The 114,052-nt window shown below is 59.1% G+C and carries 104 protein-coding genes, 2 tRNA genes and 1 pseudogene (1 of these 107 cut by a window edge); 75 read left to right on the top strand and 32 right to left on the bottom strand.

Features of this window, described 5'->3' with window-relative positions; genetic code table 11:
• Positions 1-665, bottom strand: the 5' portion of a protein-coding gene (gene ubiE / locus RBH10_RS21095) for a bifunctional demethylmenaquinone methyltransferase/2-methoxy-6-polyprenyl-1,4-benzoquinol methylase UbiE (RefSeq protein ID WP_045015259.1). It extends 112 nt beyond the left edge of the window; the window shows 665 of its 777 coding nt (coding positions 1-665); its start codon is at positions 663-665; its stop codon lies off the left edge, out of view.
• A 143-nt stretch (positions 666-808) separates the two neighbouring features.
• On the opposite strand from ubiE, the gene mutM reads away from it, so the two are divergent.
• The 4 genes from mutM to dnaA all read left to right on the top strand — a co-directional run bounded on the left by mutM (position 809) and on the right by dnaA (position 5,327).
• Positions 809-1,711, top strand: a complete 903-nt coding sequence (gene mutM, locus RBH10_RS21090; protein ID WP_281038025.1) for a bifunctional DNA-formamidopyrimidine glycosylase/DNA-(apurinic or apyrimidinic site) lyase — start codon at positions 809-811, stop codon at positions 1,709-1,711.
• Between the two features lie 48 nt (positions 1,712-1,759).
• The gene (locus RBH10_RS21085) at positions 1,760-2,533 is read left to right on the top strand and encodes an enoyl-CoA hydratase (protein ID WP_281038026.1); all 774 of its coding nucleotides are present in this window, start codon (positions 1,760-1,762) and stop codon (positions 2,531-2,533) included.
• A gap of 193 nt (positions 2,534-2,726) precedes the next feature.
• Complete coding sequence (gene rpsT, locus RBH10_RS21080) at positions 2,727-2,993, top strand: 30S ribosomal protein S20 (RefSeq protein ID WP_003493474.1); 267 nt, start codon at positions 2,727-2,729, stop codon at positions 2,991-2,993.
• An 870-nt stretch (positions 2,994-3,863) separates the two neighbouring features.
• Positions 3,864-5,327 (top strand): chromosomal replication initiator protein DnaA, encoded by a 1,464-nt coding sequence (dnaA, locus tag RBH10_RS21075; protein WP_281038027.1) that lies wholly within the window; start codon positions 3,864-3,866, stop codon positions 5,325-5,327.
• 233 nt (positions 5,328-5,560) lie between these two features.
• Here the strand turns inward: dnaA and hemW are convergent, their stop codons facing one another.
• The 3 genes from hemW to rph are packed head-to-tail and all read right to left on the bottom strand — an operon-like array spanning position 5,561 to position 8,144.
• Entirely contained in the window at positions 5,561-6,760 is a 1,200-nt protein-coding gene (gene hemW / locus RBH10_RS21070) for a radical SAM family heme chaperone HemW (RefSeq protein ID WP_281038028.1), read from the bottom strand.
• A 5-nt stretch (positions 6,761-6,765) separates the two neighbouring features.
• Entirely contained in the window at positions 6,766-7,410 is a 645-nt protein-coding gene (rdgB, locus tag RBH10_RS21065) for an RdgB/HAM1 family non-canonical purine NTP pyrophosphatase (protein ID WP_281038029.1), read from the bottom strand.
• Positions 7,411-7,427: 17 nt separating this feature from the next.
• A complete protein-coding gene (gene rph / locus RBH10_RS21060; protein WP_045015254.1) occupies positions 7,428-8,144 on the bottom strand; it encodes a ribonuclease PH in 717 nt (238 codons plus the stop codon).
• Between the two features lie 136 nt (positions 8,145-8,280).
• Between rph and hrcA the strand changes: the two genes are divergently transcribed.
• Positions 8,281-9,372, top strand: a complete 1,092-nt coding sequence (gene hrcA / locus RBH10_RS21055; protein WP_045015253.1) for a heat-inducible transcriptional repressor HrcA — start codon at positions 8,281-8,283, stop codon at positions 9,370-9,372.
• A gap of 113 nt (positions 9,373-9,485) precedes the next feature.
• Positions 9,486-10,121 (top strand): nucleotide exchange factor GrpE, encoded by a 636-nt coding sequence (gene grpE / locus RBH10_RS21050; RefSeq protein ID WP_045015252.1) that lies wholly within the window; start codon positions 9,486-9,488, stop codon positions 10,119-10,121.
• 78 nt (positions 10,122-10,199) lie between these two features.
• Here grpE and ptsN read toward each other — a convergent pair whose 3' ends face one another.
• The 6 genes from ptsN to lptC all read right to left on the bottom strand — a co-directional run bounded on the left by ptsN (position 10,200) and on the right by lptC (position 15,339).
• Positions 10,200-10,661, bottom strand: a complete 462-nt coding sequence (gene ptsN, locus RBH10_RS21045; protein WP_045015251.1) for a PTS IIA-like nitrogen regulatory protein PtsN — start codon at positions 10,659-10,661, stop codon at positions 10,200-10,202.
• An 82-nt stretch (positions 10,662-10,743) separates the two neighbouring features.
• Positions 10,744-11,325: a ribosome hibernation-promoting factor, HPF/YfiA family gene (gene hpf, locus RBH10_RS21040; protein WP_045015250.1), complete on the bottom strand. Its 582-nt coding sequence runs from the start codon at positions 11,323-11,325 to the stop codon at positions 10,744-10,746.
• A gap of 245 nt (positions 11,326-11,570) precedes the next feature.
• Entirely contained in the window at positions 11,571-13,121 is a 1,551-nt protein-coding gene (gene rpoN, locus RBH10_RS21035) for an RNA polymerase factor sigma-54 (protein ID WP_281038030.1), read from the bottom strand.
• A 153-nt stretch (positions 13,122-13,274) separates the two neighbouring features.
• Positions 13,275-14,060 (bottom strand): LPS export ABC transporter ATP-binding protein, encoded by a 786-nt coding sequence (lptB, locus tag RBH10_RS21030; RefSeq protein ID WP_045015494.1) that lies wholly within the window; start codon positions 14,058-14,060, stop codon positions 13,275-13,277.
• A gap of 33 nt (positions 14,061-14,093) precedes the next feature.
• Positions 14,094-14,660 carry an LptA/OstA family protein gene (locus tag RBH10_RS21025; RefSeq protein WP_281038031.1) on the bottom strand — a complete coding sequence of 189 codons (567 nt, stop codon included), beginning with the start codon at positions 14,658-14,660 and terminating at the stop codon, positions 14,094-14,096.
• Between the two features lie 13 nt (positions 14,661-14,673).
• Positions 14,674-15,339, bottom strand: coding sequence for an LPS export ABC transporter periplasmic protein LptC (gene lptC, locus RBH10_RS21020; protein ID WP_045015247.1), 666 nt, complete (start codon positions 15,337-15,339; stop codon positions 14,674-14,676).
• 247 nt (positions 15,340-15,586) lie between these two features.
• Here lptC and sppA point away from each other — a divergent pair, with 247 nt between their 5' ends.
• The 27 genes from sppA to trmB all read left to right on the top strand — a co-directional run bounded on the left by sppA (position 15,587) and on the right by trmB (position 44,810).
• Positions 15,587-16,540: a signal peptide peptidase SppA gene (gene sppA, locus RBH10_RS21015; protein ID WP_281038032.1), complete on the top strand. Its 954-nt coding sequence runs from the start codon at positions 15,587-15,589 to the stop codon at positions 16,538-16,540.
• A 2-nt stretch (positions 16,541-16,542) separates the two neighbouring features.
• Positions 16,543-16,869 (top strand): integration host factor subunit beta, encoded by a 327-nt coding sequence (locus RBH10_RS21010; RefSeq protein WP_219256707.1) that lies wholly within the window; start codon positions 16,543-16,545, stop codon positions 16,867-16,869.
• Between the two features lie 65 nt (positions 16,870-16,934).
• Entirely contained in the window at positions 16,935-17,276 is a 342-nt protein-coding gene (locus RBH10_RS21005) for a LapA family protein (RefSeq protein ID WP_281038033.1), read from the top strand.
• A 92-nt stretch (positions 17,277-17,368) separates the two neighbouring features.
• Complete coding sequence (locus RBH10_RS21000) at positions 17,369-18,502, top strand: class I SAM-dependent methyltransferase (protein WP_281038034.1); 1,134 nt, start codon at positions 17,369-17,371, stop codon at positions 18,500-18,502.
• A complete protein-coding gene (locus tag RBH10_RS20995; protein WP_281038035.1) occupies positions 18,499-19,359 on the top strand; it encodes an RNA methyltransferase in 861 nt (286 codons plus the stop codon). Before RBH10_RS21000 ends, RBH10_RS20995 begins: the two co-directional genes overlap by 4 nt.
• A complete protein-coding gene (gene lspA, locus RBH10_RS20990; RefSeq protein ID WP_281038036.1) occupies positions 19,359-19,847 on the top strand; it encodes a signal peptidase II in 489 nt (162 codons plus the stop codon). The genes RBH10_RS20995 and lspA overlap by 1 nt, the downstream gene beginning before the upstream one ends.
• Before the next feature lie 55 nt (positions 19,848-19,902).
• Positions 19,903-22,143 carry a hybrid sensor histidine kinase/response regulator gene (locus RBH10_RS20985; RefSeq protein WP_281038037.1) on the top strand — a complete coding sequence of 747 codons (2,241 nt, stop codon included), beginning with the start codon at positions 19,903-19,905 and terminating at the stop codon, positions 22,141-22,143.
• Positions 22,144-22,238: 95 nt separating this feature from the next.
• On the top strand, positions 22,239-23,120 hold the full coding sequence (locus RBH10_RS20980) for a GNAT family N-acetyltransferase (protein ID WP_045015241.1): 882 nt from the start codon (positions 22,239-22,241) through the stop codon (positions 23,118-23,120).
• A 128-nt stretch (positions 23,121-23,248) separates the two neighbouring features.
• Complete coding sequence (mutS, locus tag RBH10_RS20975) at positions 23,249-25,963, top strand: DNA mismatch repair protein MutS (RefSeq protein ID WP_306180801.1); 2,715 nt, start codon at positions 23,249-23,251, stop codon at positions 25,961-25,963.
• 95 nt (positions 25,964-26,058) lie between these two features.
• Positions 26,059-28,887, top strand: a complete 2,829-nt coding sequence (locus RBH10_RS20970; protein ID WP_281038038.1) for a [protein-PII] uridylyltransferase — start codon at positions 26,059-26,061, stop codon at positions 28,885-28,887.
• A 4-nt stretch (positions 28,888-28,891) separates the two neighbouring features.
• Complete coding sequence (murJ, locus tag RBH10_RS20965; RefSeq protein ID WP_281038040.1) at positions 28,892-30,481, top strand: murein biosynthesis integral membrane protein MurJ; 1,590 nt, start codon at positions 28,892-28,894, stop codon at positions 30,479-30,481.
• Positions 30,481-30,885 (top strand): VOC family protein, encoded by a 405-nt coding sequence (locus RBH10_RS20960; RefSeq protein WP_281038041.1) that lies wholly within the window; start codon positions 30,481-30,483, stop codon positions 30,883-30,885. The genes murJ and RBH10_RS20960 overlap by 1 nt, the downstream gene beginning before the upstream one ends.
• Positions 30,886-30,988: 103 nt before the next feature.
• Positions 30,989-32,053 (top strand): tryptophan--tRNA ligase, encoded by a 1,065-nt coding sequence (trpS, locus tag RBH10_RS20955; protein WP_281038042.1) that lies wholly within the window; start codon positions 30,989-30,991, stop codon positions 32,051-32,053.
• A 117-nt stretch (positions 32,054-32,170) separates the two neighbouring features.
• A complete protein-coding gene (locus RBH10_RS20950) occupies positions 32,171-32,662 on the top strand; it encodes a universal stress protein (RefSeq protein WP_003514782.1) in 492 nt (163 codons plus the stop codon).
• Between the two features lie 168 nt (positions 32,663-32,830).
• On the top strand, positions 32,831-33,394 hold the full coding sequence (locus RBH10_RS20945; RefSeq protein WP_281038043.1) for a NifU family protein: 564 nt from the start codon (positions 32,831-32,833) through the stop codon (positions 33,392-33,394).
• A 21-nt stretch (positions 33,395-33,415) separates the two neighbouring features.
• Complete coding sequence (gene tsaB / locus RBH10_RS20940) at positions 33,416-34,084, top strand: tRNA (adenosine(37)-N6)-threonylcarbamoyltransferase complex dimerization subunit type 1 TsaB (RefSeq protein ID WP_281038044.1); 669 nt, start codon at positions 33,416-33,418, stop codon at positions 34,082-34,084.
• A gap of 39 nt (positions 34,085-34,123) precedes the next feature.
• Positions 34,124-34,618, top strand: a complete 495-nt coding sequence (locus RBH10_RS20935; protein WP_045015233.1) for a GNAT family N-acetyltransferase — start codon at positions 34,124-34,126, stop codon at positions 34,616-34,618.
• Between the two features lie 69 nt (positions 34,619-34,687).
• Positions 34,688-35,116, top strand: a complete 429-nt coding sequence (locus tag RBH10_RS20930; protein ID WP_003493538.1) for a Fur family transcriptional regulator — start codon at positions 34,688-34,690, stop codon at positions 35,114-35,116.
• A 30-nt stretch (positions 35,117-35,146) separates the two neighbouring features.
• Entirely contained in the window at positions 35,147-35,941 is a 795-nt protein-coding gene (locus tag RBH10_RS20925) for a 1-acyl-sn-glycerol-3-phosphate acyltransferase (protein ID WP_281038045.1), read from the top strand.
• Positions 35,942-36,005: 64 nt separating this feature from the next.
• On the top strand, positions 36,006-37,409 hold the full coding sequence (miaB, locus tag RBH10_RS20920) for a tRNA (N6-isopentenyl adenosine(37)-C2)-methylthiotransferase MiaB (RefSeq protein ID WP_281038046.1): 1,404 nt from the start codon (positions 36,006-36,008) through the stop codon (positions 37,407-37,409).
• A gap of 40 nt (positions 37,410-37,449) precedes the next feature.
• A complete protein-coding gene (locus RBH10_RS20915; RefSeq protein WP_045015230.1) occupies positions 37,450-38,505 on the top strand; it encodes a PhoH family protein in 1,056 nt (351 codons plus the stop codon).
• An 8-nt stretch (positions 38,506-38,513) separates the two neighbouring features.
• Entirely contained in the window at positions 38,514-39,020 is a 507-nt protein-coding gene (gene ybeY / locus RBH10_RS20910) for an rRNA maturation RNase YbeY (RefSeq protein WP_281038047.1), read from the top strand.
• A gap of 15 nt (positions 39,021-39,035) precedes the next feature.
• The gene (locus tag RBH10_RS20905) at positions 39,036-40,181 is read left to right on the top strand and encodes a hemolysin family protein (RefSeq protein ID WP_281038048.1); all 1,146 of its coding nucleotides are present in this window, start codon (positions 39,036-39,038) and stop codon (positions 40,179-40,181) included.
• A gap of 224 nt (positions 40,182-40,405) precedes the next feature.
• The gene (gene lnt / locus RBH10_RS20900) at positions 40,406-41,995 is read left to right on the top strand and encodes an apolipoprotein N-acyltransferase (protein WP_281038049.1); all 1,590 of its coding nucleotides are present in this window, start codon (positions 40,406-40,408) and stop codon (positions 41,993-41,995) included.
• 135 nt (positions 41,996-42,130) lie between these two features.
• On the top strand, positions 42,131-42,550 hold the full coding sequence (locus RBH10_RS20895; protein ID WP_045015492.1) for a helix-turn-helix domain-containing protein: 420 nt from the start codon (positions 42,131-42,133) through the stop codon (positions 42,548-42,550).
• A 188-nt stretch (positions 42,551-42,738) separates the two neighbouring features.
• On the top strand, positions 42,739-44,001 hold the full coding sequence (gene metK, locus RBH10_RS20890) for a methionine adenosyltransferase (RefSeq protein ID WP_045015226.1): 1,263 nt from the start codon (positions 42,739-42,741) through the stop codon (positions 43,999-44,001).
• Between the two features lie 110 nt (positions 44,002-44,111).
• Entirely contained in the window at positions 44,112-44,810 is a 699-nt protein-coding gene (trmB, locus tag RBH10_RS20885; protein WP_281038050.1) for a tRNA (guanosine(46)-N7)-methyltransferase TrmB, read from the top strand.
• Positions 44,811-44,822: 12 nt separating this feature from the next.
• Here the strand turns inward: trmB and RBH10_RS20880 are convergent, their stop codons facing one another.
• Both RBH10_RS20880 and RBH10_RS20875 read right to left on the bottom strand, forming a co-directional pair.
• Positions 44,823-45,722, bottom strand: coding sequence for a ribokinase (locus tag RBH10_RS20880; RefSeq protein ID WP_281038051.1), 900 nt, complete (start codon positions 45,720-45,722; stop codon positions 44,823-44,825).
• A gap of 52 nt (positions 45,723-45,774) precedes the next feature.
• Entirely contained in the window at positions 45,775-46,968 is a 1,194-nt protein-coding gene (locus tag RBH10_RS20875; protein ID WP_281038052.1) for a DNA recombination protein RmuC, read from the bottom strand.
• A 148-nt stretch (positions 46,969-47,116) separates the two neighbouring features.
• Between RBH10_RS20875 and def the strand changes: the two genes are divergently transcribed.
• From def to truA, 3 genes are read left to right on the top strand one after another with little or no spacing between them, the layout of a single operon-like run.
• Entirely contained in the window at positions 47,117-47,629 is a 513-nt protein-coding gene (def, locus tag RBH10_RS20870) for a peptide deformylase (protein ID WP_281038053.1), read from the top strand.
• A 46-nt stretch (positions 47,630-47,675) separates the two neighbouring features.
• Entirely contained in the window at positions 47,676-48,611 is a 936-nt protein-coding gene (gene fmt / locus RBH10_RS20865; RefSeq protein ID WP_281038054.1) for a methionyl-tRNA formyltransferase, read from the top strand.
• Positions 48,611-49,411, top strand: coding sequence for a tRNA pseudouridine(38-40) synthase TruA (gene truA / locus RBH10_RS20860; protein ID WP_281038055.1), 801 nt, complete (start codon positions 48,611-48,613; stop codon positions 49,409-49,411). Before fmt ends, truA begins: the two co-directional genes overlap by 1 nt.
• A 21-nt stretch (positions 49,412-49,432) precedes the next feature.
• Here the strand turns inward: truA and RBH10_RS20855 are convergent, their stop codons facing one another.
• The 3 genes from RBH10_RS20855 to dapD are packed head-to-tail and all read right to left on the bottom strand — an operon-like array spanning position 49,433 to position 52,079.
• Positions 49,433-50,029: a hypothetical protein gene (locus RBH10_RS20855; RefSeq protein WP_045015219.1), complete on the bottom strand. Its 597-nt coding sequence runs from the start codon at positions 50,027-50,029 to the stop codon at positions 49,433-49,435.
• Positions 50,013-51,209 carry a succinyl-diaminopimelate desuccinylase gene (dapE, locus tag RBH10_RS20850; protein ID WP_281038056.1) on the bottom strand — a complete coding sequence of 399 codons (1,197 nt, stop codon included), beginning with the start codon at positions 51,207-51,209 and terminating at the stop codon, positions 50,013-50,015. The genes RBH10_RS20855 and dapE overlap by 17 nt, the downstream gene beginning before the upstream one ends.
• Before the next feature lie 15 nt (positions 51,210-51,224).
• Positions 51,225-52,079 (bottom strand): 2,3,4,5-tetrahydropyridine-2,6-dicarboxylate N-succinyltransferase, encoded by an 855-nt coding sequence (dapD, locus tag RBH10_RS20845; RefSeq protein WP_003493576.1) that lies wholly within the window; start codon positions 52,077-52,079, stop codon positions 51,225-51,227.
• 143 nt (positions 52,080-52,222) lie between these two features.
• On the opposite strand from dapD, the gene RBH10_RS20840 reads away from it, so the two are divergent.
• Both RBH10_RS20840 and RBH10_RS20835 read left to right on the top strand, forming a co-directional pair.
• Positions 52,223-53,083, top strand: coding sequence for an LOG family protein (locus tag RBH10_RS20840; protein WP_045015491.1), 861 nt, complete (start codon positions 52,223-52,225; stop codon positions 53,081-53,083).
• A gap of 168 nt (positions 53,084-53,251) precedes the next feature.
• Positions 53,252-55,597: a methyl-accepting chemotaxis protein gene (locus tag RBH10_RS20835; protein ID WP_281038149.1), complete on the top strand. Its 2,346-nt coding sequence runs from the start codon at positions 53,252-53,254 to the stop codon at positions 55,595-55,597.
• Positions 55,598-55,668: 71 nt separating this feature from the next.
• On the opposite strand, the gene RBH10_RS20830 is transcribed toward RBH10_RS20835, so the two are convergent.
• A complete protein-coding gene (locus RBH10_RS20830; protein WP_281038057.1) occupies positions 55,669-56,613 on the bottom strand; it encodes a nucleoside hydrolase in 945 nt (314 codons plus the stop codon).
• Between the two features lie 212 nt (positions 56,614-56,825).
• Between RBH10_RS20830 and RBH10_RS20825 the strand changes: the two genes are divergently transcribed.
• Together RBH10_RS20825 and RBH10_RS20820 are read left to right on the top strand one after the other, a co-directional pair.
• Positions 56,826-57,251 carry an Hsp20 family protein gene (locus tag RBH10_RS20825; protein ID WP_045015216.1) on the top strand — a complete coding sequence of 142 codons (426 nt, stop codon included), beginning with the start codon at positions 56,826-56,828 and terminating at the stop codon, positions 57,249-57,251.
• A gap of 56 nt (positions 57,252-57,307) precedes the next feature.
• Entirely contained in the window at positions 57,308-57,565 is a 258-nt protein-coding gene (locus tag RBH10_RS20820) for a DUF1150 family protein (protein WP_281038058.1), read from the top strand.
• A gap of 42 nt (positions 57,566-57,607) precedes the next feature.
• Here the strand turns inward: RBH10_RS20820 and RBH10_RS20815 are convergent, their stop codons facing one another.
• Both RBH10_RS20815 and RBH10_RS20810 read right to left on the bottom strand, forming a co-directional pair.
• Positions 57,608-58,189: an EF-hand domain-containing protein gene (locus tag RBH10_RS20815; protein WP_281038059.1), complete on the bottom strand. Its 582-nt coding sequence runs from the start codon at positions 58,187-58,189 to the stop codon at positions 57,608-57,610.
• Between the two features lie 123 nt (positions 58,190-58,312).
• Positions 58,313-59,026: a pyrimidine 5'-nucleotidase gene (locus RBH10_RS20810; RefSeq protein WP_281038060.1), complete on the bottom strand. Its 714-nt coding sequence runs from the start codon at positions 59,024-59,026 to the stop codon at positions 58,313-58,315.
• A gap of 106 nt (positions 59,027-59,132) precedes the next feature.
• Here RBH10_RS20810 and RBH10_RS20805 point away from each other — a divergent pair, with 106 nt between their 5' ends.
• Positions 59,133-60,050 (top strand): DMT family transporter, encoded by a 918-nt coding sequence (locus RBH10_RS20805; RefSeq protein WP_281038061.1) that lies wholly within the window; start codon positions 59,133-59,135, stop codon positions 60,048-60,050.
• 49 nt (positions 60,051-60,099) lie between these two features.
• Here the strand turns inward: RBH10_RS20805 and argB are convergent, their stop codons facing one another.
• Complete coding sequence (gene argB, locus RBH10_RS20800) at positions 60,100-60,984, bottom strand: acetylglutamate kinase (RefSeq protein ID WP_045015213.1); 885 nt, start codon at positions 60,982-60,984, stop codon at positions 60,100-60,102.
• 358 nt (positions 60,985-61,342) lie between these two features.
• Here argB and RBH10_RS20795 point away from each other — a divergent pair, with 358 nt between their 5' ends.
• Positions 61,343-61,720: a hypothetical protein gene (locus tag RBH10_RS20795; protein WP_281038062.1), complete on the top strand. Its 378-nt coding sequence runs from the start codon at positions 61,343-61,345 to the stop codon at positions 61,718-61,720.
• A gap of 13 nt (positions 61,721-61,733) precedes the next feature.
• Here RBH10_RS20795 and yihA read toward each other — a convergent pair whose 3' ends face one another.
• Genes yihA through rpmH form a run of 4 tightly spaced genes read right to left on the bottom strand, consistent with a single transcriptional unit; the run spans position 61,734 to position 64,740 of the window.
• The gene (yihA, locus tag RBH10_RS20790) at positions 61,734-62,387 is read right to left on the bottom strand and encodes a ribosome biogenesis GTP-binding protein YihA/YsxC (protein WP_281038063.1); all 654 of its coding nucleotides are present in this window, start codon (positions 62,385-62,387) and stop codon (positions 61,734-61,736) included.
• Positions 62,384-64,183: a membrane protein insertase YidC gene (gene yidC, locus RBH10_RS20785; RefSeq protein WP_281038064.1), complete on the bottom strand. Its 1,800-nt coding sequence runs from the start codon at positions 64,181-64,183 to the stop codon at positions 62,384-62,386. Before yidC ends, yihA begins: the two co-directional genes overlap by 4 nt.
• A complete protein-coding gene (gene rnpA / locus RBH10_RS20780) occupies positions 64,183-64,566 on the bottom strand; it encodes a ribonuclease P protein component (RefSeq protein WP_045015210.1) in 384 nt (127 codons plus the stop codon). The genes yidC and rnpA overlap by 1 nt, the downstream gene beginning before the upstream one ends.
• A gap of 36 nt (positions 64,567-64,602) precedes the next feature.
• A complete protein-coding gene (rpmH, locus tag RBH10_RS20775) occupies positions 64,603-64,740 on the bottom strand; it encodes a 50S ribosomal protein L34 (RefSeq protein ID WP_052675362.1) in 138 nt (45 codons plus the stop codon).
• Between the two features lie 349 nt (positions 64,741-65,089).
• Here rpmH and RBH10_RS20770 point away from each other — a divergent pair, with 349 nt between their 5' ends.
• The 17 genes from RBH10_RS20770 to RBH10_RS20690 all read left to right on the top strand — a co-directional run bounded on the left by RBH10_RS20770 (position 65,090) and on the right by RBH10_RS20690 (position 84,687).
• On the top strand, positions 65,090-67,117 hold the full coding sequence (locus RBH10_RS20770) for a methyl-accepting chemotaxis protein (RefSeq protein WP_281038065.1): 2,028 nt from the start codon (positions 65,090-65,092) through the stop codon (positions 67,115-67,117).
• 254 nt (positions 67,118-67,371) lie between these two features.
• Entirely contained in the window at positions 67,372-68,790 is a 1,419-nt protein-coding gene (locus tag RBH10_RS20765; protein ID WP_281038150.1) for a HAMP domain-containing sensor histidine kinase, read from the top strand.
• Positions 68,791-69,007: 217 nt separating this feature from the next.
• A tRNA-Arg gene (locus tag RBH10_RS20760) sits at positions 69,008-69,085 on the top strand.
• Between the two features lie 175 nt (positions 69,086-69,260).
• Positions 69,261-70,073 (top strand): class I SAM-dependent methyltransferase, encoded by an 813-nt coding sequence (locus RBH10_RS20755; RefSeq protein WP_281038066.1) that lies wholly within the window; start codon positions 69,261-69,263, stop codon positions 70,071-70,073.
• Between the two features lie 229 nt (positions 70,074-70,302).
• The gene (locus RBH10_RS20750) at positions 70,303-71,448 is read left to right on the top strand and encodes an ABC transporter ATP-binding protein (RefSeq protein ID WP_281038067.1); all 1,146 of its coding nucleotides are present in this window, start codon (positions 70,303-70,305) and stop codon (positions 71,446-71,448) included.
• A complete protein-coding gene (locus RBH10_RS20745; RefSeq protein WP_281038068.1) occupies positions 71,445-72,371 on the top strand; it encodes a carbohydrate ABC transporter permease in 927 nt (308 codons plus the stop codon). The genes RBH10_RS20750 and RBH10_RS20745 overlap by 4 nt, the downstream gene beginning before the upstream one ends.
• The gene (locus RBH10_RS20740; RefSeq protein ID WP_045015205.1) at positions 72,371-73,192 is read left to right on the top strand and encodes a carbohydrate ABC transporter permease; all 822 of its coding nucleotides are present in this window, start codon (positions 72,371-72,373) and stop codon (positions 73,190-73,192) included. Before RBH10_RS20745 ends, RBH10_RS20740 begins: the two co-directional genes overlap by 1 nt.
• Before the next feature lie 43 nt (positions 73,193-73,235).
• Entirely contained in the window at positions 73,236-74,528 is a 1,293-nt protein-coding gene (locus RBH10_RS20735; protein WP_281038069.1) for an ABC transporter substrate-binding protein, read from the top strand.
• 66 nt (positions 74,529-74,594) lie between these two features.
• Entirely contained in the window at positions 74,595-75,395 is an 801-nt protein-coding gene (locus RBH10_RS20730; RefSeq protein WP_281038070.1) for a phosphodiesterase, read from the top strand.
• Between the two features lie 312 nt (positions 75,396-75,707).
• The gene (locus RBH10_RS20725; RefSeq protein ID WP_281038071.1) at positions 75,708-77,204 is read left to right on the top strand and encodes an acetyl-CoA hydrolase/transferase family protein; all 1,497 of its coding nucleotides are present in this window, start codon (positions 75,708-75,710) and stop codon (positions 77,202-77,204) included.
• Positions 77,205-77,391: 187 nt separating this feature from the next.
• Positions 77,392-78,714, top strand: coding sequence for an alpha/beta hydrolase (locus RBH10_RS20720; RefSeq protein WP_281038072.1), 1,323 nt, complete (start codon positions 77,392-77,394; stop codon positions 78,712-78,714).
• Between the two features lie 72 nt (positions 78,715-78,786).
• Positions 78,787-79,824: a 4-hydroxyproline epimerase gene (locus tag RBH10_RS20715; protein WP_281038073.1), complete on the top strand. Its 1,038-nt coding sequence runs from the start codon at positions 78,787-78,789 to the stop codon at positions 79,822-79,824.
• Between the two features lie 113 nt (positions 79,825-79,937).
• On the top strand, positions 79,938-80,975 hold the full coding sequence (gene pyrC, locus RBH10_RS20710; protein WP_281038074.1) for a dihydroorotase: 1,038 nt from the start codon (positions 79,938-79,940) through the stop codon (positions 80,973-80,975).
• A gap of 170 nt (positions 80,976-81,145) precedes the next feature.
• Positions 81,146-81,844 (top strand): orotate phosphoribosyltransferase, encoded by a 699-nt coding sequence (locus tag RBH10_RS20705; protein ID WP_281038075.1) that lies wholly within the window; start codon positions 81,146-81,148, stop codon positions 81,842-81,844.
• 99 nt (positions 81,845-81,943) lie between these two features.
• Positions 81,944-82,870: a carbohydrate kinase gene (locus RBH10_RS20700; RefSeq protein ID WP_281038076.1), complete on the top strand. Its 927-nt coding sequence runs from the start codon at positions 81,944-81,946 to the stop codon at positions 82,868-82,870.
• A gap of 126 nt (positions 82,871-82,996) precedes the next feature.
• On the top strand, positions 82,997-83,962 hold the full coding sequence (locus tag RBH10_RS20695; RefSeq protein WP_281038077.1) for an acetylxylan esterase: 966 nt from the start codon (positions 82,997-82,999) through the stop codon (positions 83,960-83,962).
• Positions 83,959-84,687, top strand: a complete 729-nt coding sequence (locus tag RBH10_RS20690; protein ID WP_281038078.1) for an esterase family protein — start codon at positions 83,959-83,961, stop codon at positions 84,685-84,687. The genes RBH10_RS20695 and RBH10_RS20690 overlap by 4 nt, the downstream gene beginning before the upstream one ends.
• Positions 84,688-84,702: 15 nt before the next feature.
• Here RBH10_RS20690 and RBH10_RS20685 read toward each other — a convergent pair whose 3' ends face one another.
• From RBH10_RS20685 to RBH10_RS20675, 3 genes are all read right to left on the bottom strand, one after another.
• Complete coding sequence (locus RBH10_RS20685) at positions 84,703-85,572, bottom strand: ornithine carbamoyltransferase (protein WP_281038079.1); 870 nt, start codon at positions 85,570-85,572, stop codon at positions 84,703-84,705.
• A 90-nt stretch (positions 85,573-85,662) separates the two neighbouring features.
• A complete protein-coding gene (pgi, locus tag RBH10_RS20680; protein WP_281038080.1) occupies positions 85,663-87,288 on the bottom strand; it encodes a glucose-6-phosphate isomerase in 1,626 nt (541 codons plus the stop codon).
• A gap of 140 nt (positions 87,289-87,428) precedes the next feature.
• Positions 87,429-89,141 (bottom strand): long-chain fatty acid--CoA ligase, encoded by a 1,713-nt coding sequence (locus RBH10_RS20675; protein WP_281038081.1) that lies wholly within the window; start codon positions 89,139-89,141, stop codon positions 87,429-87,431.
• A gap of 355 nt (positions 89,142-89,496) precedes the next feature.
• Here RBH10_RS20675 and RBH10_RS20670 point away from each other — a divergent pair, with 355 nt between their 5' ends.
• From RBH10_RS20670 to RBH10_RS20645, 6 genes and pseudogenes are all read left to right on the top strand, one after another.
• Positions 89,497-90,546, top strand: a complete 1,050-nt coding sequence (locus tag RBH10_RS20670) for an ABC transporter ATP-binding protein (RefSeq protein WP_281038082.1) — start codon at positions 89,497-89,499, stop codon at positions 90,544-90,546.
• A 152-nt stretch (positions 90,547-90,698) separates the two neighbouring features.
• Positions 90,699-91,706, top strand: coding sequence for an extracellular solute-binding protein (locus RBH10_RS20665; RefSeq protein ID WP_045015192.1), 1,008 nt, complete (start codon positions 90,699-90,701; stop codon positions 91,704-91,706).
• Between the two features lie 73 nt (positions 91,707-91,779).
• Positions 91,780-93,455 (top strand): annotated as a pseudogene (locus RBH10_RS20660) (ABC transporter permease).
• Between the two features lie 178 nt (positions 93,456-93,633).
• Complete coding sequence (locus tag RBH10_RS20655) at positions 93,634-95,823, top strand: TonB-dependent siderophore receptor (RefSeq protein WP_281038085.1); 2,190 nt, start codon at positions 93,634-93,636, stop codon at positions 95,821-95,823.
• A 102-nt stretch (positions 95,824-95,925) separates the two neighbouring features.
• Positions 95,926-96,807, top strand: a complete 882-nt coding sequence (locus tag RBH10_RS20650; RefSeq protein ID WP_281038087.1) for an AraC family transcriptional regulator — start codon at positions 95,926-95,928, stop codon at positions 96,805-96,807.
• A 125-nt stretch (positions 96,808-96,932) separates the two neighbouring features.
• Positions 96,933-97,325: a PRC-barrel domain-containing protein gene (locus tag RBH10_RS20645; RefSeq protein WP_045015189.1), complete on the top strand. Its 393-nt coding sequence runs from the start codon at positions 96,933-96,935 to the stop codon at positions 97,323-97,325.
• 132 nt (positions 97,326-97,457) lie between these two features.
• Here RBH10_RS20645 and RBH10_RS20640 read toward each other — a convergent pair whose 3' ends face one another.
• The 4 genes from RBH10_RS20640 to RBH10_RS20625 all read right to left on the bottom strand — a co-directional run bounded on the left by RBH10_RS20640 (position 97,458) and on the right by RBH10_RS20625 (position 99,531).
• Positions 97,458-97,700: a DUF982 domain-containing protein gene (locus RBH10_RS20640; protein ID WP_045015188.1), complete on the bottom strand. Its 243-nt coding sequence runs from the start codon at positions 97,698-97,700 to the stop codon at positions 97,458-97,460.
• A 329-nt stretch (positions 97,701-98,029) separates the two neighbouring features.
• Complete coding sequence (locus RBH10_RS20635) at positions 98,030-98,188, bottom strand: YqaE/Pmp3 family membrane protein (protein WP_045015485.1); 159 nt, start codon at positions 98,186-98,188, stop codon at positions 98,030-98,032.
• Positions 98,189-98,355: 167 nt separating this feature from the next.
• A tRNA-Thr gene (locus RBH10_RS20630) sits at positions 98,356-98,431 on the bottom strand.
• A gap of 137 nt (positions 98,432-98,568) precedes the next feature.
• Entirely contained in the window at positions 98,569-99,531 is a 963-nt protein-coding gene (locus tag RBH10_RS20625) for a nitronate monooxygenase family protein (protein ID WP_281038088.1), read from the bottom strand.
• Positions 99,532-99,785: 254 nt separating this feature from the next.
• On the opposite strand from RBH10_RS20625, the gene RBH10_RS20620 reads away from it, so the two are divergent.
• Entirely contained in the window at positions 99,786-100,931 is a 1,146-nt protein-coding gene (locus RBH10_RS20620; RefSeq protein WP_281038089.1) for a hypothetical protein, read from the top strand.
• A gap of 431 nt (positions 100,932-101,362) precedes the next feature.
• Here RBH10_RS20620 and ppk2 read toward each other — a convergent pair whose 3' ends face one another.
• Positions 101,363-102,244, bottom strand: coding sequence for a polyphosphate kinase 2 (ppk2, locus tag RBH10_RS20615; protein ID WP_281038090.1), 882 nt, complete (start codon positions 102,242-102,244; stop codon positions 101,363-101,365).
• 231 nt (positions 102,245-102,475) lie between these two features.
• On the opposite strand from ppk2, the gene phoR reads away from it, so the two are divergent.
• The 7 genes from phoR (at position 102,476) to phoB (ending at position 110,417) form a co-directional block, all read left to right on the top strand.
• Positions 102,476-103,744: a phosphate regulon sensor histidine kinase PhoR gene (gene phoR / locus RBH10_RS20610; RefSeq protein WP_281038091.1), complete on the top strand. Its 1,269-nt coding sequence runs from the start codon at positions 102,476-102,478 to the stop codon at positions 103,742-103,744.
• A gap of 196 nt (positions 103,745-103,940) precedes the next feature.
• Positions 103,941-104,975 (top strand): substrate-binding domain-containing protein, encoded by a 1,035-nt coding sequence (locus tag RBH10_RS20605; RefSeq protein ID WP_045015184.1) that lies wholly within the window; start codon positions 103,941-103,943, stop codon positions 104,973-104,975.
• 273 nt (positions 104,976-105,248) lie between these two features.
• Positions 105,249-106,733 carry a phosphate ABC transporter permease subunit PstC gene (gene pstC / locus RBH10_RS20600; protein WP_045015183.1) on the top strand — a complete coding sequence of 495 codons (1,485 nt, stop codon included), beginning with the start codon at positions 105,249-105,251 and terminating at the stop codon, positions 106,731-106,733.
• Positions 106,730-108,049, top strand: a complete 1,320-nt coding sequence (gene pstA, locus RBH10_RS20595; protein ID WP_045015182.1) for a phosphate ABC transporter permease PstA — start codon at positions 106,730-106,732, stop codon at positions 108,047-108,049. Before pstC ends, pstA begins: the two co-directional genes overlap by 4 nt.
• 14 nt (positions 108,050-108,063) lie before the next feature.
• Entirely contained in the window at positions 108,064-108,879 is an 816-nt protein-coding gene (pstB, locus tag RBH10_RS20590; protein ID WP_045015181.1) for a phosphate ABC transporter ATP-binding protein PstB, read from the top strand.
• 97 nt (positions 108,880-108,976) lie between these two features.
• A complete protein-coding gene (gene phoU, locus RBH10_RS20585; RefSeq protein WP_281038092.1) occupies positions 108,977-109,702 on the top strand; it encodes a phosphate signaling complex protein PhoU in 726 nt (241 codons plus the stop codon).
• Between the two features lie 31 nt (positions 109,703-109,733).
• Positions 109,734-110,417: a phosphate regulon transcriptional regulator PhoB gene (gene phoB / locus RBH10_RS20580; RefSeq protein WP_003493692.1), complete on the top strand. Its 684-nt coding sequence runs from the start codon at positions 109,734-109,736 to the stop codon at positions 110,415-110,417.
• A 317-nt stretch (positions 110,418-110,734) separates the two neighbouring features.
• Here phoB and RBH10_RS20575 read toward each other — a convergent pair whose 3' ends face one another.
• Entirely contained in the window at positions 110,735-111,268 is a 534-nt protein-coding gene (locus tag RBH10_RS20575) for a GcrA family cell cycle regulator (protein WP_045015179.1), read from the bottom strand.
• Between the two features lie 431 nt (positions 111,269-111,699).
• Between RBH10_RS20575 and RBH10_RS20570 the strand changes: the two genes are divergently transcribed.
• On the top strand, positions 111,700-112,902 hold the full coding sequence (locus RBH10_RS20570) for an aspartate aminotransferase family protein (RefSeq protein WP_281038095.1): 1,203 nt from the start codon (positions 111,700-111,702) through the stop codon (positions 112,900-112,902).
• A 54-nt stretch (positions 112,903-112,956) separates the two neighbouring features.
• A complete protein-coding gene (argF, locus tag RBH10_RS20565; protein WP_045015177.1) occupies positions 112,957-113,874 on the top strand; it encodes an ornithine carbamoyltransferase in 918 nt (305 codons plus the stop codon).
• Positions 113,875-114,052: the final 178 nt, after the last annotated feature.

Here is a 114,052-nt window from a genome sequence, read left to right as displayed (position 1 = left end):
AACTTGCGGATCGACTCGACCAGATATTGATAGGGCTCGGCATCACCGGTGATCATCTTGCCGAATTGCGGAATGGCGTTGAACGACCATGCATCATAGACACGGTCGAGCAGCGGCATTTCGACCTCGGAAAACTCCAGCACCAGCAGCCGCCCGCCGCGCTTCAGCACGCGATGGGCTTCTTTCAGCGCGACATCGATGCGCGGCACGTTGCGAATGCCGAAGGCGATCGTATAGGCATCAAAGGTGTTTGCCTCGAAGGGCAGCTCCTCCGCATTGGCCTCCACGAAGGTCAGATTGTCGGAAAGCTTTCTTTTTGCCGCGCGCTCCTCGCCAACGGCAAGCATGGAGCCGTTAATGTCGAGAACGGTGGCGTGCGCCAGACGGTTGGAGGCTTCCACGATGCGGAAGGCGACATCGCCGGTACCGCCCGCAACGTCCAGCACCTTATAAGAGGCATCCTTGCGCGGCGAAAGCGAGGACACCATGGCGTCCTTCCAGAGCCGGTGCAGGCCGGCCGACATCACATCGTTCATAATGTCGTAGCGCTTGGCCACCTTGTGGAAGACGTCGTTGACCAGTCCCTGCTTTTTGCCTTCGTCCACCTTGTGGAAGCCATAGGACGTTTCCATGCCGCCTTGGGCAGTGGTACGGGCGTCGGTCATCGTCTGTCTCCATATTAATTGCGTGGCGGACCATAGCGGAAACGCCATGGCGACGCTATCTGTTGCCGCATCGCCTGGGCGCGACATTTCGCGTGCATTGTATAGACCACATGGTCCTAACGATAAACTGCCGGATAAGCCAGATGCCAGAATTGCCAGAAGTCGAAACTGTCAGACGCGGCCTCGCACCCGCCATGGAAGGGGCAAGCATCCGCAAGCTCCATCTTGCCCGTCCCGATTTGCGCTTCCCTTTTCCTGAAGATTTCGCGGCGCTGATCGAGGGCAAGAAGATCATATCGCTCGGACGCCGGGCGAAGTATCTTTTGATCGAGCTGGAGGACGGGCTGACGATCATTGCCCATCTTGGAATGTCCGGTTCGTTCCGTATCGAGGCGGCGGCGGATGAGGCCGGGAATAACAACGCGCCCGGCGCGTTTCATTATGCCCGCTCGAAGGACGGCAAGCACGATCATGTCGTCTTCCATCTGGATAAGGGAGAAGAGCGCGTCTGCGTTATCTATAATGACCCGCGCCGCTTCGGCTTCATGCATCTGGTGGAACGCAACAAGCTCGACCTTTATCCCGCTTTCGCGGAGCTTGGACCGGAGCCAACAGGCAATGCCTTGAGCGCGGATTATCTGGCGAGCCGGTTCCAGGGCAAAAGCCAGCCTTTGAAAAGCACGCTGCTGGATCAGAAGGTGATTGCCGGCCTCGGCAACATCTATGTCTGCGAGGCGCTGTGGCGCGCCCACCTCTCGCCCTTGCGGGCGGCAGGAACGCTGGTGACCAAAACCGGCGAGCCAACATCACAGCTCATCGATCTGACGGAGAAGATCCGGGCGGTGATCGCGGACGCGATCGCCGCAGGCGGCTCCTCCCTGCGTGACCATATACAGACGGACGGGACACTCGGTTATTTCCAGCATTCCTTTTCGGTCTACGATCAGGAGGGCCAGCCTTGCCGGACACCCGGCTGCGGGGGTACGGTTGAAAGGGTGGTGCAGGCTGGCCGTTCCACCTTTTATTGCGCCGCCTGCCAGACGTAACGGAGCCGGGAATAATGGAGCCGGAAATAATGGAGAAGGGAGACTGCCGTGGACTATGAAACGATACTGGTCGAGAAACGCGACGAGGTGGGTGTCATCACGCTCAACCGCCCCAAGGCGCTCAACGCTCTCAATTCGGTGCTTCTGAAAGAGCTGCGGCACATTCTCTCCTCGTTCTCCGCCGACGATTCCATTGGCGCGATCATTATAACGGGTTCGGAAAAGGCATTTGCCGCCGGTGCCGACATCAAGGAAATGCAGGGGCTGGATTTTGTCGATGCCTATGTCGGCGATTTTCTCGGCGGCTGGGACGAGGTCGCGTCGACCCGCAAGCCCATCATCGCCGCAGTCTCCGGCTTTGCGCTTGGCGGCGGGTGTGAGCTGGCAATGATGTGCGATTTCATCATCGCTTCGGAAACGGCGAAATTCGGCCAGCCGGAAATCACGCTCGGCGTCATTCCCGGCATGGGTGGCTCGCAGCGGCTGACGAGGGCAGTGGGCAAGGCGAAGGCCATGGACATGGTTCTGACCGGCCGCATGATGGATGCGGCGGAAGCAGAGCGCGCCGGTCTCGTTTCGCGTGTCGTGCCCGCGGCAAATCTCATGGATGAGGCGGTGGATGCCGCCACGCGCATTGCCTCACTGTCGCGCGCTTCCGTTCTCATGGCCAAGGAAAGCGTCAACCGCTCCTTCGAGGTGTCCCTGGCGGAAGGGCTGAGATATGAAAGGCGATCCTTTCAGTCGCTCTTTGCAACGGCGGATCAGAAGGAGGGCATGGCGGCCTTCGTTGAAAAGCGTAAACCCGCTTTCCGGAATCGCTAAGGATCGGAATATCGGCGTTTTCCGCCATTTGCGCGTTGACGGGCGTACGCTTTAGCGGTATATGCCCGCCCACGGTTAAGGAAAGCCATCCGGCTTGTCCGAAATTACTCCCGCATTCTTGGGTTAAGTGAGGTCTTCGAACGACCCGATCCTCTGGTTGCGGAATTTGGTTTGAATTCGAAGAGAGGCATACATGGCCAATACAACTTCGGCGAAAAAGGCGACCCGCAAGATCGCTCGCCGTACCGCAGTCAACAAGGCTCGCCGTTCGCGCGTTCGCGGCTTCATCCGCAAGGTCGAGGAAGCTATTGCTTCGGGCGATCTGGCAGTAGCCACCGAAGCTCTGAAGGCAGCTCAGCCTGAGATCCAGCGCGCCGCTACCCGTGGCGTTCTGCATGGCAACACGGCATCCCGTAAGGTGTCGCGTCTTGCCCAGCGCGTTAAGGCTCTTTCCGCCTAATCCGGCTAATCACAATTAACTATTCAAAAAGCCTGGTCTTTTGACCGGGCTTTTTGTGATTCTAACCACCCGTTAATCATTCCTGCCGTAACGTGACAAACGCGTGTCAGATGGACGACAGGAAAAACTAAATAAAAACAATGGATTGCTGGAGGTCTCCCTAAAAATGGGAAGCTTTCTCTACGGAAGTCGGGGCCAGTTTTGAGTCAAGAAGTTTTTTATTTTTTTGCCAAAACGGGCTCTCGAAAAATGCCAAAATTGAATCTCATTGATTCATAAGCGATTCTGCTTCGGACCTTGCCGGTGATGCAAAACGACCATTGCGAGTCAATGGTCGATCTGAGTTTTTGCAGAAAAAACGCCATTGATCTCTCCCCACGATCCTGCCTAAATGCATTTCAACAAGGGGTGCGGATCTCAGTCCACAGATTATCTCGATGATCGCATCGACGATATTCACCTTCTTGCTGGCGGGTCTTTCGGGGTCCGTTTTCTCAGGTCATTGAGCTTTTTGTGCCGTTTCGGTCTCGGAACGGGCGGGAGCTTTTTGTTCTCAAGAATGCGCCTTACAGTTGTAGCGAAAGGAGCGTTTTTAGCGTGTCGCAGGCCTCTCCATGAAGGGGAGGGAAATGGGATAACCGGCTCGCAAACAAGTAGTAGCCTTTGACGTTCTTTCGAGGGGAGCGCTGGAGGCGGGAATAATACGAGGGGGATCTCTGGCGATCGGTTTTTGATCGTCAGGCTATGATTGGCAATTTGAAAGGCGGCAATATGCAATTGAATTTGGCGATGGGTGCGGTGGCCGATGGGGACCGCGCACCAAAGGCTCGTGATGCAGCTTGCTCAGAAGCGGCAGGGGACAAATCGGCAATGAAGCACGATGCGCTGTTTGAACGTTTTAGCGCGCGGCTTAAGGCACAGGTTGGTCCCGAGGTCTATGCAAGCTGGTTTGCACGGCTCAAACTCCACACCGTTTCGAAGAGCGTCGTCCGTTTTACCGTTCCGACGACCTTTCTGAAATCCTGGATCAACAACCGTTACATGGATCTGATCACCAGCCTCGTCCAAAGCGAGGACCCGGATGTGCTGAAGGTGGAAATTCTCGTCCGCTCGGCCAGCCGCCCGGTCCGTCCCGCGCAGGTCGAGGAACGGGTGCAGCCCGTACAGGACATGGGCGCTGTTGCGCGCAACAAGTCCTTCATACCGTCGCAGCCCGCGACAGCGCCTTCCGCACAGCCTGCGGCGGCGCAGGCGACCCTGCGGCAGGGTGGCTCCGGGCCGCTGTTCGGCTCGCCGCTTGATACACGTTTCACCTTCGACACCTTTGTTGAAGGCTCGTCCAACCGTGTAGCACTTGCAGCGGCAAAAACGATCGCTGAAGCGGGTGCCGGCGCGGTGCGCTTCAATCCGCTGTTCATCCATGCGGGTGTCGGCCTTGGCAAGACTCACCTTCTTCAGGCCATTGCCAACGCCGCCATCGACAGCCCGCGCAACCCGCGTGTGGTCTATCTGACGGCTGAATATTTCATGTGGCGTTTTGCGACCGCAATCCGCGACAATGATGCGCTGACGCTGAAGGATACCCTGCGCAATATCGACCTTCTCGTCATCGACGACATGCAGTTCCTGCAGGGCAAGATGATCCAGCACGAATTCTGTCATCTGCTGAACATGCTGCTCGACAGTGCCAAGCAGGTGGTAGTGGCGGCTGACCGTGCGCCCTGGGAGCTGGAATCGCTTGATCCGCGCGTCCGTTCGCGTCTTCAGGGCGGCATGGCCATCGAGATCGAAGGTCCCGATTACGACATGCGCTACGAAATGCTCAACCGTCGCATGGGCTCTGCGCGTCAGGACGATCCGTCTTTCGAGATTTCGGATGAAATCCTGACCCACGTGGCCAAAAGCGTGACGGCGAGCGGACGCGAGCTTGAAGGTGCCTTCAACCAGCTGATGTTCCGGCGCTCTTTCGAGCCGAACCTTTCGGTTGACCGTGTCGATGAGCTGCTGTCGCACCTCGTTGGCAGCGGTGAGGCCAAGCGCGTGCGCATCGAGGATATTCAGCGCATTGTTGCCAGACACTATAATGTGTCGCGGCAGGAGCTGGTTTCCAACCGCCGCACCCGCGTCATCGTCAAGCCGCGCCAGATCGCCATGTATCTTGCCAAGATGCTGACGCCGCGCTCCTTTCCGGAGATCGGTCGCCGTTTCGGCGGTCGCGACCACACCACTGTTCTTCACGCGGTGCGCAAGATCGAGGACCTGATTTCCGGCGACACCAAGCTCGGCCACGAGGTTGAGTTGCTGAAGCGCCTGATCAACGAAAACAACGCTTGAGACGGAGCGGCCTTCGGGCCGCTTCAGTCCGCTGACAACCCTTTGCCCATATGCGAGGTCATCTTCGGGGTTGTCCCGGGGATTCAATCTTGTTTCGTAAAATCAAACGGTTGCAGATGCCAGGAAACAGGTCCGGGCAGGACGCGATGAGAGGTTTTCGGGTTTTGTTGTCAATTAAGGCGGCCTTCGGGCCGCTTTTTTATTGCCGTCTCAAGACCTGCCGATGGCGTAGATCAGCAGGCGAGATCGGCGACCACGGCATCCAGAATAAGCATGCCGGAAGGGGTGCAGCGCAGGCGGGAATTACCGATCCTTTCCACGAAACCGTGCTGCAGGAGGAATTCCTCCTTCTCCGGGTCAAGCTCACGGCCGGAAAGATCGCTCCAGCGGGCAAGATCGATGCCTTCGCGCAGGCGAAGGCCCATCAGCAGCAATTCGTCGGCCTGTTCGTCCACGCCGAGAAGCTCCTGATCGACCATGCCGTGGCCTTCCCGCTCGACGGTCTCGAGCCAGGTTTCCGGGTGCCGCTCGGTAACAGTCGCGAGCTTTGAGGCGCCATTGGTCAGGCGTCCATGCGCACCGGGGCCGATGCCGGCATAATCGCCATAACGCCAGTAGGTAAGGTTATGGCGGCTTTCAGCCCCTAGGCGGGCGTGATTGGAAACCTCGTAAGCCGGCATGCCGTAACGCTCGGTAATTTCCTGCGTCGCTTCATAAAGCACGGCCGAATGCTCACCATCCGGCACGATCAGTTTGCCGGCCTTGTGCAGGCCGTAAAAGGGCGTGCCTTCCTCGATGGTCAGCTGGTAGAGAGACAGGTGGTCGACGGCATAGGACACGGCCTCCTTCAGCTCGGCATCCCATTCGGCCACCGTCTGGTTCGGACGGGCGTAAATCAGATCGAAGGACATGCGCGGGAAAATCTCCCGCGCCAGCCGGATGGCTTTCAAGGCATCGGCGACATCATGCAGACGGCCGAGGAACTTCAGGTCACGGTCGTTCAGGGCCTGTACGCCGAGCGAGACGCGGTTGACACCAGCTGCGCGGTAACCGCGAAACCGTTCCGCCTCGACGCTTGAAGGATTGGCCTCCATGGTGATCTCGATACCATCAGGCACATGCCAGAAACGCGAGACGCCATCAAGAAGCGCACCGACGGTCTGCGGGTCCATCAGCGATGGCGTGCCGCCGCCCATGAAGATGCTGGTGACGACGCGCGGACCGCTAAGCGCCCGCATCTTCGCCATTTCGCTGAGAAATGCCGCGGTAAACCGTTCCTGATCCACCGGGCGGTGGCGGACATGGCTGTTGAAATCGCAATAGGGGCATTTGGCCGCACAGAAGGGCCAGTGCAGATAGATCCCGAACCCCGGATCGCCCGTGTCCGGCAGAAGCGACGCGCCGGGGGCAGAAAGTTGATGCTCCCCGACCATCGGGCTCATGCCTCCAGACAGGTTTCGACGAATTTTTTGAAGGCGCGGGCACGGTGGGAGAGCGCAAACGCGTCACCGTGCTTCCAGCCGTGTTTTTCGTCTCCGGTCATCTCGCCGAATGTGGTGTCGTATCCTTCCGGCTTGAAGATAGGGTCATAACCGAAACCGCTGGTTCCACGCGGTGGCCATGCCACCGTGCCTTCGACCTCACCGCGAAAATATTCGACATGTCCGTCCGGCCAGGCAAGGCACAGCACGCTGACGAAGCGGCCCGTGCGGTCTTCCGGCTTCGATGCGCCGCGTTCGGCAAGCGCGTCCTCGACCTTCTGCATGGCCATGGCGAAGTCGCGAGTGCCGTCGGCCGTCTCTGCCCAATTGGCGGTATAGACGCCTGGCGCGCCATCCAGCGCGTCGATGACAAGACCGGAATCGTCAGACAGAGCGGGCAGACCAGATGCCTTTGCGGAGGCGAGCGCCTTGATGGCGGCATTTTCCTCAAAGGTGGTGCCCGTCTCGTCCGGTTCCACGAAGTTCAGCTCCGCTGCCGACTTGGCGGAAAAGCCGAAGGGCCCGATCAGGTCGGCGATTTCGGCGATCTTGCCCTTGTTGTGGCTGGCGACGACGATCGTTCTGGTATCGAGCTTGCGCATGACGTTTTCCTGTCGGTTCAGGCGATTGCCTGCTTTTGAAGGGCGACCAGTTCGCTGCATCCTGCCTTGGCAAGACCGAGCAGCGTCAGGAATTCCTCTTCGGAGAATGGTGCGCCTTCCGCGGTTCCCTGAACTTCGACGATACCGCCGGAGCCGGTGATGACGAAATTCGCATCGGTCTCGGCGGAGGAATCCTCCAGATAATCGAGATCGATGACCGGCTGTTTTGCGAAGATACCACAGGAGATCGCGGCGATATGGTCCTTCAGGACCTTCTCGACCTTGATCATGTTGCGGGTTTCCATCCACTTCAAGCAATCATGCAGGGCGATCCATGCGCCGGTGATGGAAGCCGTGCGCGTGCCGCCATCGGCCTGAATGACGTCGCAGTCGATGCTGATCTGGCGTTCGCCGAGCGCCTGCAGGTCAACCACCGCACGCAGCGAACGGCCGATGAGGCGCTGGATTTCCTGCGTGCGTCCACCCTGCTTGCCAGCGGATGCCTCGCGTTTCATGCGCTCGTTGGTGGAGCGCGGCAGCATGCCGTATTCGGCGGTGACCCAGCCCTTGCCGCTGTTGCGCAGCCACGGCGGCGTCTTTTCCTCAAGGCTTGCGGTGACGAGCACATGCGTATCGCCGAATTTGACCAGACAGGAACCTTCGGCATGTTTCGAGAAATTGCGCTCGAAGGAAACCTTGCGCATCTGATCGGTTTTTCTGCCTGAAGGCCGCATATGATCCACTCTCCATGTTGGTTCCTGCCTTCTAAGGCGCGCTCCGGGCTTTTGCAAAGCCAATTTCCGTTTTGCCGTAGCGGTGCAACGCATTATATTGGTACGGACAGGATTTTGACGACAAAGAACGGATAAGATGGGTTTTTCCGCACCGCTTTCAAAAGATCAGGCATCGTTGCTGGATGAACGGTCGCGGGAGATTTTCCGGCGCATCGTCGAAGGCTATCTCGACACCGGCGAACCCCTGGGGTCGCGCAGCCTGTCGCGGCTGTTGCCGATGTCGCTTTCACCAGCCTCCGTGCGCAATGTGATGAGCGATCTCGAGGAACTGGGCCTCATCTATTCGCCGCATATCAGCGCCGGGCGCCTGCCGACCCAGACGGGGCTGCGTTTCTTCGTCGACGCCTTCATGCAGGTGGGCGATCTGCCTGCCGACGAGAGGGCAAGCATCGACCGGCAGATCGGCCCGGTTGCCGGCCACGAGCAATCGCTGGAAGGGCTGCTGACGGAGGCGAGCCGCATGCTGTCAGGCATGTCGCGTGGCGCCGGCCTCGTGCTGACGGCCAAGAACGACGTCATCCTCAAACATGTCGAATTCATCCGGCTGGAGCCCACCAAGGCGCTTGCCGTGCTGGTGGGCGACCACAATCAGGTCGAAAACCGTATCATCGAATTGCCGGCCGGCATTTCATCATCGCAATTGACCGAGGCGGCAAATTTCATCAATGCCCATCTTTCCGGTCAGACGCTGCAGGAACTGCGGACCCAGTTTCAGACGCAGCGCGCGGAATTGCAATCGGAACTCGGCACGCTGGCGCAGGACCTCATCGAACGCGGTCTCGCCATATGGGCGGGTGACAATGAGGACGGCAAGCTCGGCCGTCTCATCGTCCGCGGACGCTCCAACCTGCTCGAGGGTCTCGCCGGCGAGGAAGATATCGATCGCGTACGCCTGCTGTTCGACGATCTGGAGCGTAAGGAAAATCTCATCGAAATCCTCAATCTTGCGGAAAGCGGCTCGGGGGTCAGGATTTTCATCGGCTCGGAAAACAAGCTGTTTTCGTTGTCCGGTTCGTCACTGATCGTCGCGCCCTATCGGGATGAGGAAAATCGCGTCGTGGGCGCGGTCGGCGTCATCGGCCCTACGAGGCTCAATTACGCCCGTATCGTGCCTATGGTGGATTATACCGCGCAAATCATGGCCCGCCTTTCCCGAAAGCAGAGATAGAACAAGCCCGCAAGGTCAGAGAATGCGGCAAGCTTTTCGCCGCAAGCCTTGATTTTTGCCCGTCAAACCTCGATATCGGGCGCAACCAACAATATTCAAATCTGGAGAACGTCATGACCGACGATACAAAAAAGCCCGGACCTGACGCGGACGTCGCCGAAGAGTTTATCGAACCCGCATTTGCCGGGGAAGAAACGGTGGAAGCTGCCGAGCTCGATCCCGTCGAGCTGCTCAGGGCCGAAAATGCCGATCTGCGCGACAAGTTCCTGCGTCTTGCGGCGGAAATGGACAATCTTCGTCGTCGCACCGAACGTGAAATCAAGGATGCGAAGTCCTATTCACTGGCCGGTTTCGCGCGCGACATGCTTGCGGTTTCCGATAATCTTCGCCGGGCTCTCGAAGCCATTCCGGATGAACTCAAGACCAATGGCGAAGCCGGCCTCAACGGCCTGATTGAAGGTGTCGAGATGACCGAGCGCTCGATGCTGTCGACGCTGGAGCGCCATGGCGTCAAAAAGATCGATGCCGAAGGCCAGAAGTTCGATCCGAATTTCCACCAGGCAATGTTCGAAATCCCGAACCCCGCGGTTCCGAACAACACCGTGCTTCAGGTGGTTCAGGCCGGTTTCACCATCGGTGACCGGGTGCTGCGTCCCGCCATGGTCGGCGTCGCCAAGGGCGGACCGAAGGTGGAGGTCGCCACATCGGCCGAGCCGGGCACCGCGTCCGTCAACGAGAAGGATGCGTGAAGCATTTCCTCACTTAATAAAAAACGCGCCTCAAGGGCGCGTTTTTTTGACCATGGACGGAAGATAGGCAGCCTGCGATCAGGCGACTGTCGTCTGTTCCTGATTGAGGAAAGCGTAGATTGCCGTATCGGAATCGGTGGCACGCAGCTTGGCCACCAGTTCGGGATCGCGCAACGCGCGCGCAATTCTGGACAGCGCCTTCAGGTGATCCGCGCCAGCGCCCTCAGGGGCGAGCAGCAGGAAAACCAGATCGACCGGCTGGTCGTCCAGGGCTTCGAAATCGACCGGTGTTTCAAGACGTGCGAAGACGCCCGTGATCTGATGGATGCTGTTGAGCTTGCCATGCGGAATGGCAATGCCGTGCCCCACGCCGGTGGAGCCGAGCTTTTCACGCTGGAGGATGACGTCGAAAACTTCCCGTTCCGAGACTCCGGTAATTCTGGCTGCCTTTGCGGCCAGCTCCTGAAGCAATTGCTTTTTGGAATTCACCTTGAGGGCGGGAATAATCGCATCTTGTTGCAGCAAATCTGCCAACGCCATTCTCTTTTTCCTTCATGCCATCGAGACGATGCAGGAGGCAGATACGCTTTCGCGATCTGCCTCCCATGTCTTGTCAGACTGTTCAGCTCTTGATCGTTTCCGCGTCGATCCAGCCAATATTGCCGTCATGACGTCGGTAAACGATGTTGAGATATTCCTTGCCGGGGCTGCGGAAGAGCAGAACCGGTTCGTCAGTCATGTCGAGCGCCATCACGGCGCTGGCAACGGACATCGTCTTTATCTGTTTCGAACTTTCCGCCACGATCGTGGGTGCGTAATCTTCGGGAACCTCGTGGTCCTCATCGGGAACAGCATCCATCACCGTATAAGCGATTTCCGGCATCGCACCGTTCGCCGCAGAACCATTGTAATGATGGTCCTTCAGCTTCCGCTTGTAGCGACGCAGGCGCTTTTCGATCCGCTCAGCGGCGGCGTCGAAACTCGCTTGCGGATCATTTGCCTGACCCGCCGCATGCAACACAACGCCCGTGTCGAGATGCAGCTTGCAATCGGCTGCAAAACGCGATCCGGACTTCTCCACGGTCACTTGGCCTGAATACCCCCCATCGAAGTATTTGGTAACTGCCAGACCTATATTGTCCTCGATCCGTTGACGGAAAGATTCGCCGATCTCCATATGTTTACCAGATACACGCACACTCATGGAAATTTTCCTTTTTGTAGTGATTTGCGAGTACCAGCTTACGTCAAGCCGAGCGCGCATCCAAGCGTTTCGAAGACCTTAAAAAGCCTCCATTCGAATTATACGCCCGTGGACGGTGGAGATTATTCCGTTACAAATGACCTTGCTTACGTGTGCGGCGGGCTTCTAGCCCCTGACGTGGCAAGAGTCAATGGCGCAGCCGGAGTGCGGCCGAAAAGCCCCGGAAACGTGATGGTTTGCGCCGCTCAGCAGGCGGATAATCTGGCGAGCGCTTTCTTTTCCCTGCGCCTCTGAACGGAGGAGGGGATGTTCATCGCCTCGCGATATTTGGCGACGGTGCGGCGGGCGAGATCGATGCCGCTCTTTTTCAGATTGTCGACGATGTCGTCGTCGGAAAGCACCGCGTCGGCGGCCTCCTGCGCGATCATCGCCTTGATGCGGTGACGCACCGCTTCCGCCGAATGGCTGTCGCCGCCTTCCACGGAGCTGATGGAGACGCTGAAGAAATATTTCAGCTCGAACAGCCCGCGCGGTGTCAGCATGTATTTCTTCGACGTCACCCGGCTGACGGTGGATTCGTGCATCTTGATGGCTTCGGCCACCGTCTTGAGGTTCAGCGGGCGCAGGTGATCCACGCCGTTGACGAGAAAGGCATCCTGCTGGCGCACGATTTCGGTCGCCACCTTCATGATCGTTCTGGCGCGCTGGTCGAGGCTGCGGGTCAGCCAGTGGGCCGTCTGCATGCATTCGGAAAGGAAATCCTGATCCTCTCCTTTGCGGCTCTTATGCTTTGAAACCTCGGCGAAATAGGTCTGGTTGATGAGTACGCGCGGCAGGGTCTCGGGATTGATTTCCACAAGCCAGCCACCGGTGGAGGAGGGGCGAATGATGATATCCGGAACGATGGTCTCGGAAACGGTCGACTCGTAACCGGCGCCGGGACGCGGATTGAGCGTTCGGATTTCCGCCAGCATGTCGAGAAGGTCTTCCTCATCGACACCGCAGAGCTTTTTCAACGTCGCGAAGTCCCGTTTTGCCAGAAGCTCCAGATTGTCGATGAAAGCCCGCATTGCCGGATCGAGCCGGTCCTTCTGCGCGAGCTGGATCGCCAGACACTCGCTCAGCGAACGGGAAAACACGCCGGGAGGGTCGAAGCCCTGAAGTATCTCCAAAACGCGCTCCACGGCCGACGGGGCGGTTCCCAGCCGTTCGGCGACGTCATCGACGGCATCCGTCGCGATATATCCGGTCTCGTCGATCTGGCCGATCAGCGCATCTGCGATCATCCTGTCCTCGACAGAGGATATGGCGAGTGGCAATTGCTGATTGAGATGGTCGCCAAGGCTTTGTTTCGCCGCAACGAAGTCGTCGAGATCGTAACTTTCGCCTGACTCCTGCCCAGGCATGGACTTCCATTGGCCCGCCAGCTCGGGGGCGTCGGGCTTTCTGGGTTCGGCATCATCGGGAAAGACGTTTTCGAAACTGGTGTCGAGCTGCTCGCCGAGATTGGCGGCGCGCTCACCGTACCAGTCGTCGCTGTCGGCGGTTACCGGGGCGGACTTGTCCGAAGCCTCGCCGTCGACATCGCCGAAATTCTCCGCATCAACAGGGGTGTCGCTGCCCAAATCGCCGTCGTTTGCTGCAATTTCAAGCAGCGGATTGCGTTCCACCTCCTGCGCGATGAACTGCGTCAGTTCGAAATGCGTCATCTGAAGCAGCTGGATGGACTGCATCAGTTGCGGTGTCATCACGAGAGACTGGTTTTGACGCAGCAAAAGGCTGGCAGATAATGCCATGGCGGACGCGAAACTCCCTTTACAGCTTCTACATTGCCACAAATTTCATAAATTTTGCGAAGGCAACGAAACTTGGCCCAAAAATTGCTTTTTTATTATGTTTGGTCAAGCGTCAGCGCGGGGCGCGATGAAGAATCTTTCGCGCCCAAGGGGTCAAAGGCTAAAATTATTGCCGAGATAGAGCCGGCGCACGTCCGGATTGTTGACGATATCGTCCGCACGGCCATGGGTCAGAACTTCACCGGCATGGATGATATAGGCGCGGTCAATGAGGCCGAGCGTTTCGCGAACATTATGGTCGGTGATCAGAACGCCGATCCCGCGTGCGGTCAGATGTCTGACGAGGTTCTGGATATCGCTGACGGAGATCGGATCGACGCCCGCAAAAGGTTCGTCCAGAAGCATGAAGGTCGGATCGGTCGCGAGAGCACGGGCGATTTCCAGACGGCGACGTTCGCCACCCGACAGCGCGACGGCCGGCGACTTGCGCAGCTGCGCAATGTGGAACTCTTCCAGCAACTCATCGAGCTTGCGGCTGCGCTTGGCGCTGTCAGGCTCGTGCACTTCCAGCACGGCGCGGATGTTTTCCTCGACAGTCAGTCCACGAAAGATCGAGGCTTCCTGCGGCAGATAACCGACGCCGAGGCGGGCACGCCTGTACATCGGCATGGTGGTGACATCGTTGCCGTTGATGGCGATCTTGCCGCTATCGACGGGCACGAGGCCCGTGATCATATAAAAGCAGGTAGTTTTGCCCGCACCGTTCGGACCAAGCAGCCCGACAGCTTCGCCACGGCGCACGACCAGCGAAACGCCGTTGACGACCCGGCGCGTATTATAGGTCTTCGTCAGACCATGCGCGATCAGGGTGCCTTCATAGCGAGCCTTGTCGGCCTGCGACGCTGCGTCAACAGGTCGGTCGCGCCCGCCGCCAAACATTTTTGAGATCGAGGGTATCTTCACGAGGTGAGACTACTGTTTCTTCTGCTGCGATTTCGGATCGAGCATGATCCGGACAGGGCCGCCGCAGCTTTCGAGCTTCGCCTGTCCCGAATTCATCAGAACGGTGAGCTTGCAGCCGGTAAAGACATTCGTGCCCTCGGACAGCACAACCTGCTTGCCCGTCAGAATGAAGGTCTGCGCCGCCATGTCGAATTCGCCGTGATCGGCCGTGGCCTTCTGGGTCTCGGACGTCAGATAGACGTTATTGTCGACGAAGATTTTTTCGATATTGGCGTCGCCGCTGGTGAGCGAGGAACCTTCACCCTTGTAATTGACCGTCATCTTGCCGGCCTGAAGGGTGGTCGTGCCCTGCACAACTTTCACGTTACCGGTGAAATAGGCCTTGCGCTCCTGATCCCGGATCTCGAGCTGATCGCTTTCGATGGCGATCGGCTGGTCGCCGGAGAGCTTGACGCCTGTCATGTTGCTGGTCGTGCTCTGGGCGAAAGCCACGGTTGCAAGACAGGAAAAAGCAATAGCAACGGCTGTGACACCTGCGGATTTGCCAAGGGAAACGGGGCGGGAAACTTGCATCATCTGGACCGGGCTCTCACTTGGCTTCATTCTTGATATTGGATGCAGCGATACGCGCGCGTACCTGCCCCGAAAATGTAATCGTCTTGCCATTATCGGCGATATCAATCGATTGCGCAACAATGGCACCGTCGTTTGTTTTGATCGAAACCGGCTCTTTGCTGCTCATTTTTCCGGCCTTCAAATCGACATCAGCAGACTGGAACTTCGCTTGTATGCCATTGCTGAGATTGATGTCAAAAGGGGCGGTCATCTTCAGCGTGTTGGTGGCCCGATCGAAAATGCCTTCCTTGGCGATCACCTGGGCAACGCTGTCGTTTACCGGCACCGCAGCCAGGACCTTTTCGAGCGTCATGAGGTTGGGGTTAGCGATATCCTGCAACGCACGGTCGGCGTTCATGGAATAATCGATCCCCTTCTCGTTACGGCCTGCGACGGCTGGTTTTTCCATCACGATCTTGCCGTCCTCGATCCTTGCGCTTTCAAGCGAGACCTCTTCGGGCGCCCAGGTCCGGATGAGCGAAACGGCGACGAAGGCGAACGAAATGATCGCCGCACCGAGCGGCAGAATGATTTTCAGCCGCTTCACGCGCGCGGAATGCCTGAGCGCGCGCTCATAAGCGCCGTTCTGGTCGTTGGGCAGCGGAAATGCTGGCGCGGGTTCGCGGAGTCTTTCGAGCATAAGAGTGGGTCCGGAAAACTTCTTGGGCACCATTCTGGCGCGCAAACGAAGTTCAAATGTTTATCTTGATGTCTTTGGCACGAGTGCTTTGTCCTGCCAATATGGTTTTTGTCTGGAAAGGTGCAAGGGAAATGCGAATTTAATCGTAATTCTGGTTTCCTTATTGTTTCCTTGCGGCTTCGCGCTAGAAGAACCATATGGCCATGATGCTTATGTCGCTTCAAAGGCCGGATGGCAGAGGTTTTCGATGGATAATATGGCGATAGCGGATCGCAGGCGATTGCGCCGCAAGCTGACTTTCTGGCGGATTGCCGCTGTTCTTCTGTTTGTCGCCGGCATTTTCGGCCTTTACCGGTTTTTATGGGCGGCCCCGCAGCAAAGCGAGAGGCCCCATATCGCCCGAGTCCAGATTTCCGGCCTGATCCAGGACAATACCGAACTTCTGGAACGGCTCGACAAGATTGCCAAGAGCGACAATGTCAAAGGACTGATCGTTTCGATTTCGTCGCCCGGCGGCACCACCTATGGCGGTGAGCGCATCTTCAAGGCCATTCGCGGCGTTGCGGAAAAGAAGCCGGTCGTGTCCGACGTCCGCACGCTCGCCGCTTCCGCAGGTTATATGATCGCGTCTGCCGGTGATGTCATCATCGCCGGAGAAACCTCGATCACCGGCTCGATCGGCGTGATCTTTCAATATCCCCAGATCGGCCAGCTGATGGACAAGCTCGGCGTCTCGCTGCAGGAAATAAAATCCTCTCCCATGAAAGCGGAGCCGTCGCCGTTCCACGAGGCGCCCGAAGAGGCGAAGACGATGATCCGCTCCATGGTGATGGACAGCTACGGCTGGTTCGTCGACCTTGTGGCCGATCGTCGCAAGCTGCCGCGCGAGGATGTGCTGAAACTGGCCGACGGATCGATTTTCACCGGCAGGCAGGCGCTTGCCAACAAGCTGGTCGACACGCTCGGCGGTGAAAAGGAAATTCGCGGCTACTTCGAAACGCGTGGCGTTGCCAAGGATCTGCCGATCGTGGAATGGCGCGCACCGTCATCCAGTTCGCCTTTTTCGCTTTTCAGTGTTGCGCAAATAGCGAAGCTTCTGGGATATGGCGATTTAATTCCATTTGCGGGCTCCGGCCAGCTCGGTGCGGACAAGTTGTTTCTTGACGGTCTTGTTTCCGTTTGGCAGGTTGAGCCGCATTAAAAATCCAATTCTTTCAGGGGGCAACCGTGATCAAGTCTGAACTGGTGCAGATCGTTGCTGCGCGTAACCCGCACCTTTATCACCGTGACGTGGAAAACATCGTCAATGCGGTGCTGGATGAAATCACCGATGCCCTGGCAGCGGGAAATCGTGTCGAGCTTCGTGGTTTCGGCGCATTTTCGGTGAAAAACCGCCCTTCGCGATCCGGTCGGAACCCGCGCACGGGTGAATCGGTTTTCGTTGAGGAAAAATGGGTGCCTTTTTTCAAGACGGGCAAGGAACTGCGTGAGCGCCTGAACCCCGGTATGGGTGACGAAGAGGACGATTGATCGTTCTTATCGCCCGCGCCGGAAACGGAGCCGGCGGAACGCCCGCCGCGATGGAGTATTGTCGGATGTCGAAAAAAATCATCAACCTCATCATCCTGCTTCCGCTGGCGATTATTCTCGTCATACTGTGCGTGGCCAACCGTCAATCCGTGACGCTGGCGCTCAATCCCTTCCGGCCGGAGGATGGTATTCTTTCCTTCACTGCGCCGTTTTTCGTGTTCCTGTTTCTGGCCGTCATTTTTGGCGTGCTTCTGGGATCTTCGGCTACGTGGTTCGCGCAGGGCAAGCATCGCAAACGCGCCCGTATCGAAGCGAAGGAAGCCGTTCGCTGGCATGACGAGGCGAACAGGCACAAAGCTGCTGCGACCGGGCAAATTACCCCTGCGGGGCAACTCCCGGCAAAGTGATGTAGCCGACATCAGTTCCGGCTCTAGGCGAGCGGCGCGTGGAATGCTATTTGCTGCGCGATAAGACGCGGGTAGAAGCGGAAAGATTTCCATTGAAGAAAAAAGACAGCCGGCCGGGCAATCGTGTGCGTGCCGGGAGCGAGAAAAAACAGGTTCATGCCGCAAAGCCGGCACGGCGGACGGACGCAGCACCGAAAAAGCGCGAGCCGGACGCGGTGCGTAGCGTGCCGAAACCTGCACCGAGGGAAAAGGTCGCCCCAGTGCCGGCCGTTGAGCAGGTGCCTGCGCGGCCCCTTAAGTCGCGCACCGGCGAGCGTCCCGCAGAACAGGTTCCGGTCATTCTTGAATCGAGCGGCGCGGGTGATTTTCACCTGATCGATAGCGGCAACGGCCTGAAGCTCGAGCAATATGGCGAATATCGCGTCGTTCGTCCCGAAGCGCAGGCTCTCTGGCAGCCGTCGGTTCCCGACCGCGTCTGGCAGAATGCCGATGCCATTTTTACCGGTGATACCGATGAAGACGGCATGGGCCGTTGGCGTTTTCCGAAGGCGACGCTTGGCGAGACCTGGCCTTTGTCCCTGCTCGGGGTTGAATTTCTCGGCCGTTTTACGGCTTTCCGGCATGTCGGCGTCTTTCCGGAGCAGATCGTGCATTGGGAATGGCTGAAAAATGCCGTTGAGACCGCTGACCGGCCGCTGAAAGTGCTGAACCTGTTCGGTTATACCGGTGTCGCTTCGCTGGTTGCGGCGGCTGCGGGCGCTGAAGTCACCCATGTCGACGCCTCCAAGAAAGCGATCGGCTGGGCGAAGGAGAACCAGGCGCTCGCCGGGCTCGAACAGGCGCCGATCCGCTGGATCTGCGAAGACGCGATGAAATTCATCCAGCGCGAGGAGCGCCGCGGCAGCACCTACGACATCATCCTCACCGATCCGCCGAAATTCGGCCGCGGCACCCATGGTGAGATATGGCAATTGTTCGACCATCTTCCGTTGATGTTGGATATCTGCCGCGAAATCCTGTCGCCCAAGGCTCTCGGTCTGGTGCTGACGGCCTATTCCATCAGGGCCAGTTTCTATTCGATGCATGAGCTGATGCGCGAAATCATGCGTGGCGCCGGTGGCGTCGTCGCATCCGGCGAGCTCGTCATTCGCGAGGCCGGGCTTGACGGCAAGACGCCGGGCCGGGTGCTTTCCACATCGCTGTTCAGCCGCTGGGAGCCGAAATGACGAAAGATATGCGCGAAAACACGACGCGCCGGGTTGGCCAGGTGAAGGAAGTAACGAGCCTTGCCAATCCCATCATCAAGGATATCAAGGCGCTCACCCAGAAAAAGGGCAGGGAAGAGACCGGCACCTTCATGGCGGAAGGCTTAAAGCTGGTCATCGACGCGCTCGAACTGGGCTGGACCATCCGCACCCTCGTTTACGCCAAGGCAGCCAAGGGCAAGCCGCTGGTGGAACAGGCGGCGGTAAAGACTGTCGCGTCCGGTGGGCTGGTGCTGGAAGTCAGCGAAAAAGTCATCGCCTCGATCACCCGTCGCGACAATCCGCAAATGGTCGTCGGTATCTTCGACCAGAAATGGGCGCCGCTGAGGGATATCCGCCCCGAAAAGGGCGAAACCTATATCGCGCTCGACCGGGTCCGCGATCCCGGCAATCTCGGAACCATCATCCGCACGGCAGATGCAGCGGGCGCTTCGGGCGTCATTCTGGTCGGCGATTGCACCGATCCGTTCTCGCTGGAAACGGTTCGTGCGACCATGGGTTCGGTCTTCGCCACGCCCGTTGCCCGTGCCTCGGTCGAGGAATTCCTGTCCTGGAAAAAATCGGCGAATGTCAGCGTCGTCGCCACCCATCTTGCCGGTTCCGTGGATTATCGAAAGATCGACTATGCCGGTAAGCCGGTCGTGCTTTTGATGGGCAACGAACAGTCCGGCCTGCCGCCGGAACTGGCCGGCAAGGCCGACCAGCTGGCGCGCATTCCCCAGCAGGGCCGCGCCGATAGTCTCAATCTTGCCATCGCAACCGCTGTCATGCTTTTTGAGGCGCGACGACACCTCCTCGAACTGACACCGGTGAAATAATGGCCAAGGCGGCATTGTTTTCGAAATTTGGCCCGGCTTTCGCGCTGATCGTTGCTGCCCTTGTGCTGGACCAGATCGTCAAGCAACTGGTCGAGGCCTATCTGCCGTTGCAGGAGATGGTTCCGGTCGTTCCGTTTCTGGCGCTATACCGCACCTATAATCTCGGCGTGGCGTTTTCGATGCTGGCGGACATGCATGGCTGGTTCATCGTCAGCATGCGGCTCGTCATCGTGGTCTTCGTTCTGTGGCTCTGGCGCAAGACGGCAGTGGACCGGACCTTTGCCCATCTCGGCTTCGCCTTCATCATTGCAGGGGCGGCCGGCAATCTTCTTGACCGCTTTTTCTATGGTCACGTCATCGACTATATCCTGTTCCACACCGAGACATGGTCCTTCGCCGTGTTCAATCTGGCCGACAGTTTCATAACCATTGGCGCAGGCTGCGTCATTCTCGATGAGTTTCTGCACGCCCGGGCCGCTAAAAAGTAAAATTTTAGCGTTTGAGCCAAACATATCAAAACCGCTGCCGTGGTAGCGGTTGTGTATGAGCGAACTGGCAAGACTTCGGGAAAAAGTTTCAGATGGCCTCGGCTTGGCCGCCACACCGGCGCAGCCGGCGGATCGTGTCGACACGACATCTCACCATGCCGGTGCGGAACACCACGGGATCGATGCCAGATCGCTGACGTTATACGTCACCGTTTCACTGGCGCTCGGTGCCTTCTCCGCAGCCCTGATCGCGCTTGCGGTACCCTATGCGGTCACCGTTGCGCTGGCATCCTTCTTTGGTGCCGTGCTAGTCGGTCTTTTGTTTTACGCGCTGTTCGGCAAGTCCTCCCAGCATTCCCGCGAGCTACCGACGGATTATTTCGAGGTCCGGCTGCGCCAGACGCAGAACCGGTCGCTGATTGCCGAGATGCAGGAAGCCATGGGCGACATCATCGTGATCCGCAATATGGATCGGCGTATCGTCGAGGCAAACACGGTTTTTCGTGAGGTGACGGGTTGCTCGGCACCCGAAGGGTTGAGTTGCGAGGAAATCGGCATCGCCTTCCGGCCGGGCGACAAGGTTCACGCCTATGACGTGGAAATAGCGACCCCGTTCGGCCAGCGTATTTTCTCTTGGCATGATGTCGTGACCCGCGATCTGGCGAGTAGCCGTCTTATGATCAGCAGTATTGCCAGAGACGTGACCGAAGAGCGGTTGGCACTCGGCGAGAGGGAAGACGCCCGCCTGCGCGCCGAAAAGGCCGATGCTGAAAAGGCGCGGCTGCTTGCCACCGTAAGCCACGAAATCCGCCTGCCGCTCTCCGGCATGCTCGGCATGAACCATCTTCTTTCGCAGACGAAACTCAACGACGAACAGCGCAATTATCTCGACGGCATGAAGCAGTCCGGCCAGTCGCTGGTGCAGCTTGTCGAGGACTTGCTGGATTATTCGACCATGGAGGCGGGCCGCTTCAAGCTCAATCCGCGTGCGGAAAACCTGCGCCGGTTGATCGAGAGCATCGTGGAGATGCTGGCGCATCGCGCCCATGAAAAGGGCATCGAAATCACCTCTTTCGTCACACCGGATGTGCCGGATTATCTGGATTTCGATCCGGCACGACTGCGTCAGGTCCTGTTCAATCTCCTCGGCAACGCCGTCAAATTCACGCAGGTGGGCGGTGTCGTCATCCGGGCGCGCATGGTCGAAGGCGAATTGCATATTACCGTTGACGATACCGGCCCCGGCATGAGCCGTACGGAACAGGCGCGGATCTTTGGCGAATTCGAACAGGCAGGCCCGATGTCGCAGCGAAGTGCAGGGACAGGGCTAGGGCTTGCGATTTCCGCCCGCATCGTGCGGGAGTTCGGCGGTAACCTCACGGTCTCCAGCCGCAAGGGTGAGGGCAGCACCTTCAAGCTGGTGTTCCGCCCGGGCAGCGCGCCCACCGGCCTGCCGGATCCCGGCCGGCACCATTGCCTGCAGCATACCAATGTCCTGCTGATCGCACCGAAGGGTGTGGCGGCGGCGGTGACGCTGGAGGCAATCGAGGCCTTTGGCGGCAAATGCATTCTCATCCACCAGCCGGAGGATCTGGAAGGGTTGAAGGGCAAGACCGCCGATCTCACCGATATCATCGTCGACAGGCGCATTTCACCTCAGTTCAGGGACGCGCTGCGGGATTGGCCGCAACAGAATGTCCGCCGCACATTGCTGGTCAGTCCTGAAGAGCGGGCTTCGACCACGCATGCGTCCTTCGACGCCTGGTTGATCCGGCCGCTGCGCGAAAAATCCCTGATCGACGTTCTCTGCGGCCGTCTGCGCGGCATTGAGCGTCGCGACGCCATCAACGACAACCACCCGGATGTGGGGTTTTCATCACGGGTGACGGAAGGGGCGAGTGGCGTCGATATCCTTGTGGCCGAGGACGACGCCGTCAATGCGCGCATCATCCGGGCTGTTCTGGAAAAAAGCGGCTATATCGTCCGGGCCGTCGATGATTTTCAGGCCTTGCAGCAGGCGGTGGCACCGGGCGTATCCCGCCTGCCGCACCTCATCATCTCCGACATCAACATGCCGGGCGGTGAGGGGCTTGAGGTGCTGCCCGACCTTCTCGGCACGCTGAAAGGGGGACGAAATATTCCCGTCATCGTGCTCAGCGGCGATGCGAGTGCTGAGACCGCCGAAATCTTGCTGAACGCCGGTGCCGGCGCGGTTTTGACCAAACCTGCCGACCCCAGACGGCTGGTCGAGGAAATCCGCCGACTGCTGGAGGCGAAACGCCTGTCGCCATCATAACTTAAGAGACTCGCAATGGCTGCATTTTGTCACTATTCTGTCGTCAATTAGTGATTTATGACAGGAAAAATCTTTTGGTGGCGGAGCGATTCCCCATGGTTGCCGAAATCTACAGTCACGACATTTGTGAAAACAAAGTTGTCATTCATCCTCGTCCAGAGACCGCTCAGGACAATGAGGGGCTTTTCGGTCGTATCGGCACGCTTGAAACACGGCTCGCGAGAAACGAGCGCGAGATCGATGCCGCGCAGTCCGTGCGTTACAGGGTTTTCGTCGAGGAAATGAAGGCGCGCCTTCCCGCAGACGCGATGCGCCGCAAGCGCGACATCGACGCCTGGGACAGTGTCTGCGACCATCTGCTCGTGCTCGACAAGGCTATCGAAGGCGATAGCGAGGACCAGATCGTCGGCACCTACCGTCTGCTGCGGCAGGAAACGGCGCTCGCCAATAACGGCTTCTATTCCGCAAGCGAGTTCGACATTGCCGGACTGGTGGCGCGTCATCCGGGCAAGCGCTTCATGGAGCTTGGCCGTTCCTGCGTGTTGCCGGAATATCGCACCAAGCGCACCGTTGAGCTTTTGTGGCAGGGCAACTGGGCCTATGCCGTGAAGCACCGCATGGACGCCATGATCGGTTGCGCCTCTTTCCCCGGCGTGCAGCCGGAGGCCCACGCACTTGCTCTGTCCTTCCTGCATCACAATTGTGTTGCAAAGGGCGAGTGGGCAGCGTCCGCTCTTCCAGAGCTTTACCACGAAATGGACCTCGTGCCGGTGGAGGCATTGAACACCCGCAAGGCGCTGAACGCCATGCCGCCGCTGATCAAGGGCTATATGCGTCTGGGGGCGATGTTCGGCTCCGGCGCGGTCGTGGATCATGCTTTCAACACCACCGATGTCCTGGTGGTCCTGCCGGTCACGTCCATCGCTGGCCGTTATATCAGCTATTATGGCGGCGAGGCCGAACGCATCAACGGTTGACCGGTTTTGAAACGGGCCGCGCGGGGATGTTCCTGTGGGCAGCGGCTCGGTGTGTGTTGTGTTGGGGCGGAGATTGCCGCTAGTGTCGGCGCTCCTTTTCCGCAACACGATATGACATCGGCAAGCCATTGACGGACGTTCTGACCACCGCTTCCCTGATCTCGGAGGAGAGCCGCGCTACGGCCACTCCGATGATGGAGCAATATATCGAGATCAAGGCGAACAATCCCGGTTCGCTGCTGTTTTACCGCATGGGCGATTTTTACGAATTGTTCTTTGACGATGCGGTCGAAGCGTCCCGTTCACTCGGCATCACGCTGACGAAACGCGGCCAGCATATGGGGCATGATATTCCCATGTGCGGTGTTCCCGTCCATGCGGCGGATGATTACCTTCAGAAGCTCATCCTGCGCGGCTATCGCGTCGCCGTCTGCGAGCAGGTGGAAGATCCGGCCGAGGCGAAGAAGCGCGGCTCGAAATCCGTGGTCAAGCGTGATGTGGTGCGGCTTGTCACGCCCGGCACGCTGACGGAAGAAAAACTGCTGTCGCCGACGGAATCGAACTATCTGATGGCGCTCGCCCGTATACGCGGCAGCGCCGAGGCGCAGTTTGCGCTCGCCTGGATCGATATTTCCACGGGCGTCTTCCGTCTGGCGGAAACGACGCTGACACGGCTTCTGGCCGATATCTGGCGTATCGACCCGCGCGAGCTGATCGTTGCCGATAGCCTGTTCCACGACGAAGAGCTGAGGCCGGTTTTCGACGTCCTCGGCCGTGTGGCAGTGCCACAACCGGCCATCCTGTTCGACAGCGCGGTCGCAGAAGGCCGTATCGCGCGTTATTTCAACGTCTCGACGCTGGATGGTTTCGGCACGTTTTCGCGTGTGGAAATGGCAGCCGCCGCGGCGGCGGTGGCCTATGTCGAAAAGACCCAGATTGCCGAACGCCCGCCTCTCGGCGCGCCGGAGCGTGAAAGTGCCGCCTCGACCCTTTTCATCGATCCTGCCACCCGCGCCAATCTGGAACTCGTGAAGACGCTATCAGGCGAAAGAGACGGATCGCTGCTGCATGCCCTGAACCGCACGGTAACCGGCGGCGGCGCACGACTTCTGGCCGAGCGGCTGATGTCGCCTTTGACCGACCCGGAAAGGATAAATGCCCGCCTTGATGCCGTCGCCTATCTCATCGACGATGTCTCCCTTTGTGACGGCCTGCGCGATGCCCTGAAACATGTCGCGGATATGCCGCGCGCGCTGTCCCGCCTTGCGCTGGAACGTGGTGGCCCGCGCGATCTCGGCGCTATCAGGCAGGGACTGGTTTCAGCCGAAAAAATATCCGCCATTCTCGATCAGGGATTGTTGCCGGACGAGCTGGCGACGGCACTCAAGGATTTGAAGGCCTTGCCGGGCGGGTTGGAGGCAATGCTCGCTTCGATGCTTGCCGACGATCTGCCGCTTCTGAAGCGTGACGGCGGTTTCCTGCGTGAAGGCGCCAATCCCGAACTCGATGAGGTGCGGGCGCTGCGCGACCAGTCGCGCCGCGTGATCGCCGGGCTGCAACTGAGATATGCCGACGAGACCGGCATCAAGTCGCTCAAGATCAAGCACAACAATGTGCTGGGCTATTTCATCGAGGTGACGGCCGGCAATGCCGATGTGATGATGGCGACGGATGAGGCCAAGGCGCGCTTTATCCACCGTCAGACCATGGCAGGCGCCATGCGCTTCACTACCACCGAGCTTGCCGATCTCGAAAGCCGCATCGCCAATGCCGCAGCGCAGGCATTGACCATGGAGCTGGAAGCCTTCGCGCGTATGGTTGAGGCCGTGGTGCAGCAGGCGGAAGCGATCAAGGCCGGTGCAGCCGCACTTGCCGTCATCGACGTCGCCTCGAGCCTTGCTTATCTGGCGAGCGAACAGGCCTATTGCCGCCCGATGGTCGACGCTTCCATGACCTTTGCGATCAAGGGCGGGCGTCATCCGGTGGTCGAGCAGGCGTTGCGACGCCAGTCGGCTGGGCCATTCATCGCCAATAACTGCGATCTGTCGGCCACCAATGGCGGTAAAAACGGAGCGATCTGGTTGCTCACCGGCCCGAACATGGGCGGTAAATCGACCTTCCTGCGCCAGAATGCGCTGATCGCCATCCTTGCGCAGATCGGTTCCTTTGTTCCGGCGGAAGCAGCCCATATCGGCGTCATCGACCGGCTGTTTTCCCGCGTCGGCGCGTCTGACGATCTGGCGCGCGGCCGCTCGACCTTCATGGTTGAGATGGTGGAAACGGCTGCCATCCTCAATCAGGCGACGGATCGCTCGCTGGTCATTCTGGACGAGATCGGTCGCGGCACAGCGACCTTCGACGGTCTGTCTATCGCCTGGGCGGCGGTGGAGCATCTGCACGAGGTCAATCGCTGCCGTGGTCTCTTCGCCACCCATTTCCACGAACTGACGGTGTTGTCGGAAAAACTCGGCCGCCTCTCCAATGCCACGATGCGGGTGAAGGAGTGGGAGGGCGAGGTCATTTTCCTGCACGAGGTCGGGCCGGGCGCTGCGGACCGTTCCTACGGCATTCAGGTGGCACGGCTTGCCGGGCTTCCCGCATCGGTGGTGGAGCGCGCCCGTGAGGTGCTGACAAAGCTGGAGGATGCCGACCGCAAGAACCCGGCCAGCCAGCTGATCGATGATCTGCCGCTGTTCCAGATCGCGGTTCGCCGCGAAGAGGGGCGCAAGGCCGGGCCATCGAAGGTGGAGGAAGCTCTGAAGGGGTTCAACCCCGACGAAATGACGCCGCGTGAGGCATTGGACGCGCTCTATGCGTTAAAGAAAGAACTTGGCAAGGCTTGACGCATAGATTGCCTGTCCATCGCCTTTGAAACTCGTTATAGGACACTCCCATCGCAAGCGGTGGGATTTCCCACAGGACATGGATACCGGCATAGATGGCCATCAAGGACCTGGATTTTTCCGCAATTCTCGATGTATCGGCGCTGAAACGCGAATGCGACATCATCTTCAAGGAAGACGGCAAGCGCATCGCCGATATCAGGTCCGATCTGCTACCGATCTTTCGCAAGGCCAGCACGGAAGGCCGGGAAAAGGCTCGCGAGCTGCTGAAATCCGACGGCAGCGGCATCGATTGCGCCAGACGCATTTCCTGGCTTCAGGACCGGCTGATCGAGATCCTCTATGATCTGGCCTGCCAGTATGTCTATCCAAAAGACGCGCCGCAGATCGCGGTTGCGGCGGTCGGCGGTTACGGTCGCGGCACGCTGGCGCCGGGGTCGGATATCGACCTTCTGTTCCTGCTGCCGGCCAAGAACACGCCGGATATGCATAAGGCCGTGGAGTTCGTGCTTTATCTGCTCTGGGATCTCGGCTTCAAGGTCGGTCACGCCACGCGCACGGTGGATGAATGCGTCCGCCTGTCCAAATCCGATATGACCATCCGCACAGCCATTCTGGAAGTGCGGGCGATTTGCGGCAAAAAATCCCTGACCGATGATCTCGAAAAGCGTTTCGAGTCAGAAGTCGTCACCGGCACCGGCCCGGAATTCATCGCCGCCAAGCTGGCTGAGCGTGACCAGCGCCACCGCAAGGCGGGTGATACGCGTTATCTGGTGGAGCCGAACGTCAAGGAAGGCAAGGGCGGTCTGCGCGACCTGCACACGCTGTTCTGGATTGCCAAATATTATTACCACGTCCGCGATACGGCCGATCTCGTCAAGCTTGGCGTGCTGTCGCGGCGCGAACTCAGGCTGTTCGAGAAGGCCGACGATTTTCTCTGGGCCGTCCGTTGCCAGATGCATTTCATCACCAACAAGGCGGAAGAGCGCCTTTCCTTTGACATTCAGCGCGAGATCGCCGACGCGTTGGGTTACCAGCCGCGTCCAGGCCTTTCTGCTGTCGAACGTTTCATGAAGCATTATTTCCTGGTGGCGAAGGATGTGGGTGACCTCACTCGCATCGTCTGCGCCGCACTGGAAGACAGGCAGGCGAAGGACGTGCCGGGCCTGTCAGGCGTTCTCAGCCGCTTTGCCCACCGTGTCCGCAAGATTCCGGGCTCGGTGGAATTCGTCGAGGATCGGGGCCGCATTGCATTGGCAAAGCCCGATGTGTTCAAGAACGATCCGGTCAATCTGATCCGGCTGTTTCATATCGCCGATATCAACAATCTCGAACTGCACCCGGATGCGCTACGCGTCGTCACCCGCTCGCTTTCGCTCATTGATGAGGCGCTTCGCGAAAATGACGAGGCGAACCGGCTGTTCCTGTCGATCCTCACCTCGCGGCGCGACCCGGCCCTGACGCTGAGACGCATGAACGAGGCCGGCGTGCTCGGCAAGTTCATTCCTGAGTTCGGCAAGATCGTCGCGATGATGCAGTTCAACATGTATCATCACTATACCGTGGACGAACACCTGATCCGTTCGGTTGGTGTGCTCTCGGAAGTGGACAAGGGAACGGCTGTGGACGCCCATCCGCTTGCCAACCAGCTGATGCCGAGCGTGGAGGAGCGCGAGGCGCTTTATGTCGCCGTCCTGCTGCACGATGTCGCCAAGGGCCGGCAGGAGGACCACTCGATTGCCGGTGCGCGCGTCGCCCGCAAGCTCTGCCAGCGTTTCCGCCTGACCGGCAAGCAGACCGAAATGGTCGTCTGGCTGATCGAACAGCATCTTCTGATGTCGATGGTCGCCCAGACCCGCGACCTGCATGACCGCAAGACCATCACCGATTTCGCTGACAAGGTACAATCCATGGAGCGGCTGAAGATGCTGCTCATTCTGACGGTCTGCGATATCCGCGCGGTCGGCCCCGGCGTCTGGAACGGCTGGAAGGGGCAATTGTTGCGCTCGCTGTATTACGAGACCGAGCTGCTCCTCTCCGGTGGTTTTTCGGAAGTATCGCGCAAGGAACGGGCGCAGATTGCCCGCCAAGCGCTTTACGACGCCCTCGACGACTGGGGCCAGAAGGCACGGCGCAAATACACCAAGCTGCATTATGAGCCCTATCTGCTGACGGTGGCGCTGGAAGATCAGGTGCGCCACACCCGCTTCATCCGCGAGGCCGACAAGCAGGAAAAAGCACTGTCGACGATGGTGCGCACCCATTCCTTCCACGCCATCACCGAAATCACCGTACTGGCGCCGGACCATCCGCGCCTGTTGTCGATCATAACAGGCGCTTGTGCAGCGGCCGGCGCCAACATTGCGGATGCGCAAATCTTCACGACATCAGACGGGCGCGCGCTGGATACGATCCTGATCAACCGTGAATTTCCGATCGATGAGGACGAGACGCGGCGCGGCAACAATGTCGGCAAGCTCATCGAGGAGGTTCTGTCGGGCCGTCAGCGCCTGCCGGAAATGATTGCCACCCGCACTAAGAGCCGCAGGAAGAAAAGCGCCTTCACCATTCCGCCCTCCGTCATCATTTCCAACGGGCTGTCGAACAAGTTCACCGTCATCGAGGTCGAGTGCCTCGACCGTCCGGGACTTCTCGCGGACATGACGGCGGTGATTGCCGATCTGTCGCTGGATATTCATTCCGCACGCATCACCACCTTCGGTGAAAAGGTCATCGACACCTTTTACGTGACTGATCTGTTCGGACAGAAGGTGACCAACGACAACCGGCAGGCCAGCATTGCCACGCGCCTGAAGGCGGTGATGAGCGAGCAGGAAGACGAATTGCGCGACCGCATGCCGAACGGCATCATCGCCCATCCAGACGTGGCGGCATTGCCGGCCACGCGCACGGCAAAGGCGTAAGATCATGAGCCTGATCGGCAAGTTCGCCACGGTCGGCACGGCCACGCTCGGCAGCCGCATCTTCGGTTTCCTCCGCGAAACCCTGATGGCCGCCGCCGTCGGCACAGGCCCCGTGGCCGATGCCTTCAACGCCGCCTTCCGTTTTCCGAATACCTTCCGGCGCCTGTTTGCCGAGGGTGCGTTTAACTCGGCCTTCGTGCCGCTTTTCGCCAAGGAAATCGAGGCGAATGGCATGGAGGGCGCAAGACGCTTTTCCGAAGAGGTCTTCGGCGTTCTGTTCACCGTGCTTCTGGCTTTGACGATCCTGATGGAACTGTCGATGCCGTTCATCGTGCGCACCGTGATTGCGCCGGGCTTCCTCGAAGACGCGGTGAAATTCGACAATACAGTCCGTCTTGCAACCATCATGTTCCCCTATCTCGCCTGCATGTCGCTGGCGGCGATGATGGGCGGCATGCTGAATTCGCTGCACCGCTATTTCGCTGCCGCGATTGCGCCGGTCTTCCTGAACATCATCCTGATCGGTGTTCTGATGCTGGCATGGTGGAAGAATTACGATCCCCTGCAGGTGGGTTACGCCCTGTCTTGGGGTGTCATGGTGGCAGGGGTGGTGCAGCTTGCCATCGTCTGGATTGCCGTGCGCAATGCCGGCATGCGGATCGGCTTCCGCAGACCCCGGCTCACGAAGAACGTCCAGCGTCTTCTGGTCCTTGCTCTACCCGCCGCGATCACCGGCGGCATCACCCAGATCAATCTGCTGATCAACACCAATATCGCTTCCGCCGGCGAGGGCGTGATCTCGTCGCTTGCCTATGCGGACCGGATCTACCAGCTGCCTCTCGGTGTCGTCGGTATCGCGGTTGCCACCGTGCTTTTGCCGGAACTGGCGCGGGCTTTGCGTGGTGGACATATGGTCGAGGCGGGAAGCCTGCAGAACCGCTCGGTCGAATTCGTGCTGTTCCTGACATTGCCCGCTGCCGCGGCACTTCTCGTCATGGCGGAACCTATCGTGCGCTTTCTTTATGAGCGCGGCAATTTCGCGCCCTCGGCCACCATCACGGTTGCGCAAATCCTCGGCATCTATGGTCTCGGCCTACCGGCTTTTGTGCTGATAAAGGCCTTCATTCCGGGCTTCTTCGCCCGCGAGGACACCCGCACGCCGATGATCTTCGCGGCTATTTCCGTGGTGGTGAATGTCTCCATCGCGCTGACGCTCTTTCCGCGTCTTGGCGGTCCCGGCATCGCCATTGCCGAGATCACCGCCGGCTGGGTGAATGCCGCCTTGCTGTTCGGCATGCTTTTGTGGCGCGGTCACTGGCATGTGGATATTCCGCTCCTTACCCGGATTCCGCGACTACTGCTGGCGGCGGCGGCCATGGCGGGCTTCGTGCATTATGCGCTGGCCTATCTGAGCTTCGAGCTGTCCTCCGCCTCTTCCATTTTCGTTCGCGCGGGAACCATCATGGGCCTCGTTCTGACGGCGATGCTGGTTTATTTCGTGCTGGCCTTCGTTTCTGGTGGTGCCGATCTCGGCATGGTCAAGAGGGCCATCAAAAAGCGCCGCAACAAGAATGCCCAGACGGAGGCAAGCTGATGTCCTTTGCCGAAAACCGCCGCATCGCTCTCGTCACCCTCGTGGTGGATGATTACGACCGGGCAAAGGCGTTTTATTGCGAGGTTCTGGGCTTCGATTGCATTTCCGACCAGCCCCTTGGTGACGGCAAGCGCTGGCTGGTGGTGAAGCCGCAAGGGACCGACGGCTGCGCCCTTTTGCTTGCGCAGGCTGATGGTGAGGCGCAGCGTCTTGCCATAGGTAATCAGACCGGCGGACGTGTCGGATTTTTCCTGCACACCGACGATTTCGGGCGCGATTACGAGACGATGCTTGCACGCGGCGTGCGCTTTCTGGAAGAACCTCGCCATGAGGTTTACGGCTCCGTCGCGGTCTTTGCGGATCCTTACGGAAATCACTGGGATCTTCTCCAGCCACGCGGCTGACCGGCCCTGAAACCGCTTGATTGCGAGGGGCTGTAGGTGCATAAGCGCGCGTGCAATTCCAACCACGGGGCGGGGCCCTCCACAAGCCTTTTCGAGGACGACAATGAACGCATTCAAGCCGCTGGTTTTCTCGGGCGTCCAGCCGACCGGCAATCTGCATCTCGGCAATTATCTCGGCGCCATTCGCAAATTCGTGGCTTTGCAGGAAGATAACGACTGCATCTATTGCGTCGTCGACATGCATGCCATCACCGCCCAGCTCGTTCATGCGGACCTGAAGGCGCAGATCCGCTCGATTGCGGCCGCCTTCATCGCCTCTGGCATCGACCCAGTGAAGCATATTGTCTTCAACCAGTCCGCCGTACCGCAGCATGCCGAACTTGCGTGGATATTCAATTGCGTGGCGCGCATCGGCTGGATGGAGCGCATGACGCAGTTCAAGGACAAGTCCGGCAAGAATGCCGAGCAGGTGTCGCTTGGTCTGCTCGCCTATCCGAGCCTGATGGCTGCCGACATTCTGGTTTATCGCGCCACTCATGTTCCGGTTGGCGACGACCAGAAGCAGCATCTGGAGCTGGCCCGCGACATCGCCCAGAAATTCAACATCGATTTCGGCGACCATATCCGCAAGGCGGGCCTTGGGCTCGACATCATGGTGGGCAATGAGCCGGTTCATGCCTATTTCCCGATGGTGGAGCCGCTGATCGGCGGTCCGGCACCGCGCGTGATGTCGTTGAAGGACGGCACCAAGAAGATGTCGAAGTCCGATCCTTCCGATCTGTCGCGCATCAACCTGATGGACGACGTCGACGCCATTTCGAAAAAGATCAAGAAGGCGAAGACGGACCCGGACGCGCTGCCGAGCGAAGTGGAAGGCCTGAAGGGCCGCCCCGAGGCCGAAAACCTCGTCGGTATCTATGCTGCGCTCTCCGACAAGACCAAGGCGGATGTTCTTGGCGAATTCGGCGGACAGCAGTTCTCGGCCTTCAAGCCGGCTCTCGTGGAGCTTGCCGTCAATGTGCTGGCTCCGGTCAACAACGAGATGCGCCGCCTTCTCGACGATCCGACCCATATCGACGCCATCCTCAGACAGGGTGGCGAGCGGGCTCGCGCGATCGCCGAAAATACGATGAACGAGGTGCGCGACATCATCGGGTTCCTTCGCTGACCCCGCATCGCCTAGCGGATGGCGGCGGGCGGTTTGCGCCAGCCGTGATTTGATATAATCTCCGCCCGAACCGTCGGGCGGTTTTTTTCGGATCGCGGCGGACACAGGGAGTGCGGAATGGTTTCAAAACGGCTGTCGCGTCTGGAAGGGCATCGTCGCAAATTTCTCGCTGTTATCGATGACACACCGGAATGCGAAAGGGCCGTGCATTATGCCGGTCGTCGCGCCAAGAACTCCAATGGCGGACTGGTTCTGCTTTACATGATCCCGGAAGGCGATTTCCAGCAATGGCTGGGCGTCGAGCAGATCATGCGGGCCGAGGCGCGCGAGGAGGCGGAAGCCACACTCGCCAAGATCGCCCAGAAGGTCCGTGAGACCATCGGTATCGAGCCTGAGGCGGTGATCCGCGAAGGCGGCGCAACCGAACAGATCCATGGGCTTATCGAGGAAGACCGCGATATCGCCATTCTGGTTTTGGCGGCGGGCTCGACGAAGGAAGGGCCGGGACCGCTCGTCTCCTCCATCTCCGGACGGGGTGCGGCTTTCCCCATTCCCGTTACCGTGCTGCCGGATACGCTGACGGATGAGGAAATCGACGCCCTCTGCTGACCGCTTTCGGCCTCGAAGACAGGGACGAGTTTCGGGCAAGAAGTTGGGGCTGACGATTTCTTGAATGTAATTATCATGTCAGGGCTTGAAGTAAGGCTTCGTCAGGCGTATTTTTTGGAAGAATTCTAAATTGCGGGGCGTGAACGGCGACCTCGAAGGAGACAGACGATGTTCATTCAGACGGAAGCCACGCCGAACCCCGCGACCCTCAAGTTCCTGCCGGGCAAGGTGGTGCTGGAGAGCGGCACGGCTGAGTTTCTCAACCCAGCGCAGGCACAGGCCTCGCCGCTGGCAGAGCGCCTCTTCACCATTCCGGGTGTTACCGGCGTTTATTTCGGCTTCGATTTCATCACCGTCACCAAGGATGACGCCGAATGGCAGCATCTGAAGCCCGCCATTCTCGGTTCGATCATGGAACATTTCATGTCCGGCCGCCCCATCATGGGCACCGCCATTGCGGCTGAAGTGTCGGATGAGGAAGGTGAGTTCTTCGAAGCGGGTGACGAAACCATCGTCGCCACTATCAAGGAACTGCTGGATAGCCGCGTCCGCCCTGCCGTGGCGCAGGATGGCGGCGATATCACGTTCCGCGGTTTCCGCGACGGTACCGTGTTCCTGAACATGAAGGGCGCCTGCTCCGGTTGCCCGTCCTCCACCGCCACGCTGAAACACGGCGTTCAGAACCTGCTTCGCCATTTCGTGCCGGAAGTGCGCGAAGTCGAAGCGGTATGACGTTGTAAGCCAGGCCACGCCATGATTGTTCTCGCACTCGACACGTCAGGTGTGGATTGTTCCGCATGCGTCTATGACAGCGCCTCTAACACGGTGCTGGGCGAGGTATGCGAAACGATCGGAAAAGGTCATGCCGAAAGGCTGATGGCTGTGATTGACGGCGCCTTGCAGCAGGCGCAATTACCGCTCCAGAAGGTCGAACGCATTGCCGTGACGATCGGGCCGGGTTCCTTCACCGGCATCCGCGTTGGTGTTGCCGCCGCGCGCGGCTTTGCCCTGTCGCTCGGCATAGAGGCGGTGGGCGTGACCACGCTTGAGACCATCGCCCTGCATCATCTGCTGGAAAACCCCGGCCGGCCCGTGGCCGTCGGGCTGGATGCCAAACGTGGCGAAGCCTATCTCCAGACATTTGCAGAGGATGGATCGCCGCTGCGTGAGGCCGCCCTTTTGTCTGTGGAGGATGCCAAAACGGCTCTCTCCGGTTTCGACGGCACAGTTATTGGCTCCGCGGCCCCTCTTTTTGCAGGATTGGAAGCGGGATCGGGGCCGGATCATTTCCCGATTTCCACGGTCGCACGGGCGGGCGGGCTGAAGCCTAAAGGCATGCCGAAGCCTGCGCCGCTTTATCTTCGCGGCCCCGATGCCCGGCCGCAGACAGGTTTTGCGCTGGCACGCCAGAGCGTTGCCTGATAGGTGGCACCCGTGAATGCGTGCGGATGATTCCTTGTTATGTTTGACGAATATCTAAGCTGGAAGCCCTATTTCGAGATCGTGCCGATGCAGTATGAGGATTGCGCCGGCGTGGCGGAACTGCATGCGCTGCGCTTTCCGCGCCCCTGGAATGACGGCGAATTTTCCGGGCTTTTGACGCAAGGCTCGGTTTTCGGTGCGGTCGCACGTCAGACGAATGCATTTTTCAGCAAGCCGCTCGGCGGCTTCGTGCTTGCGCGGGAGGTGGCCGGCGAGGCGGAAATCCTGACCGTTGCCGTGACCGACAAGTTTGCGCGCACCGGCCTTGGCTGGCGGCTGATGCAATCGGCCATTCGCGAGGCGATGATGCGCGGTGCCGAAACCATGTTCCTTGAGGTGGACAGCACCAATGCCTCCGCTCTCGGGCTCTATAAAAAGCTCGGCTTCAAAACGGTTGCGGAGCGTAAGGCTTACTACACCGCCAAAGATGGAACGAAGTCGACGGCGCTTGTCATGCGCCGCGATCTTCGCTAGTTCCCTGCGACAGGCATTTTTCGGCGAGAGCCCCGAAATTCAACCGGAATACTCAAAAGGCCAGAAGACGTGATAGACCTTTCGAAAACGCTGGAGGAACTTTGTGCCGAGCGCGGCATGCGGATGACGGACCAACGCCGTGTCATCGCCCGTGTGCTGCAGGAATCGGCCGACCATCCCGATGTCGAGGAGCTTTACCGCCGCTCCTCCGCCGTGGATCCGCGCATCTCGATTTCCACCGTCTACAGAACGGTGAAACTGTTTGAGGACGCCGGCATCATCGAGCGTCACGATTTTCGCGATGGCCGCTCGCGTTACGAGACCGTGCCTGAAGAACATCACGACCATCTGATCGATCTGAAGAACGGCGTGGTCATCGAGTTTCATTCGCCCGAGATCGAAGCCCTTCAGGAAAAGATCGCCCGGGAACACGGCTTCAAGCTCGTGGATCACCGGCTGGAACTTTACGGCGTGCCGTTGAAGCCCGGCGAACGCTGAGACGCCGGTGAACAAGCGCACGGTCCAATCATGATGTGGCTCCGGACAGCCTATATTGCGATCGTTCTCCTGATCGTGACGCTGGTATTGCTGCCGCTGCAACTGTTGGGCCTTGCCTTCGACTGGCGGATTCGCCGCCGCATTCCGCGCATCTGGCATCGCATCGCCTGCCATGTTCTCGGCATCCGCGTGCATGTCCACGGGGATGTGGAGCGGGCAAAACCGCTGATGCTGGCCGTCAATCATGCCTCGTGGAAGGACATTCTCGTTCTCGGCAGCATCGCCGACGTGGTGTTCATCGCCAAGACGGAAGTGCGTGACTGGCCCGTCTTCGGCTGGCTCGCCCGCCTGCAGAAAAGCATCTTCGTCCAGCGCGAGCAGAAGCGCAGTACCGGCGCACAGGTCGGCGAGATCGCCGCCCGTATGGCCGATGGCGAGATCGTCGTGTTGTTCCCCGAAGGCACCACCTCGGACGGTAACCGTATGCTCGCCGTTAAATCCTCGCTGTTTGGCGCAGCCTCCACGGCTGCCGAGCAGGTTCCGGGCAAGCTCGTTTATGTGCAGCCGGTCGCGATCGCCTATACGCGGGTGCAGGGCATGGCCATGGGGCGCTACCACCGGGTCATTGCGGCCTGGCCGGGCAGCATAACCCTGGTGCCGCATCTGCTCGGTATCATCAGGGCAGGCGCTATCGATGTCGACGTGACATTCGGCGACAGTGTTCCGTTTCACAGTACGGATAACCGCAAGCGCCTGGCGACCGATATCGCCGCTTCCATCCGTTCCATGCTGGCTTTCAGCCTGCGTGGCGGCTGGCGGAAATAGCGCATTGCAGCTTTTCCGGCATTTTTCTGTTTAATCCGGGCGTGAAAAACACTAGATAACCGCCATGACCCAGGAAACGCTTGGCCTCGACGCCCCCGAAATGATTGCCCGCGAGGGCTCTAACAGCAGGAAGGTCTTCATCAAGACCTATGGCTGTCAGATGAACGTCTACGATTCCGTCCGCATGAGCGATGCGCTGGCGAAGGACGGTTACGTTCAGACGGAGGATATGGGCGAGGCGGACCTGGTGCTTCTTAACACCTGTCACATCCGTGAGAAGGCCGCTGAAAAGGTCTATTCTGCGCTCGGCCGCCTGCGCGACATGAAAAAATCGCGCGAAGAGCAGGGGCGCGAATTCGTGATCGGCGTCGCCGGATGTGTAGCGCAGGCGGAAGGCGAGGAAATCCTTCGCCGCGCGCCTGCCGTCGATGTCGTCATCGGCCCGCAGACCTACCATCGCCTGCCGGACGCCCTGAAGCGGGTTCGTGGCGGCGAGCGTGTCATCGAAACCGAATATGCCGTCGAGGACAAGTTCGAACATCTGCCGGTCGCCGAGAAGGCGACGTTGCGCTCGCGCGGCGTCACGGCGTTTTTGACGGTGCAGGAAGGCTGCGACAAGTTCTGCACCTTCTGTGTTGTGCCCTATACGCGTGGTTCGGAAGTTTCGCGTCCCGTGCGCCAGATCGTCGATGAGGCGATGAAACTGGTGGATGCCGGCGTGCGCGAGATCACGCTGCTCGGCCAGAACGTCAATGCCTGGCAGGGCGAAGGCTCGAAGGGCGAAAAATGGGGTCTTGCCGAGCTTCTTTACCAGCTGGCGGAAATTCCGGGCCTGGCGCGGCTTCGTTACACCACCAGCCATCCGCGCGACATGGATGATCGCCTGATCGGCGCCCATCGCGATCTGCGTATCCTGATGCCCTATCTGCACTTGCCGGTTCAGTCCGGGTCGGATCGCATTCTGAAGGCGATGAACCGTCGCCATACGGGCGAGGAGTATATCCAGCTCATTGAGAAAATCCGGGCCGTCCGCCCTGATATTGCCATGTCGGGGGATTTTATTGTCGGCTTCCCCGGCGAGACGGATCGTGATTTCGAAGACACGATGGCGATCATCGAAGAGGTGAAATACGCGCAGGCGTTCTCCTTCAAATATTCCACCCGTCCCGGCACACCGGGCGCCGATCTGACGGATCAGGTTGCGGAAGAAGTGAAGGCTGAGCGGCTGGAACGGTTGCAGGCCCTGTTGCTGCGGCAGCAGAAGGAATTTGCGGAATCGCTGGTCGGAAAGACGATGGATGTGTTGCTGGAAAAGCCCGGCCGCATGCCTGAACAGTTGATAGGTCGTTCTCCCTGGCTGCAATCTGTGAATCTTGATGCAAAGACGTTGAAAATCGGTGACATTGTTAATGTACGAATCACCGCAACGGGTCCAAACAGCTTGTTTGCCGAGGTGGCAGAGAGTTAGAGTGAGGAGCCGACACTGATTGGGACAGGAGCCTGACCGCTTGAACGCACACGAATTGGTATCACCTTCATCGCGCCAGCCACGCTCAGCCGCGACCGACGCCAATCACTTCGTCCTCACGTTCGAGAATAACAGGATAGCGGGAGAGCTATTCGGTCAGTTCGATCAGAACCTCAAGTTGCTGGAACAGCGCCTCAACATTGATGCGCGCCCGCGCGGAAATTCCGTTGCCATCACCGGTGATGTCGTTGCTACCAATCAGGCCCGCCGGGCGCTGGATTTCCTTTATGAGCGCCTGCTCAAGGGCGGAACCGCCGAGGTTTCCGACGTGGAAGGCGCGATCCGCATGGCAATGGCTGCGGACGACCAGCTGACCTTGCCGACGATGGAGCGCAAGGCGAAGATCTCCATGGCGCAGATTTCCACGCGCAAGAAGACCGTCGCTGCCCGCACGCCAACGCAGGATGTCTATATGCGGGCGCTGGAGCAGTCCGAACTTGTTTTCGGCGTCGGCCCCGCTGGTACCGGCAAGACCTATCTTGCTGTGGCACATGCGGCGCAACTTCTGGAGCGTGGCGCGGTCGACCGCATCATCCTGTCGCGTCCTGCCGTGGAAGCGGGCGAACGCCTGGGCTTTCTGCCGGGCGACATGAAGGAAAAGGTCGATCCGTACCTGCGCCCGCTTTACGACGCGCTTTATGACATGATGCCGGGTGACAAGGTGGAGCGTGCCATTCAGGCGGGCGTCATCGAAATCGCCCCGCTCGCCTTCATGCGCGGACGCACGCTTGCCAATGCCGCCGTCATTCTGGACGAAGCCCAGAACACCACGACCATGCAGATGAAGATGTTCCTCACCCGTCTCGGTGAGAAAGGCCGCATGATCGTGACCGGCGACCCCAGCCAGGTGGACCTGCCGCGCGGCGTGAAGTCCGGCCTTGTCGAGGCCCTGCAAATCCTCGCCGATGTGGAAGGCGTGTCCGTTGTGCGCTTCAAGGATGTCGACGTCGTACGTCATCCGATGGTGGCACGCATCGTCCGGGCTTACGAATCCCACACGGCGGTGCCGGATGAAAGCCTCGTGAAGGGCAACTGACGAAGACAATGACAGCTCTGGATATTCAAATCAGCGTCGAGGCCGAAGGCTGGTCCTCGGAAGAGGACCTTCTTGCCTTCGCCACCAAGGCGCTGGATGCGGCGGTTGATTTTCTGAAGCGGGAAGAAGAGCAACCCTTCCCGAAAATGCCGGTGGAAGTGTCGCTGGTCTTTACCGACGATGAAAATATCCGGGAAATCAATGCCGAATGGCGCGACAAGGACAAGGCGACCAATGTCTTGTCTTTCCCCGCTTTTCCGCTGGAACCGGGCGGCATGCCCGGCCCGATGCTGGGCGATATCGTTGTCGCGCGCGAGACGGTTGAGCGCGAGGCCCTTGAACTTGAGAAGAGTTTCGAGGATCATCTGACCCATCTTCTTGTCCACGGGTTCCTGCACCTGTTCGGTTATGACCACATGGATGAGGAAGAAGCGGAAGAAATGGAGTCGCTTGAGACTCGCATTTTGGCGGTGCTTGGCCTATCTGATCCTTACGCGGGACAGGAACCGCTTTGAATATTGTCTGGAGCCATGAACGAACATTCTGCACGACCTGCCAATGAGGGCAGAGAAAACGGCGAGCAGTCCTCCTCGGAGGAGGGCAGTAGTCATTTACGAAACGAACCCAATGCAAAGCCGAGATCGACGATCTGGTCGCGCATAGGACGGTTGCTGAAACCGTCACAGGGCGAGCGCCTGCGCGAGGATTTAACCGACGCGCTGATGGCCGACACCGAAATCGGTGCCGCCTTTTCGCCCGAAGAGCGGGCGATGTTGAACAATATCCTGCGTTTCCGGGAAGTTCGGGTCGAAGATATCATGATCCCGCGGGTGGATATCGACGGTCTCGACCAGAACATGACCATCGGCGAAGCGCTGATCCTCTTTGAGGAAACCGGGCGCTCCCGCATGCCGGTCTACGATGAGACGCTGGATAACCCGAAGGGCATGATCCACATTCGCGATCTGCTGGCCTATGTCGCCAAGCAGGCGCGCAACAAACGCCGGGCGGGATCGAGAAGCGTCGCGTATGGCGAGGCGAAGGCACCGCGCTCTCCACGACCGAATTTTGACCTTGCACGGGTGGATCTCGAACAGACGGTCGCCGATGCCGGGCTGGTACGCAAAATTCTTTTTGCGCCGCCCTCGATGCTGGCCTCCACTCTTTTGAAGACCATGCAGGCACAGCGAACGCAGCTCGCCCTTGTGATCGACGAATATGGTGGCACGGATGGTCTCGTCAGCCACGAGGATATCGTCGAGATGGTCGTGGGTGACATCGATGACGAGCACGACAAGGACGAGACGATGTTTTCGCGTCTGTCCCCCGATGTGCTGGTGGCGGATGCCCGCGCCGAACTCACGGAACTTGCCGAGGCGATCGGGCCGGAATTCGATGTCCGTGAGCATCTGGAAGAAATTGATACGCTTGGTGGCCTTATCTTCTTCGCACTCGGCCGCATTCCGGCAAAGGGCGAGATCGTTCGGGCCGTACCCGGTTTCGAGTTCCAGATCCTCGATGCGGATACAAGGCGTATCAAGGGCGTGCGTATCGTCCGCGATCACGGCTCGGAAGGGCAGGATGACCGCGCGCCGGGCGATGCCGGTGACAATGGGGTGATTGCGCTGCCCGGTCCGGATGTCCGCCTCATCACGCATCAGCAGAATGCCGATTGAGGAAGATCGATGGGGCGCTGTTCCCCGTCGTTTTCGTATCTCCGATATACCAATCCGGCAGGTTTGAGCGCCCTTACCGAGCAGCCAAGAGGGTACGTGGCGCTCGAGCCGCCGTCCCCTGTGGACTGCGAATCTTTTTCCTTTACGTCGGGTCTGAGGGAAAATTCCGTGGCGCGGTCTTGCCGGGAGCGGTCTTTCCCGGACGCGCATAAAACGGAGATGGTATGGAGCGTCTTGCAGGCAAGGTAATGCTGGCCGGTGGCAAAAGCCGCGCAGCGATGGCGGTTGCCGCAGGTGCGGTCGGAGCACTGGCCTTGCCTCCGTTCGGCTTTTTCGCGGCGTTGTTTTTGTCTTTCACCCTGCTTGTCTGGCTTGTGGATGGCTGCACCGGCAAACCGGGCGGCGGCATCTTCAGCCGCATCATGCCCGCTTTCGGGATTGGCTGGTGTTTCGGGTTTGGCTATTTCGTGGCGGGCCTGTGGTGGCTGGGCAATGCCCTTTTGCTGGAGGCAGACGAGTTCGCCTGGGCGCTGCCGCTCGCTATTCTTGGCCTTCCGGCTCTTCTCGCGCTGTTTTACGGTTTTGCGGTCGCCGCTGCCAATATCGTCTGGTCGGATGGTCTCGGGCGTATCGCAGCACTTGCGGCCGCATTCGGCCTTCTGGAGTGGCTGCGCAGCTTCGTGGCGACCGGCTTTCCCTGGAACGCCATCGGTTACGGCATCATGCCCGTCCCGATCATGATGCAGTCGGCGCATGTGCTTGGTCTTTTCGGTGTGACCACGCTTGCCGTTTTCATTTTTGCCGCCCCGGCCTTGATCGGTACGAAAAAAGGCATGTGGCCGGGCCTCGTTGTGGCGGGCCTGCTGCTGGCCGGTCATTTCGGTTATGGCTTTTACCGCCTTCAGACACCGGTGGAAACGCCGGCAGATGCGCTGACCGTCAGGATCGTGCAGCCGTCGATCGACCAGTCCCGCAAGATGCTGAATGCGGACCGGGCGGAGATTTTCGCCGAGCATCTGCGGCTGACGGCCCTGCCGCCTGGCGAAGGGAAAAAACGCCCCGATATCGTCGTCTGGCCTGAGACCTCCGTACCGTTTATCCTGACGCAAAACCCGGACGCTCTGGCGGAAATCGCGAAAACACTGGAGGACGGGCAGGTCCTGTTCACCGGCGCAGTCAGAATGGAAGACCAGGGGGCCGGCCGCCCGCCGCGTTATTACAATTCGGTCTATGCGATCGATAGCCAGGGCGAAATCATCGGCGCAACCGACAAGGTCCATCTGACACCCTTCGGAGAATATGTTCCCTTTGAAGGCATCCTGCGGGAATTCGGCATCAACAATGTCATCAGCCTGCCGGGCGGCTTTTCGGCCGCCTCTTCGCGCACGCCTTTGACGCTTCCTTCCGGCAAGACCTTCTATCCGTTGATCTGTTACGAGATCATTTTTCCGGGCGAGATGACCCCGGGCCTAGTGGGGGCTACGGCGATCCTGAACGTCACGAATGATGGCTGGTTCGGCGATACGCCCGGCCCATATCAGCACTTTCTGCAGGCGAGAGTCCGGGCCGTTGAGACGGGAGTACCGGTGATTCGCGGCGCGAATACCGGAATTTCCGCCGTCATCGACCCCTATGGCCGTATTTTAGCCGGGTTGGACTACGGTTGGGTTGGAATTGTTGACGCCACCTTGAGTGGTGGGTCAAACGACGCATTTACTTACGACATACATCGGACGTATTTCTGGTTGATTTTTTCTATAATGCTGATCGTTGCGGTATTTCCTGCCTGGAGTTTTGCTCGGCGCCAGAATTGACCAGGAACCCCCACAATTGCATAGTGAATACGTCAGTCGTAAAACAAGTTTAGACGCTGTCGAATTGCCGGCTCATTTCTTCGAATAAGTAATGAAACGAGATATCAACCCTTTCCGAGTGTCAGGATCCGCATGATGACCGAAAATAAGAAAAAGCCTAACCCCATCGACATTCATGTCGGAAGCCGAATTCGTCTTCGCAGAACCATGCTTGGCATGAGCCAGGAAAAGCTGGGTGAGAGCCTCGGAATTACCTTTCAGCAAATCCAGAAGTATGAAAAGGGCACGAACCGCGTTGGCGCCAGTCGCCTGCAGAACATTTCCGGGATTCTGAACGTGCCGGTTTCCTTCTTCTTCGAAGATGCGCCGGGCGATCAGGCTGTTGGCACGACGGGCATGGCGGAAGCGTCCAGCTCCAACTACGTGGTGGATTTTCTGTCGTCTGCCGAAGGCTTGCAGCTGAACCGTGCTTTCGTGAAGATTGCCGATCCGAAGGTTCGCCGCCGCCTCGTTGATCTCGTCAAGTCGCTCGCCGCCGAAGGAGATGCAGAGTAGCGCCTGCAAGCGACACCTCTATTTTCCAGCGTGTGGCGCTGGACACTCAACGGTCCGTAAGGGCCGTTTTTTTGTGCCAAATTAGAAAGGAATTCTCACATAAAGATATATTTATGTGGTTGTGTCCTTGTCTTTCGTGGCCGAAATGACTAACAAACTCGAAGACCGTTCTTTGAGGGGAATCCCGCATGCGTGCCAATTACCTGTTCACCAGCGAGTCCGTGGCCGAAGGTCATCCGGACAAGGTTTGTGATCGTATTTCCGATGAAATCGTGGATCTCATCTATCGTGAAGCGTCCAAGACGGGTGTCGACCCCTGGACGGTGCGCATCGCATGCGAAACGCTTGCGACGACGAACCGCGTCATTATCGCTGGCGAGGTCCGGGTTCCCGACACCCTGTTGAAAAAGGACAAGGACGGCAAGGTTCTCAAGGACGCCGCCGGCCACCCGGTCATCAATCCTTCGAAGTTCAAGTCGGCTGCCCGCAAGGCGATCCGCGACATCGGCTACGAGCAGGATGGTTTTCACTGGAAGACGGCCAAGATCGACGTTCTCCTGCATCCGCAGTCGGCGGATATCGCGCAGGGCGTGGACAGTGCTTCCGACAAGCAGGGCGACGAGGGTGCTGGTGACCAGGGCATCATGTTCGGTTACGCCTGCAAGGAAACGCCGGACCTGATGCCGGCGCCGATCTATTATTCCCACCGTATCCTGCAGCTGCTCGCCACGGCCCGTAAAAGCGGCGAAGGCGAAGCGGCAAAGCTCGGTCCGGATGCCAAGAGCCAGGTGACGGTTCGTTATATCGACGGCAAGGCAGCGGAAGCAGTGTCCATCGTTCTGTCCACGCAGCATCTTGATGCCAGCTGGGACTCGAAGAAGGTTCGCGACGTCGTCGAACCCTATATCCGCGAAGCTCTGGGCGATCTGAAGATTGCCGATGATTGCCAGTGGTATATTAACCCGACGGGCAAATTCGTCATCGGTGGTCCCGATGGCGATGCGGGCCTGACGGGCCGCAAGATCATCGTCGACACCTATGGTGGCGCTGCTCCTCACGGCGGCGGTGCATTCTCCGGCAAGGACACGACCAAGGTCGACCGTTCCGCCGCTTATGCCGCCCGCTATCTCGCCAAGAACGTCGTGGCCGCCGGTTTGGCCGAGCGTTGCACGATCCAGATCTCCTACGCGATCGGCATCGCCCAGCCTTTGTCGATCTATGTCGATCTGCACGGCACGGGCAAGGTCAGCGAAGACCAGGTCGAAGGCGCCATCCGCAAGGTCATGGACCTGTCGCCGTCGGGCATTCGCCGTCATCTCGATCTCAACAAGCCGATCTATGCCAAGACGTCTTCTTACGGCCATTTCGGCCGCAAGGCCGGCCGTGACGGCTCCTTCTCCTGGGAGAAGCTTGATCTGGTAAAGCCGCTCAAGGAAGCTTTGAGCGCATAAGCCTTGTCATTCGACGGCGATTGAGAGATACCGTTTGCACCTTTGTAACCCGCACAGCACCGTTCACCCGGCCTGTGCGGGTTAATTCTATTTGTTCTTGAGAGTATGACATGACGGAAGAGCGGCGTTCACGCGCAACGGAAGCTTTTTTTGGCAGGCGCAAGGGCAAACCTCTGCGCCACCAGCAGATCGATACGATCGAAAACCTGCTGCCCTTGCTGAAAGTCGATCTGGAAAGTGCGCCTCCGAAAAATCTCGTCGCGCTCTTTCCGGCGGATGTGAAGTCGGTTCGTCTGGAGATCGGTTTCGGCGGTGGTGAGCATCTTGCCCACCGCGCGGTTGAAAACCCCGAGACCGGCTTCATCGGCGTCGAGCCCTTCGTCAATTCCATGGCCAAGCTGCTGGCGAGCGTGCGTGAAGGCGAGCTGATGAATATCCGCCTTTACGACGATGACGCGACACAATTGCTGGACTGGCTGCCAGATGCGTCGATTGATCATATCGACCTTCTCTATCCCGATCCTTGGCCGAAGAAGAAGCACTGGAAGCGCCGTTTCGTTTCCGACGTCAATCTTGCCCGTTTCCATCGCGTGCTGAAGCCTGGCGGCAAGTTCTGCTTTGCTTCCGATATCGATACCTACGTCAACTGGACACTGCAGCATTGCGCCCGTCATGGCGGTTTCGAGTGGACAGCGGCAAGCGCCGAGGACTGGCACACACCCTATGCCAACTGGCCGGGCACGCGCTATGAGAACAAGGCGAAAAGAGAAGGCCGCAGTTCGGCCTATCTCACTTTCATTCGCACTTAACAGCTCGAACCGTCAGATATTCGCGTCCACTTCGGCTGCGACCGGAATGGAAGGCTGGGCGCCGGCGCGGGTGCAGGCGAGCGAGCCTGCAACGGCGGCGCGCTTCAGCGCCTTTTCGAAATCCATACCCTGATCGAGGCTGGCGGCAAGATAACCGCAGAACGTATCGCCCGCGCCGACGGTATCGACCGGCTCGATCTTGAGACCGGACGCCCTGAAGACCTTACCGTTGCGAATGGCGATCACGCCGTCGGCACCAAGCGTCACGATCAACGTCTGGCCGGTTTGTTCGTGCAGAGACTTGAGTTCGGTTTCCCGTTCGGCGGCTGAGAGCCCGCTTTTGCCAATCAGCAGCTCGAACTCGGTTTCATTTGCGATGACGATATCGGCAAGACCGGCGAGGCGCGGTCCATCGGCAGTCAGCGGCGCGGTATTGATAACGGTGGTGATGCGTTTCGCCTTGGCGGCCATCAGTGCCGCTTCGATCGCAGGTGCCGGTACTTCGAACTGAAGCATCAGAATATCGCCCGCTGCCATCTCCGCCACGGCTCTTGCGGCGTCGGATGCGGAGACTTCGCCATTGGCGGCGGGAATGACCGAGATCATGTTCTCCCCACCTTCACCGATAAGGATCACTGCCGTCCCCGTGGGGCCGGGCGCAGTCTTGACGAGCGACAGGTCGGTGCCGGCGTCGCGCAGCAATGTCAGCGCCGGTGCGGCAAAGGTGTCGTCGCCCGCAGCGCCCGCCATTTTGACCGTGGCACCGGCGCGCCGTGCGGCAAGCGCCTGGTTGGCTCCCTTTCCACCCGCTGCGGTGGAGAAGGTCTCTCCCGTCACGGTTTCACCGGGTTTGGGCAGGCGTTTGGCGGTAGCGACGAGATCCATGTTGATGGAGCCGAAAACAGTAATCATCAGGGCATGTCCGTATAAAATTCAAGCAAGGCGGCGACTTTGCCCGAGGCGATCACTCGTCGTCAACCACCCGCAGTTTCGCCGTTCCCGCCCTGTTCTCCGCAAAGCGTCGAGCCTGCTCGATTTCCCCGTGAGAGGTCTCTTTTTCCGTCGGCGAAAAATCGAGGCCCTCGATCTTCTGGCCGCGCGCCAGCACCTTGTCGGAGGAGATCAGCATCATGTCGACGTCTTTCTGCGCCAGCCCGAAATGGGCCTGTAGCTTGCGCGTCCGGTCGTCCAGCCGCCGCACATCGTCCATGAGAAGGGCAACTTCGCCCTGAATGAGATGCGCCTGTTCGCGCATGCGCTGGTCCTTCAGCACGGACTGGATGACCTGCACCGACAGCATCAGCAGCGAAGGTGAAACGATGACGACGCGGGCGCGGTGGGCGCGTTGCACCAGATATTCGAAATGCTGGTGAATGTCGGCAAAGATCGATTCGGACGGCACGAAGATAAAGGCCGTATCCTGCGTTTCGCCGCGGATCAGATATTTCTCCGCCACGTCGCGAATATGAACTTCCATATCGCGGCGGAATTGCTGGGTGGCAGCCCGTTTGCCCTCGGGCGATTCATCCGCTTTCAGCGCATTCCAGGCCTCCAGCGGAAACTTGGCGTCGATGACGAGGGACGGCGCGTTGTTCGGCATCCTGATGATGCAGTCCGGCCGGTAACCATTCGAAAGCGTCGGTTGAAGCTGAAAGGCGCCGGCGGGAAGGGCATCGGCGATCAGCGCCTCCATCCGTGCCTGTCCGAAGGCCCCGCGCGTCTGCTTGTTGGAAAGGATCGCCTGAAGTCCGACCACATCCTTCGCCAGATCCTGAATATTGCCCTGAGCGGCATCGATAACCGCCAAGCGCTCCTGCAGGCGACTCAGATTCTCGTGCGTCGATCGGGTCTGCTCCGTCAACGTTTCTCCGAGGCGCTGCGACATGCCGTCGAGGCGCTGGTTGATCGTCTGACCCATCTCGGTCTGGCGTGTGCCGAGCGTCTCTGCCATCGCCGCGATCCGACCGTGCAACTCTGACTGGGTTTTCAACAGATCGGAAATTTCACCATCGGCTTCCGCTTTTTTCACACGACTTTTCGTGACCATCCAGAAGGCGGAAAGGCCGAAAACGAAAGCCGCAAGAAGCGCACCGAAGCTGATGTCGACGGAGCCGGCGCGCAAGGCGGGATCGAGGAGAAAAGAGAAATCGATGCTCATGGCCAAATCTATCAGATTTCCAGTGATTCGTAAGATCAAAACAAGAACATTCATGCGGCGGAATTGAGTCGGACAAAACCGGACGAAGCTGCCATTTCGCCCGCGTATTTTTTATTTCCTCCGCGCAAGAGATACGTTATGGGAAGCCATGACTATCAAACCGCTTATCATTTTGCCCGATCCCGTGCTGCGCCAGCAATCAAGGCCCATCGAACAGGTGGATGCCGAAGTGTTGCGCCTTGCCGACGATATGCTCGAAACCATGTATGATGCGCCGGGCATTGGCCTTGCCGCCGTTCAGGTCGGCGTGCCGCGCCGCATGCTGGTGATCGACGTTTCGCGCGACGACGAGGAGAAAAAGCCGGTCGTCTTCATCAACCCGGAAATCCTCAAAGTGTCCGACGATGTTTCGGCCTATGAGGAAGGCTGCCTCTCCATTCCCGATTATTATGCCGAGGTCGAGCGTCCCGCATCGCTGACGATGAGATATGTCGACCGTGACGGCAAGCAGCAGACCATCGATGCGGACGGCCTACTGGCGACATGCCTGCAGCACGAGATCGATCACCTGAACGGCATTCTGTTCATCGATCATATTTCGCGGCTGAAGCGCGAGATGGTCATCAAGAAATTCACCAAAGCAGCCCGCGCAAAGATCTGATCCGTCTCATTTGGGAGACGGAACGATATAAGGGGCAGGGGGCGATATGGCTCTTCGTATCATTTTCATGGGTACGCCGGAATTTTCCGTTCCCACGTTGCGTGCGCTGGTGGAAGCGGGTCACGAGATCGTTGCCGTTTATACCCAGCCGCCGCGTCCCGGCGGCCGCCGCGGCCTTGATCTGCAGAAATCGCCGGTGCATCAGGCGGCCGAGTTGCTGGGCCTGCCCGTGCTGACGCCGGTGAATTTCAAGGCTGAAGAAGACCGGCAGCAATTCAGAGAATTCGATGCGGACGTCGCTGTTGTCGTTGCCTATGGGCTGCTTCTGCCCGAGGCAATCCTGAGCGGTACGCGCCTTGGCTGTTACAACGGCCACGCCTCGTTGCTGCCGCGCTGGCGCGGTGCGGCACCCATCCAGCGGGCGATCATGGCCGGTGACGCCGAGACCGGCATGATGGTCATGAAAATGGAAAAGGGGCTGGATACCGGCCCCGTTGCATTAACCGCAAAGGTCGCGATCGGCGAGAACGTGACGGCAGGTGAATTGCACGACAGCCTGATGCTCGCCGGTGCCCGGCTGATGCGGCAGGCTATGGACAAGCTCGAAGCAGACGACTTGCCTCTCGTCGCACAGCCGGAAGAAGGCGTCGTTTACGCGTCCAAGATCGACAAGGGCGAGACCCGGATCGAATTTTCCCGGCCGGCGCAGGACGTGCACAATCACATTCGCGGCCTTTCACCTTTTCCCGGCGCATGGCTGGAAATGGAGATCGGCGGCAAAGCGGAGCGCGTGAAGGTTCTGGCGTCCGAACTGGCAAGCGGCATGGGAGAGGCGGGCGCGGCGCTCGATAATGCCCTCACCATTGCCTGTGGAAGTGGTGCCGTGCGGCTCACCCGCTTGCAGAAGGCGGGCGGCAAGCCGATGTCAGCATCCGATTTCGTTCGTGGCACACCGGTTCCCACCGCGACGAGGCTCGGCTGATGCCACGTTTCCGCATGACCGTCGAATATGACGGCACGCCTTACTTCGGCTGGCAGAGACAGGACAACGGCCCTTCGGTTCAGGGCGCGCTTGAAGCTGCCGTCCGGTCGCTGACCGGCGAAACCGTGTCCATTCGTGGCGCAGGCCGCACCGATTCCGGCGTGCATGCCGTGGGGCAGGTGGCCCATGTCGATCTTTCCCGCGAATGGGAACCCTACACGCTGCGCAATGCGTTGAACGCTCATCTGGCGATGGCGAAAGAGGCCGTGTCAGTTCTGGATGCGGCAGCTGTGACCGAAGATTTCGACGCCCGCTTCTCCGCGCTGCGCCGCCACTATCTGTATCGCATCATCTCGCGCAAGGCGCGGCTGGCGCTGGAGCACAAGCGCGCATGGTGGGTGTCGAAGGACATAGACCACGAGCGCATGCATGAAGCTGCGCAGATGCTCGTCGGCCGGCACGATTTCACCACCTTCCGCTCGGTCCATTGCCAGGCGAGCAGCCCGGTCAGAACGCTCGACCGACTGGATGTAACCCGCAACGGCGATCTCATCGAGATACGCGCAACCGCACAGAGTTTCCTGCACAACCAGATACGCTCTTTTGCCGGTACGCTGAAAATGGCGGGCGAAGGTTCCATGACGCCCGAGGATGTACGCAACGCACTGGAAGCGCGGGATCGCAAAGCCTGCGGCCCTGTCGCGCCGCCGGACGGTCTGTATTTCATGCAGGTCGATTATCCCGATGTCATTCCGCCGCGTCGACACACCAAAGCCGAAACGGCCGAGGATATGGACTGACGTCTATGGCGGCGTTGGTTCTCAGCTGGGATAGACGCCGAGAAAACGTTGCAGCGCTTCCGAGAGAAGCATGCCAGGCACCAGCAGGGTCATGACGATCGCCGAGACGAGCAAGGACTGGTCGCGGATGAAAAACCTCACGATCCGCGAAAAGGCGAAGACCAGCGACAGCAGAAGCGCCAGCCAGAGTATCGCGATCAGACCCTGCAAAGGTGGCAGAAAGAACGCGATCAGGATCAGCACCGCATAGGCGTAGGAAAACGGCAGCGAGAGCCAGTTCATGGTAGTGACGAGCGGTCCGAATTTTTCCCGTGCGCCGAAGGCAAACAGCAGCATGCCGATCAAAAGCAGCGGCACGATCCAGCAGATCGCCTCCACCATCGCCAGACGGAAAAAGTAGATGAACCCCGTTCCTGTTCCCGGCGGATAGCCGGCGAGGAAGGCGGCGCGCAGCCACAGCCAGGAAACCAGCATGGCGGGCAGGCACCAGAGGGCGGAATAGAAGGACCGCCACATGCCGCGTTCGGAAAGATCGAGATAACGCGCGCCGGTATGATCGCCGAGCAACAGCAGCCACAGGCCCTTCAGATAGAGCCCTACCTCACTTGCCGTCGGCATGCGCGAACCAGCGTTCGATAAAGGTCTCGTAAATGCGTGTCAGTGTCTCAAGATCGGCAACCGCCACGCGTTCATCAACCATATGCATGGTCTGCCCGACGAGGCCGAATTCCACGACCGGGCAATAATCCTTGATGAAGCGCGCATCCGACGTGCCACCGGTGGTCGAAAGCTTCGGCTCCTTGGCCGTAACGGCCTCAATGGCGCCGGAGAGCGACGAGATGAGCGCATTGTTGCGCGTCAGGAAAACATGGGCCGGGCGGTCAGCCCAGACGATCTCGTATCTGGCGGGGCTGCGGCCGGGACGCAACTCACCTTCGGCAGCAGCGGCACCGAGACGGCGGATGATTTCCGCCCGCAGGCTTTCCGCCGTCCAGCTATCGTTGAAACGGATGTTGAACGATGCCGTCGCCCGCGCCGGGATCACGTTGGTGGCCGCATTGCCGGTGTCGATGGTCGTTACTTCCAGATTTGACGGCTGGAAATCGTCGGTGCCGTGATCGAAGGGCGGATGCATCAGCGCCTGCGTCAGTTGCAGCAGCCCGCGAATGGGGTTGTCGGCCAGATGCGGATAGGCGGCGTGACCCTGAACACCATGAACGGTGATATGGCCGGAAAGCGATCCCCGGCGGCCTATCTTGATCATGTCGCCCAGCTGGTCCGGGTTGGTGGGCTCGCCCACCACGCAGGCGTCCCATCGCTCGCCCTTGGCGGCGGCCCATTCCAGAAGCTTGGAGGTGCCGTTGATCGACGGGCCTTCCTCGTCTCCGGTAATCAGGAAGGAGACCGATCCTTGCGGTTTCCCATGCTTTTCGATGTGGCGGGCAATGGCGGCGACGAAACAGGCGACGCCGCCCTTCATGTCCACGGCACCACGGCCAAACATTTCACCGCCGGCGATTTCAGCCGCAAAGGGCGGATGGCTCCATGCGGCCTCGTCACCCACCGGCACGACGTCGGTATGGCCCGCAAACATCAGATGCGGTCCTTCCGTGCCGAGCCGGGCGTAGAGGTTCTCCACATCAGGCGTGCCCGCTTCCGTCGCCACCATCTTTTCCACCGTAAAGCCGAGCGGTGAAAGCAGGGTGTCGAGCAGCGACAGCGCGCCACCTTCGGCGGGCGTCACCGAAGGGCAACGGATGAGGGCGGCAAGATTGGCAACGGGATCGGTCGTGGTCATGTCAGCAGCTTTTTATCAGTCGCGCAGAAGCTCGTTGATGCCGGTCTTGGAGCGGGTCTTTTCATCGACGCGCTTGACGATGACGGCGCAATAAAGGCTCGGGCCCGGCTCGCCGTTCGGGAAAGGCTTGCCCGGCATGGTACCGGCGACGACGACGGAATAGGGCGGTACTTCGCCATAGGTGATCTCGCCGGTGGCGCGATCGACGATCTTGGTCGACTTGCCAATGAAGACGCCCATGCCGAGAACGGCGCCTTCGCGCACGATGCAGCCTTCGACGACTTCCGAACGGGCGCCGATGAAGCAATTATCCTCGATGATGGTCGGGCCGGCCTGAAGCGGCTCCAGAACGCCACCGATGCCGACGCCGCCGGACAGATGCACGTTCTTGCCGATCTGCGCGCAGGAGCCGACAGTCGCCCAGGTGTCAACCATCGTGCCTTCATCGACATAAGCGCCGAGATTGACGAAGGAAGGCATCAGCACCACGTTCTTGGCCACATAGGCGGAACGGCGCACGACAGCGTTCGGCACGGCGCGGAAGCCCGCAGCGCGGAACTGGTTTTCGCCCCAATTCTCGAACTTCGACGGCACCTTGTCCCACCAGGTGGATTCGCCCGGTCCACCGGTGACGATTTCCATGTCGTTCAGCCGGAAGGAGAGGAGTACGGCCTTTTTCAGCCACTGGTTCACTTTCCAGTTCCCGTCCGCCTGCTTTTCGGCGACGCGGACCTTGCCGCTGTCGAGAAGTTGAAGAGAAGTGTTCACCGCGTCGCGAACCTCGCCCTTTGTCGAAACGTTCACACCGTCACGGTTGTCAAAGGCTGTTTCGATGATGGTTTCGAGGGAGGTGAGATCCGTAAGGCTCATGGAAAATTCCTTAAAGTCGCGTGTGTTCATGGTCACGGATGGTCCCGCGCCGCTGGAAGGCTCTGGCCATTTGATCTAAGGGAGTGTTGGAAAGGCGTCAATGTGATTTGGGTGATTTGGCGCGTCAGACGAAAGGCATGGAAATGACACGACTGAAAAACGGCAAATTGCGGCGCAAGGACGGGGTCTGGGATCCTTTGAAGCGCAGTGCTGCGGACAAACAGCAGGCCGAAGTCGTTCAGAAGACGCCGCAGTCGGATTCCGCGTCCTACCGGCTTGCCTATGTGGACATGGATTTTCTCTGCCGCGAGGAATTGCGCCCCGTCAGGCTGCAGCTGGAACTTCTGAAGACGGAAATGGCTCTGACCGAGCGCGGGATCAAATCCACCGTCGTCCTGTTCGGCGGCGCCCGTATTCCCGAACCGGGCGGCGCGGCCTGGGCGGCGCGCAACGAGACGCAGAAGCGCAATCTGGAGCAAGCCTCGGTTTATTACGAGGAAGCGCGCAAGTTCGCCCGGCTTTGCACTGACTATGGCGCGAAATCCGACCACCTGGAATATGTCGTGGTCACCGGTGGCGGTCCGGGTGTCATGGAAGCGGGCAATCGCGGCGCTGCCGATGTGGGAGGCCCGTCGATCGGCCTCAACATCGTTCTGCCGCACGAGCAGGCGCCCAACCCCTATGTCACGCCGGAGCTGAGCTTCAACTTCCACTATTTCGCCATCCGCAAGATGCATTTCCTCATGCGGGCGAAGGCCGTGGTGATCTTCCCCGGCGGTTTCGGCACGCTCGATGAACTCTTCGAGACGCTGACGCTGATCCAGACGAAGCGCATGGCGCCCATTCCGCTCATCCTGTTCGGAGAGAAATTCTGGCGCTCCGTCGTCAATTTCGAATTCCTGGCGGACTTCGGTACCATTGCGCCCGAAGATATGGAGCTGTTGCATTTCGCCGAAACGGCCGACGATGCATGGAACATCATATCCGCCTATTACGAACACTGATTTTTTGCTTGGCGCGGCGAAGTAATTTTAGGGCTTAATTAGCAAACATAACCTAATTTTTCCTCGTCGCGATGCAGCACACTGTCCCATTCTGGACGGGCCTCCATGACGGAGATTTCTCATCCGTTGACGCCAGCCTTTTCGGCTGGCGATTTGATCGAGGCCAAAATGTTCAATTTCAAAGTGAAGTCGCTTGCGACCAAGCTGATCCTTGTGACCGGCTGTGCAATCACCACGGTTCTTGTCGCATCGAATTCCTTCCTCATTTCCCAGACCAGCAACCGCGTCCATTCGCTGACCATGGATCAGGCGAACACCGAAGCGCGCGCCATCGCCAACGTCATCGCTGCCGATGTGGGTGAACTCGGCAGCGCCGCGCGCTCCATGGCGGGCGTCATCGGCCGTGCGCATCAGGCGAAATCGATGGACCGCCCCGGCATCGTCAACATCCTCAAGGCCAATGTTGAACAGAATGCTTTCGCTTTCGGAAGCTGGTTCTGTGAACAGCTCGGTCTTTTCGACGGACAGACCACGGAGATCGCCGACAGGCTAGATCTCGGCACCAATGCAACGGGTGCATTTGCCCCCTACTGGTCGAAGACCCAGAAGGGCGAGATCCAGTTTTCGACCTTCAAGAACGACTATGCGGCGGAATGGTATGCGCTGGCCGCCAAATCCGGCAAGGGCGCCATTACCCAGCCCTATCTCGCCGAAGGCACGGAAGTGCCCACCACCATGACCTCGCTTGCCTATCCCGTCATGTCTGATGGTAAGATGATTGGTGTGGCCGGTGTCGATATTTCGCTGGTTTCGCTTTCGCAGAAGCTGCAGGCGCTGCATCCTTTCGAGACCGGTCGCGTCACGCTCATTTCGCAGGGCGGCCAATGGCTGGTGCCGCCCACGCCCGAGCAGAACATGAAGGCCTATGACGGAGACGGTGCCAGCACCGTTCAGGCGGCTATAACCTCCGGCAAGCAGGGCCTGATCGAAAATCTCGGCCTCGATACCGACGCACCCTATAACCGTCTCGTCTATCCGTTCGCGGTTCCCGGCCTCAATGCGACCTGGGTAGTCCTGGTGGATATCCCCCACAAGGCGTTGAACGCGCCGGTGCAGGAACAGACCTATCTGATGATCCTCGGAGCGATCGTCATTCTCGCGGCCGTCATCGCTGCGCTCTATTTCGCGGTCCGCCATTTCGTCCGCAACCCGCTCGCTTCGCTGGTCTCTGACGTCAGAACACTGAGCGATGGCCGTTACGACGTACCGGTCTCCGGGCAGGAACGCAGGGATGAAACAGGCGCGGTCGCAACGGCACTGGAAGGCTTCCGGGCGAAGCTTGCCGGTATCCGCGAAATGGAGTCGGATGCCGCCGTCCAGCGCGACAACGCGGAAACGGAGCGCCAGCGGTCCGAATTCGAGCGCAGTGAGAACAGCCGGATGCAGCAACACATCGTCGGCGTGCTCGGCGCTGGTCTCAATGCGTTGTCGCAGGGCAATCTGACCCACCGGATCGAGGACGAGTTCCCCGGTGAATATGCCAAGCTGCGCAATGACTTCAACTCGGCGCTAGCCAGCCTTGAGGAAACCGTTTCCACCGTCAATGGAACGGTTGTCAGCATCGGCAACGGCACAGGTGAGATCACCCGCGCCGCCAGCGATCTTTCGCACCGCACCGAACAGCAGGCCGCAAGTCTGGAAGAAACCGCAGCCGCCCTCAACCAGCTGACCGCGCAGGTCAATTCCAGTGCGGAAAACGCAGCGCAGGCGGCCGGCGCCGTCAGCAATGCCTGCGACGACGCCGGCAAGTCGGGCGAAGTCGTGCAGCAGGCCGTCAACTCCATGCAAGGCATCGCGCAATCCTCGGCGGAAATCTCCCGCATCATCGGGGTGATCGACGAAATCGCCTTCCAGACCAACCTTCTGGCGCTGAACGCGGGTGTGGAAGCTGCCCGTGCCGGTGAGGCGGGCAAGGGCTTCGCCGTTGTCGCACAGGAAGTGCGTGAGTTGGCGCAACGCTCGGCCACCGCCGCCAAGGAGATCAAGGGTCTGATCAATACGTCGGCGACGCAGGTGGGCGAGGGCGTCCAGCTGGTTGGCAAGGCTGGTGAGACGATGAAAAAGATCGCCGATCAGGTTCTGCAGATCAACCAGCTGATACGGCAGATTTCGGCCTCCGCCAGCGAACAGGCGGTCGGCCTGAAGGAGATCAACTCCGCTGTCACCCAGATGGATCAGGTCACCCAGCAGAATGCGGCGATGGTGGAAGAAACAACGGCGGCAAGCGTGACGCTGAACAGCGAGGCTGAAACGCTGAAATCGCTCGTTGCCGGCTTCTCCGTGTCCGGCGGTCATTCCAGCCAGTCCAGCCAGCAATTGCGCACCACCGCGGCGGCAATGCGTGCGCCTGTAGCCCAGTCACAGGCATCGGGTCGCTCGGCTGCGACCCAACGTGCCCGCCCAAGAACCAGCGGCGCAAACGCGCTGGCGCAGGATGACTGGACCGAGTTCTGAGAATATCTTCCGGTTCCAAATGAAAGGGCCGCAGGTTATGCCAGCGGCCCTTTTTCATGTCTGCGTGCCCGTCAGAGGCGGGCGAAACGTTCCGTCAGCAATTCGAAGAAGCCGTCCGCATCCACATTGCGCATCACGCGGGCATTGGCGGGCCGTTCGGTCACGTGCCACCAGTCCACCACCGTCATGCCCATGGTCAGTTCGGAATTGACCTCGATCTCGACATTGCAATCGCGGCCCTGAAACAGTTCGGGCTTGAGGAGATAGGCAATGACACTTGGATCGTGCAGCGGGCCGCCGTCCGAACCGTATTTCTCGATGTCGAAGCGTTCGAAGAATTCCAGCATTTCCGCCATGGCGATTGCCGGGCGTGTGCCGATCTCGCGAATGCGGCTGACGCGTGCCTTGGTCGTCAGCAACTGGTGGGTCACGTCAAGCGGCATCACGACGATAGGCATGCCGGAACGGAAGACGATATCGGCGGCCTGCGGGTCAACATAGATGTTGAATTCCGCAGCCGGCGTGATGTTGCCGCCTTCGAAGAAGCCGCCACCCATCATCACCAGTTCCTTGACGCGGCCGGCGATCTCGGGGGCCTTCTGCAGCGCCAGCGCCACATTGGTCAGCGCGCCGAGCGTGCAGAGCGTTACCGTGCCAGCAGGTTCCCGCAGCAGCGTTTCGATGATGAAATCGACCGCATGCTGCTTTTGCGCCTCCATCGTCGGCTCTTCGAGAACCGGGCCGTCGAGGCCGGTGCTGCCGTGAACGTGCTCGGCGGTGATGGGCTTGCGCACCAGCGGCCGCTCGGCACCTTCATAGACGGGAATTTCGGTGCGTTCGCATAGTTCGCAGATGATGCGGATGTTGCGGCTGGTCAGTTTCAGCGGAACGTTGCCGGCGACGGCGCACAGTCCGAGAATTTCAATTTCTTCCGGGCTTGCGAAAGCCAGCATGATCGCTGCTGCGTCGTCCTGACCTGGATCCGTGTCGATGATGATTTTTCTGCGTTCTGCCATGTCTTGCCCGCCATTGAGATGAGGCGCTTTTTTCGAGCGCCGGACGCTCGTTTGTCAAGCCTCATTCCTCGGCGTGTCTGTCTTTGCCTGAGCGGGCTGTCTTGCGCATCGCGATTTCACTTCCCATATTGCCTAAAGCCGGTGCAATTGACCGGCAAGGTTGCCGGAAGCGGGACCGCGAAACGTCGCTTGGTTGCAAGGACCGTCACGATATGAGCCGCATGACGCCATTCACCCACCCGCTTTTGCTGGGTTTTGATGCCATGGAAAAAACGCTGGAGCGTATGGCGAAGGCCAATGACGGCTATCCTCCCTACAACATTGAACGTCTGCCCGGCGGCGAAGACGTGCCGGAGCGCCTGCGAATTACGATTGCAGTTGCCGGTTTTTCACAGGATGATCTGGATGTGACGACAGCCGATAACCAGCTGGTCATTCGGGGTCGCCAGCAGGAACAGGAAAAGCGTGATTTTCTCTATCGCGGCATTGCGGCGCGGCAATTCCAGCGGGTCTTCGTGCTTGCAGATGGCATGCAGGTGAGGGATGCGCGCCTGCGCAACGGCCTTCTTGCCATCGATCTGGTGCGGCCCGAAATTTCGAACGTGGTAAAGAAAATTAATATTTCCGTCTCAGAGTAGAACGTGAACGCCGGAATCCGACACGAATCGCTCGGCGTGAAGAAGGAGGCTGAAATATGCTTTTAAAAGAAGCGCATGCGGGTCTCACCCGGTCCCAGCTCGCCCATATCGGCGAGGGAGAAGTGGGATATATCCGTAAAATTCGCGCTGAAGACGTAAGCCGCTGTTTCCCGGAAGCGCCTGATCTCGATCCGCAACTGGACCTTTGGGCGCTGTTTGGCGCGGATGGTACGCCGATCCTCCTGACGGACAATCGTTCCAGCACGTTTTTCAAGGCGGCGGAAGACGATCTGAAAACTGTCAGCCTGCATTGAAAAGAAAAAAGCCCGCCGATTGAGCGGGCTTTTCTTATGGGATCAAAGGAATGGGCGGTCCGGCATATCGTCGATCGAGATGACGCCGTCCTTGTTCCTGTCCAGCCGTTCGAACATTTTTTCGCCGGCTGCGGTGAACTCGGCCTTGCTGACCTGACCGTTTTCATCGGTGTCGGCCATGCGGAACATTGCAAAGGCCGCACCCTTGCCGCCGTGTTTGCCCCAGCCCTGACGATCGCCATGTTCGCGTTCGGCGCGCTTGCCTTCGGGGCGCTTGGCTTCGTCACCCTCGGGGCGCGGGTGGGCGGCGCGGAACGCCTCCATTTTCGCCTGGCGGTACTCACGCATTTCCTTCGGCGTGATCGAACCGTCCTTGTCCTTGTCAATCTCGGCAAAAAGCGCGTCCTGGCGTGCGGCGAACTCTTCCTTGGTAATCTTGCCGTCCTTGTTGGTGTCGGCCACCTTCAGAAGGTGAACGTACATCAGTTCCGGGCGGAACGGCATGCGATCGCCGTGGCCTTTGCCGTGTGGGGGCGGGGCGGCAAAACTTGCCGTCGCGGCCGAGCCGAGCAAAAGGGCTGCGCCAAGAGCAGAGAGTGCGATTTTTCGTGTAGACATCGTCATTACCTTCCGTTGGGTGTCCCTGGGAAAGAAGATAGTGACGTAGGCGGCAACCCACTACTTAAACATCCGTAAGGTGGATGAAGCTTCGGTAATGTCGCCTGCGCGCTATTTCGACAATGTCTGTCAGCGGGTGATCGTTTTGGTCAGGAAACCGGTGAGATCGTCGGTAATGTAGTCGATATGCTCATCCGTCGCAGTGGGGATCTCCCAGCGCTCCATGATGACGCCTTCGAGGTTCGAAGGAACGAGCAGCACGGTCTTCATGCCGAGCGCCTTGGGTGCGGCAAGGTTGCGCGGCAAGTCTTCGAACATGGCGGCTTTTCTGGTGTCGAGCTTTGCAAGTGCCGCAAACTTTTCGTAGGTCGCACTGGCAGGCTTCGGCAGGTAGTTTGCAGCAACGATATCGAAGATATCCTCGAAATGATCGAGAATGCCAAGTGCGCCGGCAGCCGCCTGCGCATGTTTGACGCTGCCATTGGTCAGGATGAACTTGCGGCCCGGCAAAGCCTTGATCGCCTCGCCGAGTTCCGGATGAGGCTTGAGAGCCGAATAATCGATGGCGTGCGCGCGTTCCAGAAACTCGTCCGGGCTGATGCCGTAATGGATCATCAGGCCCTGAAGCGTGGTGCCATGCTCATGGTAATAACGCTTCTGCAAGGCGCGGGCCTCGTCGGGATCAAGCTTCAGAAGCTCCGCCACGTAAGCCGTCATGTTGCGGTCGATCTGGGAAAACAGATTGACGTGATGCGGATAGAGCGTGTTGTCGAGGTCGAAGACCCATTCGCTTACATGGGCGAAATCGGCGGCATCGGGCAGGTTTTTCGGCTTTGTGTCCATGGGCGGCTTTATGCCCGTTTCGGATGCCGAAGAAAATCGAAAAGACGACGATCGACGAGAAAATCGGGCTTGGCCGTCGCCCTCGCCGCATGATACCGCCAAGGCCATGGAACTCTGGATAGGCATCACTTTCGCAAGCGCGTTCTTGCAGAACCTGCGCTCGACCCTGCAAAAACATCTGAAGGGCATGATGGGCACCACAGGTGCGACCTTCGTGCGCTTCGTTTTCGGAATGCCCTTCGCTCTTTCCTATCTCGGTTTTCTACATATCGCGCTCGGCCGGCCGCTGCCCGTACCGAACATGTCATTTGCCGTATGGGCGATGACCGGGGCCATGGCGCAGATCGCCGCCACCTTCCTGCTCGTTCACCTGTTTTCTTTTCGCAATTTCGCGGTCGGCACGGCCTATTCACGCACCGAACCGGCGCAAGCGGCGTTGTTTGCGCTGATTTTCATCGGTGAGAGCGTCAATGGTGGAACCCTGGCGGCCATTGCCATTTCGGTGACCGGCGTCATGCTTATTTCGGTCGCGCGCACGGAAGTGACCCCCGCCTCCTTTTTGACGTCCATCTTCAGCCGGACGGCGGGCATCGGCCTCGCCTCGGGTGCTTTTTTCGGTCTGTCGTCGGTCGCCTATCGTTCGGCCTCATTGGCGCTGGCTCCCAGCCTGCCGACGCCTGACGCGGTGATGCAGGCCGGCTTTACCCTCGTCGTCGTCATCGTGACGCAGACCCTGTCGATGTTCTTATGGATCGTATGGCGGGAGAGGGACGAATTGCGGCGGATCGCCAAGGTGTGGAAACCCTCGCTCGCGGTCGGTTTTGTGGGCGCCACGGCGTCATTCGGCTGGTTTACGGCGATGACGTTGCAACAGGCGGCCGTGGTGAAGGCACTGGCGCAGGTGGAGATGCTTTTCGCCTTCGCCTCGACGGTGCTCTTCTTCAAGGAGAAGATCAACCGGCTCGAATTTTCCGGCTGCCTGCTGATCGTGCTGGGCGTGCTGTCACTTCTGCTGTTCGGCTGAAAATGCCGTCTGTGGCGGACGGGCTTTGCCGTCCGCCACATGAACCGTATCAGGGCACGATGAGCGTGCCGGCGCCTTCCGTGAAGATTTCCAGAAGAACGGAGTGGGCGGTCTTGCCGTTGAGGATCACCACGCCCTGAACACCGGCCTTGATGGCCTCGATGCAGGTCTCGACCTTCGGGATCATGCCACCGGAAATCGTGCCGTCCTTGATGAGCGCGCGCGCCTGGGAGACCGTCAGTTCCTTGATGAGTTCCTTGTTCTTGTCGAGAACGCCGGGAACGTCGGTGAGAAACAGCAGACGCGAGGCGTGAAGCGCACCCGCAATCGCGCCAGCGAAGGTATCGGCGTTGATATTGTAGGTGGCGCCATCGCGGCCCGGCGCGACGGGAGCGATGACCGGGATCATTTCCGACTTTGCGAGCAGGTCGAGCAGGGTGCGGTCGACTTCGGTGACTTCGCCGACGAAGCCGAGATCGAGCACACGTTCAATATTGCTGTCAGGATCGATGACGGTCTTTTTCGCCTTTTCGGCGAAGACCATGTTGCCGTCCTTGCCGCACAGGCCGATGGCCCATTCACCCGTCTGGTTGATGAGCGCGACTATTTCCTTGTTGATCGAGCCGGCCAGAACCATCTCGACGATCTCGACTGTCTTGGCGTCGGTGACGCGAAGGCCGCCTTCGAACTTCGATTCAATGCCCATCTTCGTCAGCATCGCGCCGATCTGCGGGCCGCCGCCGTGCACGACGATTGGATTGATACCGGACTGCTTCAACAGGGCGATATCTTCCGCGAAAGCCTTTCCAAGCGTGGAATCACCCATGGCGTGACCGCCATATTTCACCACGATAGTCTTGTTCTCATATTTCTGCATAAAGGGCAGAGCCTGTGCGAGCAGCCGCGCCTGAGTCTCGCTTTCGGAAGCAGTCATGGAAAAACCTCGGTCTGTGGTTGCGGCCCTTGAGAGCCTTTCATCGCTCTACAACATCGACGCAAAAATCGGAATCGATTTTTGCAGTGCAGGATGCACGGATTCGCCCAGCGGGAGCGTTTGCAAGGACAGGTGAATGCGCGCTTTGGATGAATGAAAGGAACTCCGGGCCTTATTGTGTCTGCGCATAGTAAAATTCTACTTTCGGACACTCGGGAGCGCGTAATAAGATTGACATAAAGCGCCAATCGGACCAGCCTTGTGGCAGCAGGGGAGGGGTTATTCAGCAGGGCGACGGAGGATCGTCGTGCGTCGTGAAAACGATGCTGGCCTGAACGACCGAGGAGTTTGAAAACATATGACGGCACCGGATCGAGACAAGCAAAGCGGTTTGCGGGACGAAGTGCTCGCTGGCGAATATGTGCTGGGTGCCTTGCCGCCGGAAAGCATGGCGGAGCTTGCAAAACGCGTTAAACGCGACCGCCAGTTCGCCGCCATGGTCAGGCGCTGGCGGGAAAATCTGGCGGAAACCGAATATCGCGAAAGGGCGAGTGTTGCAGCGCTGCTTGATATGGATCCGGCCCGCTCCGGCCTGCCTTTCAAGGGTCAGCCGCTGCGCAATGGCAGCATGTTCGTCGCCATGTTTTCGGAAGTCTGGAATTCCGTACGTTTCTGGCGGCTTCTGGCATTGACGGCGATGCTCTGGACCGCCGTCTTGCTTTTCACCATCGCCTGAAGGCGATGGTCTTTTAGAGAGAAACCGTTCGTACGATCTCGGCGCGCAGGCTATCCAGCCCGAAGGATTTTTCCGACGAGGTGGCGAGAACTTCCGGATAGGCGGCGGGACGCTTGCGGATTTTCTCCAGCGTCTCATTGATCAGCCGGGGAACGCCAACGTCCTTGATCTTGTCCGTCTTCGTTAGCACGACCTGATAGGACACGGCCGCCTTGTCGAGCAGGCCCAGAACCTCTTCGTCGTTCTTTTTTATGCCATGGCGGGAATCGATCAGCACGTAAACGCGCTTCAGCGTCGCCCGTCCGCGCAGATAGTCGAAGACGAGCTTCGTCCAGGCATCGACATGGTCCTTGGGCGCCTGCGCATAACCGTAACCCGGCATGTCGACCAGCGCCATCGGCGGCAGGTCGCCCGGCTCGCCCGAATAACCTTCAGGAACGAAATAGTTCAGTTCCTGTGTGCGTCCGGGCGTGTTGGAGGTGCGGGCAAGCCCCTTGTGGCCCACCAGCGCATTGATGAGCGAGGACTTGCCGACATTCGAACGTCCGGCGAAGGCAATCTCCGGCGGGCCTTCGGGCGGCAGGAATTTCATCGCGGGAACGCCGCGGATGAATATCCAGGGTCGCCCGAACAGGGGCTTTTCGGTTGCCGGACCGGTTTCACTCATTTCGATTGCACCGGCTTTCGTTTGAACAGCCCTTTGAGATTATCGAACAACTCGATCTTGGCGCCGTGACGCTTCATGATAAGGGCCTGCTGGCTGATGGAGAGCGTGTTGTTCCACGCCCAGTAGATGACCAGGCCGGCGGGGAAAGAGGCCAGCATGAAGGTGAAGATCAGCGGCATCCAGGTGAAGATCATCGCCTGTGTCGGATCGGGTGGCGTCGGGTTCATGCGCATCTGCAGGAACATGGTGATGCCCATGACGAGCGGCCAGACACCGATCATCAGGAAGTGCGGCACGTCGTAAGGCAGAAGGCCGAACAGGTTGAACAGCGACGTCGGATCCGGAGCGGAAAGGTCGTGGATCCAGCCGAAGAACGGTGCATGCCGCATTTCGATGGTGACGTAGATGACCTTGTAGAGTGCGAAGAAGACCGGGATCTGCAGCAGCATCGGCCAGCAGCCGGCAACCGGGTTGATCTTCTCTTCCTTGTAGAGCTGCATCATCGCCTGCTGCATGGCCATGCGGTCATCGCCATGCTTGGCCTTCAACTCTTCCATCTTCGGCTGCATCCGCTTCATGTTCGCCATGGATGCATATTGCTTGCTGGCGAGCGGGAAGAAGAGGGCCTTGACGACGATGGTGGTGAGCAGGATGGCCACGCCGAAATTACCAAAATAACGGAAGAAGAAATCCATCATTTTGAACATTGGCTTGGTGATGAAGTAGAACCAGCCCCAGTCGATCAGGAGGTCGAACTTCGGAATGGAATATTCGGTTTCGTAACGGTCAACCAGCGGCACTTCCTTGGCGCCGGCGAAGACAAGGCTCTTCAGTTCGATAGACTGGCCGGGCTCGACCGTCATCGTGTCGCTCTTGAAATCGGCCTGGTAGCTCGGCTGATTGCCCTTGATGTGCGAGTAACGCGTTTCGAACGGCGTCATCTGCGGCGGCACAATGGCAGCGGCCCAATATTTGTCGGTGATGCCGAGCCAGCCGCCGGTTGCCTTTGCAACCGTTACCGGGGTTTCTTCGACGTCCTTGTACTTTTCTTCCGTCAGGCTGCCATCTTTGCCAGAGACGCCGAGGAAGCCTTCATGGATGACGAAAACGGGCGGTATTGCCGGCTTGTTGTTGCGCGTCACGCGGCCATAGGTGGCGAAGGAGACGGCTGCCTGTCCGGGGTTTTCGACCTTGTCGTTGACCGTGATCATGTAATGCTGATCGATCGAAACGGTACGGGAGAAAACGACGCCATTCTGGTTGGTGTACTTCAGGGTGACCGGCGTGGTTTCCGTCAGCTTGTCGCCGCTTGCGAGTGCCCAAACAGTCGAAGGACCGGGAACGCTGCCAGCATCGGCGCCGCCGACATAACCGAGTTCGGTGAAGTAGCCGTCCTTGGTATCGGAAGGCGAAAACAGCGTGATGATCGGGCTCGAGTCATCAACGGTCTCATGGTAGCCCTTGAGCCGGATGTCATCGAAGCGGGCGCCGGTCAGATTGATCGAGCCGGCGATGGCCTTGGTGTCGATGGCGACACGCTGGCTTTTTGCAATCGCTTCTTCACGCGTCGCCGTTGCGGCGGCCTGCGTGGAGGAGGCAGGCGGTGCGCCGTCGACGGTCGCGCCGGGTGCGGCACCCGGTGCCTGCTGTTGCTGCGTCGTCTGCTGCTGCGCCTGGCGGGCCTCTTCGGCGCGGCGCTGCTGATCGATGCGCGGATTCATGTAAAGGAATTGCCAGGCGAGGACGATGACAACCGAAAGGGCTATCGCGATGAAGTAATTGCGGTTCTTTTCCATCATTCTTTCCTGGAGCGGGTGTCCTGGGACCGTTTCGGTTTCGCCGTTCCTTCAATTCGCTCGGTAAGGAGAGACTGAAGTTTTGGGAAGGCCGTCTCGAGCACGTCCCTGCGGGCGACAATCACATAGTCATGGCCGGGCTTCATTGCGAATCCGGCAGAAAGCCTGACGGCTTCCTTGAGACGGCGGCGCATGCGATTTCGCTCGACCGCGTTGCCTTGTCTTTTCGTTACGGTGAAACCGACCCGAGGTTCGGTTTCCGGGGCTTTCCGGTCGAGGACTTCCAGAAGAAAGGTGCCTCCCCGCCGCTTTTCCCCCGTCTGAACGGCAAGAAAATCCGACCGGTTTTTAAGCCGGCCGGGCAGTTTTTTTGTCTTGCTCATGTGCCCGCGACTTTCATCGGGCCACAGAGACGGCAATTAAGCCGACAGACTTGCGCGGCCGCGCGCACGGCGGGCTGCGAGAACTTTGCGACCGCCGGCAGTAGCCATACGGGCACGGAAACCATGACGACGCTTGCGGACAAGCTTGGACGGTTGGTAGGTACGCTTCGACATTTATTTAATACCGCGGTGTGCGGCCCTTCTTGAATTTGCACTATTTGCAAGAGCGTTTCGTTTTTTGCACGGCTAACCCCGCCTGGGCGAGCTTCTAATGGCCGAGCGTGCGCGGCTTATAAGGGCATAGGCTGAGCAAAGTCAATTGCCGAAGGGGTTTTCGCGGTTCACCTTTTGCGGAAGCGCCCTGAAATCGGCTTCGCACACGGGCGCTGCGGGCGCGATCCGTCTTGCGATCGGTAAATTCTGAAATTCTTTCTTAAGACGGCATTGATAAATATTGTCATGGGAAAAGTTATGCCAGCTTCCCAATTTCCATCGTGCGGCTGGCTTTTTGGGGGAATGAAAATTGAGAATTCGCGGTCGTATCAATCTTCTTGTCGGACTGATGAGCCTAGTGGCCTGTACCATAGGCGGCCTGTCCATATATGCGGTCAGCGAATTCCAGGTCCGTACGGTCGGATACGAAAAGGCAGCCGAGCGCGCCTATAAGGGCGAAGCGCTGAACCGCCTTGTGACCGCGGTCGTCATGGAGGCGCGTGGCGTTTACGCTGCCCCTGACGCCGAAAAGGCGGCACCTTTTGCTGATGGCATCGTGAAGAACCTCGACGCCATGGAGAAGCTGATCGCGACCTGGACCCCTCTCGTTCCGGCGGAACAGAAGGCGGCTTTTGACAATCTCTCCAGCCGGTTCAAGGAATTCAAGGCTTTCCGTCTGGAAACCGCACGGCTTGCCCGGGAAGCCGGCCCGCAGGCGGCCAACCAGCAGGGTAACAACGAGGCGAACCGGGCCAACCGCAAAGCCTATCAGGCGGAAATCGATGCCGTCGTGAAAAACGACATTGCCGAGCTTGCCACCGTCAAGGCCGGTATCGCCGATTTTGTGACGACCACCTTCTGGCTGGTCATCATCGTCACCGGCAGCGGCATATTGGCCGGCGCGGCATTTGGCCTCTACATCGGCGCGCGGCAGCTGAGCGCGCCCATCCGCAAGGTTTCGGAGGTCATGAACGCCGTGGCGGATGGAAATCTGGACGCGGACGTGCCCTATCTTGGCCGGAACGATGAAATCGGTGAAATGGCGGCGGCCGTCGAGGTCTTCAAGAAGAATGGCCGCGAAGTGCGCCGCATGAATGCGCAGGAAACCGCCATGCGCGCCAAGAGCGATGATCTGCAGGCCGGCATGGCCGTTGTCGTGGATGCAGCAGCCCAGGGCGATTTCAGCCGTCGCATCAACAAGGATTATGGCGACGAAAACCTCAATCGTTTCGCCGAGACGATCAATGCCCTGCTCATCGGGGTGGATAACGGCGTCTCTGAAACCAGCCGCGTCATCGAAGGTCTTGCGCGCGGCGATCTGACGGAAAAGATGGACGGCGAGTTCCGCGGCGTGTTCGCCGAACTCCAGACGAACGTCAACCAGACGCTGACCAAGCTGCGCGAAACGATGCGCGAGGTGCGCAGCAGCACGGAAGGCATCAGCGGCAATGCGAATGAATTGCGCTCAGCTGCCGACGACCTTTCGAAGCGGACGGAACAGCAGGCTGCGGCACTGGAGGAAACCTCCGCAGCCCTCGACGAGATTACCGCCGTCGTTCGCAATTCCACGGATCGCGCACAGGAAGCCAGCACCATGGTGGCCGAGACCAAACAGAAGACGGCAGAATCCGCCAATGTCGTGCGCGATGCCGTCTCCGCCATGGATCGCATCGAGCACGCCTCGCGGGAGATCAGCCAGATCATCAACGTCATTGACGAGATCGCCTTCCAGACCAACCTTCTGGCGCTGAACGCGGGCGTCGAGGCCGCGCGTGCAGGCGAGGCGGGCAAGGGATTCGCAGTGGTCGCACAGGAAGTGCGCGAGCTGGCGCAACGCTCCGCAACGGCTGCGAAGGATATCAAGGCGCTGATCACCAAATCCGGCGAAGAGGTCGGACGCGGCGTGTCGCTGGTTCAAAGAACCGGCAGCGCGTTGAACGAGATCGAGACCCGTGTTCTGGCGATCAACGAACACATCCACTCGATTGCCACGGCGGCGCGCGAGCAGTCCACCGGGTTGCACGAGGTGAACACGGCGATCAACCAGATGGATCAGGTGACGCAGCGCAATGCCGCCATGGTCGAGGAGACCTCGGCTGCGACCCACAAGCTGAGCGGCGAGGCCGGCCATCTCGTGACGCTGGTGTCGCGCTTCAAGGTCGGCGCCGAGGATGCTCAGCTCCGCTCCCGCGCAGAGCAGCCGATGCGGCCTGTGGCGGTATCCGGCCGGGCAGCGGCGGTAGCCTCTCCGGCCCGCAAGCTGATGAACAGTGTCAGCCGCGCCCTCAATGCCCAGCCGGCTGCTGCCGCAGTGAACGGGGACTGGCAGGAGTTCTGAGGTCTCCACCCTCGGGTTCGCTTGCGACCGATTTTATTTCAAACGCCGCCCCTTCCGGGCGGCGTTTGTTTTTCCGGCATTGAAGTTGTTTGTTTTGCAACGCATTGGAAAAATATCTGTTAGGTCCTATTATCGTGCTTGCATATAAATCGAGCCGTTCCACCGAAGCGGCGGCGCGCATACAGGATCAGGGCCCGGTGTTTTCTAAAGGCGTAGACAGCTTGGACGGCACGGAGGACAATCCGGTGCACTGCATGCCGGGATTGACCGGGGGTCTCTCCGGGCGACTGCTGTTGCTTACCGTCATTTTCGTGATGATTGCCGAAGTGCTGATCTTCGTGCCTTCTGTCGCCAATATGCGCCTTTCCTGGCTGCGGGACCGCCTTAACACGGCTGCCGCTGCCGGTGCGGTGATCGATGGCCTGCAGGCCGAATTGCCGCGAAGCGTGCAGAACGACACGCTGATGGCCACCGGGGCGAAACTGATTGCGCTGCGCAAGGATGGCACGTCGCGCCTGCTGGCGGTTGCGGAAACGCCGCCGGGGGTCGACGAGCAATATGATCTTTCCGATGTCTCGCAATTGGCGGCGGTGCGGGATGCCTTTTCGACATTGCTGTTCGGCGGCAACCGTGTCATCCGCGTTTTTGACGTGGTCGGCGACAGCGACACCATCATCGAACTGGTGCTGGGTGAAAACAAGCTGCGGGCGGCGATGCTGGCTTATGCCCGCAACGTTTTCCTGATCTCCATCGTCCTGTCGCTTGTCACCGCCAGTCTAATTTTCGTTTCCATCAACCGCATCATGATCCGGCCCATACGCCGCCTGACGCTTGGCATGCAGCGTTTTTCCGAGGAACCCGGCAATCCCGAGCGGATTTTCGTGCCGGAGGAGGGAAGCGACGAATTGGCTGTCGCGGGCCGTCATCTGGCCGACATGCAGACCGAGTTGCAGAAAACCCTGCGGCAGCAGAAGAATCTCGTGGATCTTGGCCTCGCCGTTTCGAAGATCAACCATGACATGCGCAATATCCTCTCATCGGCGCAGCTCATGTCGGATCGGTTGGTGGACGCCAAGGATCCGATGGTGAGAAGCTTTGCGCCGAAACTGCTGCGCACGATCGACCGCGCCGTGGCCTATACGAGCGAGGTTCTGGCCTATGGACAGGCGACGGAGGGTGCACCGAAACGCAAGACGGTTCACCTGAGCAATCTGGTGCGGGATGTACGCGACATTCTGGCGCTCGATCCGGAAAGCGGCATCGAGTTTCAGGATAGCGTTCCCGCCGATCTCACCGTCGATGCGGATGCCGAGCAGCTTTTCCGGGTGATCCACAATCTCTGTCGCAATGCCGTTCAGGCCCTGCAATCCGATACGACGAACGCAGCACCTCGGCATCTGTCAATCGCGGCCCAGAGGGCCGGCAGCGTCGTCAGCATCGTGATAGACGACAACGGGCCGGGAATGCCGCGCAAGGCGAAAGAGAACCTGTTTTCCGCCTTCAGGGGGTCGGCCCGTTCCGGCGGCACCGGCCTCGGGCTCGTCATTGCGCGTGAACTGGTGCTTGCCCATGGCGGCACGATCGCGCTTGTGGAGAAGCCCGGTCCCGGCACGCAGTTCCGCATAGAGATCGCCGACCGCGCCGCTTCCGTGCAGGCGGCCAGAACCGCCTGAAAATCTGTTCCTGAAACAGTCCGTTGCAATCGCAGCACCTGCCGGAATACGCGCGGCATTCGGCCCTTCAAAAACATCATTTATGGAATTGTCAGTATAATCAATATGATACGTGAATTGCTGCGGAAAAATGACAATTTCGAAACGAAATCGCTTGCAATCGGAATGAGGACGTTTTAGAGGATCGCCACGCCACCGGAAATGACCGGAACGGCACGCACCCGTAGCTCAGCTGGATAGAGCACCAGACTACGAATCTGGGGGTCAGGAGTTCGAGATCTCTTCGGGTGCGCCATTTCTCTTCCCATAAAAATACGACAATGCGGCCTGCGCCCACCGCTGTTTTATCATGCGGTATAAGACCAATATCATTGGCATCTGCGTAAAACCCGCGTGGCCGAACAGATTCCGAATTTCCCGTAAATGTGCTAAAGTCTCTGGGGTCATCAACTGGCCACAGGGTGAATGCCATGTTGGAAACGGACAAGGTGTTTGCCGGGTCTATCCCGGAAAACTACGACCGATATATGGTGCCGTTGATCTTCGAGCCCTTCGCCCGTGATCTGGCGCGGCGGTCGGCGGCATTGATGCCGATTGACGTTCTGGAGATCGCCGCGGGCACTGGGGTCGTCACCCGCGAACTGATACCTAAACTGTCGCCCGCTGCAAACTATGTCGTGACCGATCTCAACCAGCCCATGCTCGACTTTGCGGCGTCGCACCAGACGCCCGACAGTCGCATCCGGTGGCGTCAGGCGGATGCTCAGGCGCTGCCGTTTGAAAATGCGGCTTTCGATCTCGTTGTCTGCCAGTTTGGCGCGATGTTTTTTCCCGATCGCCTGTCCGCCTATCGTGAAGCCAAGAGGGTACTGAAGCCCGGCGGACATTATTTATTCAACGTATGGGACCGCATTGAGGAGAACCACCTCGCGAATGAGGTGACAATCGCCCTTGCAGGTATGTTCCCCGACGATCCACCGTGTTTCATGGTGCGCACCCCGCACGGTTATCACGATACGGCATTGGTCCGCAGCGAGTTGGAAAGTGCCGGTTTTTCCCGCGTGACGATCGAGACGATAGCGGCACAAAGTCGCGCGCCGTCGCCGCGCATTCCGGCCGTCGCCTATTGTCAGGGAACCGTTCTCCGGACTGAGATCGAGGCAAGAGCGCCGGGGAAACTGGAGGCGGCGACGGACTGCGCCGCATCTGCGATTGAAGCGCGGTATGGCAGCGGCGAGGTTGTCGCCAAAATTCAGGCACATGTGATTCTGGTAGCCGTTTAGAATGCCGGATGTGCCAGTGCAGTTAGGTCGTTTTCCCGTCGATAAACTCCGGATTCTGATATCTGGAACAAAACCCCCGTAATATTAGGGGTTTTAGGTGGAGGTCGACGTTGCAAGGCCTGACGATGGCCCGAGATTGCCGGGCTTCCAGATGTCACCGAATTTTCCGTAAACCTTCGTCATACTGTCATACAATATAAGCATATGCGCTCCAGAAAAGGAGCGCAGAATGACGCCACAATCACTTGAACTTTCGGGTATCGGCAAAGGCTTCGGGGCTGACGATGTTCTGAAAGAGATCGATCTTTCCATCCGCCCCGGCGAGTTTTTATCCCTCGTCGGCATGTCTGGCTGCGGCAAGTCAACGCTGCTGCGCATCATCGCAGGGCTGGAAACGCCGGATCGCGGTTCGGTAACGATCGGCGGCCAGGATGTGACGGAGATCGATCCGAGCGACCGCAATCTGGCGATGGTGTTCCAGTCCTACGCGCTCTATCCACATATGAGCGTGCGCCAGAACATCGCGACGCCGCTTCGGATGCGACGTCTGCCGCTTGCCGCACGGTTGCCGCTGATCGGAAGGTTTGCAGCGCCGGCCGAGACGCTGCGTCAGATCGATGCTGCCGTCGAACAGGCGGCCGAGACCCTGCAGATCGCGCATCTGCTGGAGCGCAAGCCCGCGCAGCTTTCCGGCGGTCAGCGCCAGCGTGTGGCGCTTGCCCGGGCGCTGGTGCGCTCACCCGCGGCTTTCCTGATGGACGAGCCGCTCTCCAACCTCGATGCCAAGCTTCGCGCCCATATGCGTGAGGAGCTTGCCGGGCTGCACCGGCGGCTGGGGGCAACCTTTATCTACGTCACCCACGACCAGATCGAAGCCATGACGATGTCTGACCGCATTGCGCTGATGTCGGAAGGCCGCATCGAGCAGCTCGGCACACCGGATGAGCTCTACCGGAAACCGGCGACACTGACGGTCGCGCGTTTCATCGGCACGCCATCGATCAACCTGCTGCCGGTGGAAATCGATGCTCAGGGTAAGGTCACGGCTTTCGGGCGCGATCTTGGTGTAGAGGCCTCGGGCCGTGATGTCGGTCCGGCGACGCTTGGCCTCCGCGCCGAGGATCTGCGTCCGGGTGCCGAAGGCTTCGCGGTGCGGGTGACCCGCAGCGAAACCCACGGCGCGGACCGTTTCGTGAACTGCCGTCTTCTGAGCGACGAGACCGTCGCCATTACCCTGCGTCAGGCCGCGGGCGAGGTGTTGGGCGCCGATGAGAACGGCGTGATGAACCTCGGCTTTGCGCCGGAGCGTGTGCATCTTTTCGCCGCAGACGGCCTGCGCCGCAAGACGACGGTGCGTGAAATGGTGCCGGCATGACGGCGGTCGATTTCTCCCCAGCTGCGCGTGCAAAGGCTCGTCCGCGCCTGTCGAAGGCGGACCGGCGGATGATCTGGCGTGGCCTGATGTTTGCAGCACCGGCAAGCCTGCTGATGCTGGCGATCTATATTGTCCCGATATTCGTTCTGGCCGGTTTTTCCGTCACAGATTACAAGCTCGGCGCACTCTCCACCCGCTTTGTGGGTCTCGACAATTTCTTCAAGGCTTTCCACGACCCGGTCTTCCTGCGTGCGCTGGCGAATACGGCCATTTATGCGGTCATCGTCATCCCCTTCGGCGTGTTCCTGGCGCTCGGGGTGGCCTTGCTCGTTTATAACCGCAAGCGCAGCCGTGCCTTCTGGGAGGTTGCTTATTTCCTTCCCGTCACCGCAACACTCGTCGCCATGGCAACCGTGTGGCAATTCCTGCTGCATCCTTCGCTTGGCCCGGTGAATGCGGCGATCAAGTGGTTCGGCTTCGAGCCCGTCGCCTTCCTCTCCAACCCCGTCCTGCTTATTCCCACCATGGCGCTGATGGGTGTCTGGCAGGTTCTGGGCTTCAACATGGTGCTGTTCCTCGCCGGCCTCACCGCCATTTCGAAGGATCTCCACGAGGCATCGAGACTGGACGGCGCGAAAAACCCGATCGACCGGTTCCTGACGGTGACCTGGCCGATGCTGGGGCCGACGACGATGTTCGTGGTGGTCACTACCTCGATCTCAGCCTTCAAGGTGTTCGAGACGGTCGCCGTGCTGACCAAGGGCCGCTTCGGTTCCGAAACCCTGCTTTTCGATCTCTATCTTGAAGGGTTCGAATATTCCAACACCGGTTATGCCGCCGCGCTGACGGTGATCTTCCTCGCGATCGTGTTGATCCTCTCGATTGGCCAGACGCTGCATATGGACCGGAAGGTGCACTACTGATGGCCGCGCTTCGTAAATATCTCCCGCATCTTGTGTTGGCACTCGGCGCTTTCGTGATGCTGCTGCCGTTCTACTGGATGATGTTGACGTCGATCCGCTCACCGGCGGAAATCTTCGACGTCTCGCTCTGGCCGATCCCCGCGAAATTCGACGCGGTCGAGAACTATGTCCGGGCGGCGAGCCAGGTGCCGATGGCGCGTTTCATGCTGAACGGCGTCATCGTCTGCGTCGGCATCCTCGTCGTACAGGTCCTGACATCGGTGCCGGCAGCCTACGCGCTGGCGAAGCTCAAGTTTCCGGGCCGCAAACTGCTGCTGGGGCTCGTCATCGCGGCGCTCTGCGTTCCCATTCAGGCGCTGGCGCTTCCGCTCTTCGTCGGTCTGGCGAAGACGGAGCTGCTGAACACCTATTTCGCGATGATGATGCCGTTCTTCCTCTCGGTCTTCGCCATCTTCCTGTTCAACCAGTCGTTCCGCAGCTACCCGGATGAAATCATCGAGGCGGCCCGCATGGATGGTTTTTCGGAAATGGAGATTTGCTGGGGGCTGGTGCTGCGCGGCTCGCTGCCCTCGCTCGCCGCTTTCTCGATCTTCTCGCTCGTCGCCCACTGGAACGACCTTTATTGGCCGATGATCGTGGTCTCCGACACCAATCTGGCCCCGCCGCCGCTTGGCATGATGCTTTTCGCGGATGTCGAATCCGGCGCCAATTACGGTGCGCTGATGGCGGGCGCGACACTGATTACCGCGCCTATGGTGCTGTGCTTCCTCCTCGCACGGCGGCATTTCATCGCCGGTATTACCATGACCGGCGTCAAGTGACGCCGTTCAAACTCCTCCTCCCAACCCATTTTTGGAGAATGACATGAAAATCAACCGACGCGCTCTGATGGGCGGTCTGGCACTCGGTGTGGCCTTTGCAGGCCTCGCAACGCCGGTTCTCGCCAACGAAATCACGCTCAACGTTCTCTACAACCTGCCAGGTTTCACGAAGTTCCATCAGCCGCTGGCCGATGAATTCATGAAGAAAAACCCTGACGTGAAGATCAACTTCCTCGCTCCGGCCGCAGGTTACAACGAAGGCCAGCAGCAGGTGCTGCGCTCTGCCGTGACCGGCAATCTGCCGGACGTTTATTTCTCGGGTTACAACCTGACGGCGGAACTCGTGCACACGCTCGCACCGCGCAACCAGATCACCGATCTTGGCCCGTTCATTCAGGCCGAAGGCGGTCAGGCTTTCCTCGACAAGAACTATAGCCCGAAGATGGCCGCACTCGGCCAGATCGACGGCAAGCAGTACGGCCTGCCGGTAAATGCTTCCTCGCCGATCATCTACATCAACTCCGACCTCGTCACCAAGGCCGGCGGCGACCCGGACAAGATGCCGACGACCTTCCCGGAGCTCATTGCTCTCGCCAAGAAGATCAAGGCTCTCGACTCGAAATTCGCAGGCATGAGCTACGACATCAACGGCTGGCCGGATGACTGGTTGTGGCAGGCGCTCGTCTTCGAACAGGGCGGCAAGCTCGTTGACGACAAGACCAAGACCGTTGCCTTCGACAACGAGATCGGTCTCAACGCTCTGAAGATGACCCGCCAGTTCGTCACCGAAGGTGGCCAGAACCTGCTTGACTGGGACCAGTCGCGCCAGCAGTTCGGTGCCGGCCTCACCGGTTTCATCTTCTCGACCCCGGCCCACGTTCAGACGATTCAGGGTCTGGTTGGCGACCGCTTCAAGTTGAAGACGGCAACCTTCCCGCTCGACAACAAGAAAAAGGGCGGCGTGCCGACCGGCGGCAACTCGGCCGTTATCCTGACGCAGGAAAAAGCCAAGCAGGACGCTGCCTGGAAATATCTGAAGTGGATCACTGGCCCCGAGGCGCAGAACACCATCGTGCGCATCACTGGCTACCTGCCGACCAACAAGCTGGCAACTGGCGCGGACTTCCTGGCTCCCTACTACGCCGAGAACCCGAACGTGAAGACCGCCTCGCTGCAGGCTGACCGTTCTCTGCCTTGGGCCGGTTATCCGGGTGGCGATTCCGTCCGCATCTGGCGCACGCAGCGCGACATCATCGGCACCGTCATGCGCGGTGAGGTGACGCCGGAAGCCGGTCTCAAGCAGATCGTCGAGCAGACCAACGGCCTGCTGAAATAAGCAAAATCATCGAAAAGGCTGCGGGGAAATTCGTTCCCGCAGCCATTTTGCGCAGAAAGACCTGTTATGAAGATCATCCAGATCACCGATACCCATCTTTTGCCGCCAGGCATCGCGATAAACGGCGTGGACCCCGAAAAGCAGCTGCGCGCGGCAATAGCCGATATTGTCGAAAAACACGCCGACGCTGACCTTCTTGTCATGACTGGCGATCTTTGCAATTACGGTGAACCGGAGGCCTATGAGCTGTTGCGCGATATCCTTGCGCCCGTATCCGTGCCGGTCCGGCTGATGCTCGGCAATCATGATCGACGTCCGGAATTCGTGGCGGCTTTTCCGGAGCAGCCGCGCGACGACAACGGCTATATCCAGTCCTTTATCGATACGGAGTTCGGCCGGTTGCTGTTTCTCGACAGCCACGAGCCCGATGTTATCGGCGGCATGTATGGCGCGGATCGCCTGTCATGGCTGGACAGCGCGCTTGAAAGCGCGGGCGACCTGCCAGTGACGGTTTTCATTCACCATCCGCCGATGGATTGCGGCATCCGGCATTTTGAAAACATCGGCATGCATGACGACGGCGCAGTCATGCGCCGCCTCGCTGCGCATCCGGCAGGCGTGCGCCATATCGTTTTTGGCCATATCCATGTCCCGATGGCGGGCACCAGTGCAGAAGGCATAGCCTATAGTTCCGGTCAGGCCTGCGCGCACCGTTTCATCACCGATATCGAGGTTGTCGATCCGCTGTGGACGGGCGGCAATCCCTGTTACCGGGTCATTACAACAGGTGCGTTCGGTTTGCGCGCTTTTGATGCCGAGGTGGGGCAGGTCGTGCTCGGTCAGGCTCCCGTTTGTGAAGGCCCCTGATTACAGGCCATAACCGAAGGCAAGCCTCCGCGATGTGATGAGGCGACCCATGCGCCTCATCACCAGTTACTGTCGGCAGAGAACGGCAGGCATCTTATCGTCAATGAGACTGCGATGCTGCAATGACCGCCGCCGCCTGTCGCGCCGATGCGCCACTTGCGGTCTGTCGAGCAAGATTTGATGGGCCGAAGTCATGGTCCCGGTCACATCCTTGATCTATGTCAGTTTCATCGTTGAAACTGCGCGCCATAGTCACCGGTGAGGTGGCCAGCCAGATGACGCGCCATCGTGATGCAGATCATGGAGAAGTGCATGCTTGAAAAGCGTATCCGCAACGCATCCCTGCTGAACAGGATCGTCAGCGCCGAAGAGGCCGCCGGTCTCATTCAGGATGGCATGACGGTCGGCATGAGCGGCTTTACGCGGGCCGGCGAGGCGAAGGCGGTGCCGCTGGCGCTGGCCGAGCGCGCGAAGACGAACCCGATGAAAATCACCCTGATGACTGGTGCGTCGCTTGGCAATGATCTCGACAAGACCATGGTGGAAGCGGGCATGCTGGCGCGCCGCATGCCGTTTCAGTCCGATCCGGCTTTGCGCAAGGCGATCAACGACGGCAAGGTGATGTTTATCGATCAGCATCTTTCCGAAACGGTCGAGCAATTGCGCGGCGGCCAGATCCATGGGGTGGATATCGCCATTGTCGAGGCGGTGGCGATTACGGCGGATGGCGGCATCGTCCCAACGACATCCGTCGGCAATTCGGCGAGCTTTGCCATTCTCGCCGATAAAGTCATCGTCGAGATCAACCTCTCGCAGCCCGACGTTCTGGAGGGGTTGCACGACATTTTCATCCCGGCAAAACGCCCGACCCGTATGCCCATTCCGGTGGTGGCAACGGATAGCCGCGTCGGTCTGCCCTTCATTCCGGTGCCGCCGGAAAAAATCGCTGCAATCGTTCTGAGCGACAAGAGCGACAGTTTTTCGACGGTGCTGCCACCGGATGACGAGACAAAGGCCATTGCCGGTCATCTCACGGAATTCCTGCTGAACGAGGTGCGTCACGGTCGAATGACCCACGAACTCCAGCCGCTCCAGGCCGGCATCGGCACCATCGCCAATGCGGTGATGCATGGCTTCATCGATACGCCATTTCACGATCTTAAAATGTATTCGGAGGTTCTGCAGGACTCGACCTTTGAGCTTTTCGACGCGGGCAAGCTGGTTTTTGCCTCAGGCTCATCGATAACGCTTTCCTCCGCCATGAACGAGCGGGTCATGCCGCGACTGGCCGACTACAAGAGCAGGTTGATCCTGCGTCCGCAGGAGGTCAGCAACCATCCTGAAGTCATCCGTCGCCTTGGTATCATCGGCATCAATACGGCGCTGGAGTTCGATATTTACGGAAACGTCAACTCCACCCATGTCGGCGGCACCCACATGATGAACGGTATCGGCGGTTCGGGGGACTTTGCCCGCAACGCCTATATGTCCATTTTCGTCACCAAGTCGATTGCCAAGGGCGGGGCCATTTCCAGCGTCGTGCCCATGGTCAGCCATGTCGACCATACAGAACATGATGTGGATATTCTCGTGACGGAAAACGGGCTCGCCGATCTGCGCGGCCTTGCCCCGCGTGAGCGCGCTGCGGTCATTATCGCGAACTGTGTACATCCCCATTATCGCGATGCGCTGACGGACTACTACCAGCGGGCGGTGGCACGCGGCGGGCATACACCGCATCTCCTCGAAGAGGCGCTGTCCTGGCACATTGCCCTTCGCGAAAGTGGCACGATGCTGCCGCAGCGATAGGTCGCCTGCATTTCAGCATCAGCTCCCCTGGTTCCGCAGGACAGGCAATTGGGTCTGTTTGGACACACCGGGGCGGAAATCTCCGCGCTTCCGCGATGGTTGCTAGCGCGACAGTTCCGCCTCCGGTAGAAATTCCTATCCTCCGGCCGCTGGTCCAGCTGCCTCTGGGTTGTAGGAGAATGATGTGATGCCCATTCGCTTCGTGGCCGTAATCGCGATTGTCGCCCTGCTCGCCAGCTGCGGGGGGCGTCCCATCGGGGTCATGACGCCGACCGGGCAGACGGTGGCGGGAACCACACCTGTCAATCTTCTGGTCGCCACCACCCGCGCGTCATCGGAAAATGCCGCCGTGCTTTTCGGCGGCGAGCGCGGAACGGGCTTGAAGGTCGATGCGGTCACCATCTCGATTCCACCCAAGGCCAACCGCAAGGTCGGGCAGGTGCAATGGCCGAAAAAGCTGCCGCCGAACCCGCTGAAGGATTTTACCACGGTGGCGGTAGAGCCTATTCGTTCCGAAGCGGAGACGAAAAGCTGGATCAGCAAACATATCCAGAAAGACCGCCGCGTGCTGGTTTTCGTGCACGGTTTCAACAACCGTTACGAGGAATCCGTCTATCGTTTCGCCCAGATCGTTTATGATTCCGGCTCGGATGTCGTCCCGGTCGTCTTCACCTGGCCGTCACGGGCGAGCATTTTCGACTATAATTATGACAAGGAAAGCACCAATTACTCGCGCGATGCGCTGGAGGAAATGCTGACCCGGCTGGCAAAGGACAAGTCTATCGGCGAAGTCACCGTCATGGCGCATTCCATGGGCACATGGCTTGCGGTGGAGGCATTGCGCCAGATGGCCATCCGCAATGGCCGCGTCGATCCGAAGATCAGCAATGTCATTCTGGCGGCACCGGATCTCGATGTGGACGTGTTCAGCCGACAGTTCACCAGCCTCGGCAAGACACCGCCGAAATTCACTTTGTTCGTCTCGCAGGATGACCGCGCGCTCAGCCTGTCGCGCCGTATCTCCGGCAATGTTGACCGTCTGGGCCAGATCGACCCTTCCGTCGAGCCCTATCGCAGCCAGCTGGAAAAAGCCGGCATTACCGTGCTGGATTTGACCAAGCTGCAATCCGGCGACCGCCTGAACCATGGCAAGTTTGCCGAAAGCCCCGAGGTTGTCCGCCTGATCGGCGACCGCCTGATTGCCGGCCAGACGGTGACGGATTCCGATGTCGGTCTGGGCGAGGCTATAGGTGCCGTCAGCATCGGCGCTGCGCAAACGGTCGGAACGGCGGCGAGCGTCGTGGTCAGCGCGCCAATTGCGGTGTTCGATCCGCGCACGCGGGAAAATTACGGCAGGCAGGTAGAGAGGCTTGGCCGGTCCGTTGAAAACACTGTCGGATCAGTGGGCGATACGGCCGGTTCTGTGGTGGATGATCAGGTTATTCAATCCTCGAGAGTGAATTGCGATGCCGCCGCCAATCGCAACCGGGCAGAGTGCCGCAACCGCTGACAAGATTTGTATACAGCTTGTATTTTTATCTGTATGGTCCGGTCAACAGCTCAACTTCCGGAGTAAGATCCCATGCGTTGGAAACGCACCCTCCAGCTTCTCGATGTTCATTGCGAAGGCGAAATCGGCCGTGTAGTCACCGGCGGCGCGCCGAAAATTCCCGGCAATACCGTCGCCGAGCAACTTCACTGGATGAATACCGATCCGAAAGGGGAGGCATTACGCCGCTTCCTGACGCTGGAGCCGCGCGGCACGCCCATGGGCTCAGTCAATCTTCTGCTGCCGCCAAAGCACCCGGACGCGCATGCCGCTTTCGTCATTCTCCAGCCGGATCAGGCGCATGCCAGCTCTGGCTCCAATTCCATCTGCGCGACGACAGCGCTTCTGGAAAGCGGCATGGTGGAGATGCAGGAGCCGGAAACCGTCATCATCCTCGAAACGGCTGCCGGTCTGGTCAAGGCCACGGCCACCTGCCGCGACGGACGTTGCGAAAAGGTCAAGCTGACCATGGTGCCGTCCTTCGTGCATGAGCTGGATGTGACCATCGACACGCCCGAATGGGGCAAAGTGACGATGGACATCTCCTATGGCGGCATCTTCTATGCGCTGGTTGATGTGCGCCAGATCGGCTTGACCATCGACAAGGCCAATGCGGCAAAGCTGGTGGCGGCGGGCATGATCCTGAAGGACCTGGTCAACCGCGAAATGACGGTCGTTCATCCGGAAATACCAGCTATTTCCGATGTCGCCTACGTGATGTTCCGCGATGTGGACGCTGATGGTTCCATCCGCACCTGCACCACGATGTGGCCGGGCCGGGCGGATCGCTCGCCCTGCGGCACCGGCAATTCCGCCAATCTCGCGACGCTTTATGCGCGCGGCAAGGTGAAGGTGGGCGACGAATACAAATCCCGCTCGATTATCGGTTCGGAATTCGATGTTGGCCTTTCCGCCGTCACCGAAGTGGCGGGCCGTCCGGCGGTCATTCCCACCATTGCCGGGCGTGGTTTCACCTTCGGGCTGCATCAGGTCGGTCTCGATCCCTTCGACCCCTTTGCGGACGGCTTTGCCATGACGGATGTGTGGGGTCCGGAAGCGGGCGGCATCTGACGCTCAATTCAAAAAAATGACATTTACAGCCGCCCGATGCCCTTCGGCGGCTGTTTTCCTGTGACGAAAGATGCTAAGCGGGCGCCAATTCCGTCATGCTCCGAGGTATCCCGATGAAGTCGCTCACCCTTCGCCGCCCTGATGACTGGCATCTGCACCTGCGTGATGGCGCCATGCTGGAAGGCGTGATCGGGGATACGAGCCGCCATTTTGCCCGCGCCATCATCATGCCGAACCTCGTGCCGCCGGTCGTCACCACCGCCGATGCCCGCGCCTATCGCGAGCGCATCGTCAAGGCCATCCCGGCGGGCGATCGTTTCGAGCCGCTGATGACCCTCTATCTGACCGAGGATACTGAGGCCGACGACGTGGAAGAGGGCAAGAAAAGCGGTCTCATCACCGCTGTAAAGCTCTATCCGGCCGGCGCGACCACGAATTCCCATGGCGGCGTGCGTGATTTCAACAAGGCCATGCCGGTGCTGGAGCGCATGGCGAAGATCGGCCTGCCGCTTTGTGTGCATGGCGAGGTGACGACGCCGGAGGTCGATATTTTCGACCGCGAGAAAGCCTTCATCGATACGGTTCTGGAGCCTTTGCGCCAGCGTCTGCCGGAGCTGAAGGTGACGATGGAGCACATCACCACCCGCGATGGCGTCGACTACATCAAGTCGTCGAAGGCCAATCTCGCCGGCTCCATCACCACCCATCATCTCATCATCAACCGCAACGCCATTCTGGTCGGCGGTATCAAACCGCATTATTACTGCCTGCCGGTGGCCAAGCGCGAGGAGCATCGGCTGGCGCTGCGTGCGGCCGCGACTTCGGGTGATGCCCGTTTCTTCCTCGGCACGGATTCCGCCCCGCATGTGGACCCGCTGAAGGAATGCGCCTGCGGCTGTGCCGGCATCTATACCTCGATCAATACCATGAGCTGTCTTGCGCATGTCTTCGAGCAGGAAAACGCCCTCGACAGACTGGAAGCCTTCGCTTCCCTCAACGGTCCCGCCTGGTACGGGCTGGCGCCGAACGAGGAGACGATCACGCTGGTCAAGCGCGAGGAGCCAGTGTCGTTTCCCGAAAAGATCGAGACGGGCGCCGGGCCGGTGACCGTGTTCGACCCGATGTTCCCGCTTCATTGGGACGTGAGCTGATTTTTTTGACCGCCGGCAATGCCGGCGGTTTTGTTATGGTCTTCAGGCATCCGCCCATAAATTCCGGTGCCGCCTGAGGACGCTGCAATGCTGAACCGAGATGTTGTGCTTTCCGAAATCCGGTCTGGGTTTTCGGAGCGATAAACCAAGGCCGAAAAAGGAGAACGCCTATGAACCATTTCACATTCACTGACCGCGCCGTTGTTGCAGAGCTGGTTGCGAAGATGTTGTGGGAAATCAAGGCGGTCCACTTCAACTCCGAAAGCCCCTACACCTTCGCTTCCGGCATGAAGAGCCCTGTTTATATCGATATGCGCAAGCTCATCTCCTACCCGCGCATTCGCTCGGCGGTGATGGATTTTGCGGCGGCGGCGGTGATGCGCGAGGCCGGTTTCGAGAAATTCGACTGCGTGGCGGGTGGTGAAACGGCTGGCATTCCATTTGCTGCTTTCCTCGCCGAGCGTCTTGGTCTGCCGATGATCTACTGCCGCAAGAAGCCGAAAGGCCACGGCCGCAACGCCCAGATCGAAGGTCACATGCCGGAGGGCGCCCGGGTTCTCGTCATCGAGGATCTGACGACGGCCGGCGGCTCGATGTTTACCTTCATCGACGCCATCCGCGCGGCGGGCGGCATCGTCGATCACGGCATTGCGCTCTTCTATTACGGCATCTTCGAAGAGGCCGAAGCACGCTTCGCCAATGGCAATGTCAAGCTGCATTACCTGACCACCTGGCGCGATGTCCTCGCTGTTGCCCGAACCGAGAAACTGTTCGATGAAAAGACCCTGTCCGAGGTTGAGGCCTTCCTCGATAACCCCTTGCCATGGTCAGCGAAACACGGCGGCGTCAGCGAATTGCCGCAATCCTGATTTCGGATATGGCCAGCCCGGCTTTGTGGCTGGCCTTCCGATCGATCTTCGTCTAAATCGATTTAAGTCCATTTGATTTGCTGTTTGAGGAGGACCGTAATGATCCTGTGTTGTGGTGAAGCCCTGATCGACATGCTGCCCCGGCAGACGACGCTGGGTGAGGCTGGTTTTGCCCCCTATGCAGGTGGAGCGGTCTTCAACACGGCGATTGCGCTTGGCCGTCTCGGCGTCCCGTCCGCATTCTTCACGGGTCTTTCCGACGACATGATGGGCGATATCCTGCGGACAACCCTGCGGGCGAGCAATGTGGATTTCAGCTATTGCGCAACGCTTTCGCGGCCGACCACCATCGCCTTCGTCAAGCTCGTCGATGGCCATGCCACCTATGCCTTTTATGACGAGAATACCGCCGGCCGGATGATTACCGAGGCCGAGCTTCCGGCACTTGGTGCGGATTGCGAGGCGCTGCATTTCGGTGCCATCAGCCTCATTCCGGAGCCCTGCGGCAGCACCTATGAGGCGCTGCTGATGCGCGAGCACGAAAGCCGCGTCATCTCGCTCGATCCGAATATCCGCCCCGGTTTTATCAAGGACAAGCGGGCGCATATGGCCCGCATCCTGCGTATGGCGGCGAAGTCTGATATCGTAAAATTCTCCGACGAGGACCTCGAATGGTTCGGAGTGGAAGGCGATGAAGAGACGCTCGCCCGCCACTGGCTGCATCATGGCGCAAAACTCGTCGTCGTCACCCGCGGTGCCAAGGGTGCCGTTGGTTACAGCGCCAATTTCAAGGTGGAAGTGGCTTCCGAGCGGGTGGAAGTGGTCGATACGGTCGGTGCGGGTGATACATTCGACGCCGGCGTTCTCGCCTCGCTGAAAATGCAGGGCCTTCTGACCAAGGAGCAGGTTGCCTCTCTGACGGAAGAGCAGATCAGGAAGGCTTTGGCGCTCGGCGCGAAGGCTGCTGCGGTCACCGTCTCGCGAGCTGGCGCAAATCCGCCCTTCGCGCATGAAATCGGATTGTAAGCAGGGCGCTTGAGCCGTCTTCGAACAGGTGGCTGGTTGCCCGTCACGCTCATCGATGCCGTAAAAAACCGGTATTTGGATATCAAGAAGCTTGTGTCCGCCGGTTTTTCACGAAACAAGCATCGCATGAGCGTTCCGACAACCCATCCTTTCGATTTCGACCCGATCTACGGCATGCAACGCGAGCAGTTGCTGGCCATCACTCCGCCTGAGGCCCCGCCCGGCTTCGATGATTTCTGGAAGAAGCGTTATCGCCGCGCGCTCGCCACGGATCCGAGGCCGGTGCTGCGCAAGAGCAAGCTCAGCCATCCCCGCTGGCATGTCCTCGATATTACCTACAACTCCACCGATGGCTTTCGCATCGGCGGATGGATGCTTCTGCCGCGTGAGGGACAGGTGCGTCGCGGTCTCGTCGTCGGTCACGGTTACGGTGGACGCGGAGAGCCGGATTTCGATGTGCCGGTAGAAGAAACAGCGGTACTGTTTCCCTGCTTTCGCGGGCTTTCGCTGAGCGCCTGTCCGCCGATTTCGTCTGATCCCGCCCTTCACGTCCTCTATAACATCGACAGGAAGGATGATTACATCATCGGCGGCTGTGTCGATGATCTGTGGATCGCCGTCTCCACGCTCGTGACGCTCTACCCATGGCTGGAAGGGCAGGTGGGATATAGCGGCATCAGCTTCGGCGGCGGCATCGGGGCTCTGGCGATACCCTTCGATAGCCGCATCGACCGGGGCCATCTGGTGGTGCCGACATTCGGGCATCGGCCGTTCTGGCTGACGTTGCCCACCGTCGGCAGCGCGGATGCGGTGCAGACCTATCAGAAGTCCCATGCGAACGTGCTCGAAATGCTGCGCCTGTTCGACGCCGCCTGTGCGGCCTCGCGTATAAAAGTACCGATGCTGGTCGCGCCTGCGCTTTTCGATCCGGCAGTGGCGCCACCTTGCCAGTTCGCGGTGGCCAATGCCCTGCCGCAATCAAAATTTAATGAAATCTTCATCCTAGACGCGGGACATTTCGAATACGCTGACAGCGCATCCCAAGATGCGGTCCACAAGGACAAGGTCAGACAGTTTTTCAAGGTGCCATGAAACGCGAATATCTCCGTTGGTATAGTCAAAGGCTTCATCGCGATATGGAGCTGTTAATATTCGGTCATTCTGGCGCCAAGGTGCTGATGTTTCCCACCCGGGACGGTCGTTTCTTCGAATACGAGGAACTGGGCCTTGTCGGTAGTCTCGCCGATAAAGTGGAGGCCGGTCACCTTCAACTCTATTGCATCGAGGGGCTGGCCAGAGAGACTTTATATGCGACCTGGCAGCACCCGGCCGAGCGAATTCGCCGCCATGCTGCCTTCGAAGATTATATTCTGAATGAAGTGCTGCCGCTGATGGCGCAGAAGAACCCGCATGGCGATACCATCGTGCAGGGTTGCAGCCTTGGCGCGTTTCAGGCCGCCAGTCTCGTCTTTCGTCATCCGCATCTGTTTCGCAAGCTCGTCGCCTTTTCCGGCCGTTATGACCTGACGATGAAGGTGGAATCCTTCGGCGACCTGTTCGACGGCTATTATGATGATGACATCTATTTCCACATGCCGAGCCATTTCCTGCCCGGCCTTGACTGCGGCTCGCGGCTCGAAAGCCTGCGCCGTATCGACATGGTTTTCACCATCGGCGATGCCGATCCTTTTCTGGACAATAACCATCATCTGAGCCGGGTGCTTTCGGAGAAGCAGGTGGGACATCAGTTGCATGTCTGGGAAGGACGTGCGCATCGGGCGGGCGCATGGCGCAAAATGGCGGCGCTGTATATTTGAGGCCGACGCCGTGTCTCAGGTAAGAAGAAATTCCATCAAGGCATTCTGGGCATGCAGAAGAAACGCCTTCGCAGCCCGGCTGTGACAGGCCGGGTGCGCCATGGCGTCTGCCGTCACCTCCTGCCCACGGGTGACCGGCGGGCAGGGCAAAAAGATCACGTCGGGCCGCATCCTGTCGAGAAGGGATGCAGATATGCGATAATCGATCAGATGATGATCCGAGCCGGCGGGCCAGGAATCGGTAATGACCACATCCGCATCCAGCAACTCTGCCATATCCGAACTTGCCCGGAAGTTCGGGTTGATGAGCGCAGCATCGGTGACATGCCATTGATCGGGGTAAACCTGCGTGACCTGAAGGGGCAGGGAAATCGAGGCCTCGACCCATGAGCGCAAAATATTGGCATCTGGTGCCACGCCGACGACTTTGAGACCGTCTATCCGGCCTCTCACGCTTTTGATGTAGGCCAGATCGCCAAGCGTCTCGCATGGATGATTGGACTTGGTCCGTGCGTTGATGACCGGCGCGCGCATTTCGGCTGCAAGCGCCCGAAGGGTCGAGAGTTCTTTCGTGCGGCTAATCACAAGATCGAACCAGTTGTCGAGATAGCCCGCCAGATCGGCAATTTCTTCACGGCCATTGAAGCTGATCGGAACGGTAACGCAAATGCCGCCCATCGCCTGAATACCGAGATCGAAGGCCGCGGTGTTGCGCCAGCCGGTGTCGTCGACGATCAGCCCGACGCGTTTTCCCTTGAGGAGCTGTGGCGTTGCAGCTTTTGACCACTCCTCCGCCAGACTTCCCGCGCGGTCGATGATCGACAGGACTACATCCGCAGGCAGATCGTGAAACTCCAGAAAATCCTTGCCCGGCCGGTACGGCATGTGCGCCTCCAATTCGCCATTTCATCGGTACTGAACGGAAAAAGCCGGAAGTTTCCTTCCGGCTTTCGCAAGATCGCGGGTAAGAGGGAGTTATCCCGCCAGCCCCGACAGCGCTTTCACCAGACCCTGCGTCGAGCTGTCATGGCCGGCCGCACTTTCCTTGCCTTCAACGACGGGAAGCAGGCCAGTCGCCAGTTCCTTGCCAAGCTCCACGCCCCACTGGTCGAAGGAGTTGATGCGGAACAGCACGCCTTCCACGAAGACGCGGTGCTCGTAAAGCGCGATCAGACGGCCAAGCGCAAACGGCGTCAGCTTGTCGTAGACGAAGGTGATGGACGGACGGTTGCCGGTGAAAACGCGGTGCGGCGCAATGAAATCGGCAAGTTTGTCTTCCATGCCCTTGGAGGTGAGCTGGGCTTTCGCTTCGGCAAGCGTGCGCCCCTTCATCAGGGCTTCCGACTGCGCCAGGCAATTGGCGATGAGAAGCTGGTGCTGATGGCGCAGTTCGGGTTCGAAACCGTTGGCGGCAATCATGAATTCCGCCGGAATGACGCTCGTGCCCTGGTGGATGAGCTGGTAGAAGGCGTGCTGGCCGTTGGTGCCGGGTTCGCCCCAGACGACCGGGCCGGACTGGCCTTCGACAGGCGTGCCATCGATGGTTACGCCCTTGCCGTTCGATTCCATGTCGAGCTGCTGCAGATAAGCGGGGAAACGCGACAGCCGCTGGTCATAGGGCAGAAGGGCCCGCGTGGAATAGTTCAGCACATTGCGGTGATAAAAACCGATGAGGCCGAGCAGCATCGGCAGGTTTTCACGGATCGGCGCTTCGCGGAAATGCTTATCCATCGCATGCGCGCCATCCAGAAACTTGCCGAAATTGTCCGGACCGATGGCGAGCATCAGCGGCAGGCCGATGGCCGACCAGATCGAATAACGTCCGCCAACCCAGTCCCAGAAACCGAAGATGCGGTCGCTTTCAATGCCGAAGGCGGCGACCTTTTCCAATGCTGTCGAAACGGCAGCGAAATGGTGCTTTACAGCGTCTTCACCCAGCTTTTCGGCGATGAAACGGCGCGCGGTGGCGGCATTCGTCATCGTTTCGATGGTGGTGAAGGTCTTCGACGCGACGATGAAGAGCGAGGTCTCGGGATCAACGAGCTTCAGCGTGTCGGCAATATGCGCGCCATCGATGTTGGAGACGAAGTGCGCACGCGGACCATCATGGAAAGGCGCAAGCGCCAGCGTGGCCATGACGGGGCCGAGATCGGAGCCGCCAATGCCGATATTGATGATGTCGGTGATCTTCTTGCCGGTTGCACCTTTCAGCGAACCGGAGCGGACGGCGTCGGCAAACTTGCCCATGGCCGTCAGAACGGCGTTCACATCCGGCATCACATCTTTGCCGTCAACGAGAACCGGCGTGTTGGAGCGGTTGCGCAGTGCGGTGTGCAGCACGGCGCGGTCTTCGGTGAAGTTGATGGCCTTGCCTGAGAACATCTCTTCGCGCTTGGCTTCGACGCCGCCATCGCGTGCGAGCTTCTCGAGAAGCGTCACGATCTCCTCGTTAACAGCGCATTTGGAATAATCCATCAGCAGGTCATCGAATTTGGCGCTGAAACGGCTGAATCGTTTGTCGTCGGCCGCAAAAGCGGCGCGCAGATCGGTTGCGGCTGTGCTGCTTGCCGTTGCTTTCAGTTTTTCGATGGTGGCCTGCATCTTGTGCTCCTCGGCTTCCGTGGAAGGATGAGGAAACTATTCTTTTTCAGGCGGCCAAATCAAGGCGACTTCGATAAAAGAAAGGGGCGGGGATAAAAGAAAAGAGCCGGTCGCCCGGCTCTCCCCATTGCCTGAGACAATCAGTTCAGATTGCGCAATTCGCGCCGCAAAATCTTGCCGACATTCGATTTCGGCAGCTCGGTTCGGAACTCGATGATCTTCGGCCGTTTGTAGTTGGTCAGGTTCTTGGCGCAGAAGGCCTTAAGTTCCGCCTCCGTCAGCGACTGGTCCTTCTTGACGACGAAGAGCTTGACGGTCTCGCCGGAATGTTCATCCGGAACCCCGATTGCTGCGCATTCCAGCACGCCGGGATGGCTGGCGGCCACTTCCTCAATCTCGTTCGGATAGACGTTGAAACCGGAAACGAGGATCATGTCCTTCTTGCGGTCGACGATCTTGGTGTAACCGCGATCATCCATGAAACCCATATCGCCGGAACGGAAGAAGCCGTCCGCCGTCATGGCTTTGGCGGTTTCATCCGGCCTCTGCCAATAGCCGGCCATGACCTGCGGCCCGCGAATGCAGATCTCGCCGACTTCGCCGGAGGGCAGGCTGTTGCCTTCTTCGTCGCGGATATCGATTTCCGTCGAGGAAATCGGCAGGCCGATGGTGCCGCTGAATTCCGTGGCGTCGAGCCGGTTGACGGTGGCGACGGGCGAGGTTTCCGACAGTCCGTAACCTTCGGCGATCGGGCAACCAACCATCGAGAGCCAGCGTTCGGCCACCGGCCTTTGCACCGCCATGCCGCCGCCGAGAACGAGGATCAGCGACGACAGGTCCAGCTTGCGGAAGTCCTCATTGTTCATCATCGCGTTGAACAGCGTGTTGATACCGGGGAAAATATGCGGCTGATAATGCGACAACTCTTTTACGAAGCCGGGAATATCGCGCGGGTTGGCGATCAGCAGGTTGTGGCCGCCAAGCGCAATGCCCATCAGCGAATTCACCGTCAGCGCGAAGATATGGCAGAGCGGCAGCGCGCAGATGAAATTGAGAACCTCTGGACGATCCTTGCGTCCGCTGAAAGCGGCGTCCAGCCACAGGCTGATCTGGGCCTTGTTGGCCAGAAGATTGGCGTGGGTGAGGATCGCGCCTTTGGAAATGCCCGTCGTTCCACCGGTATATTGCAGGAAGGCAATGTCCTGCGCCGTGAGGCTGATCGGCTTTAAGGAAAATCCCTGACCTTCCTTCAGCATGGCCTTGAAGCTGATCGAGCCGGGGATGGCATAGGCGGGCACAAGCTTCTTGACCTTGCGAACCACAAGATTGACGATATGTCCCTTGAGGCCGAGGAGATCGCCCATGGCCGCGACGACCACATGTCTGACGGCGGTTTTCGGCACCGCCTGCTGCGCCACATGGGCGAAGTTCTCCAGCACGAAAAGCGCCTTTGCCCCAGAATCCTTCAGCTGGTGTTCCAGTTCGCGCGGCGTATAGAGCGGATTGACGTTGACCACGATCATGCCTGCCCGCAGGATTCCGTACACCGCGACGGGGTTTTGCAGGATATTCGGCATCATCACCGCAACCCGGTCGCCTTTTTCCAGCCCTCTGGATTGCAGCCAGGCGGCCACGGCGCGGGTTTCAATATCCAGTTCCCTGTAAGTCAGGGACTTTCCCATGCTGGAAAAGGCTTTCCTGTCGGCAAATTGCGCGCAGCTCTTTTCGAGAAGTTCGACAAGGGAAGTATAGGCGGATGCGGGGATCTCGGAAGGCACACCCGGCGGATAGGACGCCAGCCAGCGTTTCTGGACACTGACATTTTCCGGATGTCCCAGGGACAATTCACTCATGCTTCTCCTCCCAGAGTCTTCTATGCGCCGCGCGTTCGACGGAACGCATGAAGGGCGCTTTAGGCTGCCTGATCGTCATGAGGCCCCGCAATCAGCCGGCGTAATGGCCGGATTGAGGGAACCGCATGTGGCGTCACCGGATCGACTACTCCTCCGCTCCCCGGTGACGAATGATAGACGTCTAATCCGTTGACGTCCATCGTATCGGCAAAGCCTATTTAACTCTAACGTAAACGTCAATATTCCTGCCCAACATCTCGCGGCCTCGTGAATGGAAACCTGTTTTCCCGCCCTTTTTGACTTTAATCCTGATTTGAGCGATCAACATAATTCGCAAAGCAGGGCAGGATTGGAAATGGCAGGCAGCGCAGCGCTGGAACTAAAATCGGTTGGGAAGAGATTCGGTGATACGGATGTATTGTCCGATATCGATCTGACCGTGGAACGCGGCGAAATCATTTGCCTGGTGGGACGGTCGGGCTGTGGAAAGTCGACCCTGCTGCGCATCGTCGCGGGCGTGGAGACGCCGGATCATGGCAGCGTTTCCTTAAATGGCGCCGTCGTTGCCGGTTCGGCTGGTTTCGTCGAGCCGGAAAAACGCAATATCGGCTTTGTCTTCCAGGACTATGCGCTTTTCCCGCATCTCACCGTCGAGCAGAATGTGATGTTCGGCCTGAGATCCCTGCCGAAAGCTGAAGCCCGCCGCCGTGCTGCGGAGATGATCGAACACGTCCATCTGCAAGAGTTAGCCAAGCGCTACCCGCACACGCTTTCGGGTGGGGAGCAGCAGCGCGTGGCGCTTGCCCGCGCCCTTGCGCCGCAACCCGGCCTGCTGTTGATGGACGAACCCTTTTCCAATCTGGACCGGGGATTGCGCGACAGTGTACGCGAGGAAACGCTGGGCCTTCTGCGGCAACTGGGCACGACGGCGATCATGGTCACCCATGATCCGGAGGAGGCGCTTTCCGCCGGAGACCGTGTGGTGCTGATGCAGCGTGGGCGTATCGTACAGAGTGGCACGGGTTACGAAATCCACGACAACCCCCAGAGCCGCTATGCCGCCGATTTTTTCTGCGCCTTCAACAAGATCGAAGGCCGGGTGAGGCACGGGCGCGTCGAAACGCCGCTCGGGCCTCTGGGTGATGCGTCCGGTCTGGCGGAAGGACTTGCCGCCATCGCCTATGTTCGCCCCAATGCGATTTCGATCATCGAGGACAATGCCGCGAAAGACGGGATTGCCGGCGAAATATCGAGCCGCGTTTTCCTAGGCGAGATCGAACAGCTCGGCATAGCCGTGCCCGGCCTGCCGGCGGATCTACGCGTCAGGACGATGCAACGTACGCCCGCCAAGACCACGGCCGTGCGTTTCGGCATCGATCCCAAGGGGGTGCTGATATTTACTTGAAGTTGAACGGGCGGATTTGACTGTTTATTACCGCCACATTTTCAACTCTTGGTGATCGAAGCCGTCTGAAAATGGCGAAATAAAACTTGATTTAATACATCATGTATGATGATTGCTCCCTCGACATTCGCCATCGAAGAGGGAGACAAAACATGACGAAACTTGCCCTGCTTGCCAGCACCGTTGCTTTTGCAGCCGGATCTGTCAGCGCCGCCGAGCTGAACATCTACACCACCAGAGAGCCGGCCCTGATCCAGCCCCTGCTCGAATCCTTTACGGCTTCCAGCGGCGTCAAGGTCAACACCGTGTTCCTCAAGGATGGCCTCGCAGAGCGCGTTCTGAGCGAAGGCGCAAGCTCGCCTGCCGACGTTCTGATGACCGTGGATGCTGGCAACCTTGTCGACCTCGCCGAAAAGGGCGTTACCCAGGCCGTCGAATCCGAAACCCTGAGCAAGGCCATCCCCGCTGAGCTTCGCGACGCCAAGGGCCACTGGTTCGCGCTCTCCATGCGCGCCCGTATTGTTTATGCAGCTAAGGATCTCGACCTCGCATCCTTCAACTATGAAGACCTCGCGGATGCAAAGTGGAAGGGCAAGGTTTGCATTCGCTCCGGCCAGCATCCCTATAACACGGCGCTCTTTGCCGATTACATCGCCCACTATGGCGCGGCCGACACCGAAAAGTGGCTTGCCGGCGTCAAGGAGAACCTGGCCCGCAAGGCAGGCGGCGGCGACCGTGACGTTGCCAAGGACATCCTCGGCGGCATTTGCGATATCGGCATTGCCAACTCCTATTATGTCGGCCTGATGCGTTCGGGCAAGGGCGGTGAGGAGCAGGTGAAGTGGGCTGAAGCCATCAAGGTGGTTCTGCCGACATTCAAGAACGGTGGCACGCAGGTCAACATCAGCGGCGCAGCCATTGCCAAGAACGCTCCGAACAAGGCCGAAGCCGTCAAGCTTCTGGAATACCTCGTTTCGGACGACGCCCAGAAGATTTATGCCGAAGCCAACTTCGAATATCCGGTCAGGCAGGGTGCGGCGCTCAACGAGATCGTTGCTTCCTTCGGTGACCTGAAGATCGACAACAAGTCGCTGACGGAAATCGTGTCGCATCGCAAACAGGCGAGCGAGCTGGTCGACAAGGTCGGTTTCGACCAGTAAAGGCCAATTGGCAACAACAAGGTGAAAGGCGCTCGCAGCCGCGGGCGCCTTTCCCTGTATTTTCAAGAAGCTCATGATTCCAGACGCCGTCCAGCCATTGATGCCCCGCACGAGACCAAGGTTTTCATCCTCCTTCTGGTGGCTGTGCCTGTCTGTGGCTGCGGTCTGTGGCGCCCTGGTGCCGGTTCTGGCGCTCGTCTCGCAGGCCGTTCAAGGTTCGGAAGGCCTGTGGGCGCATCTGGGGGCGAGCGTTCTTTTGACGGCCTTGCCGGACACTGTGGTCCTTCTCGCCGGTGTCGGTCTTCTGGCTGGTGTCGTTGGCACCTCTGGCGCCTGGCTGGTCACCGCTTATGATTTCCCGGGCCGCAGGATATTGGAATGGGCGCTGCTCCTGCCGCTCGCCATGCCCACCTATATCGTCGCTTACGCCTATCTGGATATTCTTCATCCGATCGGGCCGGTGCAGGGGGCAATCCGCTGGCTGCTCGGTTATTCCAGCCCGCGGGAGTTTCGCCTGCCGGATATAAGATCGATGACGGGTTGCATCATCCTGCTCGGTTTCGTGCTGTTTCCTTACGTCTACATTCCCGTTCGCGCCATGTTCCTGACGCAGGCGGGCAACCTGCTGGAAGCGGCCCGCACGCTCGGCGTTTCCAGGGGGCGGCGTTCTTCAAGGTTGCCGTGCCGTTGGCACGCCCCGCCGTGGCGGTCGGCATCAGCCTTGCCCTGATGGAAGCGCTGAACGATATCGGCGCGTCGGAATTTCTTGGTGTCCGCACGCTCACCGTTTCGGTCTACACCACCTGGGTCACGAAATCGGACCTGCCGGGTGCGGCACAGATCGCGCTTTCCATGCTTTTCATCGTGGTCGCCCTCGTGGCATTCGAACGTTGGGCGCGACGCAAACAGCGTTATTCGGCGTCTGCACAGAAAAGCAGGGAACTGGAGCCGGTGCGGCTCACCGGCCTGAAAGCCTGCGGCGCCTTTGCGCTTGGTAGCCTGCCGGTCTTGATCGGCTTTGTGGCGCCGGCGAGCTATCTCGTCATCGAGGCATGGAAGCGGTTCCGCTTCAGCGGCCTGTCGTCCCGTTTCACCGAGGAGGCCGTGAACACCATCGTCTTCGCCGGGCTGGCGACGGCGATCACCCTCGTGCTAGGCCTTGCTGTCGCTTATGCGATGCGGCTTGCACCGGGGCGCCTCTCGCTCTGGTCCTATCGCCTCTCCACCGTGGGTTATGCTGCCCCCGGCACGGTCATCGCCATTGGCGTGCTGATTGCGCTCGGCGGCTTCGACCGGTTTGTCGACCAGACCATGCGTGAATGGTTCGGCATATCCACCGGTCTCATCTTCATCGGTAGCGGTGCTGCCCTGCTCTACGCCTATTCAGCACGTTTCCTCACCATTGCCGCTGGTGGCGTCGATGCCGGGTTGAGCCGCATCCCTCAATCTTTCGATCACGCCTCGCGAACGCTGGGAAGAACCGCGACGCAGACATTCCGTCAGATTCATCTGCCGCTTTCGAAGGCATCGCTTGCGGCGGCGGCATTGCTGATCTTCGTCGATTGCGTCAAGGAACTTCCGGCCACCCTCCTGTTGCGGCCGCTCAATTTTGAGACTTTCGCGACACATCTTTATGGTGAAGCGGCACGCGGCACCTATGAGGAGGCATCAATCGCGGCATTGGCGATCGTCGTCATCGGCATCCTTCCGGTCATGCAGCTTGCACGGATCGGCCGACGTAAAGGCTGACGCACCAGTCTTCCGTCAAAATGACCAGCGCAAAACTGTGCGAGAAGCCAATAAGCTTCAAATCCCCCCAGAAAACGACAAGCATCCCGCCTTAATCCTGATGTAAATACTCAGCTTAATTGAGGTGCTGCGGCCTACTGGATATGAACGTCGGCCGCGATCAGTTTCGGGGCATATCTTGAAAAATTTGCATGAGATGTTTTTGGGCCGCCTGGCTTTGGGAACGGCTGCCATTGTTTTGCTGGCGCCGGTGGTAACCCAGGCGCAGGAAACGACCGTTTTGCGCCAGATCACCGTCGAAGGGCAGGGCACTGAAAACGCCACGGGTCCGGTCCGGGGATATGTCGCGAAGAAAAGCGCGACGGGATCGAAAACCGACACTGAAACGAAGGACATTCCCCAATCCGTCTCGGTCATTGGCCGCAAGGAAATGGACGATCGCGGCGTCGTGACCAAGATCGACGAGGTACTGCGCTACACGCCCGGCGTGACGGCGGAGCCTTTCGGCACCGACCCGGATACGGACTGGTTTTATATTCGCGGTTTTCAGGCAACCCAGACCGGCGTGTTCCTCGATGGGCTGAACCTGTTCAGCTACGGTTTCGGCGGTTTCCAGATGGATGCCTACGGTCTGGAACGGGTAGAGGTCCTGAAAGGGCCAGCATCGGTGCTTTATGGCGGCGCCAATCCCGGCGGCATTGTGCAGATGGTCCGCAAGCGTCCGCAGGATGCGCCGGTCCGCGAAACGGAAATCGGCATCAATAATTTCGGTAATGCCTTCTTTGGTTTCGATCTCGGCGACAAGATCGATGGTGAGGGCGTGTGGAAATACCGCGTCACCGGCAAGGTCTCGGGCGGCGACAACTATACTGACTATTCCGAGGATTTGCGCGGTTTCATCATGCCGCAGATCACCTTCGAGCCGGATGCGCAGACCAGCGCCACGCTCTACGGATATTTCTCGGCGCTCGATCAGGTCCATGTCGGCAACGGCTTCCTGCCCTATGTCGGCACCGTTGTTGACGCGCCCTTCGGTAAGCTCGACCGCAAGGCGTTTTATGGTGAGCCTGATATCGACAATGGCCGTGTCTACCAGTCCATGGTGGGCTACGAAGTCAGCCACGAATTCGACAATGGCTGGAAGATCAGCCAGAACGTCCGTTATGGCCACCTCTACAAGCACGAGACCGGACCCTATCCGGGCGGCTGGGCAAAGGCGGATGCCAATGGCCAGCCGATCCTCGACGCTGCCACCAACGATTACATGCTGACCCGCTTCGGTTATGACGGCCTGTCGAAGGTGGACAGCTTCGGCGTTGACAACCGCGTCGAAGGCCAGTTCGATACCGGCGCGGTCAGCCATTCTGTGCTCTTCGGTCTCGACTATAAATATTACAAGCTGGATCAGGTGCAGGCCTGCTGCGGATCGAATGCGATCGGCGCGCTCAAGCCAATCTACGGTTCGACGCAGGGGACGAATTTCGTCTACGCCAACAACGTCGTGACGCAGCAGCAGATCGGCATCTATGCGCAGGACCAGCTGCGTTTCGGCGATGGCTGGCTGGTGACGCTGAACGGCCGTTATGACTATGTCGATACGGAACTGAACAACAGGCTGCCCGCTGGCGTATCGCGCCGCTCCAATGACGATGCGCTGAGCGGCCGCGCTGGTCTTGCTTATGAATTCGACAATGGCCTGACGCCCTATGTCTCGGCGGCTACCTTCTTCAATCCGCTCATCGATACGCTTGCAGATGGCAGCTCCGCCGCCCCGGAAGAGGGGCACCAGTTCGAGGCCGGCATCAAATACGAGCCGACCTTCTTTGACGGCAGCATCACGGCCTCGGTCTTCAAACTGGTCAAGGACAATGCCATCGTTTCCTACACGGCCGGTGGCGTGACCACGAGCGGCCAGTTCGGGCAGGTGGAATCCACCGGTTTCGAGCTGGAGGCGAAGGCCAATCTGAGCGACAACTGGAAGACCATCGCCTCCTATTCCTATACCGATCTCGATATCACCAAGGATGCCAATCCCAACCTGATCGGCAAATCGCCGTGGATCGTGCCCGCTCACACCGCGTCGCTTTGGGTGGATTACGCCTTTACCGATGATACATTTGAAGGCCTCAGCATTGGCGGCGGCGTGCGTTATCAGGGCAAGTCCTGGGCCGATGCCGCAAACACGCTGCGTGTTCCGGAGGCTGCGGTCTTCGATGCCGCGATCCGCTATGAGAAGAACGACTGGACGGCGTCCGTCAACGTCGCAAATGTCTTCGACAAGGAATACGTCAAGAGCTGCGCCGGCGTCTCTGTTTGCGGCTGGGGTGACAGCCGTACGATCACCTTCAAGCTTGCCAAGAAGTGGTAATGGGCGGCCGGCAGTTGCGGGAAAAATAGTTTGCCACTATAAACATGAATAATACTATCATGTTTATAGTGGCGCCCTTGCGCCTTGCGGGATCAAGAGGCCATGGCTTTCCGCGTTCGGATGGAAAACGAGATCGAGGGCTTTGCCGTCATCGGCGGCCCGCGCTCAAGGGTATGGAACGGCATCGTCGCCGATCTCTGGGACGTGCGCTGCGCGCCGAAAGCGGGTGGCCGTTATGTCGGCAAGGACCCGCGTTTCGTTTTCCTGCTCGATATGGATGGGGCGGATGGTGGCCGGTTCATGATGAACCGCTGCCGCCGCGACAATTACGGCTCGTCAGAAGCGAACCGGATTTCCTTCGTGCCCGCCGATCTGGATGTACATGCGGAACTCAGCAATGTTTCCTTCGTGCGCCACCTCGATCTGCATTTCGATGCGGGATTATTGGGTGCGCGGCTGGTGCAGGGGTTCGATCCGCGCGGGCTTCTCGATCCGCATCTGATGTTCGAGGATGAGCGCCTGCTGGCGCTGGCGCGGCTGATTGCGGCCGAATGCGATAATCCCGATCCGCTGCACGACCTCTATGGCGAAAGCCTCGTGCTCGCGCTGCTCACGGATTTCCTGAAAGTGAAACGGGAACCGGTCAAGAAACGCAGCAAGCTCGCCGCCTGGCAATTGAGGGCGGCCACAGACTATATCCGCGAACATTGCCTGCGGTCGATCCGTCTGGAGGAACTGGCGGAACTCACCAACCTCTCGCAATCCCATTTCAGCCACGCCTTCAAGGCCTCCACCGGCGTGCCGCCGCATCAATGGCAGATGCAGGCGCGCATCGATCGCGTCAAGGACCTGATGATGCGTACCGATATGGCGCTGACCGACATCGCCATCGCAGCCGGGTTTTCGGATCAGGCTCATTTCTCCCGCGTCTTCCGCAAGATGGTTGGTGTCTCGCCTTCCGTCTGGCAGAAAGTCCGCCAATAGGCCTTTTCCGCTCTACCTGATCAGCACTTTCAATCCGCAGCGCCTGAAAAGCTTCGGAACGAATTCGCTGTGCAGGGGTTTACCAGACGTGACAATCACGAGGAAAATCAAGGAGGAAAGACGTCATGTTGCATCAAGAACCCCGCGCCGGACAGGACCCCTATGTCAAGGACACGCCGAGCCTTATCGCTAGCGACAAGGTGGAAGGCACGCGCGTCTATGGTGCCGATGGCAAGCATATCGGCTCAATCCAGCGCATCATTCTTGAAAAACGCGGCGGCCGCGTCGCCTATGCGGTGTTGAGCTTCGGCGGCTTCCTCGGGATCGGCGATGACTATTATCCGCTCCCGTGGGAAAAGCTGCATTACGACGAAGAGCTTGACGGCTACCGCATTGATCTCACCAAGGAAGAGATCGAGAACGCGCCGCACTTTGCCAATCTCGATGATGACGACCTGCTGCACGCCAGGGACCGCAAGGTCCACGACTATTACGGCGTTGCGCCCTACTGGATGTAAGGCAGGACGTGCATCCGCAGCGTTTCGTGGGGGCATTTCGACAGAAGGCGTTTCCGGATTCTTTTGACACCGGAAATGCCACATAGGAAAAAACGGCTCCTTTTCAGGAGCCGTTTCTCGTTTGACAGGATTTTAATGAGGGCTTTTTTGCATCTCGGAGACCGCATCGGTGAAGCATTTGCGCGCCTCTTCAGGCGATTTGCGCCCATCAAGGGCGGCGCGGCAGGCGCTTCTGGCTCTCACGAAACTCAATCCGCGTATGTTCGGCCAGCCCTCGGTCATTAACATCAGTGCTTCGAAGGGGCCGGCGACGACATTCTTGCCATTTTCATCAAGACTGACCTCGACAGGTTCTGTCCATCTCTCGTTCTTCATCGTGCACCTCCCAGAGCAACGCGATCCCGAAATCCACCCGACAGCGGAGCAACCCATGAACGCAGTCGTGTGTTACTGTTGATTAGAATATGCGCAAGTTATCGAATTGACAACGGTGATCAGCGGAAGCCGAAAAACGACAGGATCGCCATAACGATAACAACGAGGCCAACGATGTAAATGATCTGGTTCACGACTTTCTCCTTGCAGGTGTCATCACCATAACGTGAGGGAGAAGGCGGGGTTCCAGTCCATCATGAGAATTTAATCACGTACTAAAATGTTGGTGGTGTCCCTTGCGTGCCGCACGCCGAAGCGCCCGACCATTGTCATTTCCGCATGATCACCCAAATGGCGTGGATGATACCGGGCACATAACCGCACAGGGTCAAAAGGATATTGAGCCAGAAATGCAGGCCAAACCCGACCTGAAGAAACACGCCGACGGGCGGAAGAATGATGGCGATAAGAATACGAATAACGTCCACGATGACAGGCTTTCCATTTGACCATAGGTGCCGGTCAACGTGCGGCGGGCTGTTTGGTTTCAAATGGTTTTGCGGCCGCGGATAGGGCGTGGGGCAAGCCCGGGCGACGGATCGCAGAGGTGCGAAGTCCGTTTGAAGGACAAAGTATGATTTAGGGGAGATGAAAATGGTGCCGCTTAGGTGACTCGAACACCTGACCCCGTCATTACGAATGACGTGCTCTACCGACTGAGCTAAAGCGGCCCGATTGTGACCCGTTTGTTACGGATCAGCTTCATGGCGGGCTGATACAGGCAATGCTGACGGATTTCAAGTCTTGAATGCGCGGGTTTTGAAAAATCCGAAAAAAAGCTTTGCCTGTCCATTGTTTATGCGTGGCCTCAGGCTTTCGCGCAGATACGCCGTTTGGCCGCCTCATATTCCTGCGCCAGGCGGTCGACGAGGTCTGCCACGGGTTCCACCGCCTTGATTGCGCCGATGCCTTGCCCGGCACCCCAGATATCCTTCCAGGCCTTTGCGCCGCCGGTGGCGGTTTCGAAGTCCATCTTCGAAGGGTCCGCTTCGGGCAGGTTGTCGGGGTCCATGCCGGAGGCGACGATCGAGCTTTTCAGGTAGTTGCCGTGGATACCCGTGAAATAGTTCGAATAAACGATGTCCTTGGCCTGCGCCTCCACGATCGCCTGCTTGTAGCCATCGGAGGCGCGCGCCTCCTGCGTTGCGATGAAGGGGGAGCCGATATAGGCCATGTCCGCGCCCATGGCCTGTGCCGCGAGGATGGAGCCGCCATTGGCAATGGCGCCTGCCAGCAGCAGCGGGCCATCAAACCATTCGCGGATTTCCTGAACGAGGGCGAAGGGCGAAAGCGTGCCCGCATGTCCACCAGCACCGGTCGCCACCGCAATCAGCCCGTCCGCGCCCTTGCGGATGGCGGAGCGGGCATGGCGATCGTTGATAACGTCATGCAGCACGATGCCGCCATAGGAATGCACGGCGGCATTAACCTCCGGCACCGCACCGAGCGAGGAAATCACCACCGGCACCTTATATTTCACGCAAAGGCCGAGATCGTGTTCCAGCCGCCGGTTGGACATGTGCACGATCTGGTTGACCGCGAAGGGCGCGGCGGGACGTTCGGGGTTGGCGCGGTTGTGGGCAGCCAGCTCTTCGGTGATCATTGCCAGCCATTCATCCAGCTGGCTTTCAGGCCGCGCATTCAGCGCCGGGAAGGCGCCGATGACGCCCGCCTTGCATTGCGCCAACGTCAATTGCGGATGCGAAATAATGAATAGCGGTGACGCTATGACCGGAAGACGCAGATTGTCTTTCAGCACGGACGGCAGCATGTCTCCTCCCACGGATTACGTTTACGCGCACGTAAGTCAGTATCGTGTTCGGCAATGGATTGAAAGCGAAAACAGCGTCGCACCGGCCGGACGAATCTGCGTTCGCAGCGCCACAATGGATCGATTTTCCCCAAAGCAATCCGGTCTTTATCGCAAACGATGCTTGCGGAGGCGCGGCATTGCCGTTACCGAATCGTAAACCAATGGCGCACTGCCACATAATTTTGCGAAGAGCAGTAGAATAAGGATCGGTCGTGAGCGGACTGGAAACGGCAATCAGAAATGCTCTGGAAAAATCGGACAGATCGAACGCCGAAGTTCGTGCACGGATTTACCAATCCTCCCGTCAGGCACTGGAAGCGGGCCTGCGCAAGCAGGGCATAGACGATCCGCAGGTCGTAGCCCAGCAGCGTCAGCGGCTCGAAAGCCTGATCCACGTCATCGAGAATGAAGAGCGGAACCGCCTTCTGGACAGGGTGGAACAGCAATTGCGGCCGCCTTTGCCGGAAAGTGCTGCGCATGATCATCCTTCGGTCGATCCCGTTTCGCAATCGCAGCATCACGGCGATATGGCCGTCGAGCCGGAATTGCGTGGCGAAACGCGTGATGTGCGGCCGGGTGCCGCTGCCGCTCCGGAAGCTCTGAGCGCCGGGCGTCGCAATGGAAAACCGCCGAGGAGAGGCTCCAGCGCGGGCGATGCCTCGCTTGCCTTTCGCCCGGAAGGTGCCGTTGGCCGCCGCAAGCGTCGCGGGCTTTTTGCCCGGCTTTTCATGTTCGTATCGCTCCTGGCCTTTGTCGGTGTCGGCGCCTGGTGGGTCTATTCCTCCGGCTTGCTGCTGTCGCCGGAGCAGCGCGATACCAGCGTGCCCAATCCGCCGGCGCAAGTCCAGGCGGAGGACTTCAACGGTACGGAACCCGCCCCGAGCCTTTCCGCGGGCCGCGGCTTTTCGGATGACTGGGTAGAGGTATTTAACGCTGAGCGCGGCAGTTCCGGAGTTTCGGCCGGCCCGCGCGCCAATGTTGAAAACATTGCAACGCCCGCCGGCAAGGCGATACGGGTGACGTCGAGAAGCGTCTCTCAGGATGGCGCCATCAGCGTCGAGGTTCCGGTGGAGGTGATGCGGGATATGGCGGGCAAATCCTCGACCATATCGATCACGCTGCAATCATCCAGCGACAGGCAGACACAGGTTTCCGTCGCCTGCGATTTCGCCACGCTTGGCGATTGCTCCCGCCACCGCTTCACGGCCACGGCCGAGCGTGCGGATATGCTGCTGAACACGACGTTCGAACGTTCGCTTGCCCCCAATGCACCCGGCAAGATCTTCATCAACAGCGATATCGACGGCAACGCCCGCCCGGTCAATCTTTACTCCGTGCGCATTTTGCCTGGCCAGTAAGTTACGATAGGCTATCTTATGATTACAATTAAAATTCTTTCTAATACTATTATATAGCATCAGATGCATATTTTTCGTTTAGATGTATTCTATTATTAGAAAATAAATTGCAACGAAATTAAAAATTAAACATAAAATCGTAGTTGGAAGCGAAAATATTACTCTTGATTTGTTTGACTCAGGCTTATCCGAATCCCCTTCATAAGACTTCCATTTCGGCTGACTATCAAGACTAAAGTCCCAATTGTGCTTCTTGTAAAACATAATATCTCGAATGTAAGATATTGTAATGGATACAAAAAAGTACGCGGCCACACATAAATAAATTATCCCTAAAATAACATTTTCCATCGAAAACACCGATCAATGTATAACTGATAGGAAGAATGGCAAGTGCCGTTGTCAGCGGCGCTTGCCATCGTCTTCCTGTCCTATTTAAGAAACTCCGGACCCGACCCCAATATCTTGTCGTCGATCTCGCCGATGGCCTTTTTGTCCTTGCCGTCATAGTCGAGCGTATTGAGAATGTGGCGGATGAGGTTCACCCGGGCGCGGCGTTTGTCGTTGGCGTGCACCACCGTCCATGGGGCGTCGCTGCTGTGGGTCTTTTCCAGCATCTCGTCGCGCTTTTGCGTGTAGTCGTCCCATTTCGTCAGCGCAGCTATATCCATGTCCGAAAGCTTCCAGCATTTCAGCGGGCTGTGGCGACGATCATGGAAGCGCTCGATCTGCGTTTCGCGGCCGATATCGAGCCAGAACTTGAACAGATGGATGTCCTCGTGGACCAGCATCTTTTCCAGCCGCGGCGTTTCCTTGAGGAAGCGCTTGTGCTCCTGCGGGGTGCAGAAGCCCATGACCGGCTCCACCCCGGCGCGGTTATACCAGGAGCGGTCGAAGAGAACGAATTCACCGGCTGTCGGAAAATGCGAGATATAGCGCTGGAAGTACCATTGGCCGCGCTCCGTTTCTGACGGTTTGGTTAGCGCTACGACACGGGCATAGCGGGGGTTGAGGTAGGCCCGTGCCGCGAAGATCGCGCCGCCCTTGCCCGCCGCATCACGGCCTTCGAAAACCGTCATCACCCGTTTGCCGGTGGCCTGAAGCCAGAACTGCACCTTGACCAGCTCCACCTGCAGCGCCTCGAGAGTGGCGTCGTATTCCTCCCGCTTCATCTTTTTATCGTAGGGGAAATTGCCGGCGGAAAGTTTCTTTTCCTCCACCCACTCGGGAAGAACCGGATCGTCGATATCGAAGCTGCGCAGCTTGCCGCCAATGGTGATGTCCACCGATCGCTTCTTCGTTTCTTCGTCCATCTGTTCCTCCTGATGTTGTTGTGTAAAGGCAACTCGCCGCCAATGAGTTCACATCCACCCGCAGAATTCAAGTGAAAGGGGATTGGTTAGCCGGCGAGCTGTGGCAGTGACGATTGCAGCGCAGATTTTGCGCATATACGCTGTGGAAAATACGCGGTGATGAATCTCTGTCATGAAGCTGGCCTATGAGACTTCGATGCGCTGTCAGATGAAAGTGGAAAGTGGGCTGAAATGGCAGTCATGAAAGGCGAGAGTGGATTGAAGCTTTTTGGAAAAAAGCTTGGCCGAAACTGGTTGCCCGTTCTCGTCGTCAGCATGCTTGCCGTCGTGGCCGTCTCCGAGCTGCACACGCCCTATATGCCCGCCGTCCTGTGGTTCTGCGCCGTCATTGCCATTTTGACCGCCCGGGAAAGGCCGGTTGAGCCGGCGAAGGACGAAACCGCAGCCGCGGAAGCGGATGAGCCGGGGGTGCCCGGTGAAAACGTCATTTCGGGCGTCAGGGCGGGTCTCGCTGTTCTGGATACGCCGGTCTTCATTCTCGATAAAAACGCCGGCGTGCTGTATCAGAACGGCGCGGCGGAACGCGCCTTCGGCCAGCTTCCGGCCGGCGCGCATATTTCCGCCCGGCTGCGTTCGCCGGGTTTGCTGGATGTCATTCGCGAAACCATCACCACCGGCCAGCCCAACCAGGTCGAACATTCGGAGCGTTTCCCCTCCGAACGGGTCTTCATCGTCCGTATCGCCCGGGCGGATGCGGGAGAGATGGCGGGTCCGCCATTCTACATCCTGTCGTTCCGCGATGTTTCGGAGCTTCGCCGCATCGACCGTATGCGCAGCGATTTCGTTGCCAATGCCAGCCATGAATTGCGCACCCCGCTCGCCTCTCTGCGCGGCTTCATCGAAACCATGCAGGGACCGGCCCGCAACGACCCGAAAGCGCAGGAACGTTTCCTCGCCATCATGCTCGATCAGGCCACGCGCATGAGCAGACTGGTGGATGATCTCATGTCCCTTTCAAGGCTAGAATTGCGGGCGAACATTGCGCCGGACCAGAAGGTCGATCTCGTGCCCGTCATCGGCCATGTCCGGGATGCGCTGCTGCCGCTCGCCAATGAGCTGGATGTGGTTATCACCCTGCATCTGCCCGACCGGCCGGCAGAAGTGCAGGGCGACCGCGACGAACTGGTGCAGGTGTTCCAGAACCTCGTTGAAAATGCTTGCAAATACGGCCAGGAAGGCAAGGTCGTGGATGTCTGGCTGCGTGCCGAACCCGGTAAACCGGTGGAGGTGAGCGTCATCGACAAGGGGCCGGGCATTCCCGCCGAACATGTGCCGCGTCTGACGGAGCGGTTTTACCGCGTCAGCGTCGCCGACAGCCGCTCGAAGAAGGGGACGGGCCTGGGGCTTGCCATCGTCAAGCACATCCTCACCCGCCACCGCGCTCGCCTCATCATTAAATCGGAACTGGGCAACGGCACCGACTTTACCGTCAGATTTTGACATAGAGGGCATTGCGGCCTTTAATATCGGAAAATTTTTTTAAATTAAATCAATAATTTAGATTGTCACAAATCTTTCATCGAAGTGACATAAAAGGAGGTGGTTACGGTGGTTAAGAAGAGACCGCCGAGCGCATGCTAAGAGCGAATGCCGCTATCGGCTGCGTCCACAAACAAGCCCACGACGGGAGAGACAAATGAACTTCGTTAAATTTTCCGCAGCAGCTCTGGTGGCTTCTGTCGCCTTCGCTGGCGCCGCCGCTGCTCGCGACCAGATCCAGGTTGCCGGTTCCTCCACGGTTCTGCCCTATGCCAAGATCGTTGCCGAAACTTTTGCTGAGACTTTCCCGAACTTCAAGGCTCCGGTTGTTGAGTCTGGCGGCACGGGCGGCGGTCTGAAGGCGTTCTGCTCCGGCGTTGGCGAAGGCACCATCGACATTGCCAACGCTTCGCGCCCGATCAAGAGCGACGAACTTGCTGCCTGTAAGGCTGCTGGCGTTGCCGACGTTCAGGAAGTGAAGATCGGTTACGACGGCATCGTCTTCGCGATGGACTCTTCCAACAAGGACCTCAAGCTCGAGCCGAAGGATCTGTACCTCGGTCTCGCCGCTGAAATCGTCAAGGACGGCAAGCTCGTTGCCAACCCTTACAAGAAGTGGTCGGAAATCAACAAGGAACTGCCTGATGTAGCGATCGCCGCTTACATCCCGGGTTCCAAGCACGGCACGCGCGAAGTCTTCGAAGAGAAGATCATGGCTGACGGCTGTAAGGAAGCCGGCGCTACCGACGCCATCAAGAAGCTGGTTCCCGATGCCAAGCAGGCTGCCGCCAAGTGCGTTGCAGTCCGTAAGGACGGCGCTGCAGTCGACATCGACGGCGACTACACTGAAACGCTTGCCCGTATCGACGCCAACAAGACCGGCCTCGGCGTTTTCGGCCTGGCATTCTACGAAAACAACGCTGACCGTCTGAAGGTTGCGACTGTTTCGGGCGTTGTTCCTTCCACGGAAACCGTTGCCAGCGGCAAGTACCCGGTTTCGCGTCCGCTGTTCTTCTACGTGAAGAAGGCTCACCTGGGCGTTATCCCGGGCCTCAAGGAATATGTCGAGTTCTTCGTTTCTGACGAGATGATCGGCCCTGATTCCCCGCTCGCAAACTACGGCCTCGTTGCCGCTCCGGAAAAAGAACGCGAAGAAATTCGCGCCAAGTTCGCTGCCGGCGCTTCGATGTAATAAAGAAAGAGGGGTGCGGCCTGCCGCGCCCCTCATTCCGCTCCGGTGCCATTCCGCCTTGGCGATTGTCTCCGGTTGACAGTTCCCATCCATCGTCGTCCACATAATTGTTTATGGATTACAGATGGATAGGATGTATCAACCTTGACGCTTGCCAGACTTTGTTACAGTCAGGCGGCAAGCATCTTCGGATGGTCCAGCGGTCTCGTTTTGATGACTTTTTGATTTGCCCGATATCGCACCGTGCTCTTGAGGCACGCCGAGGGAACTCTAATGAACACATCGATCCTTTTGCTGATACTGGCGCTGATCGGCATCGGCAGTTATCTGCTCGGCAGCCGCCGCGCCGTTGCTCTGTCTGGCGGGCGTCCCTCCAGCATGCATTCCCGTGCTGGTTATCACGGTTCCTACGCCGTCGTCTGGGCCGTGCTGCCCGCGGCGCTCATTCTCTGTATCTGGCTTGTTATCAGCCCGCTGGTCGTCACCTCGGCGGTGCGCGGCGAATTTCCTGAGGATGTGCGCGCCCAATCCGAAGCGCAGCAGAGCCTGACCTACGGTATGGTGACGTCCATCGCCCGCGGTCTTCAGCGGCTGACGCCGGAAGAAACCGCAAAGGTTGATGCGGATACGGCCGCCGTAAGATCGCTTCTGGCATCAAAGGGCGTGGCAATCGCCGGTGACCCTGAGCGTTTCATGGTCGATGCTGCCCAGACGCTGAACGCGATGACCTCGACCAGCCGCCTGGGAATGGTCGCCACCGTGTTGCTGGCCGCATTCGCCGGCGCCGCCTATGCGCTGCGTTCGATCGCGCCGCGCTTTCGGGCGCGCAACAGGGTCGAAAGGGTCATTCTCGCGGCTCTGCTCGTCGCGTCCTCCATCGCCATCCTGACGACCATCGGCATCGTATTGTCGATGCTCTCGGAAGCGATCCAGTTCTTCACCATGGTTCCGGCGCACCAGTTCTTCTTCGGAACCGTGTGGGATCCGCGTTTTGCGGCCGCCGGTACGACTGACTCCTCCGGCCAGTTCGGCCTGATCCCGCTGCTCGCCGGCACGCTCTATATCGGTTTCGTCGCCATGCTGGTCGCCGTGCCGGTCGGGTTGTTCTCGGCGATCTACATGTCGGAATATGCGACGCCGCGCCTTCGCTCGGTTGTAAAGCCGCTGCTCGAGGTTCTCGCGGGTATCCCCACAATCGTCTACGGCTTCTTCGCCCTGACAACGGTTGGTCCGTTCCTGCGAGACATTTCCACGCAGATCAGCGGTCTGGCGACGGGCAACTACGCCAACTTCATCCAGGCGCAGAGCGTCATCACCGCCGGCTTCGTCATGGGCATCATGCTGATCCCCTACGTCTCGTCGCTGTCGGACGACATCATCACCGCCGTGCCGCGTTCGCTGCGCGATGGTTCTCTCGGTCTCGGTGCCACGCGCTCTGAAACCATCAAGAAGGTCATCGTTCCCGCCGCTCTTCCCGGCATCGTCGGCGCCGTGCTGATGACGGCATCGCGTGCGATCGGCGAAACCATGATCGTGGTTCTCGCGGCCGGCGTTGCTGCCCGCCTGCAGCTCAACCCGTTCGAACCCATGACCACCGTGACGGTCAAGATCGTCAGCCAGCTGACCGGCGACCTTGAATTCACCTCGCCGCAAACGCTGGTGGCCTTCGCGCTGGGCATCACGCTTTTCGCGATCACGCTTTGCCTGAATATCTACGCGCTTTACATTGTGCGCAAATACCGGGAGCAATATGAATGACCGACATCGTTTCTCCCGCGGCAGGTGCCGCCGTGAACAAGGCCACGCGCCGTGATATCGGCATTAAGCGCCGCTATGCCGCCGAACGCCGCTTCCGCGCTTATGGATTGGCCGCGATCTCGTTCGGTCTCATCTTCCTCTTTCTGCTGCTTTGGTCGGTCGTCTCCAAGGGCCACACCGCCTTCCAGCAGACGATGATCACGGTTCCGGTCGAGTTTTCCGAGTTGATCATCGACCCGAAGAACGAGCGGGCCACAAATCCCGCAAAGCTGATGACGGCCAATTACCCCGTCCTCGCCCGTGATGCGGTCGCGAAGGTTCTCGGTGTCGCGCCGACGGACAAGGCCGGTCTTCGCGCCGTTAACGTCATGATCTCCGACAGCGTGCGTACCCAGCTGCGTGATATCGTCGTCGCCGATCCTGCCGTCATCGGCACCACGCGCAGCGTTACGCTTCTGGCGTCGGGCGATGTCGACAGCGCCTTCAAGGGCCAGGTCGATCTGTCGGTGGATGAAGCGAACCGCCGTATCTCCAACCAGCAGCTTGGCTGGATGAACCAGCTCGCCGAAAGCGGACAGCTCGGCAAGCATTTCAACACCGGTATCTTCGTCAACGGCGCTTCGAGCCGTCCGGAAGCGGCAGGTGTCGGCGTTGCCTTGATCGGCTCGTTCTACATGATGCTGATCGTGCTGGTGCTGTCGCTGCCGATCGGTGTCGCGGCCTCGATCTATCTTGAGGAATTTGCCCCGAAGAACCGGTTGACGGACCTTATCGAGGTGAACATCAACAATCTCGCGGCTGTTCCCTCCATCGTCTACGGTCTGCTCGGCCTTTCGGTTTTCATCAACTTCATGGGCTTTCCACGCTCCGCCTCTCTGGTCGGCGGCCTGGTCCTGACGCTGATGACCTTGCCGACCATCATCATCGCGACCCGCGCCGCATTGAAGGCTGTACCACCGTCGATCCGCGCCGCAGCGCTCGGTCTTGGCGCTTCCAAGATGCAGACGATTTTCCACCACGTCCTGCCGCTCGCGATGCCTGGTATTCTGACCGGCACCATCATCGGTCTCGCCCACGCATTGGGCGAAACGGCGCCGCTGCTTTTGATCGGCATGGTGGCATTCGTCGCGAACTATCCGACAACGCCGATGGATCCGTCCACGGCCCTGCCGGTGCAGATTTACATGTGGGCGAACGAAGCTGAGCGTGCCTTTGTCGAACGGACATCTGGCGCTATCATCATTCTGCTTCTGTTCCTCATTCTCATGAATGTTGGCGCAATCCTGTTGCGTCGCCGCTTTGAACGGCGCTGGTAGAGGGAGCTAGAGCAATGAACATGTTGTCGGAAGCAGCAGTTGAAAAGGCGCTGGACAAGAAAATGAATGAAGTCTCATACAAGATGATCGGCAAGGACGTTTCGGTTTATTACGGCGAAAAGCGCGCGCTTTACGACGTGAACCTCAATGTCCGCGAAAACACGGTGACTGCGCTTATCGGCCCGTCCGGTTGCGGTAAATCCACTTTCCTGCGCACCTTGAACCGCATGAACGACACGATCGACGGTTGCCGGGTCACGGGCAAGATCACACTCGACACCGACGATATCTACGATCAGCAGATCGACGTCGTGGAACTGCGTGCCCGTGTCGGTATGGTGTTCCAGAAGCCGAACCCGTTTCCGAAGACGATTTACGAGAACATCGCCTACGGTCCGCGTATCCACGGTCTCGCCCGCAACAAGGCGGATATGGACCAGATCGTCGAGCAGAGCCTGCAGAAAGCTGGTCTCTGGAATGAGGCGAAGGACCGTTTGCTGGAATCCGGTACGGGCCTCTCCGGCGGTCAGCAGCAGCGTCTGTGCATTGCACGCGCGATTGCCGTCAGCCCGGAAGTGATCCTGATGGACGAGCCGTGCTCGGCGCTTGATCCGATCGCGACTGCGAAGGTCGAGGAACTGATCCACGAACTGCGCACCAACTACACCATCGTCATCGTCACCCACTCCATGCAGCAGGCGGCGCGTGTTTCCCAGCGCACGGCCATGTTCCACCTTGGTCATCTTGTCGAAGAAAACGAAACCGACAAGATGTTTACCAATCCGGACGACCAGCGCACGCAGGACTACATCATGGGCCGCTTCGGCTGATCCCCGGCCGGCGTTTTATCGAAACCGAACAAGACTGGTGCCTCTGCCGTGCCCGCTTTCGGGCACGCGCATGCAGGCCAAGCCGGAGGACTAGACCATGACACAGACAACGACCCATTCGCATATCCTGTCCGCCTACGACGACGAGTTGAAGTTTCTGACGCGCCGCATCGCCGAAATGGGCGGTCTTGCCGAGCAGATGTGCGGTGAAGCCGTGCGGGCACTCGTCAATTCCGATGCAGCACTTGCGCAGAAGGTCATTTCCGACGACGCGATCCTCGACTATTCCGAGCGCGAAATCGGCGACAAGGCCATCGTCACCATCGCCAGACGTCAGCCGGTGGCGGCCGATCTTCGCGAGATCATCGGTACCCTGCGTATCGCCGCCGATCTCGAGCGCGTCGGCGATCTCGGCAAGAACACGGCCAAGCGCGTTATCGCGGTTGCCGGAACCGGCGTGCCGCGCAAGCTCGCCCGCGGCATCGAACATCTGTCCGAACTGGCGCTGGTGCAGTTGAAGGAAGTGCTTGACGTCTATTCCACACGTTCCGCCGAGAAGGCCAATGCCATCCGCGAGCGCGACGAGGAAATCGACGCCATGTACACGTCGCTCTTCCGTGAGCTTCTGACCTACATGATGGAAGATCCGCGCAACATCACCACCTGCACGCATCTTCTGTTCTGCGCCAAGAACATCGAGCGTATCGGCGATCATGCCACGAACATCGCTGAAACGATTTATTACATGACCACCGGCAGCCAGCCGGAGGGCGAGCGTCCGAAGGACGACAGTTCCAACACACTCGGTTCGGTGACCGAGTAACAGACAAGCAGAAGCTTGCGGAGTTCAGCATATGGTGCCCAAGATTGCAGTTGTGGAAGACGAGGAAGCGTTGAGCGTCCTGCTTCGTTACAATCTCGAGGCTGAGGGATACGACGTCGACACGATACCCCGTGGCGACGAGGCGGAAATCAGGCTGCAGGAGCGTATTCCGGACCTTCTCATCCTGGATTGGATGTTGCCGGGCGTTTCCGGTATCGAACTGTGCCGGCGCCTGAGAATGCGGCCGGAAACAGAACGCCTGCCCATCATCATGCTGACGGCGCGTGGCGAAGAGAGCGAGCGTGTTCGCGGTCTCGCCACCGGGGCTGACGATTATGTCGTCAAGCCGTTTTCCACGCCGGAACTCATGGCCCGGGTCAAGGCCATGTTGCGCCGGGCCCGTCCCGAGGTTCTCTCTTCGGTGCTGAAATGCGGCGATATCGAATTGGATCGCGAGACCCATCGCGTCCATCGCAAAAGCCGCGAAGTGCGCCTCGGCCCGACGGAATTCCGCTTGCTGGAATTCCTGATGACGTCGCCGGGCCGGGTGTTCTCCCGGTCGCAATTGCTGGATGGCGTCTGGGGTCACGATATTTACGTCGATGAGCGTACTGTCGACGTTCATGTCGGACGTCTGCGCAAGGCTTTGAATTTCTCGCATATGCAGGATGTCATCCGCACCGTGCGCGGCGCCGGATATTCGATGGAAGCCTGAGCCAAGCCGAACTCGACGGTTTCGCTAAGGCCAACATCACACCCAATAAATCGAAAAGCCCGAGACCGGAAACGGTGTCGGGCTTTTTTAATTATGACCTTTTCCATAACTCGACATCATCCTCCAGTTTGCCCGGAGGATCGGCGGTGCGTTGAAATCCGGATTGTCGGCTCAGGCCTGCCCGTGACGGAGGGTGGTTTCGGCACATCTGTCCGCAGACTAATCCCGAAACCGGAAACGGCGTCGGGGTTTTTAAGTCATAAAAAAACGGGCCCGAAGGCCCGTAGTTTTTGAGTGCTGAATGCGTGCCGCAACACTCAAGCCTTGCGGCGCTCGCTCACCGGCTGGTAGGCGAGTTTCGCATGGAACTTACAATAGGGCGAAGATTCCAGCGCTTCACAACCGCAGAAATGGAAGTCATCCTTCAGCGGATCGCCAACCGGCCACTTGCAGGTGCGCTCCGTCAGTTCCGTCAGCGTCAGGCGACGGGAAATCGGCGAGACCACGTTTTTGGAAGGAACGTAATCGAGAACCTGTGCGGTCTCGATATCGATCTCCTCGTGCAGCGCCGTTGCCGTGTTCGAGCGGGTGAGAATCCGCGCAGGTGCTGCGTTGACGCGGCCTGCGAAAGTCGTTGCGCGTGGGGCCGGTGCAGCGGTGCGCTTTGGCGCGGTGCGCGCCGAAGTGACCGGACCGCCAGCCTTGACGCGTCCCGGCAGGTTAAGACGATGGACCTTGCCGATCACGGCATTACGGCTGACGCCGCCCAGCTGCGCTGCAATCTGGCTGGCGCTAAGGCCCTCGGACCATAATTTCTTGAGTTTTTCGACTCGTTCGTCTGTCCAGTTCATGCCGCTTCTCCGCTCGTCGCGTGTATTTTCGGCAGAATCCCTCTCCGTCTCGCGGGCGTGCCGCAAGCGTGGTTTCCGCCAGATTTTCGGTGACTAGTTCCGCCGCATCGCAGTCTAGTAATTAGCGATTAACCTAGTGCTAGGCCGACTCCGTGGCAAGAGTCGCGGGAATCATCTGGATTCGATTTCCCGGTTTTCCCCAACTTGCTGGCGTATTGAGTCTGAAAGGCAACACCTTGGGGCTGGCCTGCTGCCGCATACTAGTGCTTGAGAAGCCCGGGAAACGCTGACTTTTGTTGACATCGGCAAACGAAGTGACAATAGTGCCCCTGCCGCCGCAAGGCGGCATTTTTGATTTTCAGGCGAGGGATAACCCCGCAAGCCTATTGACAACCGTTTGATAGCGCATCTGCGCAAGGAGTGATACAGCCATGGCCGAAGCCGGCGCGCCATTGTTTGATACGTTTTCAAGAGCCCCCCTGCGCTTCGAGCGCGGCGAGGGTGTATGGCTGTTCACGGAAAGCGGCGAGCGATATCTGGATTTTGCGGCCGGTGTTGCGGTCAACTCGTTGGGCCACGCCCATCCGCACCTCGTGGATGCGATCAAGACGCAGGCCGAGAAGGTCTGGCACGTCTCGAACCTCTATGAAGTGCCGGGACAGGAAAAGCTTGCCAAGCGCCTGACGGAAGCTACTTTCGCAGACAAGGTATTCTTCACCAATTCCGGCGCGGAAGCGCTGGAATGCGCGATCAAGACTGCGCGCCGTTATCACTATTCGAAAGGCCATCCGGAAAAGTTCCGCATCGTGACCTTTGAAGGCGCCTTCCACGGCCGCACGCTTGCGACGATCGCCGCCGGCGGCCAGCAGAAATATCTCGAAGGTTTCGGTCCCAAGGTTGAAGGTTTCGATCAGGTGCCGTTCGGCGATGTCGATGCTCTGAAGGCCGCCATCACGGCCGAGACGGCTGCACTTCTGATCGAGCCCATTCAGGGTGAGGGCGGCATTCGGGCGCCCAGCAAGGAATTCCTGCAAATCCTGCGCGGCTTGTGCGATGAGCACGGCCTGCTGTTGATTTTCGATGAGGTCCAGACGGGCGTCGGCCGCACGGGCAAGCTGTTTGCTTATGAGCATACGGGTGTTGCGCCCGATATCATGGCGGTCGCCAAGGGTATCGGCGGCGGTTTTCCGCTCGGGGCATGCCTTGCGACAGTGGATGCTGCTTCCGGCATGACGGCCGGCGTGCATGGCACCACCTATGGCGGCAACCCGCTGGCCATGGCAGTGGGCAATGCCGTGCTCGACGTCGTTCTCGCCGACGGTTTTCTCGAGAAAGTCCGTGACGTCGCGCTGGTCTTCCGGCAGGGTCTCGCCTCGCTCAAGGACCGTTATCCCGACGTGATCGAGGAAATCCGCGGCGAAGGCCTGCTTCTGGGCATCAAGGCGAAGGTTCCTTCAGGCGAGTTGCTGCAGGCCATGCGCGCGGAGCATCTGCTCGGTGTGCCCGCAGGCGACAACGTCATCCGTCTTCTGCCGCCACTCATCACCACGGCTGAAGAGGCCCGCGAGGGTCTGTCGCGTGTCGACGCGGCTGCCGCTTCCCTGACGGTAGCGAAACAGGCAAAAAGCGCCTGAAAAAATCAAGAGCGGGCCTCTCTTCAGGGGCTCGCAAGCATGGGACAGACTTGAATGGTTTCACCAAAACATTTTCTGGACCTCTCGGCCGTCGGGTCGGAGGATCTGCGGACAATTCTTGATGATGCGCGCACGCGCAAGATTGCCACGAAAACCGGCACGGCGGAAAAGCCGCTTGCCGGCAAGATGCTGGCGATGATCTTTGAAAAGCCGTCCACCCGTACCCGCGTCTCCTTCGATGTGGGCATGCGCCAGCTCGGCGGCGAAACCCTTTTCCTGTCGGGCACGGAAATGCAGCTCGGCCGTGCCGAAACGATTGGCGATACGGCCAAGGTGCTTTCGCGTTATGTCGACGCGATCATGATCCGCACGACGGATCATTCGCGTCTGCTCGAGCTTGCCGAACACGCGACGGTTCCGGTCATCAACGGCCTGACGGACGATACCCATCCCTGCCAGATCATGGCGGATATATTGACGTTCGAGGAGCATCGCGGTCCGGTCAAGGGCAAGACAATTGCCTGGACGGGTGACGGCAACAATGTGCTGCATTCCTTCGTGGAAGGCTCCGCCCGTTTTGGCTACCGCATGGCGATGGCGGTACCGATGGGTTCCGAACCACACGACAAGTTCCTGAACTGGGCGCGCAACAATGGCGGCGAAATCTCGCTGTACCACGATGCCGACAAGGCGGTAGCGGGCGCAGATTGCGTCGTTACCGATACCTGGGTGTCCATGAACCAGGAACACAAGGCGCGTGGCCACAATATTTTCCAGCCCTATCAGGTCAATGAAGCCCTGATGGCGAAGGCCAACAAGGAGGCGCTGTTCATGCACTGCCTGCCGGCGCATCGCGGTGAGGAAGTGACGAATGCAGTGATCGACGGGCCGCAATCGGTGGTCTTCGATGAGGCGGAAAACCGTCTCCATGCGCAGAAGTCCATTATCGCATGGTGTATGGGCGTCATCTGATCGCCGTCGACCGGGTTCTTGAACTCGGCCATGTACATTACCATTTGTGGGACTTCGAAGAGGCTCGTCGGTTTTTTGCTGGCGGGCCATAATCACGATTTGCACGATTTTCCCCGGAGGCGGTTTCGCTTCCCGGATCTCTGTGCGACAAGCGAAAAAAGCACGTTTTAAAAGCCGG

This window comes from Rhizobium sp. AN73, from assembly GCF_030757975.1.
In the GTDB taxonomy this organism is placed as follows: Bacteria; Pseudomonadota; Alphaproteobacteria; order Rhizobiales; family Rhizobiaceae; genus Agrobacterium; species Agrobacterium arsenijevicii.
The sequence above is the reverse complement of the archived record's forward strand: the minus strand, read 5'-3'. Positions and strand labels throughout refer to the sequence as shown.

What these genes read in the sequence shown, in the direction of transcription:
- RBH10_RS20880 (WP_281038051.1), bottom strand. Translation starts at nt 45,722, where the DNA reads ATGATTACTGTTTTCGGCTCCATCAACATGGATCTCGTCGCTACCGCC.
- RBH10_RS20905 (WP_281038048.1), top strand. Translation starts at nt 39,036, where the DNA reads ATGAACGAACATTCTGCACGACCTGCCAATGAGGGCAGAGAAAACGGC.
- sppA (WP_281038032.1), top strand. Translation starts at nt 15,587, where the DNA reads ATGGATAATATGGCGATAGCGGATCGCAGGCGATTGCGCCGCAAGCTG.
- hemW (WP_281038028.1), bottom strand. Translation starts at nt 6,760, where the DNA reads ATGGTCGGGGAGCATCAACTTTCTGCCCCCGGCGCGTCGCTTCTGCCG.
- phoR (WP_281038091.1), top strand. Translation starts at nt 102,476, where the DNA reads ATGGCAGTCATGAAAGGCGAGAGTGGATTGAAGCTTTTTGGAAAAAAG.
- yihA (WP_281038063.1), bottom strand. Translation starts at nt 62,387, where the DNA reads ATGAGTGAAACCGGTCCGGCAACCGAAAAGCCCCTGTTCGGGCGACCC.
- RBH10_RS20640 (WP_045015188.1), bottom strand. Translation starts at nt 97,700, where the DNA reads ATGAAGAACGAGAGATGGACAGAACCTGTCGAGGTCAGTCTTGATGAA.
- RBH10_RS20575 (WP_045015179.1), bottom strand. Translation starts at nt 111,268, where the DNA reads ATGAACTGGACAGACGAACGAGTCGAAAAACTCAAGAAATTATGGTCC.
- RBH10_RS20670 (WP_281038082.1), top strand. Translation starts at nt 89,497, where the DNA reads ATGGCAGGCAGCGCAGCGCTGGAACTAAAATCGGTTGGGAAGAGATTC.
- lptB (WP_045015494.1), bottom strand. Translation starts at nt 14,060, where the DNA reads ATGTTTGGCGGCGGGCGCGACCGACCTGTTGACGCAGCGTCGCAGGCC.
- pgi (WP_281038080.1), bottom strand. Translation starts at nt 87,288, where the DNA reads ATGCAGGCCACCATCGAAAAACTGAAAGCAACGGCAAGCAGCACAGCC.
- grpE (WP_045015252.1), top strand. Translation starts at nt 9,486, where the DNA reads ATGACCGACGATACAAAAAAGCCCGGACCTGACGCGGACGTCGCCGAA.
- rpmH (WP_052675362.1), bottom strand. Translation starts at nt 64,740, where the DNA reads ATGTCGAAGCGTACCTACCAACCGTCCAAGCTTGTCCGCAAGCGTCGT.
- RBH10_RS20840 (WP_045015491.1), top strand. Translation starts at nt 52,223, where the DNA reads ATGACACGACTGAAAAACGGCAAATTGCGGCGCAAGGACGGGGTCTGG.
- rpoN (WP_281038030.1), bottom strand. Translation starts at nt 13,121, where the DNA reads ATGGCATTATCTGCCAGCCTTTTGCTGCGTCAAAACCAGTCTCTCGTG.
- RBH10_RS20945 (WP_281038043.1), top strand. Translation starts at nt 32,831, where the DNA reads ATGTTCATTCAGACGGAAGCCACGCCGAACCCCGCGACCCTCAAGTTC.
- RBH10_RS21025 (WP_281038031.1), bottom strand. Translation starts at nt 14,660, where the DNA reads ATGATGCAAGTTTCCCGCCCCGTTTCCCTTGGCAAATCCGCAGGTGTC.
- rph (WP_045015254.1), bottom strand. Translation starts at nt 8,144, where the DNA reads ATGCGGCCTTCAGGCAGAAAAACCGATCAGATGCGCAAGGTTTCCTTC.
- RBH10_RS20895 (WP_045015492.1), top strand. Translation starts at nt 42,131, where the DNA reads ATGACCGAAAATAAGAAAAAGCCTAACCCCATCGACATTCATGTCGGA.
- RBH10_RS20570 (WP_281038095.1), top strand. Translation starts at nt 111,700, where the DNA reads ATGGCCGAAGCCGGCGCGCCATTGTTTGATACGTTTTCAAGAGCCCCC.
- RBH10_RS20815 (WP_281038059.1), bottom strand. Translation starts at nt 58,189, where the DNA reads ATGACGATGTCTACACGAAAAATCGCACTCTCTGCTCTTGGCGCAGCC.
- dapE (WP_281038056.1), bottom strand. Translation starts at nt 51,209, where the DNA reads ATGACCACGACCGATCCCGTTGCCAATCTTGCCGCCCTCATCCGTTGC.
- RBH10_RS20675 (WP_281038081.1), bottom strand. Translation starts at nt 89,141, where the DNA reads ATGAGTGAATTGTCCCTGGGACATCCGGAAAATGTCAGTGTCCAGAAA.
- RBH10_RS20795 (WP_281038062.1), top strand. Translation starts at nt 61,343, where the DNA reads ATGACGGCACCGGATCGAGACAAGCAAAGCGGTTTGCGGGACGAAGTG.
- fmt (WP_281038054.1), top strand. Translation starts at nt 47,676, where the DNA reads ATGGCTCTTCGTATCATTTTCATGGGTACGCCGGAATTTTCCGTTCCC.
- ppk2 (WP_281038090.1), bottom strand. Translation starts at nt 102,244, where the DNA reads ATGGACGAAGAAACGAAGAAGCGATCGGTGGACATCACCATTGGCGGC.
- phoB (WP_003493692.1), top strand. Translation starts at nt 109,734, where the DNA reads ATGGTGCCCAAGATTGCAGTTGTGGAAGACGAGGAAGCGTTGAGCGTC.
- RBH10_RS20765 (WP_281038150.1), top strand. Translation starts at nt 67,372, where the DNA reads ATGCCGGGATTGACCGGGGGTCTCTCCGGGCGACTGCTGTTGCTTACC.
- miaB (WP_281038046.1), top strand. Translation starts at nt 36,006, where the DNA reads ATGACCCAGGAAACGCTTGGCCTCGACGCCCCCGAAATGATTGCCCGC.
- pyrC (WP_281038074.1), top strand. Translation starts at nt 79,938, where the DNA reads ATGAAGTCGCTCACCCTTCGCCGCCCTGATGACTGGCATCTGCACCTG.
- metK (WP_045015226.1), top strand. Translation starts at nt 42,739, where the DNA reads ATGCGTGCCAATTACCTGTTCACCAGCGAGTCCGTGGCCGAAGGTCAT.
- RBH10_RS20825 (WP_045015216.1), top strand. Translation starts at nt 56,826, where the DNA reads ATGAGCCGCATGACGCCATTCACCCACCCGCTTTTGCTGGGTTTTGAT.
- RBH10_RS20725 (WP_281038071.1), top strand. Translation starts at nt 75,708, where the DNA reads ATGCTTGAAAAGCGTATCCGCAACGCATCCCTGCTGAACAGGATCGTC.
- def (WP_281038053.1), top strand. Translation starts at nt 47,117, where the DNA reads ATGACTATCAAACCGCTTATCATTTTGCCCGATCCCGTGCTGCGCCAG.
- RBH10_RS20705 (WP_281038075.1), top strand. Translation starts at nt 81,146, where the DNA reads ATGAACCATTTCACATTCACTGACCGCGCCGTTGTTGCAGAGCTGGTT.
- RBH10_RS20805 (WP_281038061.1), top strand. Translation starts at nt 59,133, where the DNA reads ATGGAACTCTGGATAGGCATCACTTTCGCAAGCGCGTTCTTGCAGAAC.
- RBH10_RS20875 (WP_281038052.1), bottom strand. Translation starts at nt 46,968, where the DNA reads ATGAGCATCGATTTCTCTTTTCTCCTCGATCCCGCCTTGCGCGCCGGC.
- RBH10_RS20735 (WP_281038069.1), top strand. Translation starts at nt 73,236, where the DNA reads ATGAAAATCAACCGACGCGCTCTGATGGGCGGTCTGGCACTCGGTGTG.
- RBH10_RS20960 (WP_281038041.1), top strand. Translation starts at nt 30,481, where the DNA reads ATGTCCTTTGCCGAAAACCGCCGCATCGCTCTCGTCACCCTCGTGGTG.
- RBH10_RS20935 (WP_045015233.1), top strand. Translation starts at nt 34,124, where the DNA reads ATGTTTGACGAATATCTAAGCTGGAAGCCCTATTTCGAGATCGTGCCG.
- tsaB (WP_281038044.1), top strand. Translation starts at nt 33,416, where the DNA reads ATGATTGTTCTCGCACTCGACACGTCAGGTGTGGATTGTTCCGCATGC.
- RBH10_RS20980 (WP_045015241.1), top strand. Translation starts at nt 22,239, where the DNA reads ATGGTTGCCGAAATCTACAGTCACGACATTTGTGAAAACAAAGTTGTC.
- RBH10_RS20995 (WP_281038035.1), top strand. Translation starts at nt 18,499, where the DNA reads ATGACGAAAGATATGCGCGAAAACACGACGCGCCGGGTTGGCCAGGTG.
- RBH10_RS20830 (WP_281038057.1), bottom strand. Translation starts at nt 56,613, where the DNA reads ATGGCAGAACGCAGAAAAATCATCATCGACACGGATCCAGGTCAGGAC.
- RBH10_RS20950 (WP_003514782.1), top strand. Translation starts at nt 32,171, where the DNA reads ATGGTTTCAAAACGGCTGTCGCGTCTGGAAGGGCATCGTCGCAAATTT.
- truA (WP_281038055.1), top strand. Translation starts at nt 48,611, where the DNA reads ATGCCACGTTTCCGCATGACCGTCGAATATGACGGCACGCCTTACTTC.
- RBH10_RS20985 (WP_281038037.1), top strand. Translation starts at nt 19,903, where the DNA reads ATGAGCGAACTGGCAAGACTTCGGGAAAAAGTTTCAGATGGCCTCGGC.
- RBH10_RS20650 (WP_281038087.1), top strand. Translation starts at nt 95,926, where the DNA reads ATGGCTTTCCGCGTTCGGATGGAAAACGAGATCGAGGGCTTTGCCGTC.
- dnaA (WP_281038027.1), top strand. Translation starts at nt 3,864, where the DNA reads ATGAAGCACGATGCGCTGTTTGAACGTTTTAGCGCGCGGCTTAAGGCA.
- RBH10_RS21005 (WP_281038033.1), top strand. Translation starts at nt 16,935, where the DNA reads ATGTCGAAAAAAATCATCAACCTCATCATCCTGCTTCCGCTGGCGATT.
- RBH10_RS20820 (WP_281038058.1), top strand. Translation starts at nt 57,308, where the DNA reads ATGCTTTTAAAAGAAGCGCATGCGGGTCTCACCCGGTCCCAGCTCGCC.
- RBH10_RS20695 (WP_281038077.1), top strand. Translation starts at nt 82,997, where the DNA reads ATGAGCGTTCCGACAACCCATCCTTTCGATTTCGACCCGATCTACGGC.
- argB (WP_045015213.1), bottom strand. Translation starts at nt 60,984, where the DNA reads ATGACTGCTTCCGAAAGCGAGACTCAGGCGCGGCTGCTCGCACAGGCT.
- argF (WP_045015177.1), top strand. Translation starts at nt 112,957, where the DNA reads ATGGTTTCACCAAAACATTTTCTGGACCTCTCGGCCGTCGGGTCGGAG.
- pstC (WP_045015183.1), top strand. Translation starts at nt 105,249, where the DNA reads ATGAACACATCGATCCTTTTGCTGATACTGGCGCTGATCGGCATCGGC.
- RBH10_RS20720 (WP_281038072.1), top strand. Translation starts at nt 77,392, where the DNA reads ATGCCCATTCGCTTCGTGGCCGTAATCGCGATTGTCGCCCTGCTCGCC.
- RBH10_RS20970 (WP_281038038.1), top strand. Translation starts at nt 26,059, where the DNA reads ATGGCCATCAAGGACCTGGATTTTTCCGCAATTCTCGATGTATCGGCG.
- dapD (WP_003493576.1), bottom strand. Translation starts at nt 52,079, where the DNA reads ATGAGCCTTACGGATCTCACCTCCCTCGAAACCATCATCGAAACAGCC.
- ptsN (WP_045015251.1), bottom strand. Translation starts at nt 10,661, where the DNA reads ATGGCGTTGGCAGATTTGCTGCAACAAGATGCGATTATTCCCGCCCTC.
- RBH10_RS20740 (WP_045015205.1), top strand. Translation starts at nt 72,371, where the DNA reads ATGGCCGCGCTTCGTAAATATCTCCCGCATCTTGTGTTGGCACTCGGC.
- trpS (WP_281038042.1), top strand. Translation starts at nt 30,989, where the DNA reads ATGAACGCATTCAAGCCGCTGGTTTTCTCGGGCGTCCAGCCGACCGGC.
- RBH10_RS20855 (WP_045015219.1), bottom strand. Translation starts at nt 50,029, where the DNA reads ATGCCGACGGCAAGTGAGGTAGGGCTCTATCTGAAGGGCCTGTGGCTG.
- RBH10_RS20645 (WP_045015189.1), top strand. Translation starts at nt 96,933, where the DNA reads ATGTTGCATCAAGAACCCCGCGCCGGACAGGACCCCTATGTCAAGGAC.
- rdgB (WP_281038029.1), bottom strand. Translation starts at nt 7,410, where the DNA reads ATGCGCAAGCTCGATACCAGAACGATCGTCGTCGCCAGCCACAACAAG.
- RBH10_RS20605 (WP_045015184.1), top strand. Translation starts at nt 103,941, where the DNA reads ATGAACTTCGTTAAATTTTCCGCAGCAGCTCTGGTGGCTTCTGTCGCC.
- hpf (WP_045015250.1), bottom strand. Translation starts at nt 11,325, where the DNA reads ATGAGTGTGCGTGTATCTGGTAAACATATGGAGATCGGCGAATCTTTC.
- RBH10_RS20715 (WP_281038073.1), top strand. Translation starts at nt 78,787, where the DNA reads ATGCGTTGGAAACGCACCCTCCAGCTTCTCGATGTTCATTGCGAAGGC.
- RBH10_RS20700 (WP_281038076.1), top strand. Translation starts at nt 81,944, where the DNA reads ATGATCCTGTGTTGTGGTGAAGCCCTGATCGACATGCTGCCCCGGCAG.
- murJ (WP_281038040.1), top strand. Translation starts at nt 28,892, where the DNA reads ATGAGCCTGATCGGCAAGTTCGCCACGGTCGGCACGGCCACGCTCGGC.
- RBH10_RS20750 (WP_281038067.1), top strand. Translation starts at nt 70,303, where the DNA reads ATGACGCCACAATCACTTGAACTTTCGGGTATCGGCAAAGGCTTCGGG.
- pstB (WP_045015181.1), top strand. Translation starts at nt 108,064, where the DNA reads ATGAACATGTTGTCGGAAGCAGCAGTTGAAAAGGCGCTGGACAAGAAA.
- lnt (WP_281038049.1), top strand. Translation starts at nt 40,406, where the DNA reads ATGGAGCGTCTTGCAGGCAAGGTAATGCTGGCCGGTGGCAAAAGCCGC.
- RBH10_RS20685 (WP_281038079.1), bottom strand. Translation starts at nt 85,572, where the DNA reads ATGCCGTACCGGCCGGGCAAGGATTTTCTGGAGTTTCACGATCTGCCT.
- rpsT (WP_003493474.1), top strand. Translation starts at nt 2,727, where the DNA reads ATGGCCAATACAACTTCGGCGAAAAAGGCGACCCGCAAGATCGCTCGC.
- RBH10_RS20690 (WP_281038078.1), top strand. Translation starts at nt 83,959, where the DNA reads ATGAAACGCGAATATCTCCGTTGGTATAGTCAAAGGCTTCATCGCGAT.
- RBH10_RS20730 (WP_281038070.1), top strand. Translation starts at nt 74,595, where the DNA reads ATGAAGATCATCCAGATCACCGATACCCATCTTTTGCCGCCAGGCATC.
- yidC (WP_281038064.1), bottom strand. Translation starts at nt 64,183, where the DNA reads ATGGAAAAGAACCGCAATTACTTCATCGCGATAGCCCTTTCGGTTGTC.
- trmB (WP_281038050.1), top strand. Translation starts at nt 44,112, where the DNA reads ATGACGGAAGAGCGGCGTTCACGCGCAACGGAAGCTTTTTTTGGCAGG.
- RBH10_RS20665 (WP_045015192.1), top strand. Translation starts at nt 90,699, where the DNA reads ATGACGAAACTTGCCCTGCTTGCCAGCACCGTTGCTTTTGCAGCCGGA.
- ybeY (WP_281038047.1), top strand. Translation starts at nt 38,514, where the DNA reads ATGACAGCTCTGGATATTCAAATCAGCGTCGAGGCCGAAGGCTGGTCC.
- lptC (WP_045015247.1), bottom strand. Translation starts at nt 15,339, where the DNA reads ATGCTCGAAAGACTCCGCGAACCCGCGCCAGCATTTCCGCTGCCCAAC.
- phoU (WP_281038092.1), top strand. Translation starts at nt 108,977, where the DNA reads ATGACACAGACAACGACCCATTCGCATATCCTGTCCGCCTACGACGAC.
- RBH10_RS20835 (WP_281038149.1), top strand. Translation starts at nt 53,252, where the DNA reads ATGTTCAATTTCAAAGTGAAGTCGCTTGCGACCAAGCTGATCCTTGTG.
- RBH10_RS20625 (WP_281038088.1), bottom strand. Translation starts at nt 99,531, where the DNA reads ATGCTGCCGTCCGTGCTGAAAGACAATCTGCGTCTTCCGGTCATAGCG.
- pstA (WP_045015182.1), top strand. Translation starts at nt 106,730, where the DNA reads ATGACCGACATCGTTTCTCCCGCGGCAGGTGCCGCCGTGAACAAGGCC.
- RBH10_RS20755 (WP_281038066.1), top strand. Translation starts at nt 69,261, where the DNA reads ATGTTGGAAACGGACAAGGTGTTTGCCGGGTCTATCCCGGAAAACTAC.
- lspA (WP_281038036.1), top strand. Translation starts at nt 19,359, where the DNA reads ATGGCCAAGGCGGCATTGTTTTCGAAATTTGGCCCGGCTTTCGCGCTG.
- RBH10_RS20810 (WP_281038060.1), bottom strand. Translation starts at nt 59,026, where the DNA reads ATGGACACAAAGCCGAAAAACCTGCCCGATGCCGCCGATTTCGCCCAT.
- RBH10_RS20925 (WP_281038045.1), top strand. Translation starts at nt 35,147, where the DNA reads ATGATGTGGCTCCGGACAGCCTATATTGCGATCGTTCTCCTGATCGTG.
- hrcA (WP_045015253.1), top strand. Translation starts at nt 8,281, where the DNA reads ATGGGTTTTTCCGCACCGCTTTCAAAAGATCAGGCATCGTTGCTGGAT.
- mutM (WP_281038025.1), top strand. Translation starts at nt 809, where the DNA reads ATGCCAGAATTGCCAGAAGTCGAAACTGTCAGACGCGGCCTCGCACCC.
- rnpA (WP_045015210.1), bottom strand. Translation starts at nt 64,566, where the DNA reads ATGAGCAAGACAAAAAAACTGCCCGGCCGGCTTAAAAACCGGTCGGAT.
- RBH10_RS20745 (WP_281038068.1), top strand. Translation starts at nt 71,445, where the DNA reads ATGACGGCGGTCGATTTCTCCCCAGCTGCGCGTGCAAAGGCTCGTCCG.